Source organism: Citrobacter sp. W9 (assembly GCF_026719375.1).
In the GTDB taxonomy this organism is placed as follows: Bacteria; Pseudomonadota; Gammaproteobacteria; order Enterobacterales; family Enterobacteriaceae; genus Citrobacter; species Citrobacter werkmanii.
Map to the genome: position 1 here is coordinate 1 of NZ_JAPPTE010000014.1, position 115,343 is coordinate 115,343.

Here is a 115,343-nt window from a genome sequence, read left to right on the forward strand (position 1 = left end):
AATGAATATGGAAAGAGTTTTTACCCAGATCGATACCAATGAGCGCAATGTTTTCCATGATAGTTCTCCGAATGAAAGCCTGTCCTCAGCATAATACCGGGAAGGAGGGAGTGACCATCTCATTAAAAATGATCGGTGTAGTTATCAGCAGAATCGCTCGAGTAGTTACGGTAATCCCCAGAGTACATCAGTAAATACTTATCCTGACCGCGCTCGCCGATCATACTCAGCACTGGCGCTGCGCTCTGAAACGAGGAACCGACAGCATCGCTGTTATGTGGCTGATAGGTCACGTTATCATTATAACCATAATCCACAGCAACCTTGCCCTGGAAGTCGATCCCCGCAAAGCCTATGTGTGATTTCGGTGTTAAATCAGCCCATGCGGACTGCGTTATCACGATTCCGGTAATAACGATTAATTTAGTATGCATTCTTACCGACAAATCCTTTGAAAATGGTTTTAATGATAATTTTTATATCCAGCCATAATGACCAGTTTTGAATGTACTCAATATCGTACTGAACCCGTTTTTCCATCTTATAAAGCGCATCGATTTCCCCACGAAAACCGTTAATCTGCGCAAGTCCGGTGATGCCAGGCTTTACCTTATGGCGGATCATGTAATTTTCGACCTGTTTACGATACTGCTCATTATGCGTAACCGCATGGGGTCTGGGACCAACAATCGACATACTTCCCTGCAATACGTTAATAAATTGCGGAAGTTCATCCAGCGATGTACGGCGTAAGAAACTACCGAATTTCGTCACCCGCGGATCGTTTTTCGTGGCCTGAATTACCGTCCCGGAATTCTCCATAACGCGCATAGTGCGAAATTTCCAGACCTTAATTTTTTGCCCACTCAGGCCATACCTGTCTTGTTTAAAAAAAACCGGCCCACGCGAAGTGAGTTTGATACCAATAGCAATAACCAACATCAGCGACGAAATCATCAGCATAATGATACTGCCAAGCACCAAATCTTCCGCCCGCTTAATAAACGAACCCGCCCCTTCAAACGGTGAGCTAAAGATACCAATGGTTTGCAGGTTGTGGATAGAGCGTAGTTTGGACATATTGTTGCTGTAGGTATAAAAGTCAGGAACAATATAGGTATCTACGGTGGTGTCTGACATCATAGCCAGGAAATGGCGGATGCGGTGCAGCGCCACCATCGGTAAAGCGATATATATTTCGTCAATATTTCCCAGTCGGGCTTCCTCAACCAGATTAATCACCGGGCCACGAAAGGGGCTTTTGATCTTATCAACGATGTCGCCACAGCGCGATAACGCCCGCTCATCATAAAAAGCCAGATCCAATTTGATATTGGCGTACTCATACAGTAACGCGCTTTCCGCGGCCAGACCATTGTCGGTCAAACCAATAATCGCCACGCGCATACTCTTTTTCGTTGAATATTTAAAAATAAAAAAGCGAATGTAATAAAGAAAAGGTAATGGAATGAAGTACCAGTAAATAATGGCAGAATAAAAAGGCGAAGGTAACCTGTCTAAGTAACCGAGGGACGCCGGTTCTGCCACTGTCATACTCACCAGCTCGTTAAAAAAAATAGCCAGCAGCGTACAAAAAAGTAACCGTTTTTGATTACGTAAACCAATCGTTTTAATTTTTTGCTGATAAATCTTGATATATTCAGCAAACAGCAAAAAAAAGACTGAAAACAGAATACTCAGAATAGCAATGGTGTTAAATGGCATCAACCCCAGCAGATGGGCACTAAAAATTAGCGTCACATTAATAACGATAAAATCAACCAGTTTTAAAAAGACTGGATATCCTTGACTGCTAATCTTTAGCGATTTTTTTAGCATATCTCAGCCCATTATCTATTGATATTTAATTATTTTTTTCTCATTTCATGTTGCTAATTATATCACAAGTCTAAAAAACGCAATGACCCATTGTCAGTAAATGTAAAAAATAATGTTTATTAGTGTGACACAAACCACCAGCTCGTTCTCATCATTATGATTTTAAAGAAAATTAATGCAACAAAAGTTTTAACCACCAAATCAAAAAAGTTCATTTTTTACAACAAAATCATCATTGACAATTAACAAAACATAGTCTATGAAAAAACGTTTTATGTATGACAAATTTCACTACGGCTTTGCTTGATTTATTCTGAACCCACTTTTCATTGTGGCTAAACGCTGTAATTAAATAACAAAAAATACCTTATAGTGATATTTAAAAACGCAACAATAACAAAGTTAATTACTTTTAATTATATTTGAGTGCCGGGTGCCACAATAAAAACATATCAGGCAGCAACGCTTAAAAAGCGCACCCGCACGCTTAACCCACCTAATGTTTCGCTGCGTGCCAGCTGCGGATGCGTCCGGTGTAAGCGAGCAATGTCGTTAACCAGCGCCAGACCAATTCCTGCGCCAGGGACATTGCCAACGTTATCAAGTCGATGAAACGGTAGCATCGCCTGATGAACCATCTGGTCATCTATACCTGGCCCGCTATCCTCAATCATCAGCACCACGGCTTCGCCTTCACGCTGCAGTCGGGCAGTCACCACCCCATGCGCAGGGGTGTATTTCAGGGCGTTATCCAGTAGATTTCCACACAGCTCGCCGAGCAGGACTTCATCGCCCTCAATCCACACCGCGCCCTGTTCCCCCTCATAACCCAGATCGATAGCTTTACTGCGCGCCTGCGCCAGCCGGGTAAAACAGCTGCTTTGCACCACCTCATACAAATTAACCGGTGAGAAGTGCTTTTCTTCCTGCTCTTTGCGCTTCACTGCCGACAGCTGAAGCAGCCTTTCCGTCAGCTGAATAGTGTTATCCAGAGTCACGCTCATGGCCTGTAAACTCTCGAACCATTGCTGAGGCTGCGGGCTGGCGAGGGCTACCGCCGCCTGAGTTTTCAGTACCGCTAACGGCGTTTTAAGCTGATGGGATGCGTCTGCGCTGAAGCGTTCCTGACGAGAGATAAGGCCACGAAGTCGGTCCAGATAGCGGTTGAATGCCACAATCAGCAGACGGGTTTCCGACCACGGCAACAGCTCCGGCAACGGCGTCAGCAGCCCAGGCTCACGACGCACCATCAGCGATGACAACTGGCGCATCGGACGTAGCACCCGGCGTAGCAGCCAGCCAACCAGCACCAGCGTGAGCATTACCAGCAGTCCTTGCGAAACCCACGAGGAGAACAGCAGCTGTCGCGCCAGATAACGCCGCGATTGCAGCGTTTCAGCGACATAAATTTCCGCCATACCGGTAATGCCGCCCTCGTTGACTGGCTGAAGAAGACGTGCCACGCGGATTGCCTCGCCGCGATATTCAGTGTGATAAAACCACGCCAGCGCCGGATAAAGCCGGGTGCGCGAGGTTGCAGGCGGCATCGCAGGTAAATCGTCATAACCTGATATCACCTTCCCCGCCGGGTCGACCACTTTGTAATACAGCCTGTCATTCATATTCAGTTCAAAACTGTCCAACACCACCCACGGCACATTCACTTCCAGTCGTTTATTACGTACCACTAACCGCTCAGAGACGGTTCTGGCGGACGAGAGCAGGGTCCGATCATACGCCTGCGTCGCCGCCTGTAACGCGCTGACATAGCTGTTAAATGCCGACAGTCCCCACAGCAACAGCAGCGGTAATCCCAGAAACATCAGCAGTTGCAGATACAACGACTGGGGCTTAACCCACTTCATCGCTACGCTCCAGCACATAGCCCAGACCACGTAACGTGGCGATGCGCACATCGCTTCCCTGAAGTTTTTTACGCAGACGATGGATGTACAGTTCGATACTTTCGGGGCTGACCTCATCGCTTAGACTGAAAACCTGTTCAAACAACTGCTGGCGCGAAACCGGACGCAGGCGACGGTACATCAGCACCGTCAGCAGAGCCTGTTCACGCGGCGTAAGCGCCAACGGCTGTCCCTGTAACATAAAATAGCCTTCATCGTGAAACGCCAGCTCCCCCAGTTGCTGTATGCCTTGCACCTGCCCCGCGCTGCGACGAAGCAAAGCCCGCAGCCGGGCATCAAGCTCTTCGATTTCAAACGGTTTTGCCAGATAGTCATCGGCCCCGACGTTTAACCCTTTCACCCTGTCGGCCACCGCGCTACGCGCCGTCAACAGCAGAACGGGGAGCGTCTGACCGCGCTTGCGCAGCCGTTGGACGACTTCAAGACCGTCCAGCCCCGGCATATTGATGTCCAGCACCGCCAGCGCATACGTTTCGCTATGTAAAAGATGGTCGGCCGCCAGGCCATCAAAAACGCAGTCGACGGCAAAACCGTTTTGCACCAGCGCTTTCTCCAGCCAGTGAGCTAACTCACGGTTATCTTCCGCTAATAAGAGACGCATATCACATCCTGTAAAGTTTCTGCCGCATTGAAAGGGAATTGAAAGGTTAATGTTTTAACAATCACGCAACCGAACTGCTACACATCGGCTCACATAATCACAAAAATCTTCTTCCGTACCCGAAAATCCGGTTTTCCGGTGTGAGGATAAACAATGAAAAAACAATTACTTCGTACCCTTACTGCAAGCATTTTACTGATGAGTACCTCTGTTCTGGCAGAACAAGCGCCATCGCGCACCGAATGTATCGCCCCAGCGAAACCCGGCGGTGGCTTCGATCTCACCTGCAAACTGATTCAGGTGAGCATGATGGAAACCGGCGCTATCGAAAAACCAATGCGCGTAACCTACATGCCCGGCGGCGTTGGCGCTGTGGCCTATAACGCAATCGTCGCTCAACGCCCGGCTGAAGCGGGTACCGTGGTGGCTTTCTCCGGCGGCTCCCTGTTGAACCTGTCACAAGGTAAATTTGGTCGCTATGGCGTGGATGACGTGCGTTGGTTGGCAAGCGTGGGCACGGATTACGGCATGATAGCCGTACGCCAGGACTCACCATGGAAGACGCTGAAAGATCTGCTGACGGCAATGGAAAAAGATCCTAACAGCGTAGTTATTGGCGCGGGTGCCTCAATCGGTAGTCAGGACTGGATGAAGTCGGCGCTGCTGGCGCAAAAAGCCAACGTCGATCCGCACAAGATGCGCTATGTGGCCTTTGAGGGCGGCGGCGAACCGGTTACCGCGCTGATGGGCAATCACGTGCAGGTAGTTTCCGGCGATCTCAGCGAGATGGTGCCTTATCTCAGCGGCGACAAAATCCGCGTGCTCGCGGTGTTCTCTGAAGAACGCCTGCCGGGTCAGTTAGCCAATGTGCCAACGGCCAAAGAGCAGGGTTACGACCTGGTGTGGCCAATCATTCGTGGCTTCTACGTTGGACCAAAAGTCAGCGATGCCGAATACCAGTGGTGGGTCGATGCCTTTAACAAACTCCAGCAGACTGAGGAATTTAAAAAGCAGCGCGATCTCCGCGGCCTGTTCGAATTCAACATGAGCGGTAAGCAGCTCGACGAGTACGTGAAGAAGCAAGTCACGGATTATCGTGAGCAGGCGAAAGCCTTCGGTCTGGCGAAATAAGCGCAGAGGCAAAGATGATGAGCGATCGTATTTTTGCAGGTATCTGGCTGTTGCTCTGTATAGCCGGGCTGTTCGTGGCCTGGCAAATCACCAGCGAATACAGCTATGAGCCGGTTGGCCCGCGTCCCTTTCCGCTGGGCATTATCAGTCTGATGCTGTTATGCGCCGTGGCGCTGCTGTTGCGCCACCCGGACACCATCAGTTGGCCTCGCCGCCATGTGCTGCAAAAGCTGCTGACGATGGTGATTGTTCTGTTGATGTACGCCTGGGGTTTTGAATGGCTCGGTTTTCCCATCGCCACCGCCATTCTCACCGTGGTGATTGGCATGCTGTTCGGCGCAACCATTCCGGCTGCGGGTATTTCCGGCGCGGTACTCGGCATTCTGTTGTGGTATGCCTTCGACCGGCTGCTTGACGTCACCTTACCACTCGGCGCCTGGCTGGGTTAACGGAGAAACGATGGATACCTGGATTTATCTTTCTCAGGGTTTCGCGGTGGCGATGACGCCGGAAAACCTGGTCATCGCCTTGATTGGCTGTTTTGTTGGCACCATCGTCGGGCTGCTGCCCGGCCTCGGGCCGATTAACGGCGTGGCGATCCTGCTGCCGCTGGCTTTCGCTTTGCACCTGCCGGCTGAATCTGCGTTGATCCTGCTGGCGACGGTCTACATTGGTTGTGAATACGGCGGGCGTATCTCCTCGATCCTGCTGAACGTGCCCGGCGATGCGGCAGCGATTATGACCGCGCTGGATGGCTACCCGATGGCGCAGCAAGGGCGTGGCGGCGTTGCGCTCTCTATCTCGGCGGTCAGCTCATTCTTTGGTTCGCTTATCGCTATCGGCGGCATCATTTTGTTTGCCCCAGCGTTAGCCCAATGGTCGCTGTCCTTCGGCCCGGCCGAATACTTCGCCTTAATGGTTTTCGCCATTGCCTGCCTCGGCAGCATGATGGCGCAAAATCCGCTGAAATCATTTCTGGCAGCGCTTATCGGTCTCGGCCTCGCGACCGTCGGCGTGGACGCCAACACCGGGGTTTATCGCTTTACCTTTGACAGCGTTCATCTCTCCGACGGTGTGCAGTTTATCGTGGTGGTGATTGGGTTGTTCTCTGTCTCAGAAATACTGTTAATGCTGGAACATACCAGCAGCGGCCAGACGCTGGTGCGTAAAACAGGCCGCATGTTGTTCAACGCCAAAGAAGGCGCACAGTGCGTGGGCGCCACCCTGCGTTCATCGGTGATTGGCTTTTTCGTCGGCGTTCTGCCTGGCGCAGGCGCCACCATTGCCAGCGCTATCACCTACATGACCGAGAAAAAGCTCAGCGGCAACAGCGACAGCTTCGGCAAGGGGGATATTCGCGGTGTGGCGGCACCTGAGGCCGCAAACAATGCCTCGGCCTGTGGCTCTTTTATTCCGATGCTGACGCTCGGCGTTCCAGGCTCCGGCACCACGGCAGTGATGATGGGCGCGCTGACCCTGTACAACATCACCCCTGGCCCGGCGATGTTCACCGAGCAGCCTGATATCGTTTGGGGACTGATTGCGGCGCTACTGATTGCCAACGTGATGCTGCTGGTGATGAACATCCCGCTGATCGGCCTGTTTACTCGTATGCTGACCATCCCGCTGTGGTTTTTGGTACCGGCTATCGCGGCAGTCTCCGCGGTTGGCGTGTACGCCGTTCACAGCACAACCTTTGATCTGGTGTTGATGGTCGCCCTTGGCGTACTGGGCTACATTCTGCGTAAGATGCACTTCCCGATGTCGCCGCTGATTTTAGGCTTCGTTCTCGGGGAAATGCTGGAGCAGAACCTGCGCCGGGCGTTGTCTATCAGTAACGGCAGCATGGATATTCTGTGGGCCAGCGGCGTAGCGAAAGTGCTGCTGGTGATGGCGGTACTGGTTATCGTTATCCCGCCGGTGCTGCGCCTGATCCGTAAGCGCAACAGCAAACCGCAGGTGGATATCGGTTAGTAATATGCCGGATGGCGCTGGCCATCCGGCATTTTCATCTTAATTCCTGAACTGCACTAAGAACGTGCTCGACAAACCGCGTCAGCTTCGGCAACGCACGCAAATCTTGCCGCCACAGCAGATGAATGGGTCGTGGCTGCGGCGTAAACGCCTCCAGCACCCGCACCAGCCTGCCAGTAGCTAACTCTTCCGCCAACAGCACCTCCGGTTGTAACAACAGCCCCGCCCCCGCCACTGCCGCCATACGCAGGCCATGACCATCGTTACAGCGCAGGATCGCATCGCGCTTCCATCTGACTTCGCCCCCCGCGCCCGGTAGCATCCATTCGTTGCGGGCCGTCCACACGGTGTGGGACAGGCACAAATGATCCACCAGATCCGCGGGCGTGAAGGGGGTGCCATGACGAGCGAGATAATCCGGTGACGCGCAAATCGCCATACGGTACGGACACAGGTATTTCGCCACTACATCAGTCTGATGGATATCGCCAATGCGGATCGCCAGATCAACCCCTTCATTCACCAGATCGACCATCCGATTGGTCAGATCCAGTTCAATGCGCACTTCCGGCCAGGCCTGTAAAAACGAGGCGGCCAGCGGCGAGATAACGCAGGCGCCAAAAGAGGTCGGCGCGCTGATGCGCAGCGTCCCCGCAGGCGCCAGCCGCAGACGCTCCACTGAGCGTTCGGCTATCGACACCTGTTCCAGCACACGCCGGGCTTCTTCAAAATAGACACGACCGGCATCGGTCAGACTCTGGCGACGTGTGTTGCGCTCCAGCAGGCGCGTACCGAGTTGCGCTTCAAGGTGGGTGATATACTTCCCTACCATCACCGCAGACATTCCCAGTCGCGTGGCCGCGGTGGTAAAGCTCCCGCTCTCCACCACCGCGATAAACGTTTCCATGCCGCGCAGTTTATCCATATTGCAAACCTCTGGTTAGTAATCATCTAACTTTTGGCCAGTTTATCCGATTTCATTTTCATTAAAGAATAGCGGCTCACACTATTGCGGAGGTGGTTATGAAAATCGTTATTGTTGGTGCCAGCGGTACGGTGGGTCGTGCAGTTACGGAAGCATTAAGCCGTAAACATGAAGTGATCCGTGTGGGCCGCACGCAGGGAGATTACCAGGTTGATATCACCTCCCAGGAGAGTGTCGGGGCATTGTTTGAAAAAGTCGGACGGGTAGATGCGATCGTTTCCGCCACCGGCAATTTGTTCTTTGGGCCGCTGTCGACGATGACCGACGAGAACTTCAACCAGGGGTTACAGGATAAGCTATTAGGCCAGATTCGTCTGGCATTAACCGGGCAGCATTTTCTCAATGATGGCGGCTCAATTACGCTCATTAGCGGCATCATCGCCCATGAACCCATCGCGCAGGGGGCGAATGCGGCAACGATCAATGCCGGTCTGGAAGGATTTGTTCGCGCGGCGGCCTGTGAGCTGGGGCGTGGGCTGCGTATCAACCTGATTAGCCCAACCGTGCTCAGTGAATCCGCCGCAGCCTACGACGATTTCTTTCCGGGGTTTGAAAGCGTCCCGGCCGCTACCGTTGCCAACGCCTATCGCCGCAGCGTGGAAGGCATCCAAACCGGGCGTACTTATAAAGTAGGTTACTGATAAAAGCATGACCTCGCCTCTTACGTCATCAGTAAGAGGCACCCGTTTCGTTTCTTATTCGCGCATTAATATATTCCACGGCCTGAGTGACATCCATAATGCCGTTAATTGCATTCGTCACACCTTGCCCGATAATAATCTCTGCCTGGCGCAGGTTGAAAGGTTCACCTTTACTTCCCTCAGACTCCCTTATTCCCGTCATGCCTTTTTCATTCAATAAATTAAACCACGGGTAGAGATTGAGAACGTTTTGATCGTGACATATTCCAGACCAGGCGCTATTTCCTCCCAGCAAAACCAGATGGCGCGCAATTTCATCGGAATAAAGCCAATGAAAGAACTGCTCAACCTGTTTTTTCTTTTTACTGTAGCGGGACATTCCAATGGAACCGCCCCCCAATTGTGGAAGTTGCCCCGGAACGGGAGCATAGCCAATAGTGGGCGCTATGGCCGTGTGCGCCACATCGTTGAACAAATTGAGATACATGATCAGCATGGCAAGATTTCCACGCTCAAACTGTTTTACCGCGTCACTCCACCACTCACCGGGCAGATTCACGGCGATAGAAAGCTGTTGTAGATATTGTTCGAGTGCAGTTGCGGCAAGTGAAGGCTCGAGTTGTACCGGCTCGCCTTCGCGCACCAAACGCCCACCGAGCGCGTAGTAACGCAGCAGATACTCGGTAGCAATAAGCCCCGAGCTTCCCAGCGTCACCGCTGTTCCCATCGGGCGCTGTCTGTTTTCTGGCTGATGTAATTGACTAAAGAAAGCCGCTATCTCATCAAATTGCGCAAAGCTCTCTGGCAGCGTTAACTCTTTTCCCGTTGCTTCATAAAACATCCGTTTAATCGTCGCGTCTTCAAACAGATCTCGTCGATAAAACAAAAGCTGCATACTGGCATCAAAGGGTATTGCCCATGCGGTCCCATTCACCATGCTGAAGTGCTGTTGAATTTGCTCAGAGAAATTTTCCAACAGCAATGGAAGCTCAGAAGAGACGGATTCCAGCGGCAAGAGTGCTTTCTCTGCAAACCACGGAAAACACGCCATATCGATTCGCAGTAAATCGTAATAAGGATGTAGATGAAGGTGGGAGAGGATTTCAAAAACTTCATCATAGGGATAAACCGCAAGATTTACCTTAATACCGGTCTGGCGATAAAAGTGGGGTAATAGTTTCTTCAACGCATCAGTCGAAGGACTCGGTAAAATTAACATATTCAGCGTCGCCTCTGTTTCAGGCGGCGGCACGTACTGTCCATTCCAGGAAAAACCGCAATTTGTCAGAATACGATGCTTTTCTTTACTTTTAGGCAGGCGAATACTGGAGGCAATAGTTGTCCCCAGGCGACCATAATCCATCTGGTAGCTGGTGATCCCGTCGAAGGATGCAGGGAGATTATCACTCAGTTGCAATATCGGCGGGCAGGACTGGGAGCTACCAAACCAGGCTGCTTGCGTCAGTGCTCGCGTTCTCTCAGAGTCCTGGACAATAAACAGATCGGGAATTGCCCCGCGAAAAAAGTCAAAAGCGACGGTGTTAGCTTCACTGGCATGTGCAGGTAAAATCGTAAGCTTCGTATGCGGACTTAATTCCCGGCAGGTTTCCTGTATCGCCTGAGTAAAGCTCGCGCTATGGGAAAATTCCAGACGTTCGCAAAAAACACCAATATGGCCCGGCTGCTGCGCCAGCGCCCTCCTCGCTATTTCTTCGCCTGCAGTCACATAGTCAAGGCTAAAATAACAAACTGCGCCAACAGGCTGGCGATATGCAAACAAAATATTTTCCGGGGAAAGCCTGAGCAAGTCGTAATAGGGCTGACTGTCATTCAGGCAACTGACCGAGACAACAGCCTGATAAGACTTTGCCGCCAGCGTTTGCAGAATCTCCAGCTCAAGATTAGGCAGATCGTTGGTCAGGTAAAGGTCGATCGGTTCGCTTAATGAAGGCTGCCAAACCTGATGCAATCCCCGATAGAGTTGAAAGTACTGTTCGGCATTGATGTCGGGCAGAATCAATGCCACTCCCTGACTTTTGCTGGCTCTCAACGATTGCGCCTGCGCATTCAACTGATAGCCAACTTCTCGGGCTGCACGTTGAACCGCTTCAATCTTCTCGACGCTTACATTCCCTCTGCCATTGAGCACATTCGAGACAGTCCCATGCGACACACCGGCAATTCTTGCTATGTCTTTGATAGTTGGCATTTTTACATCCTTCTCCTGATGCTTTGATGCTAGCACGGCGCTCATCAGGAAACTATCTTCAGCACTAAAATTTGAACGTTACAATATTAAAAAGTGCATTTTATAAGCATGTCATAATAAAAGCCTGACGCTATCGATAGACACACCTCATGCACGAAAAAAAATTAATACAATGAAATATATGTATAAATTTTATAATTTTTGAAGAGGATCACTTCTGAGGCAAAAGATCGTTGTTCATATAAAATACCGGAACCATAATTGACACGTTCCAATTACGTTTTATTACATAAACGTCTAAAAAAAACAACAATCACATTTGTCATTAAGAGGGAAACATGAAGATTCATTTTCTGGGTACCGCTGCATCAGAAGGGATCCCCAATCCTTTTTGCCGTTGTGAGCACTGCCAGCAAGCCCGCATTCGTAAAAGTAAAGACTTACGCACACACTCTTCAGCGATTATCGACGATGAACTGCTCATTGACGTGGCGCCTGAATTCAGCCAACAACTGCTGCGAGATGGCCTGGACGCAACAGAGATCAGATCGCTATTGTTCACACATACTCATCCCGATCATTTCAACGTCGGCGATCTTTTTAGCCGTATGGAAGGGTATGGATTTGAAATTACTCATCCGTTGCACATTTTTGGTAATGACCGTGCAATTAACGGTGCTGCGGAAGTGTTACCAGGCTACAGCGCTGAAAGATTTGCTTTTCATTGCCTGGTGCCCTTCGTGACCGTTGAAACTCGCGGATACCGCATCACTCCGCTGCTGGCTAACCATGCCAAGTGGGAGCTTTGTTATACCTGGTTTATTGAAAAAGAAGGCCAGTCAATTTTCTACGGACATGATTCAGGCTGGTTTCCTGAGCTCACATGGCAATGGCTGAAAGGGAAAAAAATCGATCTGACTGTCCTGGAGTGCACCTACGGTTTTAATGGTGATAATCGTACAAATAACCACATGAGTCTGGAAACCGTCTTCGCCGCCAGAGACAGGCTTGCGGAACTCGGTTGCCTTGAGAAAAATAGCCAACTTATCGTCTCGCATATATCACACAGCGGAGGTCTGCTGCACGACGATCTCGTTGCGGCATGCGACAAAGAGAACATTCTTGTCGCCTGGGACGGGCTTAACCTGAGCATCAACCAGTAAGGATATGCAATATGGACCTTAATAAAACACCACGCCTGTTGATTATGATGTTCATACAATATTTCATGCAGGGTGCCTGGAATATGACCATGGGGCTGGTATTGAGCACCTATGGTATGGCAACAATTATTGGCTCATCCTATGCTTTGCTTGGCCTGGCGACTATTCTTTCCCCGCTATTTATTGGCATGGTCGCCGACCGCTTCTTTGCGTCACAAAAAGTCATGGCGATCCTGCATTTAATTAATGCAGGTGTACTGTTGTTTGTTCCGCAATTTATTGAGGCACAAAACACAGGTATGACGTTAACCATGATTTTCCTGGTTGGTCTGCTGTTTTATCCAACAACTGCGTTGGCGAACAGTATCAGTTTCAGCCACATTAACGGAGTAAAATATTTCCCATTTATTCGTGTATTCGGCACATTTGGCTTTATGGTCATCGGCTTTATCATTGGTGAAATGGGTTATTCTGGAAATACCATCACCTGGTATATTGCGTCGGCCTCCGGTGTTGTTCTCGGCCTGTACTGTTTTACGTTGCCAAATACCCCGCCAAAAGCAAAAGGAAGCGTGTTTACGCTTCGCGATCTGTTATGTCTGGATGCTCTGGCGCTCTTCAAAGACCGCAGTTTCTCGGTTTTGATGCTCAGTATTTTTGTCCTGATGATCCCCAAAACGGCTTATTCCGCCTATATCCCGGTCTTTTTAAAAGCGCTTGGATTCGATAACGCCGCCTCAATGATGCAGGTTGGCATCGCCTGTGAAGTCATTTTCATGTTCCTGCTGTCGTTCTTCTTACTGAAAGCTGGCTTCAAAATCACGCTGATGTTAGGCGCCGTCTGCTGGATCATCCGCACACTATTATTTGCTAATGCTTCGCTGGATGCCAATATGATGTTTGTGCTGATCGGCCTGATGTTACAAGGATTCTGCTGGGACTTTTTCTTTACCGTGGGCGACATTTATGTTGACCGTAAAGCAGCGCCAGAGATTAAAGCACAAGCCCAAAGCTTGCGATTTATCGTCTCCAACGGCGTTGGTCTGCTATTTGCCTCCACCGTATGCGGGCAAATCTTTAACAACACCGTGACGGAACAAGGTCCAGAGGCGTTGCCACAATGGGAAACATTCTGGCTAGTTTCAGCAGGCGTTGCCGCAGTGGTCAGCGTATTCTTCCTGATTTTCTTCCGGGACGATATTTCGAAACGCAAAACGGACCTCACATTGAAAAAAGCAAACTCCTGATCGTTAAAGACTCTCTCATTAAGGTAATTGCATGAATAATCTGGCCGCCATCATCAATGAGCAAGGATTGTTGCCTTTAACTACGATCATCAAAATCAGTATTGCATTTATTCTGGGTGGCATTATTGGCCTGGAAAGAGAATCGAAAGGGAAACCGGTCGGCTTCAAAACCTGCGTTATTTTATCCGTAGCCAGCTGTGTATTAACTGTCGTATCAATACAATCTGCTGAATACTATGCAGAAATTTCGATGAATATCCGTAGCGATCCTATGCGCCTGGCGGCGCAGATTATCAGCGGCGTTGGTTTTCTCGGTGCGGGAGTCATTCTGCACCGACACGACGATGCTATCTCTGGTCTCACGACTGCGGCAATTGTCTGGGCATCTGCAGGGGTGGGAATCACCTGCGGAGCCGGTTTTTATTTTCATGCTGTTTTTGCCACGGCTTTATTTTTATTAGCGATCAAACTAAGCCCATTCATTATCTTCTTACAGACCAGAAACCAGTTTCCCGGAAAAGTGAAAGTGCGGGTTATTCTTGATGAACGAAACGCTGTAGAAAGTCTGATAACCCGCATTCATCAACAGAAAAACATTATCGAAAACATCACTATCAGGGATATCAAGAAGGGCAAAATTGAGGTTAATCTCAAAATCGTAATTCGTCAAAAGATGACCTTGCCCGACTTATATCACGATCTGACTCATGTGGAACACGTCTGCGCCATCGCCCTGGAACATTAATACACCTTATCTTCCTCTTTAAAATCAGGGGCTTTTGCCCCTGAAATAGCCACTCAGTATCCATCCAGCCTCTAAATCCTCACCTTTTGCAATGTTAAATAATTGTTGTTTTTGATCACAAATAAGAAACAAACAAGCTCATTGTGTGCGCGTTTTTCAAAAATGTAGATATTTTTAATTTATGGCTACGAAACGAGCTGCGCCATATCTCCCTGACAATCTACTGAGAGGATCGATTTGATGAACGCACTGACTGCCGTACAACCGAACGCTGAAGATCCAGCTCAGCACTACAGAGGTTTCACACTGAAACCATCAGTCCAGTCTCCACGTCTGCTGGAGCTGACTTTTTCTGCCGAGACCACTGAGCAATTTCTACAGGCCGTCGCGCAGTGGCCGGTGCAGGCCCTGGAATACAAATCTTTCCTGCGCTTCAAAGTGGGCAAGATCCTCGATGATTTGTGCGGCAACCAGTTGCAGCCCCTGCTGCTGAAAACGCTGCTCGATCGTGCCGAAGGCGCGCTGCTGATCAACGCCGTCGGCGTGGATGATGTGGCCCAGGCTGAAGAAATGGTCAAACTGGCGACGGCGGTCGCGCATCTGATCGGACGCTCCAATTTTGATGCGATGAGCGGTCAATACTATGCCCGTTTTGTGGTGAAAAACGTCGATAACTCAGACAGCTATCTGCGCCAGCCGCACCGTGTTATGGAGCTACATAACGACGGAACCTACCTTGAAGAAATCACCGATTACGTGCTGATGATGAAGATCGACGAGCAGAACATGACCGGCGGTAACTCGCTGCTGCTGCACCTCGACGACTGGGAACATCTGGAGCAGTACTTTACCCATCCGCTGGCGCGTCGCGCGATGCGCTTTGCCGCGCCGCCAAGCAAAAACGTCAGCAAGGATGTGTTCCATCCGGTATTTGACGTTGACCAGCAGGGCCGCCCGGTAATGCGCTACATCGACCAGTTCGTCCAGCCGAAAGACTATGAAGAAGGCGTCTGGCTGAGCGACTTGTCCGATGCGCTGGAAACCAGCAAGAACATTATTTCCGTTCCGGTTCCCGTGGGTAAATTCCTGCTGATCAACAACCTGTTCTGGCTGCACGGCCGCGATCGCTTCACCTCGCATCCTGACCTGCGCCGCGAACTGATGCGCCAGCGTGGTTATTTCGCTTACGCGAGCAACCACTACCAGACCCATCAGTAAGGGCGAAGGAAAAAAGCGGATGTATGATTTTGTGATTATTGGCGGCGGCATTATCGGCATGTCGACCGCCATGCAACTGATTGATGTCTATCCGGACGCCAGAATCGCGCTGCTGGAAAAAGAGTCCAGCCCGGCCTGTCACCAGACGGGCCATAACAGCGGCGTGATTCATGCCGGGGTTTATTACACGCCCGGCAGCCTGAAGGCGCAGTTTTGCCTGGCCGGAAATCGCGCCACCAAAGCCTTTTGCGACCAAAACGGCATCCGCTACGACGTCTGCGGAAAAATGCTGGTTGCCACCTCCGCTCTGGAAATGGAGCGTATGCGCGCGCTATGGGATCGCACCGCTGCTAACGGCCTGGAGCGCGAATGGCTGAATGCGCAGGAGCTACGCGAGCGTGAACCCAACATTACCGGGCTGGGCGGCATTTTCGTCCCGTCGAGCGGGATCGTCAGCTACCGCGAAGTAACCGCCGCGATGGCGAAGATTTTCCAGGCCAAGGGCGGTGAGATTATTTACAACGCCGAGGTCAGCGCGCTGAGAGAACACGCCGCGGGCGTGATCGTCCATACCCGTCAGGGGCACGAATATGAAGGCGCAACGCTGATAAGCTGTTCCGGCCTGATGGCCGATCGACTGGTGAAAATGCTCGGCGTTGAACCCGGCTTTATCATCTGTCCGTTCCGTGGCGAATACTTCCGTCTGGCGTCAGAACATAACCAGATAGTCAATCATCTGATCTACCCGATCCCCGATCCGGCGATGCCGTTTCTCGGTGTGCATCTCACCCGCATGATTGATGGCAGCGTCACGGTGGGACCCAACGCGGTACTGGCATTTAAACGCGAAGGTTACCGTAAACGCGATTTCTCACTCAGCGATACGCTGGAGATCTTCGGCTCTTCCGGCATCCGCCGCGTGCTGCAAAACAACATGCGCTCCGGGCTTGGCGAAATGAAGAATTCGCTGTGCAAAAGCGGCTATCTACGGCTGGTGCAAAAGTACTGTCCGAGTCTGACGCAGAAAGATCTGCAACCGTGGCCTGCGGGCGTGCGGGCGCAGGCGGTGTCGCCGGACGGCAAGCTGATCGACGATTTCTTGTTTGTCACTACGCCACGCTCCATTCATACCTGCAACGCCCCTTCTCCGGCAGCAACGTCAGCGCTCCCTATCGGTGCGCATATTGTCGGCAAAGTACATGCGCTGCTGGAGAGCCAGAGTAATCCCGGACGCACGCTGCGTGCGGCACGTAGCGTGGAGACATTACACGCCGCATTCACCCGTTAACATGATTAAGACAGGAAGTAATTATGCAACTAAACGATCCAACCTTATTTCGCCAACAGGCGTTGATTGACGGCAACTGGCGTGACGCCAACAACGGCGAGACCATCGCAGTAACGAATCCCGCCAATGGTCAGCAATTGGGTAGCGTACCGAAAATGGGGGCGGATGAAACCCGTGAAGCCATAAACGCGGCGAACCGCGCTCTACCCGCCTGGCGTGCGCTGACCGCCAAAGAACGGGCCAATATTCTGCGTCGCTGGTTCAACCTGATGATTGAACATCAGGACGATCTTGCTCGTCTGATGACCCTGGAACAGGGTAAGCCGCTGGCGGAAGCCAAAGGCGAAATCACCTATGCCGCCTCATTTATTGAGTGGTTTGCCGAAGAGGGCAAACGCATTTATGGCGACACGATCCCCGGCCATCAGGCTGATAAGCGTCTGATCGTCATCAAGCAGCCGATCGGCGTTACCGCCGCGATTACGCCGTGGAACTTCCCGGCGGCGATGATCACTCGCAAAGCCGGTCCGGCACTGGCGGCGGGTTGCACCATGGTGCTTAAACCGGCCAGCCAGACCCCCTATTCCGCACTGGCGCTGGCTGAGCTGGCTAATCGCGCCGGCATCCCGGCTGGCGTATTCAGCGTGGTGACCGGTTCAGCAAGCGCGGTCGGCAACGAACTGACCGGCAACCCGCTGGTGCGCAAACTGTCATTTACCGGCTCCACCGAAATTGGCCGTCAGCTGATGGAACAGTGTGCCAAAGACATCAAGAAGGTGTCGCTGGAGCTGGGCGGCAATGCGCCGTTTATCGTCTTTGACGATGCCGATCTCGACAAAGCCGTGGAAGGCGCGCTGGCGTCGAAGTTCCGTAACGCGGGGCAAACCTGCGTCTGCGCCAACCGTCTGTACGTGCAGGACGGCGTATATGACCAGTTTGCCGAAAAACTCGAGCAGGCGGTGAGCAAGCTGCGCCTCGGTGATGGTCTGCAACCAGATGTCACCACCGGGCCGCTGATCGACGAGAAAGCGGTCGCCAAAGTGCAGGAGCACATCGCCGATGCCCTGGATAAAGGCGCACGCATTATCGCTGGCGGTAAACCTCATGCGCTGGGCGGGAACTTCTTCCAGCCCACCATTCTGGTCGATGTACCTGCCAACGCGAAGGTTGCCAAAGAAGAGACATTCGGCCCGCTGGCGCCGCTGTTTCGCTTTAAAGACGAAGCTGACGTCATCGCCCAGGCCAATGACACCGAGTTTGGCCTGGCAGCCTATTTCTACGCCCGTGATTTAAGCCGCGTCTTCCGCGTTGGCGAAGCGCTGGAGTACGGCATCGTCGGGATTAACACCGGCATCATCTCCAACGAAGTCGCCCCATTTGGTGGGATCAAAGCCTCCGGTCTTGGCCGTGAAGGATCGAAATACGGAATCGAAGACTACTTAGAAATCAAATATATGTGTATCGGCCTTTAATAAAACAAATACTGGAGAACACCTGATGAGCACCAACAAAGAACTCATGCAACGTCGCAGCAACGCCGTTCCCCGTGGCGTAGGACAGATCCACCCTATTTTTGCCGAGCGGGCAGAAAACTGCCGGGTCTGGGACGTTGAAGGCCGCGAATTCCTCGATTTTGCTGGCGGTATTGCGGTGCTGAATACCGGTCACCTGCACCCGCAGATTGTCTCTGCGGTAGAAGCGCAGTTGAAAAAACTGTCGCATACCTGCTTCCAGGTGCTGGCCTATGAGCCCTACCTGGAGCTGTGCGAAATCATGAACAAGAAAGTGCCGGGCGATTTCGCCAAGAAAACCCTGCTGGTGACCACCGGTTCTGAAGCCGTGGAAAACGCGGTGAAAATTGCCCGTGCCGCCACCAAACGTACAGGTACGATCGCCTTCAGCGGCGCTTATCATGGCCGTACCCACTACACCCTGTCGCTGACCGGGAAAGTCAACCCGTACTCCGCCGGAATGGGGCTGATGCCGGGCCATGTTTATCGCGCACTTTTTCCTTGCCCGCTGCATGGCATCAGTGAAGATGATGCTATCGCCAGTATTCACCGCATCTTCAAAAATGATGCCGCGCCGGAAGACGTTGCCGCCATCGTCATTGAACCCGTCCAGGGCGAAGGCGGTTTTTACGCGGTCACCCCGGCATTTATGCAGCGTCTGCGCGCCATTTGTGACGAACACGGGATCATGCTGATTGCCGATGAAGTGCAGAGCGGCGCGGGCCGCACCGGTACGCTGTTCGCCATGGAGCAGATGGGCGTTGCGCCCGATCTTACCACCTTCGCCAAATCTATCGCTGGCGGCTTCCCGCTGGCAGGGGTAACCGGTCGCGCCGACGTCATGGACGCTATCCCGCCGGGTGGCCTGGGCGGTACCTATGCCGGTAACCCGATTGCCTGTGCCGCCGCGCTGGCGGTGCTGAACATTTTCGAGCAGGAAAATCTGCTGCAAAAGGCCAACGAACTGGGGCAAACCCTGCGCGAAGGCCTGCTGGCTATCGCCGAAACGCATCGCGAAATTGGCGACGTGCGTGGGCTGGGGGCGATGATCGCCATCGAACTGTTCGAAGACGGCGACCATACGAAACCAGACGCCAAGCTGACCGCAGAAGTGGTGGCGCGCGCGCGTGATAAAGGGCTGATCCTGCTCTCCTGCGGGCCTTACTACAACGTGCTGCGCATCCTTGTCCCGCTGACCATTGAAGATGCGCAAATTCGCCAGGGGCTGGATATCATCGCCCAGTGTTTTGCTGAGGCGAAGCAGGGCTAACTATACAAAAAAGCAATCCGTAGGCCGGATAAGGCGGAGCCGCCATCCGGCACATAGGGTCAATAACAATAATACGCGTGCCCCGGCGCGGGAATGCCGGGGTGCTCTCCCAAGTGAAATACTTTCGAGAGGTTTACAAGATGGGGCAAGTGTCACAATCACATGATTTAGGGGGCGGGCTGAAATCACGCCACGTCACCATGCTGTCTATTGCCGGGGTTATCGGCGCGAGTTTATTCGTAGGTTCAAGCGTGGCGATTGCAGAAGCCGGTCCCGCGGTATTATTAGCTTATCTGTTTGCCGGACTGTTGGTGGTGATGATTATGCGCATGCTGGCCGAAATGGCCGTCGCCACCCCGGATACCGGCTCCTTCTCCACCTACGCCGATAAAGCCATTGGCCCATGGGCAGGTTATACCATCGGCTGGTTGTACTGGTGGTTCTGGGTGTTGGTTATCCCACTGGAGGCCAATATTGCCGCCATCATTCTGCATTCCTGGATCCCAGGCATACCTGTCTGGTTATTTTCTCTGGTTATCACGCTGGCATTAACCGGCAGTAATTTGCTGAGCGTCAAAAATTACGGTGAATTCGAATTCTGGCTGGCGCTGTGCAAAGTGATTGCCATTCTGGCGTTTATTGTCCTCGGCTCGGTGGCGATTAGCGGTTTCTATCCTTATGCTGAGGTTAGCGGCGTTTCACGCCTGTGGGATCAGGGCGGCTTTATGCCGAACGGTTTTGGCGCCGTACTCAGCGCGATGCTGATCACCATGTTCTCCTTTATGGGTGCAGAGATTGTTACCATCGCCGCCGCCGAGTCCGATACCCCGGATAAACACATCGTCCGCGCCACCAACTCGGTTATCTGGCGTATCTCCATCTTCTATCTGTGCTCCATTTTCGTGGTGGTGGCACTGATCCCATGGAACATGCCGGGGCTAAAAGAAGTGGGTTCTTACCGCTCGGTACTGGAGTTATTGCATATCCCACACGCGAAGTTGATCATGGACTTCGTCATTTTGTTGTCGGTGACCAGTTGCCTGAACTCCGCGCTGTATACCTCATCCCGTATGCTCTATTCCCTGAGCCGTCGTGGCGATGCCCCCGCCTTTATGGGGAAAACTAACCGCAGTAAAACGCCTTACGTGGCGGTGTTGCTGTCTACGGGGGCGGCATTCCTCACCGTGGTGGTCAACTATTACGCCCCGGCCAAAGTGTTTAAATTCCTGATCGACAGCTCCGGCGCCATCGCCCTGTTGGTTTATCTGGTGATCGCGATTTCCCAACTGCGGATGCGCAAAATTCTGCTGGCGCGAGGCGGTGAAATTAAACTGAAAATGTGGCTTTATCCGTGGCTGACCTGGCTGGTTATCGCCTTTATTATCTTTGTGCTGGTGGTTATGCTCTTTCGCCCAGCGCAACAGCTGGAGGTTATCTCTACCGGGTTGTTAGCCATAGGAATTATTTGCACGGTGCCCATTATGGCACGCTGGAAAAAACTGCTATCGTGGCAAAAAGCACCCTTGCAAAATACGCATTAAATCTGTTCCCGGCGCACGCCGGGACATTTATTCAGGAGTAAGACCATGACCGCCATTCCCCAACCGACGGCCATTGATGGATACCGCTGGCTAAAGAACGACATCATCCGCGGTATTTATCAGCCTGATGAGAAACTGCGTATGAGCCTGCTGACCTCGCGCTATGAGCTTGGCGTGGGACCGCTGCGCGAAGCGCTTTCACAGCTGGTGGCGGAGCGACTGGTCACGGTGGTTAATCAGAAAGGATATCGTGTCGCCCCGATGTCCGAGCAGGAATTGCTCGATATTTTCGATGCCCGCGCCAATATGGAGGCCATGCTGGTTGCACTGGCTATCGAACGCGGCGACGACGCCTGGGAAGCGGAGATTCTGGCACGGGCGCATATGCTCAGTAAGCTTGAAGCTGTGGACGCCAGTGAACAGATGCTTGATGAATGGGATCAGCGCCATCAGGCATTTCACTCGGCGATTGTCGCCGGCTGCGGTTCCCAATATCTGCTGCAAATGCGCGAACGATTGTTTGATTTAGCGGCACGTTACCGGTTTATCTGGCTACGTAAAACGGTGCTGTCAGTCGAGATGCTGGAAGATAAACACGATCAGCATCAAACACTGACCGAAGCGATTCTGGCACGCGATGCCGTGCGCGCCAGCGAATTAATGCGCCAGCACCTGCTGACGCCGATTCCAATTATTCAACAGGCGATGTCCGGCAAGCTGCTGACGGAATAAGCCCGCACATCATTATTCTTCCGGAATACGTAACACCTGCCCGGGATAAATTTTATCCGGGCTTTTCAGCATCGGTTTATTCGCTTCGAATATTTTATTGTACAGGTTAGCGTTACCGTAAACCTGTTTGGCAATAGCGCTCAGGGTATCGCCCGCTTTCACGGTATAAAACTGGCTTTCACTCGCGGGTGCAGAGGTTTTAACCTGATCGTCCACGCTGGCGATACCGGAGATATTACCAATCGCAATCAGGATTTTCTCTTTCGCTTCCTGGCTTAATCCATCGCCAGAAACGGTGGCCTTGCCTTCGTTAATTTGCACGTTCACCTTATCTGCATCAGGGATGCCGGTTTTATTCAGGTGTTCCTGCACCTTCTTCGCCAGATCGGCCGTGTCATGATTTCCGGTGACCGCATCCCAAAGTTTTTCACCTGCATCTTTCACAAAATTGAAGAGTCCCATATCCACCTCGGTTATTAACAAGCAACACCAGGAAGTGTAGCAGAGGAGAGAGGACGGCAAAGAAAACGGCGCAAATGCGCCGTTTATGAAAGGAAGTATTAATTACGCGTCTGTACCCAGAAGGCGTGGATCAAACCAGGAATGTAGCCCAGCAGCGTCAGAACGATATTAAGGATAAACGCCCAGCCGAATCCTTTTCCCAGCAGTACGCCAAGCGGGGGCAGAATAATAGTAAAAACGATTCTCCAGAAACCCATACACACTCCCTACAAGCAAAAAGTTAATCATTGTTTAAAAAGAGATTTTATCTCTAAGAGTAGCCATTCTACTCAAATCCGCCAGCCTTCCCCTGCTGTTTTACCCTCCTTTACGCTCTTTACGCTGGCGTACGTTGGCTTTTTATTTTAGAATTTACTTAATTTAGACTATACTTAAATACATATGACTGAACTTGAACAACTCCAGGCCAGCGCTGAACAGGCTGCCGCTCTGCTTAAAGCGATGAGTAACCCGAAGCGGTTGCTGATTTTGTGCATGCTCTGCGGTTCGCCCGGTACCAGCGCGGGCGAGTTAGCACGCGCTACCGGACTGAGTCCTTCCGCCACGTCCCAGCATCTGGCGCGTATGCGTGAAGAAGGTCTGATAGACAGCCAGCGCGATGCCCAGCGCATCCTTTATTCCATTAAAAATGCGGCTGTGAATTCGCTGATCGCCACATTAAAAACACTGTATTGCCCATAAGGAGCCATCATGACCATTGGGAAGATTTCCCCGCGCGAGGCGCAGACGCTGGTCGCGCAAGGCGCGAAACTGATTGATATCCGCGATGCCGACGAGTATCTGCACGAGCATATTCCTGAGGCGCATCTGGCACCGTTACCCACGCTTGAGCAGGGATCGTTGCCTGCGAATTTACGCGCCGAGCAGGTGATTTTTCACTGCCAGTCAGGCAAACGCACACAAAATGCAGCGAACAAACTCAGCGCCATTGCCGCGCCTGCGCAGGTCTGGTTGCTGGAAGGTGGAATCGATGGCTGGAAAGCCGCAGGTTTACCCGTGGCAAAAGACAGTTCACAACCACTGCCGCTGATGCGTCAGGTGCAGATAGCCGCAGGTAGCCTTGCCTTACTCGGCGTCATTCTCGGATACTCCGTCAACAGCGCCTTCTTCCTGCTGAGCGGTTTTGTGGGCGCCGGGCTGATACTCGCTGGCCTCACCGGCTTTTGCGGCATGGCGCGATTGCTGGACAAAATGCCCTGGAACCGGCGTACTCATTAAGCGGTAATACCTGAAACAGCGCTGTACCCGTCGATTGACGTGATCTATGGTGAGTTGTGCGATAAATAAAGGAGCGCAATATGTTTAAACCTGGCGATCTGGTTCAACCACGCATGGGCGGACCTAAACTGAAAGTTGTCGAAGTCAACGAAGATCAAATTGTGGCGGTACAAGCCAGTAATGAAAGCGGTGAAAAATTCACACTGAAAGCAGCTGACGTGACGCGATATACCGAAGACGGTGATTTCGGCGTTTGCTGAAAACAGGCGGTGAGGTCACCCTCACCGCATTTATAATTAGATTAAAAAGTCATCAAGAGATTTACCGGCAGCCAGCGCCTGGGCAATTGGCTTTGGTGTCCGACCTTGTCCGGTCCATGTTTTTGTTTCACCGTCGAAATCGGTAAAACGATATTTCGCCGGGCGTGGTTGACGTTTTTTGACTGCCCGCGATGTCGCTGGGGTCATACTCAGCAGCTCTTCCGGATTGATCCCATCGGCCTGCATCAGGGCCAGCAAATTATTAATTTTTTCCTGCTGTTCTGCACGTTGGCGCTGTAGCTGTTCTTCTTCATCGCGGCGTTCTTTAGTCACTACTCTGAATTTTTCGAGCATATCTTCCAGCACATCAACGGAAAATTCACGTGCCATTACACGCAGCGAGCGGATATTATTTAAGTTTTTTAACATTGAACTCATATTAACAAAACCTCTTTAACGTAAAAATGGTATCACGCTAAATATTGTATGCAACTGATTATTATTTTTCCAGTCTAATTTTTTCGCAGATTATAAAACAAATAGCCAATCCCGTTATTTAAATGGCTATCCTGAAACCTGACATCAAATATTTTATATTCCCAGGATAGTCACTGTAAATATACTCGCATGACCTCTCAGCGCATCGTCTGATAAACACATCACTTTATTGCCCAGGGCCGGCACGCGCACATTCTGAACATCAGTCAACTTTCAGAAAAGGAGCGCAAAAAATTCAGAAAAACAAGTCTTCATAACCTATTGATATAAAATACTTTTAATCAGCAGAACAACGAAAACACCAAAACGAACAAAAATCAAACCAATGCAGAGCATTTTATCGAAAAAAAGACAATAAATAAAAATTTTAAGCTAGTTGCTAGTTATTATCCAGGCAGATATCCTATTGAAACGCGAAAGCAGCAAGACAAATCACTAGCAGCGAAGGTATTCAAAACCTTTTTTCCCCTTTTTACAAGGAGCATTAACATGTTCTCTCCGCAGTCACGCTTGCGTCATGCTGTAGCAGACACGTTCGCGATGGTTGTTTATTGTTCTGTCGTGAACATGTTGATCGAGATATTCCTTTCTGGAATGAGCTTTGAACAGTCACTGTACTCCAGACTGGTGGCCATCCCTGTCAATATTCTGATCGCCTGGCCATACGGCATGTACCGTGATTTGTTTATGCGCGCGGCACGTAAAGCCACGCAGGCAGGATGGGCAAAAAACCTGGCGGACGTGCTGGCTTATGTCACCTTCCAGTCGCCGGTTTACGTGATTATTCTGTTGACGGTTGGCGCGGACTGGCACCAGATTACGGCTGCGGTAAGTTCGAACATCGTGGTATCGATGCTGATGGGCGCAGTATACGGCTACTTCCTTGATTATTGCCGCCGCCTGTTTAAGGTCAGCAGCTATCACCAGGCTAAAGCCTGACACGCCTCTTCGCGACTGGCCCTGCCAGTCGCGTTATTAGTTAGCGTTAACGTCGCCAAATAACCCACTCAGATAACGCTCAAGTGCAATACGCGAACTGAAGCCGTGCGGAATACCATAATGCTCATGGGTCTCTCCGGCTAAATACAACGGGAATTGCTGGTAGTGATCGCAGGTTTTAATGTCTGTCGCAGGTTCCGCCAGTGAAGAGCTGCGCTCTTTAAGCGTGGGATGGATGACTAATGCGGTACGTCCCATACGTGCTTCCCGGTTAACGTACACATAATTTTCACCACGTCGATAGCCGTACGTTTTCGGCGTCACTACATCAACGGTAAAGCCCACTTTTTCAAGTACGCGCGCCACCTCATCAGGTCGTAAATACATATTATTTTCCTCGTTATCTTTTACTGCGGGCTTACCTTACCTGATTCAGCATTAGCAACGCTTTCAGAAAAGTCCATAAACGAGTGAAGACGGTGGGACGAATATCTTAAGAACCGTGCAGATTTATGTCAGCGCCTGCCGCAATTGATAGGCCGCCTGCTGCGCCATTTCCGCTGAGCTAATATTGGTAAATGACAATAATATTCCCCCTTGTCCGTTCGGCGTTATACGCCACTGGCTCAAGGCCTGTACGGCCAGACCTGCCCGATTCGCTTTACGTACTAACGCAACATCGTCTGCGTCTACACTCATCACCAGTTGGATCCCCCCCTCTTGCGGGAGCACGTTAAAACCGTGTTCGGTCAGGGCATTTACCATCCACTGGCGTCGCTGGGCATAATGTTGACGCATGCGTTTTAAGTGCCGCCAGAAGTGCCCCTCGCGCATAAAATCCGCCAGCGTTTGTTGCCATAAAACCGGAACGCTACAGGCCGCTAGCGCCACCTGCTGGCGAAAATGCTCGACCTGAGTCATGGGCACCACCAGCCATGCCGTGCGTAGCGCAGGAAACATTGATTTACTGAACGTTCCGGCATAAATCACCCGCAGCGGCGCATCCAGGCTTTTCAACGGCGGCAACGGTTTACCGTGGTAGCGAAATTCACTGTCATAGTCATCTTCAATAATCCATGCCTGGGTGCGGGCCGCCCACTCCAGCAACTGATGGCGACGCTCCAATGAAAGGGCCACCCCCAGCGGGCTTTGATGCGCGGGTGTAAGCAAAACAAAGCGCGCCTGCGGGTAATCGCGGATCCCAGCGCAGACATCCAGACCATTGGCATCAACAGGAACCGGCATCAGCGCAATTCGCTCCTGAGCCACCACCGGTCGGATCAACGGAAACCCGGGATCTTCGACCCACATCCCTTCACCGGGTTGAGACAGCGCGCGCAGAATTAACGTCATCGATGCCGCATAGCCAGAGGTGATAAAAACCTGCTCCGGCTGGCACTCAATGCTGCGTGAAACGCGCAGGTAATCAACAATCGCCTGACGCAGCACCCTTTCGCCGCAAACCTCCCCCACCGCCAGATCAAAACGCGTTTGGGTGCGTAAACGTCGGCCCATCACCCGCGCCCATACTTCACGCGGGAAGAGATCGAGTGCGGGTAGCCCCATCTGAAAAGGTTGGGGTCTGGGATTTTCTCCTGCGAAGATAGCGGGAGCCGCAGGCGCGGTCTCTGGTCGCAACTGCTCACTGACAAAAGTTCCCGCCTGCCCACGTCGAGCCAGCCAGCCCTGCGCCACCAGCTCGGCATAGGCATGTTCCACCGTCGAACGCGAAACGCCGAGTTCCTGGGACCACGTCCGGCTGGAGGGCAATCTTGCGCCTGGTTTGAGTTCACCTGTCTCAATGGCATTTTTTAACTGGCGGGCGATTTGTTGATAGCGCGGCATTTATGGTCTGCTTTTTTTGCAAAAATATGGCTCTCTTTAGCAGTCCATTATAGTGCTACATTGCGGGTTATCCAAACGAGGAGAAATACCATGACAATGTTACGCCAGCCCTATTATGAACTCAGTCCTGAAATCTATAACGCTCTGGTTCAGGCCAGCAAAGCGCTGGAAAATTGCGCACTGGAACCTACGCTGACGGAACTGGTTTACCTGCGGGTCTCGCAAATCAACGGCTGCGCATTTTGCCTGGAAATGCACAGTAAGGCGTTGCGCAAAGCAGGCGTTGCGCAGGCCAAACTCGACGCGCTGGCAGGTTGGCGAGTGAGCCACCACTTCAGTAAACAGGAACGTGCGGCGCTGGCATGGGCCGAATCGGTCACTCATATCGCCAGCACCCACGCGGAAGATGATGTTTATCTGCCGCTGCTCGACCATTTTAGCGCGAAAGAAATCAGCGATCTGACGTTTGCCATCAGCCTGATGAACTGCTTCAACCGCCTGGCGGTTGGTATGCGTATGTAATTCTGCCCTGCCGGATAGCGGGATAAATGCCTTCTCCGGCCTGGGATGTGTTCTCCTGTAGGCCGGATAAGACGCGACGCGTCGCCCTCCGCCCCCCCGTCATGCTACACATCCCTGCCCCCGTCACGCTCATCATTCTGCCCTTCATTAATCTAAAATTACCATATCTTGTATGGTTGAATATTTTTAAAACTACATCTAGTATCACTCCTATCAAGACACCTACAATCCGACGCTATCAATCGCGTCGATCTTTTATCTATAAATGGAAATACGAATCATGCGTATTATTATTTACACTCGTAATAACTGTGTTCAGTGCCACGCCACTAAGCGGGCAATGGAAAGCCGCGGGTTTGACTTTGAGATGGTAAATATTGATTTGCAGCCCGCTCTGGCTGACAGCCTGCGCGATCAAGGCTTTCGTCAGTTACCGGTCGTTGTCGCCGGGGAAACCAGTTGGTCCGGGTTTCGCCCGGACATGATCAACCGTCTGCGCCCACAACCCGATATGGCCAGCGCATGAGTCAGCTCGTCTACTTCTCCAGCAGCTCCGAAAATACGCACCGCTTTATCCAGCGTCTGGGGCTGCCTGCCATCCGCATTCCGCTTAATGAACGCGAGCGGATCCGGGTCGACGAACCTTACATCTTAATCGTGCCGTCCTACGGCGGCGGCGGAACGGCAGGCGCGGTTCCGAGACAGGTGATCCGCTTTTTAAACGATCCGCACAACCGGGCGTTAATCCGTGGGGTGATTGCTTCCGGCAATCGCAATTTCGGTGAAGCCTATGGCCGCGCGGGTGAAGTCATCTCACAAAAATGCGGCGTGCCGTGGCTCTGGCGCTTTGAGCTGATGGGCACCCAAAGCGATATCGACAACGTTCGACAAGGAGTGAGTGAATTTTGGCAACGACAACCGCAGAACGCATAACCCAGCCAACGCTGGATTATCACGCCCTGAACGCCATGCTGAATCTGTACGATAAAGCTGGACGCATTCAGTTCGACAAAGACCATGAGGCGGTGGAGGCTTTCTTTGCCGCCCACGTCCGCCCCAACTCGCTGACGTTTGCCAGCCAGCAGGAGCGCCTGGAAACGCTGGTTGCTGAAGGCTACTACGACGAAAGCGTATTAAGCCGTTACGATCGCGCATTTGTAATAAAGCTCTTTGCTCACGCCCACGCCAGCGGATTCCGGTTCCAGACGTTCCTCGGCGCATGGAAGTTCTACACCAGCTATACGCTGAAAACGTTCGACGGTAAGCGCTATCTCGAAGATTTTGAGGATCGGGTCACGATGGTGGCGCTCACGCTGGCGCAAGGCGATGAAATGCTCGCCATGCAGCTTAGCGATGAAATGCTCTCCGGGCGCTTTCAGCCCGCCACGCCAACCTTCTTAAACTGCGGCAAACAGCAGCGCGGCGAGCTGGTTTCCTGCTTCCTGTTACGCATTGAAGACAACATGGAGTCCATTGGCCGGGCGGTTAACTCTGCGCTGCAACTTTCCAAGCGCGGCGGCGGCGTAGCGTTTTTGCTCTCTAACCTGCGTGAAGCAGGTGCGCCGATTAAACGCATTGAGAACCAGTCATCCGGCGTGATCCCGGTGATGAAAATGCTGGAAGATGCGTTTTCTTATGCCAATCAACTCGGCGCGCGTCAGGGCGCGGGCGCGGTGTATTTGCACGCGCATCATCCGGACATTTTGCGTTTTCTGGATACCAAACGTGAAAACGCCGACGAGAAAATCCGTATCAAAACCCTGTCGCTTGGCGTAGTGATCCCGGACATTACCTTTAAACTGGCCAAAGAGAATGCCGACATGGCGCTGTTCTCGCCCTATGACGTGGAACGCATTTACGGCAAAGCGTTCGGCGATATCGCCGTCAGTGAACGCTATGACGAACTGCTTGCCGATGGACGCGTGCGCAAAAAATACATTAACGCCCGCGATTTCTTCCAGCGGCTGGCTGAGATCCAGTTTGAGTCCGGCTACCCTTACATCATGTTTGAAGATACGGTGAATCGCGCGAATCCGATTGCTGGTCGTATTAACATGAGCAATCTGTGCTCCGAAATTTTGCAGGTTAACAGCGCCTCCACCTACGATGAAAATCTCAACTACGCGCAGACCGGACACGATATCTCCTGCAACCTCGGCTCGCTGAATATCGCCCATACCATGGATTCCCCGGATTTTGGTCGTACCGTGGAAACGGCGGTTCGCGGCTTAACCGCCGTTTCGGACATGAGTCATATTCGCAGCGTGCCCTCAATTGCAGCCGGAAACAGCGCATCGCACGCGATTGGTCTTGGTCAGATGAACCTGCATGGCTATCTGGCGCGGGAAGGCATCGCCTATGGCTCGCCGGAAGGGCTGGATTTCACCAATATCTACTTTTACACCATCACCTGGCATGCGCTGAATACGTCAATGAAGCTCGCCCGCGAACGTGGTAAAGCCTTTGCTGGATTCAGGCAGTCTCGCTACGCCAGCGGCGAGTATTTTAGCCAGTATCTGCAGGGTGACTGGCAGCCAAAAACCGACAAAGTTCGCGCGCTGTTTGCCGCCAGCGGCATTACGCTGCCGACGCGTGAGATGTGGGCGCAGTTGCGTGAAGATGTCATGCGCTACGGCATTTATAACCAGAATTTACAGGCAGTTCCGCCAACCGGCTCTATTTCCTACATCAACCATGCGACGTCAAGTATTCACCCGATCGTGTCAAAAGTGGAAATTCGCAAAGAGGGCAAAACCGGGCGCGTGTACTACCCTGCTCCTTTTATGACCAATGAGAATCTGGCCTTGTATCAGGATGCCTACGAGATTGGCCCACAAAAAATTATCGATACCTATGCTGAAGCGACGCGCCATGTCGATCAGGGACTGTCGCTGACGCTCTTTTTCCCCGATACCGCCACTACCCGCGATATTAACAAAGCGCAGATCTACGCCTGGCGTAAGGGCATTAAATCGCTGTACTACATCCGACTGCGTCAGCTGGCGCTGGAAGGGACCGAAATCGAAGGTTGCGTGTCATGCGCGCTGTAAGGAGGAGATCATGACATTATCCCGCGTGAGCGCCATCAACTGGAACAAGATTGAAGATGATAAAGACCTGGAGGTATGGAATCGCCTGACCAGTAACTTCTGGCTACCGGAAAAAGTCCCGCTTTCCAACGACGTCCCGTCCTGGCAAACGCTGAGCGCTGCCGAGCAGCAGTTAACTATCCGCGTTTTTACCGGGCTAACGCTACTCGACACCATTCAGAATGTTGCCGGTGCGCCAGCGCTAATGGCGGATTCATTAACACCACACGAAGAAGCGGTGCTGTCGAATATCAGCTTTATGGAAGCCGTTCACGCCCGCTCATACAGCTCTATTTTCTCCACGCTTTGCCAGACCAAAGATGTGGATGCCGCCTACGCCTGGAGTGAGGAAAATATCCCACTCCAACGTAAGGCGCAGATTATTCTGGCCCATTACGCCAGCGATAATCCGTTGCACAAGAAGATTGCCAGCGTGTTTCTGGAATCATTCCTGTTCTATTCCGGCTTCTGGTTGCCGATGTATTTCTCCAGCCGCGGCAAACTGACTAATACCGCCGATCTCATTCGTCTGATCATTCGTGATGAAGCGGTCCATGGGTATTACATTGGTTATAAATTTCAAAAAAGCCTGGAGCATATTTCCGAATCCGCACGCGAGGAGTTAAAGAATTTTGCCCTCGACCTGCTCATGGAGTTGTATGATAACGAAGCGCGTTATACAGAAGAATTGTATGCAGAAACCGGTTGGGTGGATGACGTCAAAGCCTTCCTTTGTTACAACGCCAATAAGGCATTAATGAATTTGGGTTATGAGGCGTTATTCCCGTCAGAAATGGCGGAGGTTAACCCGGCAATCCTTGCCGCGCTGTCGCCCAACGCAGACGAAAACCACGATTTCTTCTCAGGTTCTGGCTCATCTTATGTGATGGGTAAAGCTATCGAAACCGAAGACGACGACTGGAATTTTTAACTCTCATTTTCACGGGAAATACCGTACATTTTTCGCGGTAATATTTTAACAGGATCACACTTTTATCGTGCAATTATAATTGTGTGATCTACACTCAATATCAGCCGCATTATTCGCCTGCATTACACCAATTCAGGCGCTTTTTCATTGGCGTTTACAAAAAATATCAGTTAACGCACATTCACGCTCAGCCCTTATATCACGGGAAATCCCGCCGACTGACCTTCGGCAATATTCATGCCACAACTAAATTCAGGGTTGTCTCAGATTCTCAGTATGTTAGGGTAGAAAAAGGTCACTATTTCCATCAGGTAACATATCGATATAAACAAATAACAGGAATCATTCTATTGCATGGCAATTAAATTAGAAGTGAAGAACCTCTATAAGATATTTGGCGAGCATCCTCAGAGAGCGTTCAAATATATTGAAAAAGGACTTACAAAAGAGCAAATTCTGGAGAAAACAGGGCTATCGCTTGGCGTTAAAGACGCCAGTCTGGCCATTGAAGAAGGCGAGATATTTGTCATCATGGGATTATCCGGCTCGGGTAAATCCACAATGGTACGCCTTCTCAATCGCCTGATTGAACCCACCCGCGGACAGGTACTGATCGACGGCGTAGATATCGCCCGGATCTCCGATGCCGAACTCCGCGAGGTGCGCAGAAAAAAGATTGCGATGGTCTTTCAGTCCTTTGCCCTGATGCCGCATATGACGGTGCTGGACAATACGGCATTCGGCATGGAATTAGCCGGCGTCGCCGCGGATGAACGTCGCGAAAAGGCGCTGGATGCGCTACGTCAGGTCGGTCTGGAGAATTACGCTCACAGCTACCCGGATGAACTTTCCGGGGGGATGCGCCAGCGTGTAGGCCTTGCCCGCGCATTAGCCATTAATCCTGACATCTTATTAATGGATGAGGCCTTCTCAGCCCTCGATCCATTAATTCGCACCGAGATGCAGGATGAACTGGTAAAACTCCAGGCGAAGCATCAACGCACCGTGGTCTTTATTTCCCATGATCTCGACGAAGCTATGCGTATTGGTGACAGAATTGCCATTATGCAAAACGGTGAAGTAGTACAGGTCGGTACACCGGATGAAATCCTGAATAATCCGGCTAATGATTATGTACGCACCTTCTTCCGCGGCGTTGATATTAGCCAGGTGTTCAGCGCGAAAGATATTTCCCGCCGTAGCCCCGAAGGTTTAATTCGTAAAACACCCGGTGTAGGCCCTCGTTCGGCGCTGCAATTATTGCAGGACAAAGATCGCGAATATGGTTACGTGATCGAACGTGGCAATAAATTCGTCGGCGTCGTCTCTATCGACTCACTAAAAACCGCGCTTAGTCAGGCGCAAGGTATTGAAGCGGCGTTGATCAATGAACCGCTGGCTGTCGATGCACAAACTCCTCTCAGCGAGTTGCTTTCTCATGTCGGCCAGGCACCGTGCGCGGTACCGGTAGTTGACGAGGAACAGCAGTATGTGGGCGTCATTTCAAAACGCATGCTGTTACAGGCTTTAGATCGTGAGGGGGCAAACAATGGCTGATCAAACTAATCCGTGGGATACCACACCAGCGGCCGATAGCGCCGCACAGACCGCCGATGCGTGGAGCACACCATCCTCCGCGCCTACTGACGGCGGTAGCGCAGACTGGCTGACCAGCGCGCCCGCGCCGGCACCAGAGCATTTTAATATTATGGATCCGTTCCATAAGACGCTGATCCCATTGGACAGTTGGGTCACCGAGGGGATCGACTGGGTGGTTACCCATTTTCGTCCGGTCTTCCAGGGCATCCGTGTACCGGTGGATTACATTCTCAACGGCTTCCAGCAAATGCTGTTAGGTATGCCAGCCCCCGTGGCGATTATCCTGTTTGCCCTGATCGCCTGGCAGATTTCCGGCGTTGGAATGGGTGTCGCGACGCTGATTTCGTTGATTGCTATCGGCGCCATTGGCGCGTGGTCGCAAGCGATGATCACGCTGGCGCTGGTGCTGACCGCGTTACTGTTCTGTGTGGTGATCGGTCTGCCGATGGGCATCTGGTTGGCGCGCAGCCCTCGGGCGGCAAAGATTGTTCGTCCGCTGCTGGATGCGATGCAAACCACCCCCGCTTTCGTGTATTTGGTGCCGATTGTCATGCTGTTCGGTATTGGTAACGTCCCGGGCGTAGTGGTGACGATTATCTTCGCCCTGCCGCCAATCGTCCGTCTGACCATTCTGGGGATTAACCAGGTGCCGGCCGACCTGATTGAAGCCTCGCGCTCGTTTGGCGCCAGCCCGCGTCAGATGCTGTTTAAAGTGCAGCTCCCGCTGGCGATGCCCACGATTATGGCCGGGGTTAACCAAACGCTGATGCTGGCGCTCTCGATGGTGGTCATCGCCTCGATGATTGCCGTTGGCGGATTGGGTCAGATGGTTCTGCGCGGAATTGGTCGTCTGGATATGGGATTAGCCACGGTTGGTGGCGTTGGGATTGTGATCCTCGCCATCATCCTGGATCGCCTGACGCAGGCCGTTGGTCGCGATTCGCGTAGCCGGGGTAACCGTCGCTGGTACACCACCGGTCCCGTTGGGCTTATCACTCGCCCTTTCACGAAGTAATACACCCGTTGCCCGGTGGCGCTGTGCTTACCGGGCCTACACGTCCCTCCAATAATTAAGGAACAACGATGCGACAGAAAGTTATTATTGCCACAGCGTTTGCCACCCTTGTCTCCACCAGCACTTTCGCTGCCGACCTGCCGGGCAAAGGCATTACCGTCCAGCCAATCCAGAGCACTATCTCTGAAGAATCCTTCCAGACGCAGCTGGTTGCCCGCGCGCTGGAGAAACTGGGTTACACCGTTAACAAAACCAGCGAAGTTGACTATAACGTCGGCTATACCTCCATTGCCTCTGGCGATGCAACTTTTACCGCCGTGAACTGGCAGCCGCTGCATGATGATATGTACGCCGCGGCAGGCGGAGACAAAAAGTTTTATCGCGAGGGGGTATTCGTTACGGGTGCCGCACAGGGTTATCTGATCGACAAAAAAACCGCTGAGCAGTACAAAATCACCAACATCGCCCAGTTAAAAGATCCTAAGATCGCCAAAATTTTTGACACCAACGGCGACGGAAAAGCCGATATGATGGGCTGTTCACCAGGCTGGGGCTGTGAAGCGGTAATCAACCACCAGAACAAAGCCTTCGATCTGGAAAAAACGGTCGAGGTCAGCCACGGTAACTATGCGGCGATGATGGCAGACACCATCACCCGCTTTAAAGAAGGCAAACCCATTCTTTACTACACCTGGACGCCGTACTGGGTCAGCGACGTGATGAAGCCGGGCAAAGATGTGGTCTGGTTGCAGGTACCGTTCTCTTCACTGCCGGGTGAGCAGAAAGATATCGATACCAAATTGCCAAACGGCGCTAACTACGGCTTCCCGGTGAACACCATGCACATCGTCGCCAACAAAGCCTGGGCGGAGAAAAACCCGGCGGCAGCGAAACTGTTCGCTATCATGAAATTACCGTTGGCGGATATCAACGCACAGAACGCGATGATGCATGACGGTAAAGCGTCTGAAGCCGATGTTCAGGGTCACGTAGACGGCTGGATCAAAGCCCACCAGCAGCAGTTTGACGGCTGGGTGAACGAAGCGCTGGCTGCGCAGAAATAACCCGCTCGCAGGTCTGATAAGCGTAGCGCCATCAGGCACAGTAACCGCACCATTGCCGGATACGCTAACGCTTATCCGGCCTGTTTCCCTCTATCCCACCTAAACCGCACAATCCATCACCCAACAAATCAGCAACAGTTAATCACTTCCGTTATGATTGTTTTCTGCAACCCATTATTCAGTTGAAAACCATGACGAAAACCACTCAGGGACTTAGCCCTTCGCTGATCCTGTTAATGTCTATCGCCACCGGCCTTGCCGTCGCCAGTAACTATTACGCGCAACCGCTGCTCGACACCATCGCCCGCAACTTCTCACTGTCAGCCAGTACAGCAGGATTTATCGTCACCGCGGCCCAGCTCGGCTATGCCGCAGGTTTGCTATTCCTGGTACCGCTTGGCGATATGTTTGAGCGACGGATGTTGATTGTCTCCATGACGCTGCTGGCTGCTGGCGGCATGCTGATTACCGCCAGCAGCCAGTCGTTTGGCATGCTGATCCTCGGCACCGCCCTGACCGGACTGTTCTCGGTAGTGGCGCAGATCCTGGTTCCACTGGCGGCAACGCTTGCCACCCCGGACAAGCGCGGGAAAGTCGTCGGGACGATTATGAGCGGCCTGTTGCTGGGTATTCTGCTGGCGCGTACCGTAGCCGGGTTACTGGCGAACCTTGGCGGTTGGCGCACCGTATTTTGGGTGGCATCGATACTGATGGCATTGATGGCGATTGCGCTGTGGCGCGGTCTGCCGAAGATGAAATCAGATACCCATCTTAACTATCCGCAGCTGTTAGGTTCCGTATTCAGCCTGTTTACCCATGATAAATTGCTGCGTACCCGCGCAATGCTGGGTTGCCTGACTTTTGCCAACTTCAGCATTCTGTGGACCTCAATGGCATTTTTGCTCGCCGCGCCGCCGTTTAACTATTCTGAAGGGATGATCGGTCTGTTCGGTCTGGCGGGAGCCGCGGGGGCGTTAGGCGCACGCCCGGCGGGTGGTTTTGCCGATAAAGGGAAATCACATCTCACCACTACCGTTGGCCTGTTGTTACTGTTGCTCTCGTGGCTGGCTATCTGGCTCGGGCATACTTCGGTGCCAATGCTGATTATCGGTATTCTGGTTCTGGATCTCACCGTTCAGGGGGTGCATATCACTAACCAGACGGTTATCTATCGCATTCATCCGGATGCACGTAACCGTCTGACCGCCGGCTACATGACCAGCTATTTTATTGGCGGGGCCGCTGGTTCGTTGATTTCGGCCTCCGCCTGGCAACATGCCGGTTGGGCGGGCGTTTGTCTGGCGGGTACGACCGTTGCCGTACTCAACCTGTTGGTCTGGTGGCGAGGTTTTCACCGTCAGGAAGCCGTAAATTAAGCGTATAGCGCTTGTTTACCGCTGATTGGGCTCCTCAGGGTGTTAAGGAGCCCATCAGTCTGCTAAGGTTATAACTCATTGAACCAAGTTATATTAATTTCGGTAATGAAACCTATAACCCTATGGAAAGCCCTATACCCCAGTCCGGATCCCGTTCGGCGACGTTAACGGAAGGATTCAAAGACAGTCTGCCGATAGTTATCAGCTATATTCCGGTCGCTTTTGCATTTGGTCTAAATGCTACTCGCCTTGGCTTTACGCCGGTCGAAAGCGTCTTTTTCTCCTGCATTATCTATGCGGGAGCCAGCCAGTTTGTCATTACCACCATGCTTGCCGCAGGCAGTTCTCTGTGGGTCGCCGCACTGACCGTTATGGCTATGGATATCCGCCATGTTTTATACGGTCCCTCCCTGCGCAGTCGCATCACACAGCGCCTGAACAAACCCAAAAGCGCGCTGTGGGCCTTTGGCCTCACCGATGAAGTCTTTGCCGCCGCAACGGCTAAACTGGTCCGGGATAATCGGCGCTGGAGTGAAAACTGGATGATTGGCATTGCGCTATGTTCCTGGGCTTCCTGGGTATTCGGCACAGTGATCGGCGCGTTTTCCGGTAGTGGTTTACTCAAAGATTATCCCGCGGTTGAAGCGGCACTGGGCTTCATGCTTCCGGCGCTATTTATGAGTTTCCTGCTCGCCTCTTTCCAGCGTCAACAGGCGCTCTGCGTGACTGCCGCACTGGCAGGCGCGCTGGCCGGGGTAATACTCTTTTCTATCCCTGCTGCCATCCTTTTGGGCATCATCTGTGGATGCCTGACCGCGCTGCTCCAGTCATTTTGGCAGGGAGGACCTGATGAGCTATGAAGTTTTACTGCTCGGCCTGCTGGTCGGCTGCGTGAATTATTGCTTTCGCTATTTACCGCTTCGTCTTGGGGTAGGGAATGTTCGCCCGACAAGACGCGGTGCGACGGGCATATTACTTGACACCATTGGCATTGCATCAATTTGCGCCCTGTTGGTGGTGTCTACCGCGCCAGAAGTGATGCACGATGCTCGTCGGTTCGTGCCTACGCTGGTGGGGTTTGTCATACTGGGCGCAAGCTTCTATAAGACCCGCAGCATCATCATTCCGACCTTACTGAGTGCTCTGGGCTACGGATTAGCCTGGAAAATGCTGGTTGGCTTATAGACAAAAACAATCATTTTAAATAAATAATACATTTACTTTATTTGTCACTGTCGTTACTATATCGGCTGAAATTAATGAGGTTATACCCAAATGGATAGTTCGTTTACGCCCATTGAACAAATGCTAAAATTTCGCGCCAGCCGCTACGAAGAGTTCCCTTATCAGGAAGTGCTTCTGACTCGTCTTTGCATGCACATGCAGGGCAAGCTGCTGGAAAATCGCAATAAAATGCTGAAAGCTCAAGGGATTAACGAGACATTGTTTATGGCGTTGATTACGCTGGAGTCTCAGGAAAACCACAGTATTCAGCCTTCTGAACTGAGTTGCGCGCTCGGCTCGTCACGGACTAACGCTACCCGCATTGCGGATGAGTTAGAAAAACGTGGCTGGATTGAACGTCGCGAAAGCGATAACGATCGCCGCTGTCTGCATCTGCAATTGACCGAAAAAGGCCATGCTTTTTTGCAAGAGGTGTTACCACCTCAGCACAACTGCCTGCATCAACTCTGGTCATCTCTTAGCACCACCGAAAAAGATCAGCTTGAGCAAATCACCCGTAAACTTCTGACCCGTCTTGACCAGATGGAGCAGGATGGCACGGTATTAGAAGCGCTGCGCTAACGCGCCGACTCGCTCAGAAATCCAGATTTATAAATGAAAACCGACAGGCCAGCACGCATACTGCTGGCCTTTCTGATGAACAGGTCGGCTCAGCCGATGTGAAAAAAATAAGATCGTGGAGAACAACATGAGCGCAAATGCGGAGACTCAAACCCCGCAGCAACCGGTTAAGAAGAATGGCAAACGTAAAAGTATGCTGCTCCTTCTGACCTTGCTCTTTATTATCATTGCCGTGGCATATGGGATTTATTGGTTTTTAGTACTACGTCATTACGAAGATACTGACGATGCGTACGTGGCAGGGAACCAGGTTCAGATCATGGCGCAGGTATCAGGCAGCGTGACGAAAGTCTGGGCTGATAACACTGACTTTGTTAAACAAGGCGATGTGCTGGTTACTCTCGATCAGACGGATGCTAAGCAGGCATTCGAAAAAGCCAAAACGGCATTGGCTTCCAGCGTGCGCCAGACGCACCAACTGATGATCAACAGTAAGCAGTTACAGGCTAGCATTGAAGTGCAGAGAACCGCGCTGGCGCAGGCACAAAGCGACTTTAATCGCCGCGTCCCGCTGGGCAACGCCAACCTGATTGGCCGCGAAGAGCTGCAACATGCGCGAGATGCCGTTGCCAGCGCTCAGGCGCAGCTTGATGTCGCTATCCAGCAATATAATGCTAACCAGGCAATGATTCTCGGCAGCAAGCTGGAAGATCAGCCCGCCGTACAACAGGCCGCCACCGAAGTGCGCAACGCCTGGCTGGCGCTGGAACGTACCAGAATCGTCAGTCCAATGACCGGCTATGTTTCCCGTCGTGCCGTACAGCCTGGCGCGCAAATCAGCCCAACCACGCCGCTGATGGCAGTTGTTCCGGCCACCAACCTGTGGGTCGATGCTAACTTTAAAGAAACGCAGCTAGCGCACATGCGTATCGGCCAGCCTGCGACGGTTATCAGTGATATTTACGGCGATGACGTGAAATACACCGGTAAAATTGTTGGCCTTGATATGGGTACGGGCAGCGCCTTCTCCCTGCTGCCTGCGCAAAACGCAACCGGTAACTGGATCAAAGTCGTCCAGCGTCTGCCGGTACGTATCGAACTGGATGCGCAGCAGCTGGCGCAACATCCGTTGCGGATCGGTTTGTCCACGCTGGTTACGGTAGATACCTCCAATCGTGACGGACAGATTCTGGCAAGCCAGGTCCGCACCACGCCGGTATCAGAAAGTAATGCACGTGAAATCAACCTTGCTCCGGTCAATAAAATGATCGAAGAGATCGTGCGGGCCAACGCGGGCTAATTCAAAGGTGCGTGTGATGCAACAGCAAAAACCGCTGGAAGGCGCGCAGCTCGTCATTATGACGATCGCGCTGTCTCTGGCGACATTCATGCAGGTGCTGGACTCCACCATTGCTAACGTGGCGATCCCTACTATCGCCGGGAACCTGGGCTCTTCGCTGAGCCAGGGAACCTGGGTGATCACCTCATTCGGGGTGGCGAACGCTATCTCAATTCCAATCACCGGTTGGTTGGCAAAGCGCTTTGGCGAAGTAAGGCTATTCATGTGGTCAACGACTGCCTTCGTCATTGCGTCATGGGCATGCGGGATGTCCACCAGCCTGAACATGCTGATTTTCTTCCGCGTGGTACAAGGGATTGTCGCCGGTCCACTAATTCCGCTTTCGCAAAGCCTGCTGCTGAATAATTATCCTCCCGCCAAGCGTTCCATTGCCCTCGCGCTGTGGTCGATGACGGTGATTGTCGCCCCAATATGCGGCCCTATTCTTGGGGGCTATATCAGCGACAACTATCACTGGGGTTGGATATTCTTCATCAACGTGCCAATCGGCGCGGCGGTGGTATTGATGACTCTGCAAACTCTACGCGGGCGAGAAACCAAAACCGAGCAGCGACGCATTGACGCCATTGGTTTGGCATTGCTGGTCATTGGTATCGGTAGCTTGCAGATTATGCTCGACCGCGGCAAAGAGCTGGACTGGTTTGCCTCACAGGAGATTATCATCCTGACGGTGGTCGCCGTTGTCGCTATCAGCTTCCTGATCGTCTGGGAGCTTACCGACGAGCACCCGATTGTCGATCTCTCGCTGTTTAAGTCGCGAAACTTTACCATCGGCTGCTTGTGTATCAGTCTGGCCTATATGCTCTACTTCGGCGCAATCGTCCTGCTGCCGCAGCTATTGCAGGAGGTTTACGGATATACGGCAACCTGGGCCGGTCTGGCCTCCGCCCCGGTTGGGGTGATCCCGGTGATCCTGTCGCCGATAATCGGTCGCTTCGCGCATAAGCTGGATATGCGTCGTCTGGTCACGTTCAGTTTTATTATGTACGCCGTCTGTTTCTACTGGCGCGCGTGGACGTTCGAACCGGGTATGGATTTTGGCGCATCGGCCTGGCCGCAGTTTATTCAGGGATTCGCGGTAGCCTGCTTCTTTATGCCGCTGACGACCATTACGCTGTCCGGTTTACCGCCTGAACGCCTGGCGGCGGCGTCCAGCTTGTCTAACTTTACGCGAACGCTGGCAGGTTCTATCGGAACCTCCATCACCACGACAATGTGGACTAACCGTGAGTCGCTACACCATGCGCAGTTAACGGAGTCCGTTAACCCCTACAACCCAAATGCACAGGCTATGTATAACCAACTGCAGGGATTAGGGATGAGCAAGGAGCAAGCCTCTGGCTGGCTGGCCCAACAGATAACCAATCAAGGGCTGATCATTTCCGCCAACGAAATCTTCTGGATGTCAGCGGGGATCTTCCTGGTGCTGCTTGGTCTTGTCTGGTTCGCTAAACCGCCGTTTGGCGCAGGCGGCGGCGCGGGCGGCGCACATTGATCAAAAAAGCCAGTTCATCTGAACTGGCTTTTTTATACCGGCTGGCGCCTATTATTTGTCGACCAGATGAGAAGCGTGAGCTTCACCATCCAGCATGACAACTAAATATGCAGTTCCTGCAGCTTCTCTTTCGGCAGTGCCAGCTCTTCATTGCTGTTCACACGAACATCGTGCTCAAGGATATGACGGGCAATGTCCTGCGCTTCACTGAGAGAGTGCATCTGATACGTGCCGCACTGGTAAATGTTCAGTTCTGGGATCTGGTTTTGATCCTGCACTTTCAGTACGTCAGCCATCGCCGCTTTCCACGCGTCGGCAACACGCTGCTCGTCCGGCGTGCCAATCAGGCTCATGTAGAAGCCGGTGCGGCATCCCATCGGAGAGATATCGATAATCTCAACGCCGTTACCGTTGAGATGGTTACGCATAAAACCTGCAAACAGGTGTTCCAGCGTATGGATACCTTTCTCAGGCATCACTTCTTTGTTCGGAATGCAGAAACGCAGATCAAACACGGTGATTGCGTCGCCATGCGGGGTGTTCATCGTTTTTGCAACCCGGACCGCGGGAGCTTCCATCCGGGTGTGATCGACAGTAAAACTATCTAACAACGGCATTTAGCCACCTCCGATAAATTTTTTAAAAATAATCTGAACTCTTTGTTCCGGGGCGAGTCTGAGTATATGAAAGACGCGCATTTGTTATCATCATCCCTGTTTTCAGAGATGAAATTTTGGCCACTCCCGAGTGGCCTTTTTCTTTTGTATCAAGCGTGCTTTTCCAGCCACACGCTAAACGGCTCGGTATCAGCCGCTTCGATCTCCTGCTGACGACGCTTTGACGCTTCGGTTTCAGCAATAAACTCTTCTTCCTGCAATATTTCCAACGGCTCTTCGCGCAGAAGGTTTCGGTATGCCTCACCCAACGCTTTGCCCGTACCGCCAATGCCTTCATCAATCATAGACCGTAGGATCCGGGCGGAGAATGTCAGTTCAGGATTATCAAAGCAGGCGACCAACTTGTCGCATACCTTTTGATACTCCTCTCCCCCGTGGATGCTGTCCAGCGTTTGTGCTACGCGTTTCAGGTCGCGGAACAAATCTTTACCCACTTCAGGCAGTGGGAACTGCGCTGTCTCACAGCCAATGCCTAAGGTCAGGCCAGGCTTACGCCCTTCCAGAATAACGCGATTCCAGTTAGTACGCGTACATAACAGCTCATCGCTACTCATTTCCGGCGCATCGGCCAATGCGCACCAGACCATAAACAGATCGAGGAAGCGCACCTGTTGCTCGTCTACGCCGATTGGTGAGAACGGGTTAATATCCAGTGAACGTACTTCGATGTACTCAATACCGCCACGCAGAAGCGCGTCAGAAGGCGTTTCACCACGACGAGTGACGCGTTTCGGACGGATAGGCGCATACAGTTCATTTTCAATCTGCAAAACGTTGCTGTTAATTTGCAGACGCTTACCGTCCTTCTCCAGACCGATCGCCGCGTACTCCTCGGAAGGGGTTTTAATCGCGCGCTTTAATCCTGCCACATACTCATGCAAATCGTTAAACGTAATTCCGAGATTGCTTTGCGACTTATTGGTATAGCCCAAATCGCTCAAACGCAGCGACGTCGCGTACGGCAGGTAATACATCCCACAGTCGGTTTTTTCAAACGGCAGGGTGGTCGGTTTTCCTTGCAGGAAGGAGGAACAAATGGCCGGAGAAGCGCCAAACAGATACGGGATGACCCAGCCAAAACGGTAATAGTTACGGATCAGACGGAAATAACCCGCAGAGATCTTCTCTTTAGCATCTTCACCGTCCGTTACGCCGCATTTCGCCTGCCAGAAAGCCATCGGCAGCGAGAAGTTGTAATGTACGCCGGAGATGGTCTGCATCAACGCGCCATAACGGTTTTTGAGGCCTTCGCGATAAAGCGTTTTCAAACGACCGGTATTCGACGTACCGTACTGCGCCAGCTCAATATCCTGACCGTCGGCAATATAGCAAGGCATGCTCAACGGCCACATACGCTCGTCGCCCAGGTTTCTGGCGGTATAACGATGCAGGTCGCGCATGAACGTCAGCATTTTATGAATATCGTCGCCAGGTGGAGTAATAAACTCCAGCAGCGCTTCGGCAAAGTCCGTGGTTATCCACTTATGTGTTAGCGCTGAGCCTAACACCTCAGGATGGCCTGTCGTCGCCAATGACCCATCAGCATTGACGCGCAGCGTTTCACGCTCCAGCCCACGTTGAATCCCCTTTAACGCCTGAGGATGGTTTTCCAGCCAGGCCAGCGCCTGTGATACGTTCGGGATCAAATTGACCTCCCGCCTGTCAAAATCGTTTTAATTAGCATAATGGTATTGGTTACCCTGAAGGCTATCTCACAACACAATTAGTGCCACCACATAATGCCTTGCGTCGTAACCGCTGCGACAACAACATAGCGCAACGCCTTGCCAAGGCATAAGAAAAAGAGAACTGGGCCCCACGAGATGCGCATCCATCCAGCTAACAGGCACAGTAAATCACCCACAACCGGCATCCAGCTTAATAATAGTGTGACAGCGCCATAGCGCCGCAGCCAGCCAGTGGCTTTCTCTTGCCAGCGCGATGTTTTACGCAATGGAAAGAAACGCCCAAGGATAACGTTAGTTAACCCTCCAAGGCTATTACCCATTGTTGCTGTTAAGACTAAGACCCAGGGATGACTTACCCCAGAAATCAGCAAAGCAACCAGAACAACTTCAGAATTGCCGGGTAATAGCGTGGCGCTGAGAAAACTGCTGGCAAACAGTGACAGGAGCGATAGTCCATCACTCACAATAACCGAACATCCACGGCGTCCATCCCCGCTGCGCTCGCCGCCTGCAGTCCAAAATCGGCATCTTCAAACACGACGCAGCGCGCCGGAACAACCCCCATTCGCTCAGCACAAAGCAAGAACGTATCAGGAGCAGGCTTATGGCGTTGTACGTGATCGGCGGCTACCACAGCATCAAAATAGCGACGCAGACCAAGGTGAGCGAGCAGAGCCTCTGCAATTGCGCTTTCACTCCCCGTCCCTACCGACATAGGACGGCGGCCATACCAGGCTTTCACCACTTCAACCAACGGTAAAGGCTGGACGCTATCCAGCAGCATGCTTTTTACCTTGTCCGTTTTTTCTCGTGCCAAAACATGGGGGTCAAGATCGGCATGATTCAATTCAATCACCGCCTGGGCAATACGCCACGTTGGAGAGCCGTTGAGGGCAACCATGGCTTGTTCATCAAACCGTAGCCCATAATGGCCCAATACCTCATGCCACGCCTTACGGTGCGTAGGTTCGGTATCCAGGATGGTGCCATCCATATCAAAAATCAAACCCGCATAACGTTCGTACATCGTCTTCTCACAAGCCGAATGACCAGACGTTATTTTATCGTAATTGATTGATTTTGTCGCTGACAGCGAATTGAGGGATGTTCAGGGAGTATGTGGAAATGATTCATGAGGGGGAAAGTGCTGGCGATTATCTCGGAGAAGATGGTGCATCCGGGAGGATTCGAACCTCCGACCGCTCGGTTCGTAGCCGAGTACTCTATCCAGCTGAGCTACGGATGCATCGGGAATTGCTGATTACTACTGATACGGCAAAGAAGATGGTGCATCCGGGAGGATTACTCGGCTGCGCCTCGCCCTGCGGGCCGTTGCTGAAGCAACGTTATCCTCCCTGGTGCTGGCGATTATCTCGCAGACCATGCAACAACAGTTTCGCTGTTATTCAGGAGAAGATGGTGCATCCGGGAGGATTCGAACCTCCGACCGCTCGGTTCGTAGCCGAGTACTCTATCCAGCTGAGCTACGGATGCATCGGAAAACTTGCTTTACTGCCGATATTGATATCGTAATAAACGATATCAAGTAAGAGATGGTGCATCCGGGAGGATTCGAACCTCCGACCGCTCGGTTCGTAGCCGAGTACTCTATCCAGCTGAGCTACGGATGCATCGGGAAACTTACTTTACTGCAGATTTGATGTCGCTGCTAAAGCGCTATCAAGTAATATGGTGCATCCGGGAGGATTCGAACCTCCGACCGCTCGGTTCGTAGCCGAGTACTCTATCCAGCTGAGCTACGGATGCAAATGGCGGTGAGGCGGGGATTCGAACCCCGGATGCAGCTTTTGACCGCATACTCCCTTAGCAGGGGAGCGCCTTCAGCCTCTCGGCCACCTCACCAACACGCCTCTTACGAGTGCTTCGAAGAACTTGTTTCTGCTCATCGTCGCTGCGTGGCGCACATATTACTTTCTGGGACTTATAAGTCAAACAATTTTTCCAGAGCTTTTATCGTTTGCACATTTCACGCGCAATTAGTCTGCAAAAACGGCAAAAAGAGTGTTTTATCAACAGATAAATTGGCAGTTTCCGCAGACAATGAACAAACAGAAAATTCGCCGGGAACGACAATGTGCGTATGGGAAAAGAGAAAATGGGGGGAGTGAAGCAGAAAAGCGAAGAAAGAGGACAACTCAATCAGGTTGCGCCTCACCAGAATGGTGAGACGCGAAAACCTTAATAACTGGACTGCTGGGATTTTTCAGCCTGGATACGCTGGTAGATCTCTTCACGATGGACAGAAACTTCTTTCGGGGCGTTTACGCCAATGCGTACCTGGTTGCCCTTCACCCCTAAAACTGTCACGGTGACCTCATCGCCTATCATGAGGGTCTCACCAACTCGACGAGTCAGAATCAGCATTCTTTGCTCCTTGAAAGATTAAAAGAGTCGGGTCTCTCTGTATCCCGGCATTATCCATCATATAACGCCAAAAAGTAAGCGATGACAAACACCTAAGTGTAAGCAGTCACGGCATCACATTCTGTTAAACCTAAGTTTAGCCGATATACACAACTTCAACCTGACTTTATCGTTGTCGATAGCGTTGATGCAAACGCTGCGGATTGAAGCCCGCAGCGTCGACTTACGCTTATAATTATTACAGTTTTGCGCTGACCCAGCCTTTCACACTGGCTAACGCTGCAGGCAGAGCCGCTGCATCCGTACCACCGGCTTGCGCCATGTCCGGACGACCACCACCCTTACCGCCTACCTGCTGAGCGACCATACCAACCAGTTCCCCTGCTTTCACTCGGTCTGTCACATCCTTAGACACACCAGCAATCAGAGAAACCTTACCTTCAACTACCGTTGCCAGAACGATAACAGTAGACCCCAGTTGATTTTTCAGATCATCAACCATGGTACGCAACATTTTCGGCTCAACGTCCGCAAGTTCACTGACCAGCAGCTTCACGCCGTTGATATCAACCGCTTTGCTGGAGAGATTTGCACTCTCCTGCGCCGCAGCCTGTTCCTTCAATTGCTGCAATTCTTTTTCGAGTTGACGCGTACGTTCCAGTACAGAACGCACTTTATCACCGATATTCTGGCTATCGCCTTTCAGCAGCTGCGCGATATCGCTTAAGCGGTCGCTCTCAGCATGCACGGTTTGGATAGCGCCTTCACCGGTTACGGCTTCGATACGACGAACGCCCGCCGCCGTGCCTGACTCAGACACAATGCGGAACAGACCGATATCCCCCGTACGGCTGGCGTGAGTACCGCCACACAGTTCGGTGGAGAAATCGCCCATACTCAGAACGCGCACATGGTCATCATATTTCTCGCCAAACAGCGCCATTGCGCCTTTGGCTTTCGCCGCTTCCAGATCCATGATGTTCGTTTCAATCGGCAGGTTGCGACGAATTTGCGCATTCACCAGATCTTCAACGGCACGGATTTCAGCAGGCTTCATGGCTTCGGTATGAGAGAAGTCGAAACGCAGCACTTTATCGTTAACCAGCGAGCCTTTCTGTGCCACATGCGTGCCCAATACCTGGCGCAGCGCCGCGTGCATCAGGTGCGTTGCGGAGTGATTCAAGCGGATACGCGCACGACGCGCTTCATCCACATCAGCCTGTACTGCATCGCCTATTTTCAGAGAACCCGCAGACAGTTTGCCGATATGACCAATCGCCTGGCCATATTTTTGCGTGTCACTCACGGCAAACGCAAAGCCCGCACCTTTCAGTTCGCCCTTGTCGCCAACCTGACCACCAGATTCCGCATAGAACGGCGTCTGATCCAGTACAACAACAGCGTCCTGACCGGCGTTAATGGCGTCTACCGCTTTACCATCGACAAACAGCGCAGTCACTTTGCCGTTCAGCTCAAGATGCTCATACCCTTTAAATTCTGAAGCGCCATCAACGCGAATCATCGCATTGTAGTCTGCGCCAAAACCGCTGGCTTCACGCGCACGACGGCGCTGTTCTTCCATTGCGGCTTCAAAGCCCGCCTCGTCAACCTTGATGTTGCGCTCGCGGCAAACGTCTGCCGTCAGGTCAACCGGGAAGCCGTATGTGTCATACAGACGGAAGGCGGTTTCGCCATCCAGCGTATCACCCGTCAGTTTTGCCAGCTCTTCGTCCAGCAGTGCCAGACCACGTTCCAGCGTACGAGCGAACTGTTCTTCTTCGGTTTTCAGAACCTGTTCAACCATTGCCTGTTGACGCTTCAGCTCTTCACCTGCAGACCCCATGACTTCCACCAACGGACCAACCAGCTTGTAGAAGAAGGTATCCTTCGCGCCCAGCATGTTGCCATGACGTACCGCGCGGCGAATGATACGGCGCAGCACATAGCCACGGTTTTCATTCGACGGGACAACGCCATCGGCAATCAGGAATGCACAAGAACGGATATGGTCGGCGATAACGCGCAGCGACTTGTTGCTCAGATCGGTCGCACCAGTAACTTTCGCGACGGATTCAATCAGTGAGCGGAACAGGTCAATTTCATAGTTGGAGTTAACGTGTTGCAGCACGGCCGCAATACGCTCCAGCCCCATACCGGTATCCACGGACGGCTTCGGCAGCGGTTCCATGGTGCCGTCAGCCTGACGGTTGAACTGCATGAAGACGATGTTCCAGATCTCAATGTAGCGATCGCCATCTTCTTCTGCGCTTCCCGGAGGGCCGCCCCAAATGTGGTCGCCGTGGTCGTAGAAAATTTCGGTGCACGGACCGCAAGGACCGGTATCACCCATTTGCCAGAAGTTGTCGGAAGCATAGGCCGCGCCTTTGTTATCACCAATGCGGATGATACGCTCGCGCGGAATACCAACTTCTTTTTCCCAAATTTCATAGGCTTCATCGTCAGTTTCATAGACGGTGACCCACAGACGTTCTTTTGGCAGGGCAAACCAGTTTTCACCGGTCAGCAGTTCCCATGCGAATTGAATGGCGTCGTGTTTGAAATAATCGCCGAAGCTGAAGTTGCCCAGCATTTCGAAGAAGGTATGGTGACGTGCAGTGTAACCGACGTTTTCCAGGTCGTTGTGCTTACCGCCCGCACGTACACAACGCTGCGAGGTGGTTGCGCGGGAATAATTACGCTTGTCGAGGCCAAGGAAAACATCCTTGAACTGGTTCATCCCGGCGTTGGTAAACAACAAAGTAGGGTCATTGTTTGGTACCAGGGAGCTGCTGGCAACTACCTGATGTCCTTTACTATGGAAAAAATCGAGAAACGCCTGACGGATCTCAGCGGTGCTCTTGCTCATAATTATCCTGAAGAAATCAAGCTAACGAAATGTCATTACCAGCATCGGCAGCAAACTGCGCCTCTGGCAATCGAAAAGTGGGAATAAGATAAGTTTTCTTTACTGGGAAGTAAAATCCCGTATGCGCTCAATCGTCAAAATTTCGCCATATTGCCTGAATATCTTCCATCAGATAGCCACGATAGAGCAAAAAACGCTGGACCTTTACCTTATCTGAAAAATCGACTGGTAAAGGTTCACCGTATTTCCTGATTGCCTGCTCGCGCGCAAGCACTGCCCAGTCAATTTCACACTCACGCATGGCGCGCTCAATAGCCTCACGCGAGATTCCTTTCTGGCTGAGTTCCTGCCGCACTCGCGCAGGCCCATAACCTTTGCGGCTACGGCTGGCAATAAACTGCTGAACGAAGCGGTCATCATCCAGATAATGACTTTCAATGCACCAGGCAATGACCTTGTCGTAATCTTCCGGGGAAGCATCAATGTCTTCCGGCCCTTGTTTGCCCATCACCGGCGCGGCCAGCTTCCGCCGTAGTTCCTGCTCGCTGTGATCGCGCATTGCCAGAATACGCACGGCGCGGTCAAGCAGTCGGGAATAAGCGGATCGGCGGGAAGTTGCATCTGTCATAGTGAACCTTCAGAAATGCAAAAGGGCTGCATGATATGCAGCCCTTTACTGTATGCGATGTAAAACAGATTATCAGAAATCTTCGTTCGTTTCTGCTACGTCTGCACCACCGTCATCAACGGAGAAATCTGGCGTTGAATCCTGGTTATTGAGCAGTAACTCGCGCAATTTCTTCTCAATCTCTTTTGCGGTTGCCGGGTTTTCTTTCAGCCAGTTGGTCGCATTCGCTTTACCCTGACCGATTTTCTCACCGTTATAGCTGTACCATGCACCGGCTTTTTCAATCAGCTTCTCTTTCACGCCCAGGTCAACCAGTTCACCATAGAAGTTGATACCTTCACCGTACAGAATCTGGAATTCAGCCTGTTTAAACGGCGCGGCGATTTTGTTTTTCACGACCTTAACGCGGGTTTCGCTACCAACCACGTTGTCGCCCTCTTTCACTGCGCCAATACGGCGAATGTCCAGGCGCACGGAGGCATAGAATTTCAGCGCGTTACCACCGGTAGTGGTTTCCGGGTTACCGAACATAACGCCAATTTTCATACGGATCTGGTTGATGAAAATCAGCAGCGTGTTGGACTGCTTCAGGTTACCGGCCAGCTTACGCATCGCCTGGCTCATCATACGCGCCGCAAGACCCATGTGAGAGTCGCCAATCTCGCCTTCGATTTCCGCTTTCGGCGTCAGCGCCGCCACGGAGTCGACAACGATAACGTCAACCGCACCGGAACGCGCCAGCGCATCACAGATTTCCAGCGCTTGTTCACCGGTATCCGGCTGGGAACACAGCAGGTTGTCGATATCAACGCCAAGCTTACGGGCATAGACGGGATCCAGCGCGTGTTCCGCATCAATGAACGCACAGGTTTTACCTTCGCGCTGAGCGGCGGCAATAACCTGCAGCGTCAGCGTCGTTTTACCGGAAGATTCAGGCCCGTAGATTTCGACGATACGGCCCATTGGCAAACCGCCCGCGCCTAATGCGATGTCCAGAGAAAGCGAACCGGTGGAGATGGTTTCCACATCCATGGAACGGTCTTCACCCAGGCGCATGATGGAGCCTTTACCGAATTGCTTTTCGATCTGACCCAGCGCTGCCGCCAACGCTTTCTGTTTGTTTTCGTCGATAGCCATTAATTACTCCTGTCATGCCGCTTTCGGGGTAAACCGCGAAACGTGAAAGATAATGTTCTGTTGAGGCAATTATACTGTATGCTCATACAGTATCAAGTATTTTGTAGAAATTGTTGCCACAGGGTTTGTAACGCATAGGCAGTCGCCTGCCGACGTACCGCATCGCGATCGCCGCTGAAACATTCCCGGCGGGTAATCCCCTCACCGCTTGCGCTGGCAAAGGCAAACCATACCGTACCCACAGGCTTTTCCTCACTGCCGCCATCCGGCCCCGCAATACCGCTGATCGAGACCGCGAAATGCGCGCGGGCCGCTTTTAGCGCGCCAATCGCCATTTCCACGACGACAGGCTCACTCACCGCGCCATGCTGGGCCAGCGTCTCTTCGCGCACGCCAATCATCTGCGCTTTGGCTTCATTGCTGTAGGTCACGAACCCGCGTTCAAACCAGGCGGAACTGCCGGCAATATCCGTAATGGCTTTGGCCACCCAACCGCCGGTGCAGGATTCCGCCGTCGTAACGGTCGCCCCGCGCGCTTTCAGCGCCAGGCCAACCTGCTCGCTTAACTGCATCAGTTCACTGTCGGTCATTTCAGCCTCTGTCAGTTAAAAAAATATGCCGCACAAGATAGCACTTTCACAACCAATGTGGGGATGGGGAGAACGTTTTACGAGGGGGATTCCAAAAATTGATCCGTTGCAAAATAAGACCCGCCGGATGGCGATGTCAGAGCATCTTATCCGGCCTACAAGCAATATCTTATCTGTAGGCCGGTTGGAGCGATTACTGTACGCGCGCCAGCGCTACCGCCTGACCCAATTGCCACACCGCCATCGCGTAGTGGGTACTGTGGTTGTAGCGGGTGATGGTGTAGAAGTTTGGCAGCCCGTACCAGTACTGATAACCGGTGCCAATATCCAGGCGCAGCAGGCTGGCCTGCTGATGATTCCCCAACGACTGCTGCGGCGTCAGCCCCGCGGCGGCAAGCTGTGAAATGCTGTACTGGGTTTTAAAGCCGTTCGCCAGCCCAGGCGCCTGACCATTCGCCGGCACCGCGACCGTATCGCCTTTCACCCAGCCGTGGCCTTTGAAGTAGTTCGCCACGCTACCGATGGCGTCAACCGGATCCCACAGATTAATGTGCCCATCGCCATTGAAATCGACCGCATATTCTTTATAGGAAGACGGCATAAACTGGCCGTAGCCCATCGCACCGGCGAAGGAACCTTTCAAATCGAGCGGATCATCACTTTCATCTCGCGCCATCAACAGGAAAGTTTCCAGTTCGCCAGAGAAGTATTCCGCACGACGAGGATAATTAAAGGACAGCGTCGCCAGCGCATCCAGAATTCGCGTTTTGCCCATCACGCGGCCCCAGCGCGTCTCTACGCCAATAATACCGACGATGATTTCCGGTGGTACGCCGTAGACCTGCCACGCACGGTTCAGGGCATCTTCATATTGATTCCAGAAGGCCACGCCGTTTTGCACGTTGTCCGGCGTGATGAACTGCTTGCGATAACGCAGCCACGCGCCGTTAGGTCCGGCTGGAGGTTGAGTCGTCGGCGCCTGACGGTCCATCAAACGCAATACCGAGTCCAGCCGCTTGGCCTGCGACAGGATCTCCTGCAACTGCTGGCGGTCAAAGCCATGCTTGTTCACCATCTTCTCGATGAACTGTTGCGCGTTCGGGTTATTGGCAAAATCGCCGCCCGTTAGCATGACATTGTGCTGTGGCTCAAGCAGGAAACCGCCGGATGGCGTACCCGTAGTCGTTTGAGTCTCTGAAGGTTTAGGTTTGCTGCTACAGGCAGCAAGCAATACGAAAAGGGGAAGTAACGCTACATAACGACGCTTGAACATGAGACATCCATTAAACAAATTCAGCCTGGGAGAAGTATGGTAAAGCATCCTCAGCCATACAAGGAAGCAGTAGTCGCTCTGCTTCACAGAATTTCCCCCCTCTTGCACTTCCGACCGTCATATTTGCGAGCGCTTACGCAACAACTTTCAAAATAAAATATTTACCTTTCATTTTGAGATCAAAATAACACTTTTAAATCTTTCGATCTGATTAAAATTAGTTTCCGTTTGGCAAGATAACTAAAAAACCCTACAGGAGAGAATAATGATCGACACCATCACACTCGGTGCTGAGTGGTTTATCGGGCTGTTCCAGAAAGGCGGAGAGGTGTTTACCGGCATGGTGACCGGTATTCTTCCCCTGCTGATTAGCCTGCTGGTCATCATGAATGCGCTGATTAACTTTATCGGCCAGCAGCGTATTGAACGTTTTGCTCAGCGCTGCGCCGGAAACCCACTGTCCCGCTATCTGCTGCTGCCGTGCATCGGCACATTTGTGTTTTGTAATCCGATGACGCTAAGCCTGGGCCGCTTTATGCCAGAAAAGTACAAGCCCAGCTACTACGCTGCGGCCTCTTATAGCTGCCATTCCATGAATGGCTTATTCCCGCACATCAACCCCGGCGAGCTGTTTGTCTATCTCGGTATCGCCAGCGGCCTGACGACGCTGGGCCTTCCGCTTGGCCCGCTGGCGGTGAGCTATTTGCTGGTCGGGCTGGTCACCAACTTCTTCCGCGGCTGGGTAACCGATTTCACCACCGCCATTTTCGAGAAAAAAATGGGCATTCAACTTGAGCAGAAAGTTCATCTGGCGGGAGCAACATCATGACGCGTATTCGTATTGAAAAAGGCACCGGCGGCTGGGGCGGCCCGCTTGAACTGGATGCCGTACCGGGCAAGAAAATTGTCTATATCACTGCCGGGACTCGCCCTGCAATTGTCGACACGCTGGCGAATCTGACCGGTTGGCAGGCCGTTGATGGTTTCAAAGAGGGCGAACCGCCGGAGAGTGAAATTGGCGTGGCGATCATCGACTGCGGCGGCACGCTGCGCTGTGGGATCTATCCCAAACGTCGCATACCCACGGTAAATATTCACGCCACGGGGAAATCCGGTCCACTGGCCCAGTACATTGTCGAAGATATCTATGTCTCTGGCGTGAAAGAAGAAAACATTACCGTTGTCGGTGAAGCATCCATTGCGCCGCAACCTGCAAGCAGCACTATCGGTCGCGATTACGACGCCAGTAAAAAGATTACTGAACAAAGCGATGGTCTGTTGGCAAAAGTCGGGATGGGCATGGGGTCAGCCGTTGCTGTCCTGTTCCAGGCCGGTCGCGACACTATTGATACCGTTCTGAAAACCATTCTGCCATTTATGGCGTTCGTCTCGGCGCTGATCGGCATCATCATGGCTTCTGGTCTGGGAGACTGGATAGCCCATGGACTCGCACCGCTCGCCAGCCACCCGCTGGGACTGGTGACGCTGGCGCTGATTTGCTCTTTCCCGCTGCTGTCGCCTTTCCTCGGCCCTGGTGCGGTCATCGCCCAGGTTATCGGGGTGCTGATCGGCGTACAGATTGGCCTGGGGAACATCCCTCCCCATCTGGCGCTACCGGCCTTGTTTGCCATTAATGCGCAAGCCGCATGCGACTTTATTCCCGTGGGGTTATCGCTGGCCGAAGCGCGTCAGGACACGGTCCGCGTCGGCGTGCCATCCGTCCTGGTAAGCCGCTTCCTGACCGGCGCGCCTACCGTTCTCATCGCCTGGTTTGTATCCGGCTTTATTTACCAATAAGAGGCACTCAAAAATGACCGTGATTTATCAAACCACCATCACCCGCATCGGCCAAAGCGCCCCGGACGCACTCTGCGACCAGATGTTAATTACCTTTCGTGAAGGCGCGCCAGCGGATATTGAAGAGTTTTGCTTCATCCATTGCCACGGCGCTCTGAACGGATCTTTGCACGCCGGGATCCAGTTTGAACTGGGCCAACATCACTACCCGGTCACCGCCGTTGGCAGCGTGGCGGAACAAAACTTACGTGAACTGGGGCATATCACCCTACGTTTTGACGGACTCAGCGAAGCGGAATTCCCTGGCACCGTACATGTGGCGGGCCCTGTACCGGACGATATCGCGCCGGGCTGTATTTTGAAGTTTGTTGCTTAAGATTGAAGGAGAAAAAGATGAATCAGGTTGCCGTTGTCATTGGTGGAGGCCAGACCCTGGGAGCGTTCCTTTGCCGTGGGCTTGCGACAGAAGGATACCGCGTCGCGGTGGTGGATATTCAAAGCGATAAAGCCGCCAACGTCGCGCAGGAGATTAACGCCGAGTTTGGCGCAGGCACAGCGTACGGTTTTGGCGCTGATGCCACCAGCGAACAGAGCGTGCTGGCACTATCACGCGGAGTGGATGAAATATTTGGTCGCGTCGACCTGCTGGTTTACAGCGCGGGTATCGCTAAAGCCGCGTTCATCAGCGACTTTCAGCTTGGGGATTTCGACCGCTCGCTGCAGGTGAATCTGGTCGGTTACTTCCTCTGCGCCCGTGAATTCTCGCGCCTGATGATCCGCGATGGCGTTCAGGGACGCATTATCCAGATCAACTCCAAATCAGGGAAAGTAGGCAGTAAACACAATTCGGGCTACAGCGCGGCAAAATTTGGCGGCGTGGGTTTAACCCAATCGCTGGCGCTGGATCTGGCGGAATACGGGATTACCGTCCATTCGCTGATGCTCGGCAACCTGTTGAAATCACCGATGTTCCAGTCATTATTACCGCAGTACGCTACCAAACTGGGCCTTAAGCCGGATGAAGTAGAGCAGTATTACATTGATAAGGTTCCGCTCAAACGCGGCTGCGATTATCAGGACGTGCTGAACATGCTGCTGTTTTATGCCAGTTCGAAAGCCTCTTACTGCACCGGACAATCGATTAACGTCACCGGCGGTCAGGTGATGTTCTAAGAGGTATGACTGCCCGGTGGCGCTGTGCTTACCGGGCCTACGAATATTATGTAGGCCGGATTAGGCGCAGCCGTCATCCGGCAAAATCAAAGGAGCGCATTATGGTTTCCGCACTGATTACCGTCGCCGCCATCGCCTGGTGCCTGCAACTGGCGCTTGGTGGCTGGCAAATATCCCGCTTTAACCGCGCGTTCGATAAACTTTGTCAGCGGGGTCGGGTGGGCGTGGGTCGTTCCGGCGGACGGTTTAAACCGCGCGTGGTCGTCGCCATCGCGCTTGATGAGCAACAGCGGGTTACCGATACGTTATTTATGAAAGGTCTTACCGTATTCGCCAGCCCCGGCAAAATTGCCACCATAATGGGCAAACATCTTGATGATTTACAGCCTGATGTGATCTTTCCCCATGATCCGTTAGCGCAGAATGCACTATCATTGGCGCTTAAACTGAAACATGGGTAATTTCGTTGTGAATGCTAATAGCTTGCGAAATTATCATTTTGCAACCTAAATAAGTCAGGGTAATCACGCCTATGAAACCTCGTCAGCGTCAGGCTGCCATTCTGGAGCACCTGCAAAAGCAGGGAAAATGCTCGGTTGAAGAACTGGCCCACTACTTTGACACGACCGGCACAACCATTCGCAAAGACCTGGTCATTCTGGAAAATGCTGGAACCGTCATTCGTACCTATGGCGGCGTAGTGTTGAACAAAGATGAATCTGACCCGCCCATCGATCACAAAACCCTAATTAACACGCATAAAAAAGAGCAGATCGCTGAAGCCGCCGTCCGTTATATCCATGATGGCGACTCCATCATTCTGGATGCGGGCAGCACCGTATTGCAGATGGTGCCGATGCTTACCCGCTTTAGCAACATCACCGTCATGACCAACAGTCTGCACATTGTTAATGCCCTTTCGGAGCTGGACAACGAGCAAACCATCCTGATGCCTGGCGGGACCTTTCGCAAAAAATCTGCGTCATTTCACGGTCAACTGGCAGAAAACGCCTTTGAGCAATTCAGCTTTGATAAACTCTTCATGGGGACCGACGGTATTGACCTCAATGCCGGCGTGACCACCTTTAATGAGGTCTTTAGCGTCAGTAAAGCGATGTGCAATGCCGCTCGCGAAGTGATTCTGATGGCTGACTCCTCAAAATTTGGGCGTAAAAGCCCTAATGTTGTGTGCAGTCTGGAAAGCGTTGACAAGCTGATTACCGATGCAGGTATAGACCCTGCATTTCGTCAGGCGCTGGAAGCAAAAGGGATTGAAGTAATCATAACCGGAGAAACCAATGAGTGATGCACTACTGAACGCGGGCCGTCAGACGTTAATGCTGGAACTGCAGGAAGCCAGTCGACTGCCGGAGCGACTGGGCGATGATTTTGTCCGCGCCGCCAATACTATCATCCACTGTGAAGGCAAAGTCATTGTCTCCGGGATTGGCAAATCAGGCCATATTGGCAAAAAAATTGCTGCGACCCTCGCCAGTACCGGCACCCCTGCCTTTTTTGTGCATCCGGCGGAAGCGCTGCATGGCGACTTAGGCATGATTGAAAGCCGCGACGTGATGCTGTTTATCTCTTACTCCGGCGGCGCGAAAGAGCTGGATCTCATCATTCCGCGCCTGGAAGACAAATCCGTCGCCCTGCTGGCCATGACCGGAAAACCAACCTCGCCGCTGGGCCTGGCGGCCAAAGCCGTGCTGGATATTTCTGTTGAACGTGAAGCCTGCCCAATGCGCCTGGCGCCGACCTCCAGCACCGTCAACACGCTGATGATGGGCGACGCGCTGGCAATCGCCGTGATGCAGGCGCGCGGCTTTAACGAAGAAGATTTTGCCCGCTCGCATCCGGCCGGCGCGCTGGGCGCTCGTCTGTTAAATAAAGTGCATCACCTGATGCGCCGTGACGATGCCATTCCGCAGGTAACGCTGACCACCAGCGTCATGGACGCGATGCTGGAACTCAGCCGCACGGGTCTTGGTCTGGTGGCTGTCTGTGATGACGCGTCACTGGTGAAAGGCGTCTTCACTGACGGCGACCTGCGCCGCTGGCTGGTTGGCGGCGGCGCGCTCACCACGCAGGTTAGCGAAGCAATGACCCATAATGGCATTACGCTGCAGGCACAGAGCCGCGCGATTGACGCCAAAGAGATCCTGATGAAACGCAAAATCACTGCCGCACCGGTGGTAGATGAAAACGGGAAACTCACCGGCGCTATCAACCTGCAGGATTTCTATCAGGCCGGTATTATCTAATCCTTCAGCCCCAGGCGTTTCGCCAGCCGGTGCAGGTTGGCGACGTCTGTTTCCAGCGCCCGCGCGCTTGCCGCCCAATTGTGATTATTTTGCGCCAAGGCCCGGCGGATCATCTCTCGCTGAAATGACTCCGTTGCCTCACGCAAATTGTGATGCTGCGGGATCTCTGCCACGACGTCCGGCTGCGGTACAGGGCTTTCATCCTGCAAGGCAAAATGCTGTGCCTCCAGCACCACTTCATCCCCTGCCCGGGTGGCCCTTGCCAGCACAACCGCCCGGTGAATGGCATGTTCCAGCTCGCGCACGTTTCCGGGCCAGCCGTAATTCAGCAGATGATTACGCGCGCCGGGGCTTAACACAACGCGGGAAAGTCCCAGCCGCAGCCGACATTGCTCGCAAAAATAGCCTGCCAGCAGCACTACATCTTCGCCGCGCTCACGCAGTGGCGGCACGGAAAGGGGAAAAACGCTCAGGCGATGAAACAGATCCGCGCGAAAATTCCCCGCCAGCACCTCTTCGCGTAAATCACGATTGGTCGCCGCCAGTACGCGCACGTCAACGCGCAGGCTGCGATCGTCCCCTACGCGCTGAATATCGCCATACTGCAATACGCGCAGCAGCTTGGCCTGCAGCGCCAGCGAGAGTTCGCCGATCTCGTCGAGAAACAGCGTGCCGTTATCCGCCATTTCAAACTTACCGCTACGATTACTGATAGCCCCGGTAAAAGCCCCTTTTACGTGACCAAAAAGTTCACTTTCCGCCACGCTTTCGGGCAACGCCGCGCAGTTGAGATACACCAGCGGATTCACCGCACGCGGCGAACCTTCATGAATCGCTTTGGCTACCAACTCCTTCCCGGTCCCGGTTTCGCCGCTGATCAGTACGTTGAGATCGGACCCTGCCACAATCTCAATCTCTTTTTTCAACTGCATCATATTGGGCGACAGGCCAATCATCTGGGTTTCCGTCACCTGCTCGAAAGCCGTCGACGAACCCGGCAGCATATTCTGGCTTTCCAGTTGTTCAATCAGCAACGCATTACTCAGCGCCCCCGCAGCCAGAGCGGCAATTAGCCTAAGCTCTTCATCGCTGAAGACATCGAACTGATCGGGCTCCATGCCATCCAGCGTTAACGCGCCAATCAGACTTTGTCCGGCAAACAGCGGCAACCCGATGCAGGCATGCACTTTCAGGCTCTCCTGACCCGGGATTAACCCGTCATAAGGATCGGGCAGATCGCTGTCGGCAGGAAAACGTACCACGTCCCCGGCGCGGGCAATCGCCTCCAGCCGCGGATGTCCCTCCAGCGTGAAGCGACGGCCGAGGACATCCTGCGCCAGGCCATCGATAGCCAGCGGGATAAACTGTCGCGACTCGTAGCGCAGCAGTGCCGATGCGTCGCACTCCAGCACCTGGCGCAAGGTCGTGATCAGGCGCTGAAAACGGTCCTGATGACCGATACCGCTTTGTAATTCAATGGCGATACCCGCCAGCACATCTACTGAAAAGCTCATGGCAACCTCATTGTCATTTTGACAATTCATATTGTCATATTGACAATAAAATAAACAGTCATTTTGACTACCACTTTATAGGCAATAAATAATAAATCATTAAAAATCAAACAATTAAAAAGTTGGCACACAACCTGCAATTAACAAAATATCTTTTTAGAAAAACGCTGAATTAATTGAGGTTGCTATGTCTATTCTGGTTAAAAATAATATTCATTGGGTTGGCCAACGTGACTGGGAAGTACGTGATTTCCACGGGACTGAATACAAAACGCTGCGCGGTAGCAGCTACAACAGCTATCTCATCCGTGAAGAAAAAAACGTGCTGATCGATACAGTAGACCATAAGTTTAGCCGTGAATTCGTGCAGAACCTGCGCAGTGAAATTGACCTCGCGGATATCGACTACATCATCATTAACCACGCGGAAGAAGATCACGCTGGTGCGCTGACCGAACTGATGTCCTGCATCCCGGACACGCCAATTTACTGCACCGCTAACGCGATTGATTCCATCACCGGCCACCACCATCATCCGGAGTGGAACTTCAACGTGGTGAAAACCGGTGATTCTCTGGACATCGGCAACGGCAAACAACTGATCTTTGTTGAAACGCCGATGCTGCACTGGCCTGACAGCATGATGACCTACATGACCGGCGATGCGGTACTGTTCAGTAACGATGCCTTCGGCCAGCATTACTGCGACGAACGTCTGTTCAATGATGAAGTTGACCAGACCGAACTGTTCGAACAATGCCAACGCTACTACGCCAACATCCTGACCCCGTTCAGCCGTCTGGTGACGCCGAAAATCACTGAGATCCTCGGCTTCAACCTGCCGGTCGATATGATTGCCACCTCCCACGGTGTGGTATGGCGCGACAACCCAACGCAGATCGTTGAGCTATACCTGAAATGGGCGGCCGATTATCAGGAAGACCGCATCACCATCTTCTACGACACCATGTCCAACAACACCCGCATGATGGCGGACGCCATTGCCCAGGGCATCAATGAAGTTGACCCGAACGTGGCGGTGAAAATCTTTAACGTCGCCCGTAGCGACAAAAACGACGTCCTGACCAACGTCTTCCGTTCTAAAGGCGTACTGGTCGGTACTTCCACCATGAACAACGTGATGATGCCGAAAATCGCCGGACTGGTGGAAGAGATGACCGGCCTGCGTTTTCGTAACAAACGCGCCAGCGCCTTTGGTTCTCACGGCTGGAGCGGCGGCGCAGTTGACCGCCTGTCCACCCGTTTACAAGATGCCGGTTTTGAAATGTCGCTTAGCCTGAAGGCGAAATGGCGTCCGGATCTGGATGCGCTGGAACTGTGTCGTCAGCACGGTCGTGAAATTGCACGTCAGTGGGCGCTTGCTCCGCTACCGGAAACGACCGTCAAAGCGGCAACCAAAGAAGAAGAGTGCGCTTGTGCCGCTGCGGCTGCGGCTGACCTCGGCCCAAGCATGCAGTGCAGCGTGTGCCAGTGGATTTACGATCCAGCAAAAGGCGAACCGTTGCAGGATGTCGCGCCAGGTACCCCATGGAGCGATGTGCCGGATAACTTCCTGTGCCCGGAATGTTCATTAGGTAAAGACGTCTTCGACGTACTGGCAACGGAGGCAAAATGAGCCACGGAATTGTCATTATTGGTTCGGGCTTCGCCGCCCGCCAGTTAGTCAAAAATATCCGTAAACAGGATGCAACTGTTCCGTTGACCCTGATTGCCGCTGACAGCATGGATGAGTACAACAAGCCCGATCTCAGCCACGTTATCAGTCAGGCACAGCGTGCAGACGACCTCACCCGCCAGTCGGCGGGGGAGTTTGCCGAACAGTTTAATTTGCGCCTGTTCCCCTACACCTGGGTGACCGACATCGACACCGATGCCCACATCGTGAAAAGTCAGGACCAACAGTGGCAGTACGACAAGCTGGTGCTGGCGACGGGGGCTTCAGCCTTTGTGCCTCCAGTTACCGGACGTGAGTTAATGCTCACATTGAACAGCCAGCAAGAATACCGCGCCTGTGAAACGCAACTGCGTGATGCCCAGCGGGTACTCATTGTCGGCGGCGGTCTGATTGGCAGTGAGCTGGCGATGGATTTTTGTCGTGCCGGTAAAGCGGTAACGCTTATCGACAATGCCGCCAGCATTCTGGCCTCGCTGATGCCACCGGAAGTCAGCAGTCGCTTACAGCATCGTCTGACCGATATGGGTGTGCATCTGCTGCTGAAATCACAGCTTCAGGGTCTGGAAAAAACTGAATCGGGTATTCGCGCCACGCTCGATCGTAGTCGCCGCGTAGAAGTCGATGCGGTGATCGCCGCCACCGGTCTGCGCCCGGAAACGGCGCTGGCGCGTCGTGCCGGATTGAGCATTAATCGTGGCGTCTGCGTCGACAGCTATCTGCAAACCAGCCACCCGGACATTTATGCCCTCGGCGACTGTGCGGAAATTAACGGTCAGGTGCTGCCGTTCCTGCAGCCGATTCAACTGAGCGCCATGTATCTGGCGAAAAACCTGCTCGGCGGCAATGCTCCGCTGAAGCTACCTGCCATGCTGGTAAAAGTTAAAACGCCGGAACTGCCATTGCATCTGGCGGGGGAAACCCAGCGGCGCGATCTGAACTGGCATATTGCCGCGGAAGCGCAAGGTATGGTGGCCAGAGGAATGAACGACGAAGGCCAGCTATGTGCGTTTGTGGTCAGTGAAGACCGGATGAAAGAGGCCTTTGCGCTGCTGAAAACATTGCCCTTGTAAGTCTGTGGTGCCGGATGGCGCCGCGCCTTATCCGGCAATGCTGCTACTGATTTATTAACCTCACGCACATGGACGTGCGTTGCCACTTGTCGGTATGCCCCGACATGTTTTTCTTGCCCCGCCAGTCCCGGGGCTTTTTTTTATTTTTGCGCCAACCAGCGCGCCGCGGCAATCACGCCCTGCCCCAGCGATAATCCCCCATCACCCGCCGGTAAACGCTGCGGGAACAGTAAGGTGAAATCAGCCAGATAAAATGCCAGCCGCGATGACAACAAACGGTTATGCATCACGCCACCGCTGAATACTAACGTCTTAACGCCACGCGCTTCAGCCTGCTCACGCATCAGCGTGGCAAACCCACACGCCAGCGCATCATGAAACGCCCACGCTCTTGCTGCAGGCGCCCCCTGCCAGTTCAGCCATTGCTGCCAAAAAACAGCCAGGTCAAGCTCATTACCTTGCAAGGGGATTGTTACCGGATGCTCAACGCCTTCACATTGCGATGCCAGTGCCTCCAGCGCGCAGGCAGCCTCGCCTTCATAGCTCAGCGAAGTCGGTGCGCACTGGAGCGCGGCGGCAACGGCATCAAACAGCCGTCCGCACGATGACGCCAGCGGCGCATTGATCCCCCGCTCAATGGCGCGTGTCAGCACGTTCCAGTTTTGCTGTTGCAGCGCCGATGTTTCCGGGAATCGCTGCCAGTCAGGGACAAAACGCAGACACTGCGCGAGCAGGTTACGCCACGGCTGCTTTGCCGCCAGATCGCCGCCCGCCAGCGCGACCGCGGGTAAGCCGCCCAGGTGTTCGCATTCACGATAGTTGACCCGCAAACACTCTCCGCCCCACAGCGCGCCGTTTGCCCCCATGCCGATACCGTCTACCGTCAGAGCGATAACATCTCCACAGTCCAGCGGCCAACCGTGCTCGGCCATACACGCAGCGGCATGCGCATGGTGATGCAGCACCGTTTCGCTCGGCAGATTCATCTCACTGGCCCACAGGCTGGAAACATAGCCGGGGTGGGCGTCATGCACGATACGCTGTGGCGTAAAGTCATAAATGTTCTGGATCAGGCGCAGCGCATCACGCCACTGCTGCTGGATGCCGTCATCGCTGAGATCACCCAAATGCTGACTGATAACCGCCTGTTCGCCACGTACCAGACAGAAGGTATTTTTTAGATCCGCACCTAAACACAGCATCGGCGGCACGTCACGAAAACCCGGCGGCAACGCGACCGCATCCGGCACGTAACCCCGCGAGCGGCGCAGCATTTCCCCGCTTTCACGCACCACGGAGTCATCCATGCGCTGCACAATTTCGCGGTTATGCAGCAGGAAACCGTCGGCAATTTCGCGTAAATCTTCCAGCGCCTGCGCGTTGGTAATGGCTGGCGGCCTGCCGCTGAGGTTGCCGGAGGTCATTACCAGCGGGCACTGCATCTCTTGTAACAGGAGATGCTGCAACGGATTCGCTGGCAGCATAACGCCAACTTCCGTTAACCCTGGCGCTATTCCCTCGCTCAATGCCGCTACATAGCGTTTTTGCACCAACACGATCGGCGCGGAAGGGGTGGTTAACAGACGACGCGCAGCTTCAGGCAGTCCGTCGTCAGCAGGCAACATCACCGCCAACGGCTTAGCCGGGCGATGTTTACGCAACCGGAGCAGCGCCACAGCATTATCATTTTGCGCATCGCAGACCAGATGAAAACCGCCAATGCCTTTCACCGCGACAATGCCGCCCGCTTTTAGCAACGCTACCGCCGCCTGCAGCGCCTCTTCTTTTTCCGCTCGCTCACCCGCGCTTAGCCACTCAAGATGTGGACCACATTGCGGGCAGGCAACGGGTTGGGCGTGAAAGCGACGGTCATAGGGATCGCGATACTCTGTATCGCATTGCGCACAGAGAGGGAAGGACGCCATCACGGTAAACGGACGGTCGTACGGCATGGCGCGGATAATCGTAAAACGCGGACCACAATGGGTACAGTTGATGAAGGGGTAGCGATAGCGACGTTCGCCGGGGGTGTTCATTTCAACAAGGCATTCGGGACAGGTCGCGGCGTCCGGGACAATTTGCGTATTCATCGTACCGCCTGCACTTTGGCGAATCGAGAAATCGGCAGGCTGCTGCGTCCAGGCGAATGGTTCGCTCTCAATGCTATCAATGCGCGCCAGCGGCGGACAATGTTGATGTAATTGCGCAATAAACTCCGCCGGATCTTCCTGTAAGCGCACCACCACACCGTCACCGTCGTTGCACACGTCGCCATGCAGTTGCAGGCGCTGCGCCAGTTGCCAGACGAAGGGGCGAAACCCGACGCCCTGTACCTTGCCGCGAATACGCAGTTGTACGCCGGAGTGGTTATTGATTGTCATTATGTCCTTCCCGCAGTCATCTATCCCGGTTTGCCGGATGGCGCTACGCTTATCAGGCCTACGTGGATGCGAAAAGTAGGCCGGATAAGGCGAAGCCGCCATCCGGCATAAGTACTACCGTATTTTACGCGGATTTTTAGCGATCAGAACAGCAAAGATGCGGTGGAGTCCAGCGCCGCGCGGCGGCGTTTTTCAGCGCTCAGTTGCTCAAGCTTATTGCGATCCACATAAATCAGCGCGTGAGTCGGGCAGACTTCCATACAGGCAGGACCCGCTTCGCGGTGGTGGCACAGGTCGCACTTGTTGGCTTCGGCTTTTTCTGCACGAACGTTCAGGCCCGCGCCGCTGTTACGCACAACCGGACGCACGACAACTTCCATTGCCCCATAAGGACACGCCACCACGCAGGTTTTACAGCCAATGCAGCGTTCCTGCATCACATGGACAAAGCCTTTATCACGGCTGATTGCTCCGTTCGGACAGACGTTAGCGCACGGCGCGTCTTCACACTGGCGGCACAGCGTCGCCGTGGAGACGTTAACGCCTTTGATGACGTGAATGCGGGGTAAAAAGGTTTCAGGGGTCAGCGATGCGCAGTCCTGGTTATCCTGATGGGATACTACGCAGGCCACTTCACAGGTACGGCAACCAATGCATTTATTGGCGTCTGCAATGATGAAACGGTTCATCAATTTCTCCAGCAATGACAGATTATCTGCCGAAGTATTCACGAATCGTGCCAAATTTTAATGCACTGTTATTAAAGGGTTTTTATTTTGATGGATGTGAGAATGGTGTGTCATCGTCACTAGTGACGATGACACATGACAGCCGTCAGCGCGAAACGTATGGCGCAACAGAATCGCGCTGAATGAGTTCCCCGGTGAAGATTTTTGGCGGCGTAAATGCCCCGTCACCCAGCATAAATATCAGGCGACCAATCGTTTCCTGGATCATTTCCGTCACCGGAATTTTGACGCTGGAAAGCGCCGGAATAGTGTATGGCGCGATGGCGATATCATCGAAACCAATCACCGACACCTGGGCAGGCACACGGATACCCTGATCATGCAACTGCTTCATCGCGCCTATCGCCATATCATCATTGCTGGCCACCAGCGCGGTAAAATTGATCTTGCGTGAAAGCAAGGTATCAACGCCCGCCGCACCGCAGGCTGGCGTCCACTTTCCTTTGACAATCAAATCATTATTTAGCGAAATGCCATGCGCAGCCAGCGCGTCTTTATAGCCTGAGAGTCGTTCCACGCCGGTAGGCGAATCCATCGAGCCGGTAATAAAACCAATCTCCTGGTGCCCGGCGGCAATCAACTGCGCAACGGCGTTAAAGCTGGTTTGTTTTTGATCGCACCAGACGCTGTGGCTACTGTTTTTACGCAGCCGTCGATTAAGCACCATAATCGGCTGGGCGTGCGCGTCAATGATCTCGTCTATTTCATCCACGCTGAGAAAACGCGGATAGATCATAATCGCGTCACAGCGCAGGTCGAGTAAGTACTGGATCGCCTGACGCTCTTCCTCTGCGCTATGTTTACCATCAGCCAGCAACAACTGGCGCCCCTTATCCTCCGCCATCCGCGCGGTGTGAAACAGCAGCTCGCTGAAATAGACGCCATGATAAAGAGTATTGGTCACCACCAGACCCAGCGTCTGCGTGGTCTTCGCCGCCAGGCTGCGCGCCAGTAAATTAGGGCGGTAACCACTCTCTTCAATGGCCTGAAACACACGGTCTTTGGTTTCCTGGCTGACGTAACCGTTCCCGGAAAGCACCCGGGAAACCGTCGCTTTCGACACCCCGGCCCGCTTCGCCACCTCCAGCATCGTGGTCATAGTACTCATCCCTTTGCTCTTAATGTGACGCAGTGTACTGCACCGTTTCGCCGCTGTCCTCGCTGCTAAAACGCGGCGCCTGACATCTGGTGATCATCATCACAATTATAAAAACAATAAAAATTAATCCTTGTTTAAAGAATATAAATTAAACATGATTTTGTGGAACCGGTTTCCTATCTGAGTTTCATCAACTCAGAAACGTGACCTGCGCAAACGGATAAAACATAACGTACCCTACTGATAAAACAGGATTAAATCCGATGTCCAAGAATTATGCAGCGCTGGCGCGCTCCGTTGTGACGGCTCTGGGAGGCGTCGACAACATCACAGCAGTGACCCACTGTATGACCCGTTTGCGTTTCGTTATCAAAGATGATGCGCAGGTCGATAGCGCGACGCTGAAAACGCTTCCTGGCGTGCTGGGCGTAGTACGTAACGATAATCAGTGTCAGGTGATCATCGGCAACACCGTTTCACAGGCGTATCGCGAAGTTGTCAGCCTGCTACCTGCCAACATGCAACCTGCTGAGCCGCAAACCAAACCCCGGCTGACGCTGAAACGGATTGGCGCGGGGATCCTCGATGCGCTGATCGGCACGATGTCACCGCTGATCCCGGCAATTATCGGTGGATCAATGCTCAAGCTGCTGGCAATGGTTCTGGAAATGACCGGCGTGCTGGTGAAAGGATCGTCCACCCTCACCATTCTGACCGTTATCGGCGACGGCGCATTTTTCTTCCTGCCGCTGATGGTCGCCGCTTCGGCAGCCATCAAATTCAAAACCAACATGTCGCTGGCAATTGCTATTGCGGGTGTGCTGGTCCATCCCAGTTTTATCGATCTGATGGCAAAAGCCGCGCAGGGTGAGCACGTTGAGTTCGCCCTGATCCCGGTGACGGCGGTCAAATACACCTACACTGTGATCCCGGCACTGGTCATGACCTGGTGTCTGTCATATATCGAACGTTGGGTGGATCGTATCACGCCGGCAGTGACCAAAAACTTCCTCAAACCGATGCTGATCGTGCTGATCGCCGCCCCGCTCGCGATCGTTTTAATCGGCCCGATTGGTATCTGGATCGGTAGCGCAATTTCAGCGCTGGTCTATACCATTCACGGCTATCTCGGCTGGCTGTCGGTCGCCATTATGGGCGCATTGTGGCCGCTGTTGGTGATGACGGGTATGCACCGCGTGTTTACGCCCACCATTATCCAGACCATTGCCGAAACCGGTAAAGAAGGCATGGTGATGCCCTCTGAAATCGGCGCCAATCTGTCGCTGGGCGGTTCATCGCTGGCGGTGGCATGGAAAACCAAAAACCCGGAACTGCGTCAGACAGCGTTAGCGGCCGCCGCTTCAGCCATCATGGCAGGCATTTCCGAACCCGCGCTGTACGGCGTGGCGATCCGTCTGAAACGCCCACTGATTGCGAGCCTAATCAGCGGTTTTATCTGCGGTGCCGTTGCCGGTATGGCTGGACTGGCGAGTCATTCCATGGCGGCCCCTGGCCTGTTCACCAGCGTCCAGTTTTTCGATCCGGCTAATCCGATGACCATTGTCTGGGTGTTTGGCGTGATGGCGCTGGCGGTCGTGCTTTCCTTTGTATTAACACTGATTCTCGGCTTTGAAGATATTCCTGTCGAAGATGCTGCCGCGCAGGCCAGAAAAAATCAGGCCGCACAAGCGGGCAATATCAATGGAGCCAGTATTTGACTGGCATGAACTGAGGTTAACTATGTCTGTTTTTCCGCAAGGATTTTTATGGGGCGGCGCGCTGGCCGCCAACCAGTCTGAAGGGGCATACCGGGAAGGCGGTAAAGGGCTGACCACCGTCGATATGATCCCCCATGGCGAACACCGGATGCCGGTTAAACTGGGTCAGGAGAAGCGCTATACGCTTCAGGACGACGAATTTTATCCCAGCCATCAGGCGATCGACTTTTATCATCGCTACAAGGAAGATATTGCGCTGATGGCGGAAATGGGGTTTACGGTTTTTCGCACCTCAATAGCCTGGAGTCGTCTCTACCCTAACGGCGACGAAGTGGCGCCTAATGAAGAAGGTATCGCTTTTTACCGGGACGTTTTTGCCGAGTGTAAAAAATACGGTATTGAGCCGTTAGTCACGCTATGTCACTTCGATGTGCCCATGCATCTGGTTACCGGGTACGGCTCCTGGCGGAACCGCAAAATGGTGGAGTTCTTTACCCGTTACGCCCGCACCTGCTTCGAAGCCTTTGACGGTCTGGTGAAATACTGGCTGACGTTCAACGAAATCAACATCATGCTGCACAGCCCTTTTTCAGGGGCCGGGTTGGTGTTTGAAGAGGGGGAAAATCAGGATCAGGTGAAATATCAGTCCGCCCACCACGAACTGATTGCCAGTGCCCTGGCGACGAAAATCGCCCATGAAGTAAATCCGCAAAATCGGGTCGGCTGCATGCTGGCGGGCGGTAATTTTTATCCTTATTCCTGTAAACCAGAAGATGTGTGGACCGCGCTGGAAAAAGACCGCGAAAACCTGTTCTTTATTGATGTGCAGGCGCGCGGGGCTTATCCCGCCTACTCCGCCCGGGTGTTTCGCGAAAAGGGCGTGACGATAGAAAAAGCCGCGGAAGATGACGACATCCTGAAGAACACCGTCGATTTCGTCTCGTTTAGCTATTACGCATCACGCTGCGCCTCCGCTGACATGAACACGGGCAACACCAGCGCTGCCAACGTAGTGAAATCACTGCGTAATCCGTACATTGCCGCCAGCGAATGGGGCTGGGGTATCGATCCGCTTGGCCTGCGCATCACGATGAATATGATGTATGACCGTTATCAGAAGCCGCTGTTTCTGGTGGAAAACGGGCTGGGGGCGAAAGATGAAATGGATGCCAACGGCGAGATCAATGACGACTATCGCATTCGCTATTTACGCGAACACATCCGCGCCATGGCTGACGCCATTGAAGATGGTGTGCCGCTAATGGGTTACACCACCTGGGGCTGCATCGATCTGGTTTCCGCCTCAACCGGCGAGATGAGCAAGCGTTACGGTTTTGTGTATGTAGACCGGGACGATGCGGGCCAAGGCACGCTGGTGCGTACCCGCAAAAAATCATTCTGGTGGTACAAAAAAGTGATCGCCAGTAACGGGGCCGATCTGGCGTAATTCCCCAGCCGGAGGGTTTTGTAATCCTCCGGCAGAATCACCTATTTTCATTTCATGAATTGCATTCCAAATGTGGAATCTTCCTTCCAGTTTCCGGTTTGCTCTTGCGCATTTTTACTGGCATTTTATTCAGTAGTTTTGCTCTTATCCGTTCACCACAAGGAAGCGTTCATGTCTGATGAAAATGGCACAACAGCAGTGGTTATCACCAAACCCGTACGTCGTTTGAAAGTGGGCTATGTCAGAAAACGCCATGAAGATCGTAATACGGGTTTCACGCTCCGTATCAGTCGGCATGCCTCGCTAACGCTGAACGGCGACTGGCTGGAACAAGCGGGATTCCCTACCGGGACGGCAGTGAATGTTTCGGTGATGCAGGGGAAATTAATTATCGAGCAGGCAAGTGAAGAACAGAGTGTGTGAGGCTCAAAACAGGCCGGATGCCACTGGCATCCGGCGTTGGTAAGGTTACTCTTCTGGCGCTTCTAACCAGGAAAATCCACCGTGGCCTTCCCATCCGGCTAATCGTTGATAGACGGTCTCGACCGCATCTTTGATCGGCTGCGTCATCGGGTAATAAAAACCGACAATATCCGGCTGAATGCCGAGGAAGATCACCTCGCCAACATCCTCTTTTAGCTGATCGACCAGATAGTTCAGCGGCATGTTGTGGGTGGTCATCATGAACATTTCAGCAATATCATCCGGGTCGATAATGCGGATTTCACCCGGGTTTAACCCCATGTCGGTGGCATCCACAATCAACAGACGCTGCGGGCGCAGTTCACGGATAGCGACGATATCGTTTTCCGGCGCGCTGCCGCCGTCGATGACAACCCAGTTGCCCTGAGGATTGGCAGCGCACATTTCCGCCAGTAGCGGACCCGCGCCGTCATCGCCCATCATGCTGTTGCCGACACAAAGTAAAACGTCAGTCACGGTGTCTCCTCACCATCAGATAGATGGCGCTTTCCTGGTGAATATCATGCAGCATGCTGAGCATCAGCTTGCTCCACTCCTGCTGCTGCGGAGTCTGCACGGCGCGCGCATCATCAAACGCGCGCGCCAGCATTTGCACATGGTTGAAATCGATGACGATCTCGCCATACTTCGGCACGCCTTCCATTTTCCGCCGGGCTTCGCTGCCCTCGGCAAGGGTGGCTATCCACGCCAGATATTCATCCCACGGACAGGTTAACGCCGCTTCCAGGCAATCGATGATCCCAAGGTGGTGACCAATCGCCAGGCTGTAATAGACAACCTGCTGCGCCTCTGCGGGCGTCGCATCGTTCTCATCAATAAACTTACGGCTCAGTTGACTGAACACCACCGTTTCACTCATCGGATACGCGCCTCTTCGACTACATGGTTAAGATGCGTGACGATTTCGGTCAGACGCGGATCGTTTTCCGCTTCCAGCCAGCGCGCCACCTGATGTTCACCCTGCCCTAACTGCGTCATATAGTCATCAGCAATCTGGCGACCGTAGCGGTAACCCGCCAGACGGCGAGCTTCGCGGTCCACCTTCACACGCAGCGGTTGAACCATATCCGGATGCAGAATTTCAGCGGGCTGTTCGTCCAGTTCACCTGGCGCACGCGCATGAATTTTCTGTTCCAGCAGACCCAGCGCCATCGCAAAACCGTACAGCGTTGCCGCAGGCGTCGGCGGACAGCCAGGAATATACACGTCCACCGGAACGATTTTATCCGTGCCGCCCCATACGCAGTATAAGTCGTGGAAGATACCGCCGCTGTTACCGCAGGCGCCGTAAGAGATACAAATTTTCGGATCCGGCGCAGACTGCCAGGCGCGCAGCGCCGGAGAACGCATCGCGCGGGTTACCGCGCCGGTAAACAGCAGGATATCCGCATGACGCGGCGACGGTACCACTTTGATACCAAAGCGTTCGGCATCAAACAGCGGAGAGAGCGTGGCGAAAATTTCGATTTCGCAGCCGTTGCAGCCGCCGCAGTCCACACGATAAACATACGCTGAACGCTTGATGCTTTTCAGCAGCGATGCTTTCATGCTGGCAATGGATTCATCCACCGTCATCGGTACCGGAATACCGTTGGCGTCACGTGGGCCTAATAAATTGCTCATCAGCTGGCCTCTTTCATATGGCGAGTCAGTTCAATACGGTCAGACGGCACCAGACATTTCTGGCGCTTACAATCCGGGCAGGTCTCAAAGCTTTCACGGTGGTTTTCCGCGCGACTGTCACCGTTGTGCTTGAGCAGCGCAATGGCGTAATCAATCTCTTTTTGTACCGCGAACGGGCGGTTACAGACGCGGCAGTTACACAGCGAAAAGCGAGACTGCTGCAGGAAATCTTCTTTCTTCCATACCGCCAGCTCATATTCCTGCGACAGCTTGATCGCCGCCGTCGGGCAAACTTCTTCGCAGCGGGCGCAGAAGATGCAGCGACCGAGGTTGAACTGCCACGCCAGCTCATTGGTAACCAGATCGGTTTCAACCGTCAGCGCATTGGATGGACACGCATTGACACAGGCCGCGCAGCCAATGCACTGCTGCGGATTGTGCTCGGGTTTACCGCGGAAATTTTTATCGACCGCAATCGGCTCCAGCGGATACGACGACGTCGGCGCCCCGGTTTTGATGACTTTTTTGATAAAGGTAAACATGGCGATTCCTTATTTCAGCGGCGAGTTTTTACGCTCGATGCTGTAGCGCTCAAGTTCTTTGTACGGTACGACTTTGCTCTTCTTCTTACGCACATCGACCACGGTCATACGGTCAGTACAGGAGTAGCAAGGATCGAGGCTACCGATAATCAGCGGGGCATCGGAAACAGTGTTGCCACGCAGCATGTAACGCAGCGTTGGCCAGTTGGCGTAGGTCGCCGCACGGCAGCGCCAGCGATACAGTTTCTGGTTATCGCCGGTCATGCTCCAGTGGATGTCATCGCCGCGCGGCGCTTCGGCAAAGCCCAGCGCGAAGCGGTGAGGAATATAGGTAAAGCCTTCCACCGCCAGCGGGCCGCCCGGCAGGTTGTCCAGACCAAAGTCGATCATGTTTAGTGCGGTATAGACTTCATTGATACGGACTTTAAGACGAGAAATGACGTCGCAACCCTGCTCGCTGTGCACTTCCATCGGCAGCAAACCATAACCCACAAATGGGTGATCGGCGCGGGTGTCACGCGCGTGACCGCTGGCGCGAACCATCGGACCGACGTTACTAAAGTCGCGGGCGATCTCCGGATCCAGACGACCAATACCCACGGTACGCTGTTCCATGTTTGGCGTGCTGAGCAGCATATCGACCAGTTCCTGCACCTCACGACGCATCTGCTGCGCCAGTTGACGGGTCTGGATCATATCGTCTTTCAGCAGGTCACGACGGATACCGCCGATCAGGTTCATACCGTAAGTTTTACGCGCCCCGGTGAGGATCTCCGCCATCTTCATCGACGTTTCACGCACGCGGAAGAACTGCATAAAGCCGGAATCAAAACCGGTGAAGTGACAGGCCAGGCCGAGGTTCAGCAGGTGCGAGTGCAAGCGCTCCACCTCCAGCAGAATGGCGCGGATCATCTGCGCGCGCTCCGGCACCACGATACCCATCGCATTCTCTACGGAGGTGGTATAGGCGGTGCTGTGGGCAAAACCGCAGATGCCGCACACGCGGTCCGACAGGAACGTCACTTCGTTGTAACCCATACGGGTTTCCGCCAGTTTCTCCATGCCGCGGTGGACATAGAACAGACGATAGTCGGCGTCGATGATGTTCTCGCCGTCAACAAACAGACGGAAGTGACCGGGCTCATCGGAGGTCACGTGCAGCGGGCCAATCGGCACCACGTTATTTTTCTTGTCACCCAGTTCGTTGATGAACTCGTAGGTTTCAGCATCGGTGGTCGGCGCCGGGCGCTGACGATAATCCATACTGTCTTTACGCAGCGGATACAGCTCGTCCGGCCAATCATCCGGCAGCACCAGACGACGTTCATCCGGCAAACCGACCGGGATCAAACCGTACATGTCGCGCACTTCACGCTCGCCCCAGACGGCTGCCGGAACGCGTGGCGTCACGGATGGGAATTCCAGCTTATTGGCATCCACTTCAACGCGGACGGTAATCCAGCACTTGGTGCCCTGCTCCATCGACATCACGTAATAAACGGCGTAATGGCCGCACAACTGACGTTCGTCGTTACCAAACAGCACGGACAACCAGCCGCCCTGTTTGTAGTACAGGAACTCAACCACTTCCGGCAGGTAGTTCACCTTGACGGTGATCGTCAGCTGATCTTTGGTCTGCCAGGCTTCATCCAGCACCACGCCCGGAAAGGCCTGGTGCAGAGCGGCGAGATAGTGTTGACCTAATTTTTCTTCAGACATGCTCAAACTCTCTTAAATCACGCCACCAGCAAGGAGACGAACGCTAAAAACGCAAACCCAAAACCGGCCCAGGTCACGCGTGAAGTGGCGCAAAAACGCAGACGCGCCATGCTGTTTTCGAACAAGGCAATGACCAGCACGCCGAGGACCAGCTTGACGACGGCAATCACCAGCGCCAGCAGCAGCCCACCCGCGGTGAAGGTCTCCATCTGTCCCCACGGCAGGAACACGCCGATGAACATTTGCAGAACGACCAGCTGTTTGAGGCTAATACCCCACTTCAGCACCGCAAAACCGCTGCCGCTGTATTCGGTCAATGGACCTTCCTGCAGTTCCTGCTCTGCTTCCGCCAGATCGAACGGCAGTTTGCCCATTTCGATAAAGGTGGCGAAAGCACAGGCGCACAGGGCCAGAATCAGCGGGATGCTGCGCGCAGCAGGCCAGTGGTAAACGGTATCGGCGATATTGCTGATATGGGTTGAACCCGCAACCTGCGCCGCCACCCACAGTCCCAGCAGCAGGATAGGTTCAACCAGCACGCCGAGCATCGCTTCGCGGCTGGCGCCAATCGCAGTAAACGGGCTACCGGTATCCAGGCCAGCGATAGAGAAAAAGAAACGGGCGATGGCGAACAAGTAAATTAAGGTGATCAGATCGCCCAATTGCGGCAGCGGTGAACCAACGGTCACTACCGGCAACGCGGTGGCGATAGTCAGCATCACGCCCACCATCACAAATGGCGTCAGGCGGAAAACCCAGCTGGAATCCGCAGGCGCAATGCTCTGACGGCCCAGCAGTTTGATAATGTCGCGGTATTCCTGCAAAACGCCCGGACCGCGACGATTATGCAAACGCGCACGCGCCACGCGGGTCACACCGGACAGCAGCGGCGCAACGGCAAACAGCACCAGCGCCTGAATTAACGGATATAAAACACTCATTTTCAGGCTCCTCGTGAAACCACAATCACCACCAGCACCGCCAGCTCAATCAACGCCAGGCGACGAAACAGTACCGGGGCGGCCGCATTCTGCCAGCCCGGAACCAGTGATACCGGGTTCAGCCATTTACGCAATTTGAGTACCGGGGCAAAGGCTTCTTTCACCGGCATGGCAAAACCGTGGGCGGTAATGACCATTGACTGCTCGTGATCGTAACCACACACCCATGCCGCACCGCGTGAACGCGACGGCAGACGGTTGCCTTTGAAAATTGCCATGATGATGAACGGCAGCAGCGGACACGCGATCAGCAGCAGCGTGATCATTGGCTGAGAAACGGTGGTGTTCGCGGTTTCCAGCGGCAGTGGAACGGCAGAGGAAATCATCGGCAGCAACCACGGCGCAGCAACGCCGCCAATTACGCAGCAGATAGCCAGCGCAACCACGCTCACGCCCATCAGGATTGGCGCGCAGCAGGCATTTTCAGCTTCCTTCGTGCGCGGCGCGCCAAGGAACGTAACGCCATACACTTTCGCCATACACATCACCGCCAGCGCGCCAGTAATCGCCAGTCCTACCGCCAGCAACGGCCCTAACAGACGACCGACAAACGCGCCGCTGTTGCCAAGCTTAAAGAAGGACTGATAGATGACCCACTCACCGGCAAAACCGTTCAGCGGCGGCAGTGCGGCCATCGCCATCAGGCCAACCAGCATCGCCAGAGAAATAACCGGCATACGTTTACCGATACCGCCCAACTTCTCGATATCACGATGACCGGTACGGAACCAGATGCTGCCAGCACCGAGGAACAGAACGCTTTTGAACAGGCTGTGGTTGACCAGATGGTACAGACCCCCGGTCAAACCCAACGCAATCAGCGCCGGTTGATTCAGTGAAATCCCGGTTACGCCAGCGCCCAGCCCCAGCAGAATAATGCCGATGTTTTCCAGCGTGTGGTACGCCAGCAAACGCTGGATGTTATGTTCCATTAGCGCATACAGACCGCCGACAAATGCGGTGATCATACCCAGCACCAACAGCGTAATGCCCCACCACAGCGGCGCGTTACCGCCCAGCAGCGACAGGGAGAGAATACCCAGCAGACCGACCTTCATGACCACGGTAGAAAACAGTGCCGCAGCCGGCGCGCTGGCGTTGGCGTGTGCCTGCGGCACCCAACCGTGCAGTGGGATAATCCCGGCCAGCAGGCCAAACCCCGCCACGCCCAGCAGCCAGATGTCAGACCCAAGCGGCAGCTCCTGGGTGCGCAGATCGAGCAGACGCAGTTCCAGCGTACCGTAGCGCTGCCACACCAGGTAGCAGGCAATCGCCAACAGCAGCGTGCCGATGCGCCCCAGCGCAAACCACAGCTTGCCTTCTTTACTGCAACCGGTCAGGAACACCGCGCACAGCGCCATGATTTCCGCCATCACCACCAGCGTACCGAGGTTGCTGGCAACCACCGCACATACCGCTGCGGCCATCAGCAGATTCACCAGCAGGCCGTTGGCTTTCACCTGTGGATGGCGATGCCAGTCAATGTTGTACAGGCTGACAAACAGACCGCACAGGCCCAGAGTAATCAGCCAGATAGCGTTCAACGGGGTAATTTGCAGGCTGTGACCAATAAACGGCATCACACCGCTTACCGCCAGCGCGTTGGTCAGCACCATAAAACCCGCGCCAGCCGTACACAAACTGCCAACCGCGCCGCCAACCCCTGCAATCCAGCCGCTCAGCGGTTTATGAAATGAAAACAGAAATGCCAGAACCGCAGCCGCTGTAAACCAGGCCACGCCGCTGTTAATCAGTGAAATTGCGCTCATTTTGCATCTCCACTTTGAGCCTGCTGAAACAAGGTGAGATCGCCGAAGTCGGTATTGAAAGTCAGCTCACGTTTACGTTTGCTGGCGCGGGCGATATCCATGTTGCTCACCAGATGCAGGGCTTTGGTCGGACACATGCGTACGCAGGCCGGACCTTGCTCGTCAAAACTACACAGATCGCATTTCACCGCGATGGCACGAATGCCCGGAACCCAGTCCAGCAGCGTGCTTACGCGAGCTGGAGCTGGCGGAGCCGGCGGCGCTTTTGATGTATTGGCGTTTGCCGGGATATGCAGCGGACGGCTACCGGAAAACTCAATAGCACCGAACGGACAGGCGATCCCGCACAGTTTGCAGCTTACGCACAGGCTTTCATTCAGCTGTACGGCGCCGTCAACGCGATTAATCGCATTAACCGGACAAACGGTAGCGCAAGGCGCATCTTCACACTGGTGGCAAAGCTGCGGCGCGGATTCTTTTTCATTTAACATCACTTTCAGGCGCGGCATTGACTGCAGGCCATGCTGGCGATGTGTCTCTGAGCAGGCGGCTTCACAGGTGTGGCAGCCAATACAAAGAGTGGAGTCAGCAATTACAAAACGATTCACCAGGCATTCCTCAGGTGATAGTCATTTTTGACGAAAACATGTCAGGCAAATGTCATTTCGACATTTTTCGACATGCCCATTCCCTAAACTGTCGTGACGCAGTAGTAACGCCGCGTCATGACAAACGTGGGCAGCACCCGAGGCTTACGCCGGGCTATGTCCCGCAACCAGCTGGCTTAAATTCACCGGCATATTGTTCTCAACCGCGGTGTACAGGCTGTCGTAGACACTGGCGATTTTTTCGAGATAGTGCTCCAGCACCTGCTCGCGATCGCGGTTGCTGATACGCTCATCAACTTTACCGTCGATGGTCAACTGTGCCTGTGCAATCAGTTGTTTATCATCACCCTCTTTCGTTTCGACGTAATACTCGATGGTGTGACTGTTGAAGCCATCCGCCAGCGTGACGTAGATAACGAAGTGTTCAAAAAGGACAAAGCACAGATCTTTGTCCGGCGCGCAGCTCATCGCATGATGCAAACGCGCTTTCGACAGGGTGATCCCCTGAACCAGCGAGTTGCAGTAAATACGCCACTGGTCCTGTAGGCGACGATGCCGTTCAGCGATGTAATCGGCTTTTTCGCTTATTTCCCAAATAGTCATGTCAGGTTACCCGTTTAGCAGAGATGAACAGCCTTAAGCACATTTCATGCCAAAATTAATTTCCTTTATTTTCAAATATATAAAAAATCAAAGACGGGTGACGACGTGTCATTTCGTCATTGTCGTCATTGTCACGGATGAAAAAATTCAACCTGGCATGTTTATTGCTTTTAATACGGCAACTTCATAGGAGGCGGTATGCACGAAATAACCCTCTGCCAAAGAGCACTGGAATTGATTGAACAACAGGCCACGCAACACGGTGCCAAGCGAGTAACTGGGGTCTGGCTCAAAATTGGCGCATTTTCTTGCGTAGAAACCAGCGCTCTCGCCTTTTGTTTTGATCTGGTATGCCGTGGGACCCTTGCAGAAGGTTGTAAACTCCACCTCGAAGAACAAGAAGCAGAATGTTGGTGCGAATCTTGTCAGCAATACGTCACGTTACTGACGCAACGCGTGCGTCGGTGTCCGCAATGCAACAGCGATACGCTGAGAATTGTGGCCGATGATGGTCTACAGATTCGACGAATTGAAATAGGCGACGCCGAAGACTAATTCCGGTGGCACCTGCCAGGCCGGAGAAGACGCTTGCGTCGCCATCCGGCAAAAAGCCTGTAACAAGAAAGAGATCAGGAGTGAGCGATGTGTACGACATGTGGTTGCGCTGAAGGCAACCTTTATATAGAGGGTGATGAGCATAATCCCCACTCGGCGTTTCGCAGCGCGCCATTTGCCCCGGCGGCTCGCCCGGCGCTGAATATTACCGGTGTGAAAACCTCTAATTTCGCACCGAGCCAGACCGCAGAAGGCGACCTGCACTACGGTCATGGCGAGGCGGGTACCCATGCGCCAGGCATGAGCCAGCGCCGTATGCTGGAAGTCGAAATTGACGTGCTGGACAAAAATAACCGCCTGGCCGAACGTAACCGCGCCCGTTTTGCCGCTCGTCAGCATCTGGTATTAAACCTCGTCTCAAGCCCGGGCTCAGGTAAAACGACGCTACTGACCGAAACGCTGATCAAGCTGAAAGACAGCGTTCCGTGCGCCGTGATTGAAGGCGACCAACAGACGGTCAACGATGCCGCCCGTATTCGCGCCACCGGCACCCCCGCCATCCAGGTCAACACGGGTAAAGGTTGCCACCTTGACGCGCAAATGATTGCTGACGCCGCGCCGCGTTTGCCGCTTGATGACAACGGCATTCTGTTTATTGAAAACGTCGGTAACCTGGTCTGCCCGGCCAGCTTCGACCTCGGCGAACGTCATAAAGTGGCGGTGCTGTCCGTCACCGAAGGCGAAGATAAGCCGCTGAAATATCCGCATATGTTTGCCGCCGCATCGCTGATGCTGCTCAATAAAGTGGATCTGCTGCCGTACCTCAATTTTGATGTTGAAAAGTGCATCGCCAGCGCCCGGGAAGTGAACCCGGACATTGAGATCATCCTGATTTCCGCCACCAGCGGCGAAGGGATGGACCAATGGCTCTCCTGGCTGGAGACGCAGCGATGTGCATAGGTGTTCCGGGTCAAATCCGCACCATTGATGGCAACCAGGCCAAAGTCGACGTTTGCGGTATTCAGCGCGACGTCGACCTGACGCTGGTCGGTAGCTGTGATGAAAATGGTCAGCCGCGTCTGGGTCAGTGGGTACTGGTCCACGTCGGCTTTGCGATGAGCATCATTAATGAAGCAGAAGCGCGCGACACGCTCGACGCGCTGCAAAATATGTTTGACGTTGAGCCGGATGTCGGCGCGTTGCTGTACGGCGAGGAAAAATAAATGCGTTTTGTTGACGAATACCGCGCACCAGAACAGGTGATGCAGTTGATAGAGCACCTGCGTGAACGTGCCGCTCTCCTCCCCTACACCGCCGAGCGACCGCTGCGCATCATGGAAGTTTGTGGTGGTCATACCCACGCTATTTTCAAATTCGGACTCGACCAACTGCTGCCCGACAACGTGGAGTTCATTCACGGTCCTGGCTGCCCGGTTTGCGTTCTGCCGATGGGCAGGATCGACAGCTGTGTTGAAATCGCCAGCCATCCGGAAGTGATTTTCTGCACCTTTGGCGACGCCATGCGCGTGCCGGGAAAACAAGGCTCACTACTACAGGCCAAAGCGCGCGGCGCGGATATCCGCATCGTCTATTCGCCGATGGATGCGCTGAAGCTGGCGCAGGAAAACCCAACGCGTAAGGTTGTGTTCTTTGGTCTGGGTTTTGAAACCACCATGCCAACCACCGCCATTACCCTGCAGCAGGCCAAACAACGCGATGTGCAGAACTTTTACTTTTTCTGTCAGCACATTACGCTTATCCCCACGCTGCGCAGCCTGCTGGAACAGCCGGACAACGGCATCGATGCCTTTTTAGCACCGGGGCACGTCAGCATGGTGATAGGCACCGACGCCTATAATTTCATTGCCTCAGATTTCCATCGCCCGTTAGTGGTCGCCGGCTTTGAGCCGCTCGACCTGCTGCAAGGCGTAGTGATGCTGATTGAACAGAAAATCGCCGCCCAAAGCCAGGTCGAAAACCAGTACCGCCGCGTGGTACCGGATGCCGGTAACGCCTTGGCGCAACAGGCCATCGCTGAGGTATTTTGCGTCAACGGCGACAGCGAATGGCGCGGTCTGGGCGTGATCGAATCGTCTGGCGTTCACCTGACGCCGGACTATCAACGTTTTGATGCCGAAGCGCATTTTCAGCCAGCGCCACAGCAGGTATATGACGATCCGCGCGCGCGTTGCGGAGAGGTGTTGACCGGCAGATGTAAACCGCATCAGTGCCCGTTATTTGGTAAAACCTGTAACCCGGAGACCGCCTTTGGCGCACTGATGGTCTCCTCAGAAGGCGCATGTGCCGCCTGGTATCAGTATCGTCAGCAGGAGTGTGAAGCATGAACAGCGTACAACTCGCCCACGGTAGCGGCGGTCAGGCTATGCAGCAGTTGATCAACAGTCTGTTTATGGAGGCTTTTGCTAATCCGTGGCTGGCGGAACAGGAAGATCAGGCGCGTCTGGAACTGGCGCAGTTGGTTGCAGAGGGCGATCGTCTGGCGTTCTCTACCGACAGCTATGTTATCGATCCGTTGTTCTTCCCCGGCGGTAATATCGGCAAGCTGGCTATCTGCGGTACGGCTAACGATGTCGCCGTCAGCGGCGCGATTCCGCGTTATCTCTCCTGCGGGTTTATCCTTGAAGAAGGTCTGCCGATGGAGACGCTGAAAACCGTCGTCACCAGCATGGCGGCAACCGCACGCGAAGCGGGCATCGCCATCGTGACCGGTGATACCAAAGTCGTGCAGCGTGGCGCCGCAGATAAGTTGTTCATCAACACCGCCGGTATGGGGGCGATCCCCGCCAACATTCACTGGGGCGCGCAAACTCTCGGCCCTGGCGATGTATTGCTGGTTAGCGGTACGCTCGGCGACCATGGTGCAACCATTCTTAATTTGCGCGAGCAATTGGGTCTTGATGGCGAACTGGTTAGCGACTGTGCGGTGCTCACGCCGCTTATCCAGACGATACGTGATATACCCGGCGTGAAGGCGCTGCGTGACGCCACCCGTGGCGGCGTGAATGCGGTGACGCATGAGTTTGCCGCATCATGTGGATTTGGTATTGAGCTGTCTGAAGCGGCCCTGCCCATGAAGCCTGCGGTGCGTGGCGTTTGCGAGCTGCTGGGCCTCGATGCGCTCAACTTTGCCAACGAAGGCAAACTGGTGATTGCCGTTGAGCGTCAAGCTGCTGAAAGCGTGCTTGCTGCGCTGCGCGCGCATCCGTTAGGACGCGACGCGGCAATGATTGGCGAAGTAGTTGAACGTAAAGGTGTACGTCTTGCCGGACTGTATGGCGTGAAACGAACCCTCGATTTACCACACGCTGAACCTTTACCTCGTATATGCTAGCAGCCAGTTGGCAGCATGCTGTAAGCCGGATAAGACGCATTGGCGTCGACATCCGGCATTAACGCTGCATTATCGCCTGATGGCTTTGCTTATCAGGCCTACGGATTGCGTGACCGGTGAGTTTGCGGTCAGCCATCCGGCAATAATTTACGACTTATACCTATAATTCATTTACCGTTTTCGCACCGTTTTGCGGTGCTTTCCCTGGAAAAGCAATATGTCGTATACACCGATGAGTGACCTCGGACAGCAAGGCCTGTTCGATATTACTCGTACATTATTACAGCAGCCCGATCTTCAGTCTCTCAGCGAGGCGCTTTCACAGCTGGCCAGGCATTCCGGACTGGCCGACTGCGCGGCTATTGTCTTATGGCAGGCACAAACGCAACGTGCGCGTTATTTTGCGACGCGCGAAAATAGTAAACCTATCGATTATGAAGACGAAACGGTGCTGGCGCATGGGCCGATACGCCGTATCCTGTCGCGCCCCGACGCGCTGCACTGCAACTATCATGAGTTCACGGAAACCTGGCCGCAGCTGGCATCCGGCGGATTGTATTCTGAATTTGGTCACTACTGTCTGCTGCCGCTGGCGGCGGATGGGCGCATCTTTGGCGGTTGCGAATTCATCCGCAACGAAGACCGACCATGGAGCGAAAAAGAGTACAATCGGCTGCAGACCTTCACCCAGATTGTCGGTGTCGTGGCTGAACAAATTCAGAGCAGAGTCAGCAATAACGTCGATTACGATCTGCTGTGCCGTGAGCGTGACAACTTTCGCATCCTGGTCGCCATCACCAATGCGGTGCTTTCCCGACTGGACATAGATGAACTGGTCAGCGAAGTCGCCAAAGAGATCCACCATTATTTCGACATCGATGCTATCAGTATCGTGTTACGCAGCAGTCGCAAAAATAAGCTGAGCATCTACTCCACCCACTATCTGGATGAGCATCATCCGGCGCACGAACAGAGCGAAGTGGACGAAGCAGGCACACTCTCTGAGCGGGTCTTCAAAAGCAAAGAGATGCTGCTGATTAACCTGAGCGAACGCGACGCCCTTGCTCCTTATGAACGGATGCTGTTCGAGACCTGGGGCAACCAATTACAGACGCTGTGCCTGCTGCCGTTGATGTCCGGCAATAACATGCTTGGCGTACTGAAGCTGGCGCAGTGCGAAGAGAAAGTCTTCACCACCGCCAATCTCAAACTGCTACGCCAGATTGCCGAGCGTGTGGCGATTGCCGTGGATAACGCCCTCGCCTACCAGGAAATTCACCGTCTGAAAGAACGTCTGGTCGATGAAAACCTGGCGCTGACAGAGCAGCTCAACAACGTTGACAGCGAGTTCGGCGAAATCATTGGCCGCAGCGAAGCGATGTACAGTGTGCTCAAACAGGTCGAGATGGTGGCGCAAAGTGACAGCACCGTATTGATTCTCGGCGAGACCGGGACAGGCAAAGAGCTGATCGCCAGAGCGATTCATAACCTGAGCGGCCGTAACGCCCGCCGGATGGTAAAAATGAACTGTGCGGCAATGCCTGCCGGATTGCTGGAAAGCGATCTGTTTGGTCATGAGCGCGGTGCGTTTACCGGAGCCAGCACGCAACGTATTGGGCGTTTCGAACTGGCGGACAAAAGCTCACTGTTCCTTGATGAAGTGGGCGACATGCCGCTTGAGCTTCAGCCGAAGCTATTGCGCGTTTTGCAGGAACAGGAGTTTGAGCGTCTGGGCAGCAATAAGCTGATCCAGACCGATGTCCGTTTGATCGCCGCCACCAACCGCGATCTGAAAAAGATGGTCGCCGATCGCGAGTTTCGCAACGATCTCTACTATCGGCTGAACGTCTTCCCGATCCATCTGCCGCCGCTGCGCGAACGCCCGGAAGATATTCCGCTATTGGTAAAAGCTTTCACCTTTAAAATTGCCCGCCGAATGGGGCGCAATATCGACAGTATTCCCGCCGAAGCGCTGCGTACGCTGAGCAGTATGGAATGGCCGGGTAACGTGCGTGAACTGGAAAATGTGGTAGAACGCGCGGTGCTGCTCACAAGGGGCAATGTACTGCAACTGTCTCTGCCGGATGTTGTCGCTTTGACGCCTTCCACGCCGCCAGTGGCGACCGAAGTCGCACAAGATGGCGAAGATGAATACCAGCTGATCATGCGCGTGCTGAAAGAGACTAACGGCGTGGTTGCCGGCCCCAAAGGCGCGGCGCAACGACTGGGACTGAAGCGCACGACGTTACTGTCACGCATGAAGCGCCTGGGTATTGATAAGGATGCGCTGGTTTAACGGTTCGCCCGATGGCGCTTTGCTTATCGGGTCTACCTACTGGTGCGTTTATATTTGTAGGCCGGATAAGGCGCAGCCGCCATCCGGCATAGAATTGCTACATTACTTCTTCCGCTGGTACTTCTCGGGCAATTCCGGAACGGGACGTTTGTCATCAATCAGATGACGTACGGTCAGGATCGGATGACGCCAGAACATTCTTGGCCCAGCCCAGCGCATAATCTGCTTCATCTCTTCACGTTTGGCGGGTTGATAACAGTGTACCGGGCACTGTTTGCAGGCCGGTTTTTCCTCACCAAATACGCACTTATCCAGACGCTTTTGCGCATAGGCAAACAACGCATCGTAATGCCCCGGCTCGTCTGAGGCCTGCGGACACTGGCGCTCGTACAGCGAGATCATTCTCTGGATCGTCATTTTTTCACGTGCAATACGTTTGCCGGACATGGTGCCTCCCAATTAAGTTGCATAAATAATACACCTTAACCATACACAGGACTATTACCTGAAGGTGATACATCCTTAGCACCCTACGCAAATAAGAATTATTTTCATTTGTTTATACCTTGTGCTATATAACATAGCAAATGCTATATTCGTTGATAAATTAACCACTTTGTTGTGAGGGATACTATGCCGCAGTTGCCCCATCTGAAGTCATTTCTCCTTGCTGGCGCGTTAACGGCGCTGACGTTGTCGCCTGCCTGGGCGCAAGAAAAGTTCAAAGTGATAACCACCTTTACGGTGATTGCGGATATGGCAAGTAACGTGGCAGGTGACGCCGCGGACGTCAGTTCCATCACCAAACCTGGGGCAGAAATTCATGAATATCAACCCACGCCGGGCGATATCAAGCGGGCGCAAGGCGCACAGCTTATCCTTTCGAACGGGCTCAACCTCGAGCTGTGGTTTGCCCGTTTCTACCAGCATTTATCCGGCGTGCCGGAGGTAATGGTCTCCAACGGTGTGCAGCCAATGGGTATCAGCGAAGGGCCGTACAACGGTAAACCGAATCCGCACGCCTGGATGTCGGCAGAGAACGCGCTTATCTACGTGGATAATATTCGCGATGCGCTGATGAAATACGATCCGCAGAATGCCGCGATCTACCAGAAAAATGCGCAGAGCTATAAAGCCAAAATCCAGCAGACCCTGGCGCCACTACATGCAGAACTGGCGAAGCTCCCTGCCGATAAACGCTGGCTGGTCACCAGTGAAGGCGCGTTTTCTTATCTGGCACGCGATAACGGCCTGAAAGAGTTGTATCTGTGGCCGATCAACGCCGATCAGCAGGGCACCCCCAAACAGGTACGCAAAGTGATCGATGCGATCAGAGTGCATCATATCCCAACGGTATTTAGCGAAAGCACTGTCTCCGACAAGCCTGCGCGTCAGGTCGCCCGTGAATCCGGTGCGCATTACGGCGGTGTGCTGTATGTCGATTCGCTCAGCGCTGCTGATGGCCCGGTACCGACCTATCTGGATTTACTGCGCGTCACAACACAAACCATTGTTAACGGCATCAACGAAGGTCTGGAGAGACAACCATGAGTCACTCTGCGATTACCGTAAATCAGGTTACGGTGACGTATCGCAACGGTCACACCGCATTGCGGGACGCCACTTTTCAGGTTCCGGGCGGTTCGATTGCCGCCCTGGTCGGCGTAAACGGTTCGGGAAAATCAACGCTTTTTAAAGCGCTGATGGGTTTTGTTCGCCTGGCGCAGGGGGAAATATCTATTCTGCAGCAGCCGGTTAATCAGGCGCTGAAACAGAATCTGATTGCCTATGTTCCTCAGTCGGAAGAGGTGGACTGGTCGTTTCCGGTACTGGTGGAAGATGTGGTAATGATGGGTCGCTTTGGCCACATGGGCTGGCTGCGTCGGCCAAAACAGATCGACCGCGCCTGTGTTGATGCGGCGCTGGCACGGGTCGATATGCTGGACTATCGCCATCGCCAGATAGGTGAACTGTCCGGCGGGCAGAAAAAACGCGTTTTTCTGGCGAGGGCTATTGCCCAGGATGGACAGGTGATTTTATTGGATGAACCCTTCACCGGCGTGGATGTGAAAACCGAGGCGCGCATCATCGACCTGCTACGCGAACTGCGCGATGAGGGGCGGACCATGCTGGTCTCTACCCATAATCTGGGGTCCGTTACCGAGTTTTGTGATTACACGGTAATGATTAAAGGTACGGTGCTGGCAAGTGGCCCGACCGAAACCACCTTTACGACTGAGAATCTTGAGCAGGCATTCAGCGGCGTTCTGCGCCATGTGGCGCTGAGCGGCGGTGAGCAACATGTGATTACCGATGATGAACGCCCGTTTATTTCACGACGCGCGGCCAACGAGGGGGAATAATCATGAACTGGCTGACAGAACCGTTTGGTTACCAGTACATGCTCAACGCGATGTGGGTCTCGGCGATGGTCGGCGGCCTGTGTGCGTTTCTCTCCTGCTATCTGATGCTCAAAGGCTGGTCGCTGATTGGCGACGCGCTGTCGCACTCTATCGTTCCGGGCGTTGCTGGCGCTTATATGTTAGGGCTTCCCTTCGCGCTTGGCGCTTTTCTTTCCGGTGGACTGGCAGCGGGCAGCATGCTGTTTCTCAATCAGCGCTCGCGCCTGAAGGAAGATGCGATTATCGGACTGATTTTTTCCTCTTTTTTCGGTATCGGGCTGTTTATGGTGTCGCTCAATCCGATGTCGGTCAACATCCAGACCATTATTCTGGGAAACGTGCTGGCGATTGCACCGGAAGATATTGTGCAACTGGCCATCATCGGCGTCATCTCGCTGACTATTCTGTTGTTGAAGTGGAAAGATCTGATGGTGGTTTTTTTTGATGAAAACCACGCGCGCTCCATCGGTCTGAATCCTGGCCGGTTAAAGCTGTTATTTTTTACGCTGCTCTCTGTTTCCACGGTTGCCGCTCTGCAAACCGTCGGCGCATTTCTGGTGATTTGTCTGGTGGTCACACCCGGCGCCACCGCCTGGCTGCTGACCGATCGTTTTCCTCGCCTGCTCACCATCGCCGTCGCTATCGGCAGCCTGACCAGCTTTTTCGGCGCCTGGCTGAGCTACTGGCTGGACGGCGCAACCGGCGGAATTATTGTGGTTCTACAAACGCTGCTGTTCCTGCTGGCGTTTGTCTTTGCGCCAAAACACGGTCTGCTGGCGAATCGCCGCCGCGCCCGCCGGGTGAACAAGGAGTCCGTATGATCTTCACAACACTGCTGGAACCCTTTCAGTTTAGCTTTATGGTCAATGCGCTGGTCATCTCCACCATTGTCGCCATCCCCTGTGCGCTGTTGTCGGTGTTTTTGGTGCTTAAAGGCTGGGCGCTGATGGGCGATGCCATGAGCCATGCGGTTTTTCCCGGCATTGTGCTGGCGTGGATAGCGGGTATCCCACTGGCGATTGGCGCGTTTATCGCCGGGCTGTTTTGTGCGGTGGCGACGGGCTATCTCGACGACAATAGCCGAATTAAGCGTGACACCCTGATGGGGATCGTCTTTTCCGGTATGTTTGGCGCGGGCCTGGTGCTGTACGTTTCGATCCAGTCGGAGGTCCATCTCGATCATATTCTGTTCGGCGATATGCTGGGCGTATCGTTTAGCGATATTGTGCAAACCTCGGTTATTACGCTGGGGATTGCGCTTATCATCGGGCTGAAGTGGAAAGATCTTCTACTGCACGCCTTCGATCCGCATCAGGCAAAGGCCAGCGGTCTTAACACGACGCTGCTGCATTATGGTCTGTTGTGTATGATTGCCCTGACGATCGTCGCCACGCTGAAATCGGTAGGCATTATTTTGTCGATTTCCTTACTAATTGCCCCGGGCGCCATCGCGATATTAATGACACGGAAATTTTTCCATGCCTTGTGGCTGGCAGTGGTTATCTCAGTCGTTACCTCGTTTATGGGCGTGTATCTGTCATTTTTCATCGACAGCGCACCGGCCCCCACCATCGTCGTACTATTTTCTCTGCTGTTTGTGATTACTTTTATTTATTCCGGTCTGCGCGATCGCCGTTTCGAACGGCGACGCCAACAATACGACCGCTAACGGCGTGGGCAGTGATATGTCCACTATCGTTATTAGAATACGTAATGACAATATTCCCAGCGCCCTGAACAAATGTCCCGCTCTGAAAGCATGCCATATTGAATAACGCTATTTATTAATCAAATAGCCGCAATCGCATTAGATAAAAATACAGCTAAATTTCAGCCAGCGGGGAGCTTTGCTATGAATGTTAAGTTAAAGGTTATTTCGGCATGTGTGTTACTTTCCATGTCAGTCTCAGCCACCCAGGCGCTAGCCGCATCTGATACCAACGGGACAACTTACTTAGTTAATCGTGGTAACCCACAGTTAAAAGCCAACGGCAAATATATCGACCAAATGATTGCCGAGGTAATGGCAAAAAATAATCTGCCGGGTTTATCCATGGCTATCGTTCAGGCCCCCTATATTCCGCGTTCTGCAGGATACGGCCTGGCAACGGCAACCAATGATGAACTCGCGTCCACCAAGACTATGTGGGGGATTGGGCCAATCACTCAGGCTTTTACCGCCGTTGCGGTGATGCAACTGGTAGAACAAGGTAAATTAAGCCTTAATACCCCGGTGAGCAATTATTTACCGGACCTGCCGCAAAGCTGGCATGACATTACGATTCTGGAGTTAATGCAACATTCATCCGGGATCCCGGACTTCAGATTATTCGGCTATAAGCAGACGCAAAAATATACGCCTGCGCAGCTGGTTGATCTCGTCAAAAATAAACCGCTCGAATTTAAAAGCGGTACGGATATCAACTCCAGCGCGACCGATTTTATTCTGTTAGGGATGGTTATTGAGAAGGTCAGTGGAATGAGTTACGCAGACTTTATCGACAAATACCAAATCGAGCCGTTAGGCCTGCAAAGCACCATGTTCGCGAAAGACATGCCAACGAAAGTGTTTCTCGATCGCCCCACGCCTGATAAGCAACACAATCAGCACGCAAAATTTAAATCTGAAATCCCCTGGATAAACCCCGTTGAGCCCGCGACAGGTTATGTCTCATCGGGTGACAAACTGGAGCCGGTAAGCGCAACCGCCACTGATAACCTGTACGCCTACGGCGGCCTGTGGTCATCTGCAGAAGATATCAGTAAGTGGGATATCGGTCTGGCAGGCAGTACGCTGGTTAAAGACAAAACGCTGCGTGACATCATCTATAGCCCGGCAAAACTGAAAAACGGTAAAGTTGTGCCTGCCATGGCTGGCTGGGAATTTACCCATCATCCTGGTTTCCTTGAAATCAAAGGCACCACGGGCGGATTTAGCGCCTATCTGAGCCGCTTTACCGCCGGTGATGAGCTGGTTTGCGTGACCCTATTGACCAACAAAGAAGGTGTGGACCTGACTCAGGTGGCGCGTGATATCGCTGAGGCCTATAAAACCGGTCTGGGCTCTGGATTAAATTCAGAGAAGATCAAAAATCAGGAGAGTAAATTTTCTGTCGATGAGACGATCTTCCGTCTAAAAGCCCTTCTGAAGAGTGAAGGAGTTCCGGTCTTCACTGAAATTGATCATGAGAAAAATGCTAAGGATGTAGGCATGAACCTCAGGCCCACCAAAGTCCTGGTATTTGGTAACCCGAAAGTCGGCACAAAACTCATGCAAGATAAACAGGGGATCGCGCTGGCTCTGCCACTACGTGTTTCGGTATGGCAGGATAAGATTGGACGGGTTTGGGTGGGCTATGAAAATCTGGATGATGTGGCAAAAACCTACGATCTTCATGATCAGCAGACCGTTGATAAAATTGACAACTTTATGACTAAGCTGGTCAGCCGGGCTGTAGATGTTTATACCCAGTAACTGGAGAAGACTTCCCGGTCATCACCTGTAGCGGTAGCGTGACGGCTCCCGCTACGCATGGGCGTTCACTATTCAGCGCCAGCTTAACAACGGACTGAACGCTTCGCTGCCCACCAGCGCACGCAGCGCTGGTAGATGGCAATTACGCGCCAGAAGGGGCGGTACGGCAAAAATCGTATCGCCAGGTAAGATGACATTCTCCAGTTGCCCCCACAGGTACCAGCCGGTCTCAACCCCGCTATCCGGGACAAACAAATGCAAATGCCTGCCCTGTTGCGGCTCATCGGTAATGCCCAGCCACTGGCTAAAACGCGGGATATCCGGCGCCCCCCCGGTCACCAGCGAACAGCGCCCAACCTGGTTTGCCGGAATATAAAAATTGAGCGTCCCGAGGGTAATACGCACCGCAGCCAGATTAATGAGAGTCGGCATAACCACTGGTCTCCTGATAACGCGCAAAAACCAGATTCAGATCGAGCAGCGTGAACCAGGTTTCCGCCACGTTAACCACACCCACAGCGATAGTCTGCAGCGCCGGAGGCAGCGAGTCTCCCGGCAAGTGGATCTGGCTTTCGGCGACTTCCAGCACATCAATCAGCTTATCTATCAGGATCCCGCTTTGCATTTTTTCGGCGCAACCAATCAGGATGGTACGTTTACCTGCCGGGTTAACGTCAGGTTTGTCGATCAGGCTGTCCAGCCTCATCACCGACTCCACGCGACCACGGTAGTTGATGACGCCTTCCAGCATCGGCGCACAGCAGGGAACCCAGGATATAGGACGCTCCGCGAGGATCTCTTTTATCTGCGCCCCGTAGAACGCAAAATTCTTACCCGCCAGCTGAAATAGCACCAGCGTGCGCTGCGGTTCATCTACGTTTTCACACTCCGGCTTTTCACCGTGATTTAGGGCGAGAATTTGCTCCAGCTGTTGGCTCATGTTTTCTCCTTTTACTCAGCAATGCAGAAGGTGTTACGGCCATTTTGCTTCGCGGCATACAGCGCCTGATCGGCGCGTTCGCGCAGCGTTTCAACACGATCGCCAAACTGCCACTGCGCGATACCCGCGCTGAAGGTACTGTGAAAACTGGCGTCATTGACGGCGAAGGTGACCTGTTCATAGTCCCTGCGCAATCGTTCGACCACCCGAGCCGCCTTTTCGCTACTGGTATTGGGCATAATGATGACAAACTCTTCGCCCCCGTAACGCCCAACAATATCGGTGCTGCGTAAGCGATGGGAAAACAGCTGCGAAATCCCAACAATCACCTGGTCGCCAACCGCATGCCCGTAGGTGTCGTTAATGCTTTTGAAATGATCCAGATCCACCATCACCATGCAGAACGGATTACTACTGTAATTCGACTCGGCAATCGCGCTTTTCAGAAAATGGGTCGTCGTCGAGTGGTTATATAACCCACTCAGACTGTCCTGCGACATACGCGCGCGCAGAGCGCGCATTCTTTCGGCACGGATAGACACGGCACGGATGAGCTCCTCAGGATCGGCTTGTTTGAGAATAAAATCCTCCGCGCCGATGCTCATTGCCCCAAGCTGCGCATGCTTGTTGGTCTCGCTGGAGAGATAGGCGATCGGCAGACCAATATGCTGTGGTATTTGACGAATAAGTTTCGTTAACTCCTCACCGCTAAATTCCGGCATATGGTAGTCCATCAGTACCAGATCGATGGGTTGCGCGTTCAGCACATGCAATAAATAGTGAGGTTTCTCCAGCACATGTACCTCCATGCCCGCCATGCGCAGCCTTTCAGCGTTGTATTCCGCCACCGCGGGCTCGTCATCTATCAACAGCACCTGATACGGTTTTTTCAGCGAAGGCTACGTCAGGCGGTGTAGTTCCTGTACCAAATCAGTGATAGAAGCCGGTTTCACGTAGTAGCCATCACAGCCGGATTTAATGGCGTTGATGCGGGCGTTAAAATCGCTGTGGCAGGAGAGAAATAGTACCGGGAAAGGTTTGCCCACTTTCTGCTTCAGATCCGCCATCGCCAACGGTCCACCGTAGGCGTTGTCCGGAAAGCTGACATCCATAATCACCACGGCTGGCGGTTGAGCCAGTACGGCTTGCGTAAAATCCTCAGTATTGGCAAATACATGACAGGTAAAGCCGAAACAGCGCAACTGGGTAGCAAGCAACTCAACCTGGTCGACGTCATCATCACACAGGTAGATAGGTTTACTGGCCCGCCGGACATATCCCTCTTCCGGACGCTGCGAGGAGACAGGAAAGGTGAACTCCGTGTCGCTAATACGATGCTCAAGATTGAGCTGCTCCTGGGTGAGGGTATACAGCCAGCGAATAATTCTCCGCAGCTCATCATAATGAAGTATGCTTTGCTCTGTTTCCGGTTCTGTTAGTAAACGCTCACCTTCTGCTGAGGCATTCGCCAGCGGGCTAAAACCAAAAGACCCCGCTGAACCGTGAATACTGTGCAGCAGAATGTGCAGTTGTTTACGACAGGTTTCGCTGGGTTCAGCGACTAATTGAACGAGCAGCCTTTCTGCCTGTGCCAGCATATCGGGGATGCGACGTAAAAATCCCTGACGCAGACGCGCTATTTTTTCCTGCGCTGCCGCCATCGCTATGTGCTTATTTTCTGGTTTCATCAAACGCCCAGGCTTATTCAGTAACGGCGGACGGTAGCAGGAGCGCATTTACTGCCGCCCCCAGATTTTCCGCCAGGTTTTCATCTTTTTTTACCCACCGGTCGTACCGGAGATCGCTGGCCGTCACTTCGTTTGCACTGAGTAATATAAAGGGCTTAGACCAGGCCTGAGCGCGTAACAGCGCCAACAAATCCAGACCACTGATCTCAGGCATATGCAGATCGCTAATCACCAGGTCGATGTTTTTATCCGAGTCCAGGCACGCCAGGGCAGAAATAGCGCTTTCCACAATCACCACGTCGTAGCCATCCATCTGCAAAAAAATAGAGGCCAGTTCAGCCGCAAAAAGATCATCATCAACTAATAAAATTCGCATCTTCTCTCTCGATTTTGCGCCATCAGCACAAAAGCATTTTTAATGTTTTTATTAAACTGTCCTGCTCGAAATCGCCTTTAGCGATGTAGGCGTCCGCCCCTACCTGAATGCCCCGTCGTCGGTCTTCTTCCTTCGCGCGGGACGTCACGATGATGATTGGCGTGTGCTGGTAATTTTTCTCTGCGCGCAACGATTTGGTGAAGGTAAAACCATCCATAAACGGCATTTCGACATCCGTCAGTACGGCATCGAATTGGGTCAGTTTCGCTTTTTGCAGCCCTGACAACCCATCTTCAGCCAACGTGACCTGATAGCCATGCGCCTCCAGCACATTTTTTTCTATCTCGCGGGTATTGAGGGAATCATCAACCACCAGCACGTGCCAGGCATCTTGCGCCACGCTCGTCGCGGGCGCCGGGGCGCTGGTTTGCCGTGACTGTTGCGCCATCGCCATCAGCGCAGGCACTTGCAGGATGCTGACCAGTTGGTTATCCGGCGTCTGTACCATCCCGGAGACCAGCGACTGCTGCTGCATATGCTTTGGTAAGGGTTTGATCATCATCTTGCGTTCATCGAGCAGCTTATCTACCCGCAGCGCCATTTTGCTGTACTGGTTCTGCACGACAATTAAACGTTGTCCCGCAGATGAGAGATTGCCCTGGCGATCGTGAATGCCCAGCAGAGCGCCTGCGCATACCACGGGAATAAACTCGTTATGCAAAATAATGGCCGGTCGCCCGGCGATTTCGCTAATCCCCTCCGGGGTACATTCCACCACCTCGACCACATACTGTGCCGCCAGTCCGAACAGGTGTCCCTGCTCTTCAAATTGCATAATTCGCATCATCGTGAGCGAGACAGGCAGGCGCAGGCTAAAGCTGGTTCCGACGCCCGGGCGACTGTATACCTGCAAATCACCTTGCAGGTCGGTCACCACCGTTTTGCGCACCACATCGAGACCCACACCGCGTCCTGAAAGCTCAGAGACTATCTTGCTGGTGGAAAAGCCGGGATGAAAAATCAGCTCATTACACTCCTGCTCGGAGAGTTGTCCGGCCATTGATGCAGGAACCAGGCCTTTACTGACCGCCTTCGCGCTGATGGCCTCATAATTCAGACCGCGACCGTCATCTTCGATGCGCAGTAATATTCCGCTGCCGTCCTGTTGAGTGGTGATGGTAATGGTGCCACGGGTCGATTTACCCAGCGCCAGGCGTTCGTCGATCTCGCCAATACCGTGATCGACCGCGTTACGCAGCAAATGCGTCAGGGATTCCGATAGCCGGTCAATGAGCTGGCGGTCAATTTCCACTTCACCGCCGACGAAGCGGCACACCACCTGTTTGTTCAGTGTGGACGCCAGTTCACTGACCTGGAGTGAGATCGGCTCAAACAGCGTCGATAGCGGAAGCATGCGGATCCGCGCCGCCACATCGTACAGTTCAAACATCTGTAAATGCTGGATCTGAACGCTTTCTTTTAGTTGAGCGCTAAAATCATGGATCTGCTGGCGAAGCTGCTCGGCGCTCAGGCCCGGCAATCGGGGGACCAACTGACTCAGGTTTTGGATCTGCTGTTCAAGGCGATCATGTCCGGCGAGCACTTCCCCGAGGATGTCGATCAGGCCATCCAGCTTGTTCAGCTTTACTCGTACGAAATCGGCCTGCTTGATACCGGAGTCCAGGGAGGGGGCTGCGGCAGAAGCCGAAACACCAGGTTTGTCCGTAGCCGCTGGCGACTCCAGCGCCACAGTAACGGTTTCTCCCCGGCTGGCGGAGGCCAGGCGTTCGCACAGCCCGGCATCCGCCGGTGGCAACTGATTATCGCCCTCGCTGACAAAAAGCTGGGTCAACTGGCCCGAAAGATACTCCACGGACTCATGAATCAGATTACCCAGCGCCCTGTCCGGCGTCAGTTTGTTATCACGCAGCTCACTTAATACATCTTCAAGATGATGAGTGACATCAGCGATACTTTGCAATTTCAGCATCCGCGCGCCCCCTTTCAGGGTATGCGCGGCGCGAAACATCTCACCTATCCAGGCTTCAGTATGTTCATCAGCGGAAAGGAGGAACGCCCCTTCGCTGATCGTCTGCAAATGACCTCTCCCTTCATCAATAAAGCGCAGAACGAATTTTTTCAGATCGATAGCCATAATCGCTCTTATTTGCCACTTCGGTGGGCAAATTGCGCCAGTTGATGTTCACAAAGAAAACGAAACGTATTGCCAGGAAACACCATCGGCAAACGCAGACGACAAACCGCAGAAGGGTTGTTCATTTCGTCGTTCAGTAATTGCATCACCACGCGATACGTACGCTGCGCAGGCTGGCGTAACTCGCTTTGACGGTACATTTCGGCCAGATAATAGTGCGCCGGCCAGTAACCCGGCTCCTGATAAACCACCTGTTTAAACCAGGCGATAGCCTGCTGCGTCTGGCGCTGCCACATCATCGCCAGGCCGAGCAGCATTTTGGCCTCTGCCGACCACTCATCCTGGGCGAGGATCTTCTGCGCGTTTCCGGCAGTCTGAGAAAACTGACGCTGTTCGAGGGCAATGACGCCCTGAATCAGCAGCGCATCCGGATTACGGGGATCGTCGCGCAATACGCAGGCGATACACTTTTCGGCCTCAGAAAAACATTTATCATCGAGACAGGCACGCGCCTTTTTTAGCCAGTCATCATTTTTCTGAACCATGGGCATGGAAGGTTCATCCTCCACTACCGTTCTTGGCCGTGGAGCGCGTACCGCGACCCTGGGTACTGGTGCGATTGTTGGCGTTTCACGATGATGGCAAAAATAAAAAATTCCCTCTTCCTGCTCCAGCTTCAGGATGTCGAAATTGTTGGCTAACGTTTCCGCGTTGCCAAAAAATAAGGCCCCCTGAGGCTGTAGCATTTTCGACAAATTACCGTGCAGTTCACGACGCGTTGGCGTGTCGAAATAGATAGAGACGTTGCGCAGCAAAATGATGTCCACTTCCGGCAACAGTTGCTCTTTTATAATGTTGGTGCGGTGAAACGAGACTTTCTCGCGGATCGCATCATGCAGTCGGTAAAGATTTCCTGAGCGGGTAAAGTAGCGCTGCTGAATGTCTGGGTCGACGCCGCGAAACGAGTAGCTTGAATAGCTGGCGTTTCTGGCTTTTGCCAGGATGACCGGGTCAATATCACAACCGTAAATTTCAATCCGCTGGGCCATTTCGCCCTGGTATTTCTCATGCAGTTTAATCGCCAGCGAATAGGCTTCTTCTCCGGAAGAACATCCGGCGCTGAGAATACGTACCGGGCCGCTGCGCTGTTGCAGCAGACGCGGGACCCACTTATCGCAGATCAGATCCAGCGTCTCGTTTTCGCGGAAAAAATAGGTTTCGTTAATGGTTATCAGCGTAATGAAGCGATCAAACTCGTCCTGCGAAATACGCAGTTGTTCATAATATTCATAGTAATTACTGATGTTTCGTTCGCTCATACGCCGTTTCAGCGCCGATTTCAGCAACGCTTCCATTGCGTTATCAAAGTGCAAACCCACCCGGTCTTTGATCAGGCGGGCGTAATCAGGAAGATTGGGGATCATGGCAATTTACTCTCAAAATGCCCGTGAAAGGCCATCGATAGCAGCACCTTCGCGAGACCGTCCAGCGGGATCGTGCGGTGTATCAGTTGCCTGTCGATCGCGTTCTTATTCATACCGAACACCACCGAGCTCTCTTCATCCTGCGCCAACGTTCGCCCTCCCCGGCGGAAAATAAGCTCAATGCCGCGACAGCCATCGCTACCCATACCCGTCATAATCAGCCCGACGGCCTTTTCGCGAAATACCTCAGCCACCGACTCCAGCAACAGATTGCAACTGGGATGATAGACATCGCTTTCCTGTCTGGGGATTGCCGCCAGGCGTTGATTGCTCTTGACGATCAGATGCTGCTCCGGCGGTAAAATATAGACGTATCCCGCTTCAACCCGATCGTCTTCCTGCGCCAGCCGCACCTTCAGTTCGGTCACGCTGTCCAACCAGTGCACCATATTTTTTGCGAAGCCATCGGCAATATGTTGGGCAATGAGCACCGGGCATGGAAACGTACCGGGGAGATCCTGTAATAGCTTGCTCAGTGCCTGCGGCCCCCCCGTCGAACAGGCAATCGCCAGCACAAAAGGCCAGTCCTGCGGGGTCTTTACTGTGTCCGTCGTCGGGCGCGCGGCGGGCATTACTGGTTCGGTTGGATGGCGTAATCCCTTGATATGACGGATCACTTTCACACCGACTAACAATTCCACTTTGCGATGCAGCGCATCGGTCGAGAGCGGGAAATCGCTGCTATGGTGCAGCACCGCCAGAGCACCACGGGAAATATAATCATCATCCCATTGTTTTTCTGGGCAAAACCGCATCACAAGGATGGGAATAGCGCTGGTCGCCATGATCGTTTCCACAACCTCAACGTTATCGGGGCTTGAGGTATCCAGCGTCAGAATCAGCAGATCGGGCATCAGTTGTTGTAATAATCTCATCGCTTGTCTGCGATGGGCTGCTTGCCCCACCACTTTAATGTGCGGATGATCTTCCAGTTGCCTGACCAGTTCATTACGCGATGCGCTGTCCAGGTCAAGGATCAGCACCCGTATATTGCCGCTGTTCATACATCCGTTTCCGTCAAGGTGAATGACGTCGACGCCTCTTTCAGCGCTTTCGACAGTTGCGTCATATCCTGACTGACAACCAAAATGTCTTTGATCGATTGCGAGGTATAGTTACTGGCCACGACGATCTCACGCAGCGCCATGACCACCTGATTGCTCGCCGTTTTCTGCTGCTGGGTCGATAGTGAAATTTGTAGCGCCGCCGTAGAGGTTTGCTCGGCGGTAACGACGATGTCGTTCAGATGTTCAGCACTGACTTTACAGGCCCTGGCTCCCGCTTTAATGCTCTCGCCGCCTTTCTCCGCGTTCAGCACCAGACGATTGATCGCGTTTTGGATCTCGCTGATCTTATTCTCGATCTCAACCGTCGATTCCGTTACTGAATCGGCCAGACGACGAATTTCAGCCGCCACCACCGAGAAACGCTTACCGGCTTCTCCAGCGCTGGCAGCCTCCAGCGCGGCGTTAAAGGCGATAAGTTTCGTTTGATCGGCAACGCTATTGATGATCACCATCACGCGACTGATTTCCGTCGACTTATTGCCGAGCATCATAATTTCACGCATGTTTTGCTGATTATCGGTATCAATATCCGTCATCCGCATCAGCAATTGTGACATCGACTCTGAACCTTTATTGCAATCCTCAAGCGTCTGGTTGGCAATATCCACCACCGCCCGCGAGTGCTCAGCAATTTGCGTAGAAGAGGCCGACAGCTCTTCCATCGTGGAAGTAATTTCGGCCACCGAAGATGACGTTTCCACGCTGGTTGACGCCTGACCATCTACCGCCTCGGTGATATGCAGTGACGCCTGATGTACCGAATCCGCGTGAGAAACCATATCGCCGACCAGCGAGTGCAGACGCTGACGCATCATCTCTACCGCACTCAGCAGTTCGCCAATTTCATCGTGATGATCGATCTCCACGTCAACCGTTAAATCTCCTTTTGCGATGGTCTGCGCAATCCCGAGTACGCGGTTTAAACGGCGTGAAATCAGAAAACGACTGGCAACGGCAATCAGCAGTAAAATGACCGGTAACAGGAAAGCCGTGAACAACAACAGGCCATTGCGTACCAGGTTACTGCTTCTGGATACATCATCAACGTAGCTGGTGGTGGCAATGATCCAGTCGATCCCGTCGATATATTCATAGACGGCAACCTTGGTCCTCGGCGGCGTACCGTAGCGACTTACCCAGTTGTAGTAAGTGATGCCATTTTTATGTTCGAGGATATCGGCAAACAGCTTATAGCCATTGGCATCGGTGATATTAATCGCCTGTTGATTGCTCAACGATGGATGGACCAACATACGACCCGGTTCGAATCCGGCATCCAGCACGTAGGCGTAACCCTCTTTACCAATATGCACATTCAACAAACGCTGAATAATCGGTTGCAGACTTTGTTTAACATCGAATCCCACCGCAACCGCGCCAACGACCTGACCATATTTATCGGCTATCGGCTCATAGTGGCTAATAAACTGCTTTCCGAACAGCGTGACCACACCCGAAAATGGTTTGTTTTTCAGCAGTAGCGGCAATGCCGGGTTATCGTGCCCCAATGCCGTTGCGGTGGCCGTATTGCCAGAGCTTGCCAATAACGTGCTGCTAACACGCACAAACTGCTCGCCTTGCAAAATAAATGTGCTGGCAAATACGCTGGTTAATTCGGTGAAATGCGCGTTAGTATTGGGATTGCTCAGTATCGCTTTTAATTCAGTTGCATCCATATAACGCAGCGGTTTATCGGCAACGTTTTGGTAATTATTAATATAAACATTACTGTAATGCTCTGCATCGCGGGTGACACGCTGGAATTCATTAGAAATACTATTGTGGAAAATACGCGTGTTGGTTTTAATCATCTCCAGGGCATTAGCCTGCAATTCACGGGAAAGGTAAGAAGATAATATAAAAGAGGCACCGATCAGCAGCGTTGCAATACAAAAAACCAGAATCATACCGAGCTTCATCGCCACACCGGGATGGATATTGTGTAGCCATGAGAGCAACCGGGCGCGCAGTCCCATACCGGCAGCGCCCGCCGTTCGATTCTTCACTTTACTAATGTCACTCATGATTTTTATTCTCTACCTGAGAAGAAGTTACTTTTTTGGCCATCAGGCGTTAGCGCCCTGCTATTCCAACGTGAGCAATGGCGTAGGTTTGCCAATGTGATATCCCTGTAACCACCCAACATTCATTTTTTCCAGACATGCCTGAATATTGGCGTTTTCGACAAATTCGGCGACGACCTGCATATTTTTCATTTCAGCGACACGGCAGAATGATTCGACGATGTAGTAGCTGATCTCGCTTTCGGTGATCCGTCGAATAAAAGAACCGTCTATTTTCAGAATGTCTGCTTCGATATTCATCAAGCGCGCATGACTGGCAAATCCGGTACCAAAGTCATCAATCGCCACGCGACATCCCAACTGACGTATTAAGCTCAGGGTTTCCACGGTTTGTTCTTTATCTGATAATGTATCCGCTTCGGTTATCTCAAAAATAATCCGCTGCGGCTCCACAGCGTAATCGTGCAGAAGCTGAGTGATTCGGGACACGATATTTGAACGACACACCGTGACTGGTGCCAGGTTAATGGCAAAACAGCGCTGCGGATGGGTGCGCATGAACTTTAGGGTGTTTTCGATAACCCAGAGATCGATATCCGGCGCCAGCCCCGCATCATGGGCAACCGGCAGAAAGCTGTTTGGTGGAATAAATTCCCCCCGTTCGTTGAGCATACGGATCAATATTTCATGATACGGCGCTTCGCCATGGGTACTGACTATCGGCTGGGCCATCAGAACGAAGGCATTATTATCCAGCGCATTTTGCAATGCGGTACGGATTTCAGTTTTATCAACGATGTGGTTGCCAAGGACCCGGCTATGCTGCGCTTCGAGGTTTTCCGGCCTGCCGTTGGTCAGGGATAAGCCAGCGACCATGCCGAGCTTACCCACCAGCTGGTAGATATCATCGCTATGATCGTTAATCAGGCAGTAGCCCAAACCACTGCGAAAACCCAGCCGGTGATTGTTGTAGAAGAGGCGAAAACTATTGGCAGCCTGGTACAGGTCGCATAACCGCTCGCAGGTCCCATTTTCCAGGCGGATAAGCAGATCATAACCCGCGTGATAATAGACCTTCTCGCTTTTGATCAAATGACTCCTGAGATGCTCAGCAAGGATCTTCTGGTAGCGGGCGCGAAAATGAAAACCATAGCGGCGCGAAAAGAGCTCCAGCTCGGGGATCTGTATCAGGCATACCGTCGCCCCCTCAGTGGTAAACAACTCTGTCTTCAGAGCACGCAGGTTCGCCATGCCCGTCATCGGGTCAGTCAGCCCCAACAGCAGGACCTGGTTAAACCGCTGACGGGTAAATTTTGCCAGCGCTCCCATGATCACAATGGTGAGTGAAAAGACAAAAATAAGGGTGGAAACCAGCGCCTGATGCAGCATGAAATTGATGTCGCTGGCGATATAGCTGTCGTTATGTTTGCCTAAAATAATCAGTACGACTGTCCACACCAGCATGGTGAACGAGTGACCAATCTTAATCGCCCCCCACAGCATCAATGGAAATAACAGGATCAGGCTATAGAAAGAAAAAAAGATGTTCGGACTGTGCGGTGACGTCAAACAGAACATCAGTGAAATCAGCAAAATACACCAGATGCTGACGCCAAAGGCGGTGATATTCCCTTTACACTGAAAGACAATCGCTCTGATAAAGGTCAACAGGTAAGACGGTCGACGAATGATGCGATAAATTTTGTAGAAAAAGGGGATACCCGTCAGGCAACCGTTGATGATCCCCTGAATACGTACCAGCATCTCCAGGCTCATAACTGGAATATTGTCCACATCCGGGCGATGACCATGGGTGACGAACGCGGCAAAAATCCTGCTGAATAACAGATAGAGCAGGATGTTAAAGCCGCATAGCCAAATCAGGCGGCTCAGGCTGATTTTTATACGGCCAAAACTGGCGCAGCTGCGTCTGCCCGTCACGTTGCGATAAGCGGCATAGCTCAAGGTTGAGGCCATAACCAGACACAGCGCATCCACCCGCTCGCTTTGTGGCCCCACTACGAACATCAAGGCGAGAAACAGAATAAATCCCGGCAATACCCGAAAACCAAACAGAACCAATGCGGCGGAAAATACGGCGAGTTTGAGATCGTACACTGTTAAAATATTATTATTGAGAAGACAATAGCCGTTAAGATATTGTGCCAGTGGATATAACAGGCCAGGCAAAGCAAGTGGCAGGCACCATTTTTGAATGCTTTTTGCTGTGTGAGTATTTATTATCGCGTCCAAATCAATTTATCCGCTATGCACTATACCAATAGGACTTTAATCCAGACTCGAATGTCACAAACAAATCCTTTTGGGTCAGTCGCTGAACCATAGCAAAATTGTCAACATTGACCGCGCACTGAGAAAATAAAGTTAGGCTCTATATTGAAGCGAGCATCTTATTCATATCAGATCAGGAAATAAATACTCATTAATAGACAAAAATGGACATCCCGGCGGGATGAAACTACAGCACACTCACTTAATAGCATAGCTAATTCATTGATGCTAAATATAAAAACCGCACCTTACTGACAACTTCACCACACCTCCAACCAGTACAAACAAAAAACACGCCTTGTCGTTTTAATGTCAACATTAATATCCTGGATGAGGCATAATGAAAAATGTATTTTTATGAACACTTTTGCCTGTTGACGATAAGCACAGCGTTATCTATATTCGCATACCGTTATTGTTGTCATTACTCATCCTGGTTCAATGTTAGTTATTTGTTACGTCATTACGTTTCACATCTTTCATCTACTTATTTGCAACAATAATATCCCATTAAGAAATAACAGAAATAAATTTAGCATCGCATAATCAATTCAGGAATTAACATAATCCGTGGCAAAGTCTCTGTTTTCCCTTAAAGCAATAAAAGGGTGGCAACATTCCATCACTGGCAAAATAACGCAATTCTTGCTGGTGGGTATCGTTATTGCTTTTAGCGCTGGCGCCTTTACCAACTGGAGCCTGATAGACAGCTTTTCTTATCAACAGTGGGTGCAGCGCGCTGAGGCGAATGCGCAGATTATGACCTACATTATCCGCAGCGTGTACACCACCGTTTCGGTTGAAACCAGCGATGCCGGGCAGATCTCCCGCATCGTCTCCGACAGACAACTTGGCGACACCGACTCCATTCTGCAAACGGGTTATAACCCGGTAGACGTCCTGGCGTTGGCATCAGTGCAGACGCACAGCCCCACCTGGCTGTTTCTCTATACGCCGGAAAAAGGGTATGTTGGGATTAACAACAAGTCTGAAAATGGCGAAGGAATTATCTCCTTCTCTGGTCGTTTGCCGCGCGATGTGCTGGTCAATTACTATGTTGGCTTCGCCCAGATCAATGGCGAAGAGTGTTTCATCAGCGCCGTCCCGATATTGACGCCTTCCGGCGAGATCCTCGGGAGCCTGATAAGCAGCATCGGTAAAAAAAGTGAGTTGTACGCTACCTACGATGCGATGCTGAAAAAGAGCTGTATCATTTTCGTCCTGATTTTGCTGGTGACGCTGGCGCTGGTTACGCTGTTTATGCGCCGCTTATTCCGACCGGTTCCGCTGCTGATCAACTCCCTCACCCGTATTGCCCATGAAGAGACCGACTGCATTACCCCTTATCTTGATCAGGACGATGAAATTGGGCATCTCGCAGGAGCGATTGAGAAATTGCGCGTCGCCATGAAAGAGCGCGGTTATCTGCAACGCATGCATGAAATGTCGCAAAAGATGGAGCATATGGCCCATCATGATTCACTAACCGGCTTACCCAACCGCGTTTCGTTTGGCCAGGCGTTAGATAAGCGCGTCAGTGAAATTCATCTGGATGAAAAACCGTTCAACCTGCTATTGATTGACCTCGACAATTTCAAACCGGTCAACGATACCTTCGGCCATAAAGCCGGGGATGAACTGTTAATTAGCGTGGCCCAGCGCCTGCAATTGCTGCTCGGCCCTGACGACATCGCGGCGCGTCTGGGCGGTGATGAGTTCGCCATCCTGCAACATGTCAGCGACAACGCCATCAGAGAGGCGAATCGTCTGGCAAAACGAATTATTCGTGCGCTGAGTACCCCATTCACCTGGAGCACGCATACTTTTTCCATCAGCTGTAGCATCGGTATCACCACCGCGCCATATCAGGGCAACAATACCTCGACACTGATGATCAATGCCGATCTTGCTATGTATGCCTCTAAGCATCATGGCCGCGGCTGCTTCCATTTCTTTGAAGACGGCATGGTGATGAAGCAGACCCACAGCCTGTTTATTAATCAGGAAATTATTGATGGTATTGATAACAAGGAGTTCGAACTTCACTACCAGCCAATCATAAACCTGGCAGATGAAAGCGTGTATGGGTATGAATCGCTGATCCGCTGGAATCATCCCAGCAAGGGACTGATTTACCCAGATTATTTTATCAGCATAGCCGAAAGTTCCGGCCTGATTGTACGTTTAGGCGAATGGATTATTCGTCAATCCTGTGAAGCGGCGGCTAAATGGCCGGAGCGCACCAGAATTGCCGTCAATATATCGGCCTACCAGTTGCACAGTCCGGGGCTGGTGGATGTGATCAAAGACGCCTTACGCATCAGCCAACTCGCGGCAGAGCGCCTGGAAATAGAAATCACCGAATCCGAGAAACTGGATAGATCAATCGCCTTACCCGTACTGCAAGAGATCCGCGCTATGGGCATCGAAATCGCCATGGACGATCTGGGTACCGGGTATGCGGCGCTGGATTACCTGCTGATTTATCCTTTCACCCGCATCAAGATCGCCCGCACGCTGGTCGATAAACTCCAGCAGGATAATGCCAGCCAGTATTTGATTGTGATGCTGATTCAGTTTGCCCATAAGTACAATATGTCGGTCACTGCTGAAGGGGTGGAGACCGCGCAGCAGCGCGACATCCTGCGCGACATAGAGTGCCAGAATGTTCAGGGCTATTTCTTTAGCTATCCGCTTCGCGAACGTGAGGTGCTTTCCGCGTTTGCCGAAGAGGTTATTGAAGAAGGTCTGAGCAATGCCTGACATCTTTCGCCTGGCAAAACGCCTGCTCATGATGGTTGTACTGCTGGCAGTGGCCACGCCATGCATGGCAGATAATCAACTGCATACACTGGAACAGATCGCCAGCAAGAAAACCATTACCCTTGGCTATCAGGATGATGCGTTTCCCTTCTCCTGGCAAAATGGAAATACCCCTGCGGGCTACTCCATTGATATCTGCAACAGTATCGTCAGCGCGCTCAAGACCAAACTCCAGCTAAAAAACCTGAAAATAGAGTGGGTAAAAGCCAATTCAGCATCGCAGTTTGTGCTGATTAAAAACCACATGGCAGACATCATGTGCATACCTGCCTTTTATTCACAAAGCCGCCACAGCATGAGCGAGTTCTCCCTGCCGTTTTATTTTTCGAGCACCCGCTTTGTGATGCGTAAAACCGAAAGCAGCGACAACCTGGCTAAGCTTTCTGGACATAGCGTACTGGTAAAAAGCGGTACGATTTACGTTGAGCAACTGCAAAAAGTGAATGCCGCGAATGATCTGGATATTAATATTCAACTCGACACCAATAATATTACGGCCTTCAACGAACTGAAGAACGGGGAGTATTCAGCACTGATCTCCAGCACGGTATTACTCAAAGGGATGATTGCTCAAACACCAAACCCTGAGGAGTATGCGCTGTCAGATATTGCACTCAGCGCCCCGCTACCAGCGGGCCTGTTGCTCCCGTTACATGATAAAGAATTTAAAGAGTTTGTTGATGGCACGTTGTCTTCTCTGATGACCAGCAACGACTTTACTGCGCTGTACAATAAATGGTTTCAGTCACCGATTCCGCCGAAATCCATCAATTTAAACATTCCCATGTCAGATAACCTGAAAGCACTAACGGCTGCTAAAAAGAAGATCAGTTTTGATTATGAAAAATATAATTAATCGTGAAATGGCAAGGGTGAAACGTACGGTGCAATGGCTGATCCTACTGGCAGGTATCGTCATCTCCCCTGCGCTGATGGCTCAGCAAAACGCCGCGACGCTCGACCATATTCAGAACAGCAGCGTGCTAAACGTGGGATATCGCCAGTTACCGCCATTTTCATTTACCGACCACAATGGCAAGGTGACGGGTTATACCATTGCGGTATGTAACATAATTGCCGATAAGTTGCGCCAGTATCTTAAGCTCAATAGCTTAACTATTCATTATATTCCCGTGAGCTTTGGGGAACGCTTTACCGCATTAAACACGCGCAAAATTGATATGGACTGTAGCGTAAATACCAATGCGCCGGAGCGGATATCCAGCGTCTCATTTTCTCTCAACTATTACATCGCAAAAATGCGCATCATTGCGTTACGTAAAAATAATATCCACTCGATTGTCGATCTTAAAGGCCGCACGGTGAGCCTGCCTGGAAGCTCAAAAGATTTGCTGGAGTTTAATAAAGCCAACAGAGAGCAGCATCTTAATATTTCGACAATTACTACCACCACGATAAACGGTGCGTTTGACAAGATGGCGCATAATGAGGCCGCCGCCTTATTCCTTGATGATGTTCTGGCCTGGCCGTTGATTAAGGATAGCGAGCAACCGGAACTGTTCAGCGTGTCGGCACAGAGCATCGGCAATGATATGCACTATGCCATTATGATGAGGAAAAACGATCCGCAGTTCGTGACGTTTGTTAACAGCACGCTGAAAGATTTCTTCGCCTCACCGATCAACGCGCAGTTACGCAAAAAGTGGCTGTCTCCCTGGTCCTGCGAAAAGATGAAAATCCCATCGCCAGGCAGCTGTCAGCATAGTAATTGAACACTATCAGCCGCTCTTTACACCACCGCCTGCTGCGCCTGTGGAAAATCCCCGGGGTGCTGCTGTTGCTATTGACCGTCCATTCGCTGCGCGCCGCCTGGGATTTTGCCAGCATCCAGCAGAAATCCGATGCGCTTTACGGCCTCGCAAGCCCGCAAGCGCAACGGCGGATCAACGCCTGGCAGCAGTTGTTGCTCCAGTTGCGTAATGCAGACGAACAAACACAATTACACGCCGTAAACCAATTTTTTAACGATAAGCTCCGTTATACCGAAGATATTGACGCCTGGCATGACGTCGATTACTGGGCAACCCCCATTGAATCACTGCGCAAAGGTGAGGCGGATTGTGAAGACTACGCGATCGCTAAATATTTCACTCTCCGCCAGTTGGGCATCTCCGAAGACAAACTGCGTATTACCTATGTTAAGGCCCTGCGTTATAACCGGGCGCATATGGTGCTGACCTGGTACCTCACGCCTGAAGCGATTCCTCTGGTACTCGACAGCCTGACCAATACCATTTCACCGGCCACCCAGCGTATGGATTTATTACCCGTTTACTCCTTTAACAACACTGGCCTTTGGCTTCCGGGCAATCAGAACAATAAGCGCGTTGGCGACAGCAAGAGACTTTCTCGCTGGCAGCAAGTTTTCATCAAAATGCGGGAAGAGGGCTTCCCGATGGATAAATAGGAATCACCTGTGTCTCTTTTTAAACAGTTACTCCTGACAATCTCTCTCTTTATGATGGTTGTGTTTAGCGGCAATTTTATCGTGACGTTAGAAAGCTCTCGCGATCAGTCCAATAACCAACTCCTTTCACATGCCCAGGATGCAGCAACCGCGCTGGGCGTTTCGCTGACCCCCAACGTCAACGATCCGGCGATGATCGAGCTAATGGTTAGCTCCATTTTCGATAGCGGTTACTACAAAAAAATCCGTATTGTCGATCTGCAAAACGGCAAAACGATGCTTGAGCGTCGCGCGGCGGCGTCGATTCCCAATGTTCCCGGTTGGTTTGTTGATCTGGTGGATGTGACTCCGCAAACCGGCGAGGCGACAATCATGCGCGGCTGGCAGCAGGCCGCTCGTGTGGAAGTGACCAGCGATCCGATCTTTGCCGTACAGCGTCTGTGGGACAACACCCTGGGCAATCTGCTGTGGATGCTGTCCTGTAGTCTCGTCTGTTTAATCGCTGGCATTCTGCTGCTGCGCAAACTGCTGCGCCCGCTCAATTATCTGGCAAAACAGTCAGAAGCCATTGCCCGCCGCGAATTTCTGACGCTACAGGAACTGCCAAAAACACCGGAATTACGCCGCGTCGTTAACGCCATGAATTTGATGGCAGCGAAGCTCAAGTCGTTATTTGAAGAGCAAGCTGTCTATAGCGAACGTCTGCACAATGAAGCTTATCTCGACAGCCAGACCGGAATTGCCAACCGCCGCGCGTTCGATATGCAGTTTCAGGCGCGGCTAAGTGATGCCGATACGGCGCCAGGGTATCTGATGCTGGTTCGCGTTCAGGACTTAGGCGGTCTGAATCAGCGTTTTGGCGGCCCGCATACCGATAAGCTGTTGCTCAATATTGCCAACCTGCTGAACGCGCATAAAGAAAAATATGCCTCTCTCGACAGCACCCTCGCGCGCATTCGCGGCGGCGAGTTCGCCCTGCTCTGCCCCGGCGTTACGCACGGTGAAATGCTGGACATGGGCAATTCGCTGTGTCAGAAGCTGACGGCCTTTTATGCCACCGGTATGTCAGACCAACAGCCGGTCGCCTACACCAGCATGGTGCCATTCAGCGCCGGAGATAACGCGCAGTCATTGCTGATCCAGGCCGATCGCCTGCTGGTGGAAGCAGAAACGCATACCGACCATCAGGTGGTTCCCACCACCGAGGTGCCAGCGGCTACCGAAGATCAGCATTTGTGGTTTGTTCGCCTTGAGCATGCGCTGGAAAATCAGCAATTCCAGTTGGTTTATCAACCCGTTGTGGATTGCCGCACGCCCGACAAAATCCTGCATTACAAAGTGCTGTCGCGCATTATTGACGAACAGGGCAACACCATTACCGCCGGTCGTTTCCTGCCGTGGATCCACCGCTTTGGCTGGAGTCATCGCCTCGATAAAGTGATGCTGAAACTGACGTTGAACCAACTAAAAACTGCACCGGGGAAATTAGCGCTGAGTATTTCAGGCAGTTCTGTCGCCAGTGCGAACGCCATTGCTGACCTGCTCAATCCGCTGCGCTATTCACCAAAATTAGCCCATCAGTTGATTCTGGAGCTGGATGAAAATCAGCTCCCGGGACCACATCAGATGGCGGCATTTGTCAAAGCTGTAGGCCAGCATCGCTGCGCGCTCGGTCTGCAACACTTCGGCAGTCGCTTCAACATGATCGGTCATCTGTCGCAGTGGGGGCTTGCTTATCTGAAAATCGACAGCAGCTATATCCGCAATATTGACGAAGAAAACGATAAGCGTTTGTTTATTGAAGTGTTGTGCAGCGCCACGCGCAGTATTGATTTGCCGCTGATTGCCGAACGTGTTGAAACGGAAGGTGAGCTTAAGGTACTGCAGGAATTAGGGATTGATGGCGCAATGGGTCAATTATTAGGTGAACCCGCACCGTTGTGATAACAGCAGACAGCCTGTATATCGCCGGATGGCGCTTCGCTTATCCGGCCTACAAGCCGGCTGCCTGCATCAACTAAAAAATACGGTCATCACTCCCAAGCAGTTGTTCTAACCCGCCAAGCTCCTGACGCGCGTTCGCGCGATTCATTAATTTAACCTGCGCCATCGGCGGAAGATCGGTAATGGCAATCACGCCTTTACGGATCAGCAGGTAAATCAGATCGTCGAGCACGCGGACCATCTCCAGGTCGCTTTTTTGCAGCATCTCTAACGTCTGTTGGGTGTCATTTTCAGCGTTTTTGCCAGCGCCTGCTGCCTGCGCGTGTGGTCCAGAATTCATATCAGTGTCTTTCATTTCGTATACCCTGATGCCGCTGCCCTGTTCGCACAGGGCAGCAAGCAACGGTTAGTGAGTCGGGTTGTGATCGGGTTTGGCTATCAGGTGATCCAACGAGTAGGTCGCAGAATGCAGATCGCCGCTTGCATGAGTAGACAGCGCAGTATCAATGCCATGCGCGACCTTCGCCGGACTGGCTATTTGATGGTGATCGCCGCCGCTTTGAATGTACTTCGCAATATCCACGCCTTCGTGCAGTTCACGCGCCAGATCGCTGAGATCGACCTTATCGAGCACGGCCTTCGCCTTATCGTCAGCGCTCAACACGGCAGTTGCCTGCCCGTGTCCGGTCGCAGCTGGCGCATAAGACAGAGATAATGCGTTGTCGTCGAACAGGTTGTGCAGCGCATGCTGCATCGCGGCATGATTTCCTTTATCCGCTGTATGCCCTTTGTGTGGTGCCGGATCATCCATCGTCACATTCAGCGTTTGCGTATACGGCGTAATATTGCCGTGGTCATCATGCGCCTCAACCAATACGCTTACGCGGTTATGGCCTGCCCGGAACGCTGAGGTCTCGGCCTCAATGTCATAGGTCAGCCCATTATTGCCCTGATGGAGAATCGCATCGTACTGATGCCCATTTACCAGCGCTTTAATATGCTCCCCATCATGCACATCACCGCTCACGCTGCCGGTGATATGGGTGATAGCCCCCTGTGCTTCCGCACGTGAAATATGGTTGTCCCCGGTGAGTTTATCCACGATAAGCGTGGCGTCTGCCTGTTGATCCACAGCATAGGTGTGGGACGTTGTCTTTGAATACGGGTTGCCTGGCGCATCATGACCGTTGACCTCAACCGAGAACGCGGTGTTCGCTTTCATCACATCGCTGTCTACATCGACATGATAAACCCGCTCACCATTCCTCAACGTATCTACCGAACCAGTATATTCATGACCACCAATCTTTAATTTGATCGAATCCCATACATCCACATCGCCGCCAAGATGCCCGGTTACCCTCACCGTCGTTCCCTGAAGTTCCTGCTGGTTCAGGACGTTATCCTGGGTGACGCTATCAATATCCATCGTTCCTGCAGCGGTCCTGTCGATCGTGATGGTCTTATCGGTATGGATCTCATCACGGTTACCTGCATCATCATGGGCGGTGACGTGAGCAGTTATTTTTTGATCGTGAGTCAGGTCAACCGTACTGGCATCTACGCTAAATACCTTCTGCCCGCCGCTGTTTTTCACATCAGCCACCAGATCTTTACCGTTAACCGTAATGGTCACCCGATCGCCAACATCCACGTCTCCGGTCACATAACCGCTGATAGTGGTTTTCGCATGCTGAGTTTCCTCGTTATTCAGCACATCATCGACTGACACTTTATCCAGCACGATGCTGGCATCAACCTGCGTATCGATAGTGACCGTTTTGTCGTTCACGGCATGCATTGGGTTCAACGCCGAATCCTGCCCTTCTACGCTGACGTGAATATTCGGGTCATTTTGCAGCCCGACCGTACTCACCATCGCTTTGTAGCCCAATTGCCCGTTCATATGCGGCAGCTCAATGACACGCGTATGTACTGTGACGCCATTGACGAGAATGGCGACTTTATCACCGAGATGCACGTCGCCATCCACCGTACCACTCACCTCAACGCTACCCGCTTTCACTTCATCAGCATTGATAATATCGTCGCCGCCGACGGTGTTGATGGTCACGCTGCCGCTTGCCGATTTATCAATCGCATAGCTCTGCGTGAAGCTGGCGGACTGCACGTTACCGTGATCGTCATATCCTGAGACGGTCGCGACAATCGCGCGATCGGCCAACAGGTCTTTGGTGTAAATATCGACGCAGTAGCGATGGTTATTATCGACAGTCGCCGCATAAGGGTTTCCGTTAACCGTCAGCGTTACCTTATCGCCCGGGTGCACATCTCCGGATACCGACCCCGTTACTGTCATCTTAGGTTGCAGCGATTCCCGCGCGTTCAGCACATTGTCACCGGCAATGTTATCTATCGTCACGCCAGCATTAGCGCTCAGATCGACCACGACATGGCTGCTGGCAGAGGCGCTACCCAGGTTGCCGTTATCATCCGTTGCCATGACCGTCGCGATAATATCCGGGTTATTGTGCAGATCGTTAATACTGACCTTCGTCGACCAGGCCTGGTGACCATGTTTATCATCATGCACGACCGCAGTCAGCGTATTGCCATTGACCTGCAGGCTCACCACGCTGCCATCGTGGATCCCTTCGCCGCTGACCGTGCCGCTGACGGTCGTTTTCCCGCTTTGCGCCTCCGCCGCATTGATAACATCATCACCGGCGATCTTATCCATCGTTATCTGCAGCGGGTTATCCGTATCGACGGTGATGGTTTTCTGCACCGTATCTGTGGCTGTCCCAGCCGTGATGGAGACATCAAACATCAGGTGCGCCTGCAGTTCGCTGGTCGGCACATCAACCTCATATGCCAACTGTCCCGGCATCGTCGGGAGGCTCATAACATGTCCGGTGTACTGCACATGATTGATGGTGACAATCACTTCGTCCCCGGACTGCACGTCGCCGCTGACCAGGCCACGGATTGCCGTTGTCGCCTTTTGCGCTTCATCGTGGTTGAGAACGTCATCGCCCGCCACCTTATCAACGGTAAGATGCACGGTCGGTTGGTGAGGTTGCGTGGTTCCTGTTCCCGTTGTCGTCGGGGTGTGCATACTAAAAGGCGTATTGGCAGGCGTATAAGTCTGGGTTACCCACGGGAGATCGATAAATTTATGCTCTACCGCTGTCGCCGTGTTGCCGTGATCGTCATGGGTGGTGATGGACACGGTGATATTGCCGTTGTTATTCCAATCCTGAGAAAGAATATCCAGCGTGTAACCCAGTTGCCCATCAGGGAGGGTAATAACATGCGTTTCCAGATGCGTGTTGTTACCCACATCAACGGTAACCAAATCATTAAGCTTCGCGTCCGGGGTAACATGCCCGGTTACCGTCACAAATTCCGGGCGGTTTCCAGCGGGTAGCGCCCAGCCTCGCCAGCTCAACGCAGAATCAATCGTAATCCCGGCATCGGCAACGGTATCAACCAGCACCGGCATGCCATCGTGCCCGTGAGCAATATTGCCGGCGTCATCTTTGGCCGTCACTTCGGCATGAATATGCGGATCCATTAGTAGATCCAGAGTCGACACCTTAGTGCTGAAAGCCCGCTGGCCGTTGTGATCTTCCACCTGCGCATAATAGATCTGATGATTGATGGTGAGTTCAACGGTATCACCGATTTTGACATCGCCTCCCACCGTACCCGTAACCGTCGTTTGCGGCTTAAGGGCTTCGTCGTGGTTAATCACCGCATCACCACTGCCAGTGACGATCGGATCGATATGAACTATCGCGTCAATCTGGTCGTCGATAATCACGGTGCTGTGCGCATCTGCCGTGGCGTTATTTCCTGCCGCATCAGTGGTGGTGATGGTTGCGGTGATATGCGGATCGTTTTGCAGCCATTGCGTATCCACGCCAATGGAATACCCCAGGGTTCCCAGATTGGGCAGGTTCGTCACCGTCGCATCAACTATATGGCCGCCGATATTCAGGTGCACCACATCATTAACCCTGGCATCGCCGCCCACCGTACCGCTGACGATCGTCGTCGTTTGCCCCAATTCGCTCTTATTCAATACATCGTCGCCCGTTACCGGATCGATGGTGATTGAGGCCAGCGCTTGCGCGTCGAGATTGACGTCATGATGCGCCACAATATGGGCATGGTTCTGCGCCGCGTCGGTGACATCCATTGAGACTTCAATGTGCGGGCCGGCGACCAGATCGGCCGTCGCAACGGGAACGTGGAATCCCATTTGTTGATTACCGCGATCCTCCACCACACCGGAATAGGTATGGCCGTTGATGGTCATAACCAACGGATCGCCCGGATGAACTTCCCCGCTCACCGTCCCGCTTACCATCGTATAGCCATGCATCTGCTCGGCGAGGTTCAGGGTATTATCCGGCGTCACGGCATCAATGGTTATCTGCGCATCGACACGGGTATCGATAATCACCGTGGTTTCTGCATTGGCCGTCGCCAGGTTGCCCGCGCCATCGGTGGTGCTGACCGTCGCGGTCAGATGCGGATCGGAAATCAGATCGGCGGTACTGACTTTAATGCTATAGCCGAGAACGCCGCCTCCGGTATCGCTCACTTTTCCCGTCAGGACGTGGCCATTCACGGTGAGATAAACGACGTCATTTACATGAACATCCCCAGCCACTTTCCCGGTTACATACGTGAATGGTTGTTTTGATTCATCACCATTAATCATATTGTCGCCAGTGACGGGATCAATCGTCAGCATGGCTTTGGCATGTAAATCAACCAGCAGGTCGTGCGTTATCTCCGCTTGCTGGAAATTATGCACATTATCTTCACCGACTACACGAGCAACGATATGCGGGTCTTTGACCAGATCGCGGCTCAGAACGTCCAGCTTATATCCCAGCGCATTGTTATGTTCCGGGAGTGCCTGCGCGGTTGTTTCGTAGGTATGACCGTTGACGATGACCTGAACTTTAGCGCCCACGTGTACATCGCCGGACACCGTGCCCATCACCTCAGTGAGATGTTTTGCTGCTTCTGCGCCGTTGAGCTTGTCATCGCCCGCTACCGTATCAACGGTGATTCCCGCCCCGGCATGATTATCAATATGCACCACACGGGTTGCGGTGGTTATAACCTCATTTTCCACCGCATCGTGAGAGGTAACCGTGACCTTAACGGACACATTTTTATCCTGGAGCCCCTTATTATCACTGAACGCCGTTGAATCAACGGGGACTTGATAGCCCAGATGCCCGCCACCAAGGTCGATGACCTTGCCGTTAAACGTCTGGTGATTGATCTCAACGATCACCGCATCGCCAGGCTGCGCGTCCCCTCCCACCTTGCCGCTGATGAGTTGCATCGGCGTATCCAGCTCCTGGTGGTTAAGGTTGTTGTCGTCAGTAACGTTATCAATAGCCACGGTGCTGTGCGCCTGGGTATCCAGCGTGACGGTTCGATGCTCCACCGCAACCGCCTGATTGCCCGCAGCGTCGTGGCTGACCAGCGTGACCATTACGTCGTTGCTGCCTTCCTGCAGCACACCCGTTGGTACAAACACTTCGTAGCGCAGAACGCCGTGATCGTTAACCACTGTGCCGCTAAAGTCCTGATTTTGCCCCTGCACGTGAACAGTCACCACGTCACCCGCTTTGGCATCCAGACCTTTCGCGATACCGCTAATCAGCGTCGGCATGCGGTTTTCAATGGCGTTTATCACGTCATCGGACGCCACCACTGCGGTCGTCACCACGTTTTTAGCAAAATTATCGATATGCACTTTATGGCTGTCAGTCGCGATGGCAAGGTTACCCGCCGCATCATGCGAGGTGACCGTGACGTGTACGTCGACATCCGTCAGCACATGAACGCTGTTGTTCGCAAACGCTGATGAGTCCACATCAATGCGGTAACCCAGCTTCCCCTGACCAAGGTCAATGACTTGACTCTCGTACTGATGACCATTAACCACCAGTTGGATCGGGTCGCCGACCTTCGCATCTTCCCCCTCGAC

At 52.9% G+C, this 115,343-nt stretch carries 105 protein-coding genes, 5 tRNA genes and 1 pseudogene (1 of these 111 running past the window's edge); 59 read left to right on the forward strand and 52 right to left on the reverse strand.

The window, feature by feature from the left end; all coding sequences use genetic code 11:
* Positions 1-125 precede the first annotated feature (125 nt).
* The 4 genes and pseudogenes from OOJ59_RS18365 to tctD all read right to left on the reverse strand — a co-directional run.
* A pseudogene (locus tag OOJ59_RS18365) lies at positions 126-434 on the reverse strand (capsular biosynthesis protein); the annotation flags it as partial.
* Positions 424-1,839, reverse strand: a complete 1,416-nt coding sequence (locus tag OOJ59_RS18370; RefSeq protein WP_038632899.1) for an undecaprenyl-phosphate glucose phosphotransferase — start codon at positions 1,837-1,839, stop codon at positions 424-426. The pseudogene OOJ59_RS18365 and the gene OOJ59_RS18370, both read right to left, overlap by 11 nt.
* A 452-nt stretch (positions 1,840-2,291) precedes the next feature.
* Entirely contained in the window at positions 2,292-3,704 is a 1,413-nt protein-coding gene (locus OOJ59_RS18375) for a sensor histidine kinase (RefSeq protein ID WP_085048893.1), read from the reverse strand.
* Positions 3,691-4,365: a transcriptional regulator TctD gene (tctD, locus tag OOJ59_RS18380; protein ID WP_038632905.1), complete on the reverse strand. Its 675-nt coding sequence runs from the start codon at positions 4,363-4,365 to the stop codon at positions 3,691-3,693. Before tctD ends, OOJ59_RS18375 begins: the two co-directional genes overlap by 14 nt.
* 153 nt (positions 4,366-4,518) lie before the next feature.
* Between tctD and OOJ59_RS18385 the strand changes: the two genes are divergently transcribed.
* From OOJ59_RS18385 to OOJ59_RS18395, 3 genes are read left to right on the forward strand one after another with little or no spacing between them, the layout of a single operon-like run.
* Positions 4,519-5,496, forward strand: a complete 978-nt coding sequence (locus tag OOJ59_RS18385; RefSeq protein WP_038632908.1) for a Bug family tripartite tricarboxylate transporter substrate binding protein — start codon at positions 4,519-4,521, stop codon at positions 5,494-5,496.
* Between the two features lie 14 nt (positions 5,497-5,510).
* Positions 5,511-5,945, forward strand: a complete 435-nt coding sequence (locus OOJ59_RS18390; protein ID WP_087856208.1) for a tripartite tricarboxylate transporter TctB family protein — start codon at positions 5,511-5,513, stop codon at positions 5,943-5,945.
* A 10-nt stretch (positions 5,946-5,955) separates the two neighbouring features.
* Complete coding sequence (locus tag OOJ59_RS18395) at positions 5,956-7,470, forward strand: tripartite tricarboxylate transporter permease (RefSeq protein WP_069324599.1); 1,515 nt, start codon at positions 5,956-5,958, stop codon at positions 7,468-7,470.
* Positions 7,471-7,504: 34 nt separating this feature from the next.
* On the opposite strand, the gene OOJ59_RS18400 is transcribed toward OOJ59_RS18395, so the two are convergent.
* Entirely contained in the window at positions 7,505-8,395 is an 891-nt protein-coding gene (locus OOJ59_RS18400) for a LysR family transcriptional regulator (RefSeq protein ID WP_085048892.1), read from the reverse strand.
* Positions 8,396-8,487: 92 nt separating this feature from the next.
* Here OOJ59_RS18400 and OOJ59_RS18405 point away from each other — a divergent pair, with 92 nt between their 5' ends.
* Complete coding sequence (locus OOJ59_RS18405; RefSeq protein ID WP_325099910.1) at positions 8,488-9,096, forward strand: short chain dehydrogenase; 609 nt, start codon at positions 8,488-8,490, stop codon at positions 9,094-9,096.
* A gap of 28 nt (positions 9,097-9,124) precedes the next feature.
* Here the strand turns inward: OOJ59_RS18405 and OOJ59_RS18410 are convergent, their stop codons facing one another.
* The gene (locus OOJ59_RS18410) at positions 9,125-11,305 is read right to left on the reverse strand and encodes an extracellular solute-binding protein (RefSeq protein ID WP_199963996.1); all 2,181 of its coding nucleotides are present in this window, start codon (positions 11,303-11,305) and stop codon (positions 9,125-9,127) included.
* A 338-nt stretch (positions 11,306-11,643) separates the two neighbouring features.
* Here OOJ59_RS18410 and OOJ59_RS18415 point away from each other — a divergent pair, with 338 nt between their 5' ends.
* The 9 genes from OOJ59_RS18415 to csiR all read left to right on the forward strand — a co-directional run bounded on the left by OOJ59_RS18415 (position 11,644) and on the right by csiR (position 22,020).
* Positions 11,644-12,468: an MBL fold metallo-hydrolase gene (locus tag OOJ59_RS18415; RefSeq protein WP_110497071.1), complete on the forward strand. Its 825-nt coding sequence runs from the start codon at positions 11,644-11,646 to the stop codon at positions 12,466-12,468.
* A gap of 11 nt (positions 12,469-12,479) precedes the next feature.
* Positions 12,480-13,715 carry an MFS transporter gene (locus OOJ59_RS18420; protein WP_038632926.1) on the forward strand — a complete coding sequence of 412 codons (1,236 nt, stop codon included), beginning with the start codon at positions 12,480-12,482 and terminating at the stop codon, positions 13,713-13,715.
* Positions 13,716-13,746: 31 nt separating this feature from the next.
* Positions 13,747-14,460 carry an MgtC/SapB family protein gene (locus OOJ59_RS18425; protein ID WP_038632928.1) on the forward strand — a complete coding sequence of 238 codons (714 nt, stop codon included), beginning with the start codon at positions 13,747-13,749 and terminating at the stop codon, positions 14,458-14,460.
* Positions 14,461-14,700: 240 nt separating this feature from the next.
* Complete coding sequence (gene glaH, locus OOJ59_RS18430; protein WP_038632931.1) at positions 14,701-15,678, forward strand: glutarate dioxygenase GlaH; 978 nt, start codon at positions 14,701-14,703, stop codon at positions 15,676-15,678.
* A gap of 19 nt (positions 15,679-15,697) precedes the next feature.
* Positions 15,698-16,966, forward strand: a complete 1,269-nt coding sequence (lhgO, locus tag OOJ59_RS18435) for an L-2-hydroxyglutarate oxidase (protein WP_160956072.1) — start codon at positions 15,698-15,700, stop codon at positions 16,964-16,966.
* A 23-nt stretch (positions 16,967-16,989) separates the two neighbouring features.
* A complete protein-coding gene (gabD, locus tag OOJ59_RS18440) occupies positions 16,990-18,438 on the forward strand; it encodes an NADP-dependent succinate-semialdehyde dehydrogenase (protein WP_069324593.1) in 1,449 nt (482 codons plus the stop codon).
* A gap of 25 nt (positions 18,439-18,463) precedes the next feature.
* Entirely contained in the window at positions 18,464-19,747 is a 1,284-nt protein-coding gene (gabT, locus tag OOJ59_RS18445) for a 4-aminobutyrate--2-oxoglutarate transaminase (RefSeq protein ID WP_038632940.1), read from the forward strand.
* A gap of 140 nt (positions 19,748-19,887) precedes the next feature.
* A complete protein-coding gene (gene gabP / locus OOJ59_RS18450; protein ID WP_160956071.1) occupies positions 19,888-21,288 on the forward strand; it encodes a GABA permease in 1,401 nt (466 codons plus the stop codon).
* Positions 21,289-21,333: 45 nt separating this feature from the next.
* A complete protein-coding gene (gene csiR / locus OOJ59_RS18455) occupies positions 21,334-22,020 on the forward strand; it encodes a DNA-binding transcriptional regulator CsiR (protein WP_038632944.1) in 687 nt (228 codons plus the stop codon).
* 12 nt (positions 22,021-22,032) lie between these two features.
* On the opposite strand, the gene lysM is transcribed toward csiR, so the two are convergent.
* Both lysM and OOJ59_RS18465 read right to left on the reverse strand, forming a co-directional pair.
* Complete coding sequence (lysM, locus tag OOJ59_RS18460; RefSeq protein ID WP_038632949.1) at positions 22,033-22,482, reverse strand: peptidoglycan-binding protein LysM; 450 nt, start codon at positions 22,480-22,482, stop codon at positions 22,033-22,035.
* A gap of 98 nt (positions 22,483-22,580) precedes the next feature.
* Positions 22,581-22,739 carry a YqaE/Pmp3 family membrane protein gene (locus OOJ59_RS18465; protein WP_038632951.1) on the reverse strand — a complete coding sequence of 53 codons (159 nt, stop codon included), beginning with the start codon at positions 22,737-22,739 and terminating at the stop codon, positions 22,581-22,583.
* Between the two features lie 184 nt (positions 22,740-22,923).
* Here OOJ59_RS18465 and OOJ59_RS18470 point away from each other — a divergent pair, with 184 nt between their 5' ends.
* From OOJ59_RS18470 to OOJ59_RS18480, 3 genes are all read left to right on the forward strand, one after another.
* Positions 22,924-23,223: an ArsR/SmtB family transcription factor gene (locus OOJ59_RS18470; protein ID WP_006687216.1), complete on the forward strand. Its 300-nt coding sequence runs from the start codon at positions 22,924-22,926 to the stop codon at positions 23,221-23,223.
* 9 nt (positions 23,224-23,232) lie between these two features.
* Positions 23,233-23,760: a rhodanese family protein gene (locus OOJ59_RS18475; protein ID WP_160956070.1), complete on the forward strand. Its 528-nt coding sequence runs from the start codon at positions 23,233-23,235 to the stop codon at positions 23,758-23,760.
* A gap of 80 nt (positions 23,761-23,840) precedes the next feature.
* On the forward strand, positions 23,841-24,020 hold the full coding sequence (locus tag OOJ59_RS18480) for a hypothetical protein (RefSeq protein ID WP_038632960.1): 180 nt from the start codon (positions 23,841-23,843) through the stop codon (positions 24,018-24,020).
* Between the two features lie 36 nt (positions 24,021-24,056).
* On the opposite strand, the gene stpA is transcribed toward OOJ59_RS18480, so the two are convergent.
* Positions 24,057-24,458: a DNA-binding protein StpA gene (gene stpA, locus OOJ59_RS18485; RefSeq protein WP_038632963.1), complete on the reverse strand. Its 402-nt coding sequence runs from the start codon at positions 24,456-24,458 to the stop codon at positions 24,057-24,059.
* A gap of 549 nt (positions 24,459-25,007) precedes the next feature.
* Between stpA and alaE the strand changes: the two genes are divergently transcribed.
* Positions 25,008-25,457 (forward strand): L-alanine exporter AlaE, encoded by a 450-nt coding sequence (gene alaE, locus OOJ59_RS18490; RefSeq protein ID WP_003037259.1) that lies wholly within the window; start codon positions 25,008-25,010, stop codon positions 25,455-25,457.
* Between the two features lie 36 nt (positions 25,458-25,493).
* Here the strand turns inward: alaE and OOJ59_RS18495 are convergent, their stop codons facing one another.
* Positions 25,494-25,844, reverse strand: a complete 351-nt coding sequence (locus tag OOJ59_RS18495; protein ID WP_038632969.1) for a DUF2002 family protein — start codon at positions 25,842-25,844, stop codon at positions 25,494-25,496.
* A 123-nt stretch (positions 25,845-25,967) separates the two neighbouring features.
* Positions 25,968-27,302, reverse strand: coding sequence for a MocR-like pyridoxine biosynthesis transcription factor PdxR (gene pdxR / locus OOJ59_RS18500; RefSeq protein ID WP_137351661.1), 1,335 nt, complete (start codon positions 27,300-27,302; stop codon positions 25,968-25,970).
* Positions 27,303-27,392: 90 nt separating this feature from the next.
* On the opposite strand from pdxR, the gene OOJ59_RS18505 reads away from it, so the two are divergent.
* From OOJ59_RS18505 to emrB, 14 genes are all read left to right on the forward strand, one after another.
* Entirely contained in the window at positions 27,393-27,824 is a 432-nt protein-coding gene (locus OOJ59_RS18505) for a carboxymuconolactone decarboxylase family protein (RefSeq protein WP_160956069.1), read from the forward strand.
* A 280-nt stretch (positions 27,825-28,104) separates the two neighbouring features.
* A complete protein-coding gene (gene nrdH / locus OOJ59_RS18510) occupies positions 28,105-28,350 on the forward strand; it encodes a glutaredoxin-like protein NrdH (protein WP_038632979.1) in 246 nt (81 codons plus the stop codon).
* Positions 28,347-28,757: a class Ib ribonucleoside-diphosphate reductase assembly flavoprotein NrdI gene (gene nrdI / locus OOJ59_RS18515; RefSeq protein ID WP_038632982.1), complete on the forward strand. Its 411-nt coding sequence runs from the start codon at positions 28,347-28,349 to the stop codon at positions 28,755-28,757. The genes nrdH and nrdI overlap by 4 nt, the downstream gene beginning before the upstream one ends.
* Complete coding sequence (gene nrdE, locus OOJ59_RS18520; RefSeq protein WP_087856216.1) at positions 28,730-30,874, forward strand: class 1b ribonucleoside-diphosphate reductase subunit alpha; 2,145 nt, start codon at positions 28,730-28,732, stop codon at positions 30,872-30,874. Before nrdI ends, nrdE begins: the two co-directional genes overlap by 28 nt.
* Before the next feature lie 10 nt (positions 30,875-30,884).
* The gene (gene nrdF, locus OOJ59_RS18525) at positions 30,885-31,844 is read left to right on the forward strand and encodes a class 1b ribonucleoside-diphosphate reductase subunit beta (protein WP_085048881.1); all 960 of its coding nucleotides are present in this window, start codon (positions 30,885-30,887) and stop codon (positions 31,842-31,844) included.
* Positions 31,845-32,198: 354 nt separating this feature from the next.
* Positions 32,199-33,401, forward strand: a complete 1,203-nt coding sequence (gene proV, locus OOJ59_RS18530; RefSeq protein WP_038632990.1) for a glycine betaine/L-proline ABC transporter ATP-binding protein ProV — start codon at positions 32,199-32,201, stop codon at positions 33,399-33,401.
* Positions 33,394-34,458, forward strand: coding sequence for a glycine betaine/L-proline ABC transporter permease ProW (gene proW / locus OOJ59_RS18535; protein ID WP_038632993.1), 1,065 nt, complete (start codon positions 33,394-33,396; stop codon positions 34,456-34,458). Before proV ends, proW begins: the two co-directional genes overlap by 8 nt.
* Positions 34,459-34,526: 68 nt before the next feature.
* Entirely contained in the window at positions 34,527-35,522 is a 996-nt protein-coding gene (proX, locus tag OOJ59_RS18540; RefSeq protein ID WP_003825976.1) for a glycine betaine/L-proline ABC transporter substrate-binding protein ProX, read from the forward strand.
* Between the two features lie 191 nt (positions 35,523-35,713).
* Positions 35,714-36,898 carry an MFS transporter gene (locus tag OOJ59_RS18545; RefSeq protein WP_160956236.1) on the forward strand — a complete coding sequence of 395 codons (1,185 nt, stop codon included), beginning with the start codon at positions 35,714-35,716 and terminating at the stop codon, positions 36,896-36,898.
* A gap of 122 nt (positions 36,899-37,020) precedes the next feature.
* Entirely contained in the window at positions 37,021-37,758 is a 738-nt protein-coding gene (locus OOJ59_RS18550; protein WP_069324583.1) for an AzlC family ABC transporter permease, read from the forward strand.
* Complete coding sequence (ygaH, locus tag OOJ59_RS18555) at positions 37,748-38,083, forward strand: L-valine transporter subunit YgaH (RefSeq protein WP_042313111.1); 336 nt, start codon at positions 37,748-37,750, stop codon at positions 38,081-38,083. The genes OOJ59_RS18550 and ygaH overlap by 11 nt, the downstream gene beginning before the upstream one ends.
* A 90-nt stretch (positions 38,084-38,173) precedes the next feature.
* Complete coding sequence (emrR, locus tag OOJ59_RS18560; protein WP_042313109.1) at positions 38,174-38,704, forward strand: multidrug efflux transporter EmrAB transcriptional repressor EmrR; 531 nt, start codon at positions 38,174-38,176, stop codon at positions 38,702-38,704.
* A 127-nt stretch (positions 38,705-38,831) separates the two neighbouring features.
* Positions 38,832-40,004 carry a multidrug efflux MFS transporter periplasmic adaptor subunit EmrA gene (emrA, locus tag OOJ59_RS18565; RefSeq protein ID WP_085048879.1) on the forward strand — a complete coding sequence of 391 codons (1,173 nt, stop codon included), beginning with the start codon at positions 38,832-38,834 and terminating at the stop codon, positions 40,002-40,004.
* Positions 40,005-40,020: 16 nt separating this feature from the next.
* Positions 40,021-41,559: a multidrug efflux MFS transporter permease subunit EmrB gene (gene emrB / locus OOJ59_RS18570; protein WP_069324580.1), complete on the forward strand. Its 1,539-nt coding sequence runs from the start codon at positions 40,021-40,023 to the stop codon at positions 41,557-41,559.
* Positions 41,560-41,660: 101 nt separating this feature from the next.
* Here emrB and luxS read toward each other — a convergent pair whose 3' ends face one another.
* The 15 genes from luxS to mltB form a co-directional block, all read right to left on the reverse strand.
* Positions 41,661-42,176: an S-ribosylhomocysteine lyase gene (luxS, locus tag OOJ59_RS18575; RefSeq protein WP_006687194.1), complete on the reverse strand. Its 516-nt coding sequence runs from the start codon at positions 42,174-42,176 to the stop codon at positions 41,661-41,663.
* A gap of 149 nt (positions 42,177-42,325) precedes the next feature.
* Entirely contained in the window at positions 42,326-43,882 is a 1,557-nt protein-coding gene (gshA, locus tag OOJ59_RS18580; RefSeq protein WP_110497054.1) for a glutamate--cysteine ligase, read from the reverse strand.
* 77 nt (positions 43,883-43,959) lie between these two features.
* Positions 43,960-44,388 carry a YqaA family protein gene (locus OOJ59_RS18585; RefSeq protein WP_038633018.1) on the reverse strand — a complete coding sequence of 143 codons (429 nt, stop codon included), beginning with the start codon at positions 44,386-44,388 and terminating at the stop codon, positions 43,960-43,962.
* Complete coding sequence (yqaB, locus tag OOJ59_RS18590) at positions 44,385-44,951, reverse strand: fructose-1-phosphate/6-phosphogluconate phosphatase (RefSeq protein ID WP_087856222.1); 567 nt, start codon at positions 44,949-44,951, stop codon at positions 44,385-44,387. Before yqaB ends, OOJ59_RS18585 begins: the two co-directional genes overlap by 4 nt.
* A gap of 142 nt (positions 44,952-45,093) precedes the next feature.
* A tRNA-Arg gene (locus tag OOJ59_RS18595) sits at positions 45,094-45,170 on the reverse strand.
* A gap of 171 nt (positions 45,171-45,341) precedes the next feature.
* A tRNA-Arg gene (locus tag OOJ59_RS18600) sits at positions 45,342-45,418 on the reverse strand.
* A gap of 60 nt (positions 45,419-45,478) precedes the next feature.
* Positions 45,479-45,555: transfer RNA gene (locus OOJ59_RS18605), tRNA-Arg, on the reverse strand.
* A gap of 59 nt (positions 45,556-45,614) precedes the next feature.
* Positions 45,615-45,691: transfer RNA gene (locus OOJ59_RS18610), tRNA-Arg, on the reverse strand.
* Between the two features lie 3 nt (positions 45,692-45,694).
* Positions 45,695-45,787, reverse strand: a tRNA-Ser gene (locus tag OOJ59_RS18615).
* Between the two features lie 336 nt (positions 45,788-46,123).
* Entirely contained in the window at positions 46,124-46,309 is a 186-nt protein-coding gene (csrA, locus tag OOJ59_RS18620; protein ID WP_000906486.1) for a carbon storage regulator CsrA, read from the reverse strand.
* 238 nt (positions 46,310-46,547) lie between these two features.
* The gene (gene alaS / locus OOJ59_RS18625; RefSeq protein WP_061382320.1) at positions 46,548-49,175 is read right to left on the reverse strand and encodes an alanine--tRNA ligase; all 2,628 of its coding nucleotides are present in this window, start codon (positions 49,173-49,175) and stop codon (positions 46,548-46,550) included.
* Between the two features lie 127 nt (positions 49,176-49,302).
* Positions 49,303-49,803, reverse strand: a complete 501-nt coding sequence (gene recX, locus OOJ59_RS18630; RefSeq protein WP_085048877.1) for a recombination regulator RecX — start codon at positions 49,801-49,803, stop codon at positions 49,303-49,305.
* Between the two features lie 72 nt (positions 49,804-49,875).
* On the reverse strand, positions 49,876-50,940 hold the full coding sequence (gene recA / locus OOJ59_RS18635) for a recombinase RecA (protein ID WP_042310549.1): 1,065 nt from the start codon (positions 50,938-50,940) through the stop codon (positions 49,876-49,878).
* Between the two features lie 92 nt (positions 50,941-51,032).
* A complete protein-coding gene (pncC, locus tag OOJ59_RS18640; protein WP_003037333.1) occupies positions 51,033-51,530 on the reverse strand; it encodes a nicotinamide-nucleotide amidase in 498 nt (165 codons plus the stop codon).
* Between the two features lie 193 nt (positions 51,531-51,723).
* The gene (gene mltB, locus OOJ59_RS18645; protein WP_038633043.1) at positions 51,724-52,803 is read right to left on the reverse strand and encodes a lytic murein transglycosylase B; all 1,080 of its coding nucleotides are present in this window, start codon (positions 52,801-52,803) and stop codon (positions 51,724-51,726) included.
* A 265-nt stretch (positions 52,804-53,068) separates the two neighbouring features.
* Here mltB and srlA point away from each other — a divergent pair, with 265 nt between their 5' ends.
* The 7 genes from srlA (at position 53,069) to gutQ (ending at position 58,037) form a co-directional block, all read left to right on the forward strand.
* A complete protein-coding gene (gene srlA / locus OOJ59_RS18650; protein WP_003825953.1) occupies positions 53,069-53,632 on the forward strand; it encodes a PTS glucitol/sorbitol transporter subunit IIC in 564 nt (187 codons plus the stop codon).
* Entirely contained in the window at positions 53,629-54,600 is a 972-nt protein-coding gene (gene srlE / locus OOJ59_RS18655) for a PTS glucitol/sorbitol transporter subunit IIB (protein ID WP_085048874.1), read from the forward strand. The genes srlA and srlE overlap by 4 nt, the downstream gene beginning before the upstream one ends.
* A gap of 13 nt (positions 54,601-54,613) precedes the next feature.
* On the forward strand, positions 54,614-54,976 hold the full coding sequence (srlB, locus tag OOJ59_RS18660) for a PTS glucitol/sorbitol transporter subunit IIA (RefSeq protein ID WP_160956238.1): 363 nt from the start codon (positions 54,614-54,616) through the stop codon (positions 54,974-54,976).
* Between the two features lie 17 nt (positions 54,977-54,993).
* Positions 54,994-55,773 (forward strand): sorbitol-6-phosphate dehydrogenase, encoded by a 780-nt coding sequence (srlD, locus tag OOJ59_RS18665; protein ID WP_006687183.1) that lies wholly within the window; start codon positions 54,994-54,996, stop codon positions 55,771-55,773.
* A gap of 101 nt (positions 55,774-55,874) precedes the next feature.
* On the forward strand, positions 55,875-56,234 hold the full coding sequence (gene gutM / locus OOJ59_RS18670; RefSeq protein ID WP_160956239.1) for a transcriptional regulator GutM: 360 nt from the start codon (positions 55,875-55,877) through the stop codon (positions 56,232-56,234).
* Between the two features lie 71 nt (positions 56,235-56,305).
* A complete protein-coding gene (gene srlR / locus OOJ59_RS18675) occupies positions 56,306-57,079 on the forward strand; it encodes a glucitol operon DNA-binding transcriptional repressor SrlR (protein ID WP_006687181.1) in 774 nt (257 codons plus the stop codon).
* On the forward strand, positions 57,072-58,037 hold the full coding sequence (gutQ, locus tag OOJ59_RS18680; RefSeq protein ID WP_038633059.1) for an arabinose-5-phosphate isomerase GutQ: 966 nt from the start codon (positions 57,072-57,074) through the stop codon (positions 58,035-58,037). Before srlR ends, gutQ begins: the two co-directional genes overlap by 8 nt.
* On the opposite strand, the gene norR is transcribed toward gutQ, so the two are convergent.
* A complete protein-coding gene (gene norR / locus OOJ59_RS18685) occupies positions 58,034-59,551 on the reverse strand; it encodes a nitric oxide reductase transcriptional regulator NorR (protein ID WP_038633062.1) in 1,518 nt (505 codons plus the stop codon). The genes gutQ and norR overlap by 4 nt on opposite strands.
* A gap of 187 nt (positions 59,552-59,738) precedes the next feature.
* Here norR and norV point away from each other — a divergent pair, with 187 nt between their 5' ends.
* Positions 59,739-61,187, forward strand: a complete 1,449-nt coding sequence (norV, locus tag OOJ59_RS18690; protein ID WP_110497046.1) for an anaerobic nitric oxide reductase flavorubredoxin — start codon at positions 59,739-59,741, stop codon at positions 61,185-61,187.
* Positions 61,184-62,317 carry an NADH:flavorubredoxin reductase NorW gene (gene norW, locus OOJ59_RS18695; RefSeq protein ID WP_069324571.1) on the forward strand — a complete coding sequence of 378 codons (1,134 nt, stop codon included), beginning with the start codon at positions 61,184-61,186 and terminating at the stop codon, positions 62,315-62,317. The genes norV and norW overlap by 4 nt, the downstream gene beginning before the upstream one ends.
* A 140-nt stretch (positions 62,318-62,457) precedes the next feature.
* On the opposite strand, the gene hypF is transcribed toward norW, so the two are convergent.
* The 3 genes from hypF to OOJ59_RS18710 all read right to left on the reverse strand — a co-directional run bounded on the left by hypF (position 62,458) and on the right by OOJ59_RS18710 (position 66,546).
* Positions 62,458-64,698: a carbamoyltransferase HypF gene (hypF, locus tag OOJ59_RS18700; RefSeq protein WP_160955464.1), complete on the reverse strand. Its 2,241-nt coding sequence runs from the start codon at positions 64,696-64,698 to the stop codon at positions 62,458-62,460.
* Between the two features lie 143 nt (positions 64,699-64,841).
* A complete protein-coding gene (hydN, locus tag OOJ59_RS18705) occupies positions 64,842-65,387 on the reverse strand; it encodes an electron transport protein HydN (protein ID WP_003037366.1) in 546 nt (181 codons plus the stop codon).
* Positions 65,388-65,532: 145 nt separating this feature from the next.
* Complete coding sequence (locus OOJ59_RS18710; RefSeq protein WP_137347523.1) at positions 65,533-66,546, reverse strand: LacI family DNA-binding transcriptional regulator; 1,014 nt, start codon at positions 66,544-66,546, stop codon at positions 65,533-65,535.
* A 263-nt stretch (positions 66,547-66,809) separates the two neighbouring features.
* Here OOJ59_RS18710 and ascF point away from each other — a divergent pair, with 263 nt between their 5' ends.
* From ascF to OOJ59_RS18725, 3 genes are all read left to right on the forward strand, one after another.
* Entirely contained in the window at positions 66,810-68,264 is a 1,455-nt protein-coding gene (gene ascF / locus OOJ59_RS18715; RefSeq protein ID WP_087856227.1) for a PTS cellobiose/arbutin/salicin transporter subunit IIBC, read from the forward strand.
* A 22-nt stretch (positions 68,265-68,286) separates the two neighbouring features.
* Positions 68,287-69,711, forward strand: coding sequence for a 6-phospho-beta-glucosidase (locus OOJ59_RS18720; protein ID WP_160955465.1), 1,425 nt, complete (start codon positions 68,287-68,289; stop codon positions 69,709-69,711).
* Between the two features lie 171 nt (positions 69,712-69,882).
* On the forward strand, positions 69,883-70,134 hold the full coding sequence (locus tag OOJ59_RS18725; RefSeq protein WP_038633077.1) for a SymE family type I addiction module toxin: 252 nt from the start codon (positions 69,883-69,885) through the stop codon (positions 70,132-70,134).
* 45 nt (positions 70,135-70,179) lie between these two features.
* On the opposite strand, the gene hycI is transcribed toward OOJ59_RS18725, so the two are convergent.
* From hycI to hycA, 9 genes are all read right to left on the reverse strand, one after another.
* Positions 70,180-70,650, reverse strand: a complete 471-nt coding sequence (gene hycI / locus OOJ59_RS18730) for a hydrogenase maturation peptidase HycI (RefSeq protein ID WP_160955466.1) — start codon at positions 70,648-70,650, stop codon at positions 70,180-70,182.
* Entirely contained in the window at positions 70,643-71,053 is a 411-nt protein-coding gene (locus OOJ59_RS18735; RefSeq protein ID WP_003037385.1) for a formate hydrogenlyase maturation HycH family protein, read from the reverse strand. The genes hycI and OOJ59_RS18735 overlap by 8 nt, the downstream gene beginning before the upstream one ends.
* A complete protein-coding gene (hycG, locus tag OOJ59_RS18740) occupies positions 71,050-71,817 on the reverse strand; it encodes a formate hydrogenlyase subunit HycG (RefSeq protein ID WP_003037388.1) in 768 nt (255 codons plus the stop codon). Before hycG ends, OOJ59_RS18735 begins: the two co-directional genes overlap by 4 nt.
* Positions 71,817-72,359 (reverse strand): formate hydrogenlyase subunit HycF, encoded by a 543-nt coding sequence (gene hycF / locus OOJ59_RS18745; RefSeq protein ID WP_038633082.1) that lies wholly within the window; start codon positions 72,357-72,359, stop codon positions 71,817-71,819. The genes hycG and hycF overlap by 1 nt, the downstream gene beginning before the upstream one ends.
* A gap of 9 nt (positions 72,360-72,368) precedes the next feature.
* Positions 72,369-74,078: a formate hydrogenlyase subunit HycE gene (gene hycE, locus OOJ59_RS18750; RefSeq protein ID WP_006687169.1), complete on the reverse strand. Its 1,710-nt coding sequence runs from the start codon at positions 74,076-74,078 to the stop codon at positions 72,369-72,371.
* Positions 74,079-74,095: 17 nt separating this feature from the next.
* Positions 74,096-75,019 carry a respiratory chain complex I subunit 1 family protein gene (locus tag OOJ59_RS18755; RefSeq protein WP_160955467.1) on the reverse strand — a complete coding sequence of 308 codons (924 nt, stop codon included), beginning with the start codon at positions 75,017-75,019 and terminating at the stop codon, positions 74,096-74,098.
* 2 nt (positions 75,020-75,021) lie between these two features.
* Entirely contained in the window at positions 75,022-76,848 is a 1,827-nt protein-coding gene (hycC, locus tag OOJ59_RS18760) for a formate hydrogenlyase subunit 3 (RefSeq protein WP_069324563.1), read from the reverse strand.
* The gene (gene hycB / locus OOJ59_RS18765; RefSeq protein ID WP_038633091.1) at positions 76,845-77,456 is read right to left on the reverse strand and encodes a formate hydrogenlyase subunit HycB; all 612 of its coding nucleotides are present in this window, start codon (positions 77,454-77,456) and stop codon (positions 76,845-76,847) included. The genes hycC and hycB overlap by 4 nt, the downstream gene beginning before the upstream one ends.
* Positions 77,457-77,600: 144 nt before the next feature.
* Positions 77,601-78,059, reverse strand: coding sequence for a formate hydrogenlyase regulator HycA (gene hycA, locus OOJ59_RS18770; RefSeq protein ID WP_038633094.1), 459 nt, complete (start codon positions 78,057-78,059; stop codon positions 77,601-77,603).
* A 198-nt stretch (positions 78,060-78,257) separates the two neighbouring features.
* Here hycA and hypA point away from each other — a divergent pair, with 198 nt between their 5' ends.
* From hypA to flhA, 6 genes are all read left to right on the forward strand, one after another.
* Positions 78,258-78,614, forward strand: a complete 357-nt coding sequence (gene hypA / locus OOJ59_RS18775) for a hydrogenase maturation nickel metallochaperone HypA (protein WP_042310587.1) — start codon at positions 78,258-78,260, stop codon at positions 78,612-78,614.
* Positions 78,615-78,701: 87 nt separating this feature from the next.
* Complete coding sequence (gene hypB, locus OOJ59_RS18780; RefSeq protein ID WP_038633101.1) at positions 78,702-79,574, forward strand: hydrogenase nickel incorporation protein HypB; 873 nt, start codon at positions 78,702-78,704, stop codon at positions 79,572-79,574.
* Complete coding sequence (gene hypC / locus OOJ59_RS18785) at positions 79,565-79,837, forward strand: hydrogenase 3 maturation protein HypC (protein ID WP_038633103.1); 273 nt, start codon at positions 79,565-79,567, stop codon at positions 79,835-79,837. The genes hypB and hypC overlap by 10 nt, the downstream gene beginning before the upstream one ends.
* Positions 79,838-80,959, forward strand: coding sequence for a hydrogenase formation protein HypD (gene hypD, locus OOJ59_RS18790; RefSeq protein ID WP_160955468.1), 1,122 nt, complete (start codon positions 79,838-79,840; stop codon positions 80,957-80,959). It begins immediately after the preceding gene.
* Positions 80,956-81,966, forward strand: coding sequence for a hydrogenase maturation carbamoyl dehydratase HypE (gene hypE / locus OOJ59_RS18795; protein ID WP_069324562.1), 1,011 nt, complete (start codon positions 80,956-80,958; stop codon positions 81,964-81,966). Before hypD ends, hypE begins: the two co-directional genes overlap by 4 nt.
* 217 nt (positions 81,967-82,183) lie before the next feature.
* A complete protein-coding gene (gene flhA, locus OOJ59_RS18800; protein WP_038633112.1) occupies positions 82,184-84,262 on the forward strand; it encodes a formate hydrogenlyase transcriptional activator FlhA in 2,079 nt (692 codons plus the stop codon).
* Between the two features lie 102 nt (positions 84,263-84,364).
* Here flhA and OOJ59_RS18805 read toward each other — a convergent pair whose 3' ends face one another.
* Entirely contained in the window at positions 84,365-84,709 is a 345-nt protein-coding gene (locus OOJ59_RS18805; RefSeq protein ID WP_137351652.1) for a nitrous oxide-stimulated promoter family protein, read from the reverse strand.
* Between the two features lie 186 nt (positions 84,710-84,895).
* On the opposite strand from OOJ59_RS18805, the gene OOJ59_RS18810 reads away from it, so the two are divergent.
* The 5 genes from OOJ59_RS18810 (at position 84,896) to OOJ59_RS18830 (ending at position 90,139) form a co-directional block, all read left to right on the forward strand.
* Positions 84,896-85,813 (forward strand): metal ABC transporter substrate-binding protein, encoded by a 918-nt coding sequence (locus OOJ59_RS18810; RefSeq protein WP_137347516.1) that lies wholly within the window; start codon positions 84,896-84,898, stop codon positions 85,811-85,813.
* Complete coding sequence (gene sitB, locus OOJ59_RS18815) at positions 85,810-86,625, forward strand: iron/manganese ABC transporter ATP-binding protein SitB (protein ID WP_069324560.1); 816 nt, start codon at positions 85,810-85,812, stop codon at positions 86,623-86,625. Before OOJ59_RS18810 ends, sitB begins: the two co-directional genes overlap by 4 nt.
* 2 nt (positions 86,626-86,627) lie before the next feature.
* Positions 86,628-87,485, forward strand: a complete 858-nt coding sequence (sitC, locus tag OOJ59_RS18820) for an iron/manganese ABC transporter permease subunit SitC (RefSeq protein ID WP_121529475.1) — start codon at positions 86,628-86,630, stop codon at positions 87,483-87,485.
* Positions 87,482-88,333 (forward strand): iron/manganese ABC transporter permease subunit SitD, encoded by an 852-nt coding sequence (gene sitD, locus OOJ59_RS18825; RefSeq protein ID WP_121529476.1) that lies wholly within the window; start codon positions 87,482-87,484, stop codon positions 88,331-88,333. The genes sitC and sitD overlap by 4 nt, the downstream gene beginning before the upstream one ends.
* A 183-nt stretch (positions 88,334-88,516) precedes the next feature.
* On the forward strand, positions 88,517-90,139 hold the full coding sequence (locus OOJ59_RS18830) for a serine hydrolase (RefSeq protein ID WP_137347514.1): 1,623 nt from the start codon (positions 88,517-88,519) through the stop codon (positions 90,137-90,139).
* 72 nt (positions 90,140-90,211) lie between these two features.
* On the opposite strand, the gene OOJ59_RS18835 is transcribed toward OOJ59_RS18830, so the two are convergent.
* The 10 genes from OOJ59_RS18835 to OOJ59_RS18880 are packed head-to-tail and all read right to left on the reverse strand — an operon-like array spanning position 90,212 to position 102,126.
* Positions 90,212-90,571, reverse strand: coding sequence for a hypothetical protein (locus tag OOJ59_RS18835; protein WP_160955470.1), 360 nt, complete (start codon positions 90,569-90,571; stop codon positions 90,212-90,214).
* Complete coding sequence (locus tag OOJ59_RS18840; RefSeq protein ID WP_085048853.1) at positions 90,555-91,079, reverse strand: chemotaxis protein CheW; 525 nt, start codon at positions 91,077-91,079, stop codon at positions 90,555-90,557. The genes OOJ59_RS18835 and OOJ59_RS18840 overlap by 17 nt, the downstream gene beginning before the upstream one ends.
* Before the next feature lie 11 nt (positions 91,080-91,090).
* On the reverse strand, positions 91,091-91,948 hold the full coding sequence (locus OOJ59_RS18845) for a GGDEF domain-containing protein (RefSeq protein ID WP_268063448.1): 858 nt from the start codon (positions 91,946-91,948) through the stop codon (positions 91,091-91,093).
* Positions 91,949-91,978: 30 nt separating this feature from the next.
* On the reverse strand, positions 91,979-92,767 hold the full coding sequence (locus tag OOJ59_RS18850) for a response regulator (protein ID WP_268063449.1): 789 nt from the start codon (positions 92,765-92,767) through the stop codon (positions 91,979-91,981).
* A gap of 13 nt (positions 92,768-92,780) precedes the next feature.
* On the reverse strand, positions 92,781-93,143 hold the full coding sequence (locus OOJ59_RS18855; protein ID WP_137347511.1) for a response regulator: 363 nt from the start codon (positions 93,141-93,143) through the stop codon (positions 92,781-92,783).
* A gap of 22 nt (positions 93,144-93,165) precedes the next feature.
* A complete protein-coding gene (locus tag OOJ59_RS18860; RefSeq protein ID WP_193157123.1) occupies positions 93,166-95,298 on the reverse strand; it encodes a hybrid sensor histidine kinase/response regulator in 2,133 nt (710 codons plus the stop codon).
* 8 nt (positions 95,299-95,306) lie between these two features.
* Positions 95,307-96,722 carry a CheR family methyltransferase gene (locus OOJ59_RS18865; protein ID WP_159121387.1) on the reverse strand — a complete coding sequence of 472 codons (1,416 nt, stop codon included), beginning with the start codon at positions 96,720-96,722 and terminating at the stop codon, positions 95,307-95,309.
* Positions 96,719-97,786, reverse strand: coding sequence for a chemotaxis protein CheB (locus tag OOJ59_RS18870; protein ID WP_137347509.1), 1,068 nt, complete (start codon positions 97,784-97,786; stop codon positions 96,719-96,721). The genes OOJ59_RS18865 and OOJ59_RS18870 overlap by 4 nt, the downstream gene beginning before the upstream one ends.
* On the reverse strand, positions 97,783-99,873 hold the full coding sequence (locus OOJ59_RS18875; protein WP_121529481.1) for a methyl-accepting chemotaxis protein: 2,091 nt from the start codon (positions 99,871-99,873) through the stop codon (positions 97,783-97,785). The genes OOJ59_RS18870 and OOJ59_RS18875 overlap by 4 nt, the downstream gene beginning before the upstream one ends.
* A 60-nt stretch (positions 99,874-99,933) precedes the next feature.
* Positions 99,934-102,126, reverse strand: a complete 2,193-nt coding sequence (locus tag OOJ59_RS18880; protein WP_137347508.1) for a sensor domain-containing phosphodiesterase — start codon at positions 102,124-102,126, stop codon at positions 99,934-99,936.
* A 609-nt stretch (positions 102,127-102,735) separates the two neighbouring features.
* Between OOJ59_RS18880 and OOJ59_RS18885 the strand changes: the two genes are divergently transcribed.
* Genes OOJ59_RS18885 through lapD form a run of 5 tightly spaced genes read left to right on the forward strand, consistent with a single transcriptional unit; the run spans position 102,736 to position 109,360 of the window.
* Positions 102,736-104,928 carry a putative bifunctional diguanylate cyclase/phosphodiesterase gene (locus tag OOJ59_RS18885; protein WP_160955472.1) on the forward strand — a complete coding sequence of 731 codons (2,193 nt, stop codon included), beginning with the start codon at positions 102,736-102,738 and terminating at the stop codon, positions 104,926-104,928.
* A complete protein-coding gene (locus OOJ59_RS18890) occupies positions 104,921-105,844 on the forward strand; it encodes an amino acid ABC transporter substrate-binding protein (protein WP_160955473.1) in 924 nt (307 codons plus the stop codon). The genes OOJ59_RS18885 and OOJ59_RS18890 overlap by 8 nt, the downstream gene beginning before the upstream one ends.
* On the forward strand, positions 105,828-106,721 hold the full coding sequence (locus OOJ59_RS18895; RefSeq protein WP_085048844.1) for a transporter substrate-binding domain-containing protein: 894 nt from the start codon (positions 105,828-105,830) through the stop codon (positions 106,719-106,721). Before OOJ59_RS18890 ends, OOJ59_RS18895 begins: the two co-directional genes overlap by 17 nt.
* 5 nt (positions 106,722-106,726) lie before the next feature.
* On the forward strand, positions 106,727-107,416 hold the full coding sequence (lapG, locus tag OOJ59_RS18900; protein ID WP_370606061.1) for a cysteine protease LapG: 690 nt from the start codon (positions 106,727-106,729) through the stop codon (positions 107,414-107,416).
* A 9-nt stretch (positions 107,417-107,425) separates the two neighbouring features.
* On the forward strand, positions 107,426-109,360 hold the full coding sequence (lapD, locus tag OOJ59_RS18905; protein ID WP_110497012.1) for a cyclic di-GMP receptor LapD: 1,935 nt from the start codon (positions 107,426-107,428) through the stop codon (positions 109,358-109,360).
* A 73-nt stretch (positions 109,361-109,433) separates the two neighbouring features.
* Here the strand turns inward: lapD and OOJ59_RS18910 are convergent, their stop codons facing one another.
* Both OOJ59_RS18910 and OOJ59_RS18915 read right to left on the reverse strand, forming a co-directional pair.
* A complete protein-coding gene (locus tag OOJ59_RS18910) occupies positions 109,434-109,700 on the reverse strand; it encodes a hypothetical protein (RefSeq protein WP_042311152.1) in 267 nt (88 codons plus the stop codon).
* A gap of 66 nt (positions 109,701-109,766) precedes the next feature.
* A protein-coding gene (locus tag OOJ59_RS18915; protein ID WP_268063451.1) for a retention module-containing protein crosses the window boundary here: on the reverse strand, positions 109,767-115,343 show its 3' portion. 3,513 nt of this gene lie beyond the right edge of the window; 5,577 of the gene's 9,090 nt are visible here — the last part of the coding sequence; its start codon lies off the right edge, out of view — the gene reads right to left on this strand; the stop codon is at positions 109,767-109,769.

Coding starts and splice junctions, on each gene's coding strand:
- recA (WP_042310549.1), bottom strand. CDS start 50,940: ATGGCTATCGACGAAAACAAACAGAAAGCGTTGGCGGCAGCGCTGGGT.
- sitD (WP_121529476.1), top strand. CDS start 87,482: ATGATCTTCACAACACTGCTGGAACCCTTTCAGTTTAGCTTTATGGTC.
- recX (WP_085048877.1), bottom strand. CDS start 49,803: ATGACAGATGCAACTTCCCGCCGATCCGCTTATTCCCGACTGCTTGAC.
- gabT (WP_038632940.1), top strand. CDS start 18,464: ATGAGCACCAACAAAGAACTCATGCAACGTCGCAGCAACGCCGTTCCC.
- gabD (WP_069324593.1), top strand. CDS start 16,990: ATGCAACTAAACGATCCAACCTTATTTCGCCAACAGGCGTTGATTGAC.
- OOJ59_RS18720 (WP_160955465.1), top strand. CDS start 68,287: ATGTCTGTTTTTCCGCAAGGATTTTTATGGGGCGGCGCGCTGGCCGCC.
- hypD (WP_160955468.1), top strand. CDS start 79,838: ATGCGTTTTGTTGACGAATACCGCGCACCAGAACAGGTGATGCAGTTG.
- emrR (WP_042313109.1), top strand. CDS start 38,174: ATGGATAGTTCGTTTACGCCCATTGAACAAATGCTAAAATTTCGCGCC.
- srlE (WP_085048874.1), top strand. CDS start 53,629: ATGACGCGTATTCGTATTGAAAAAGGCACCGGCGGCTGGGGCGGCCCG.
- csiR (WP_038632944.1), top strand. CDS start 21,334: ATGACCGCCATTCCCCAACCGACGGCCATTGATGGATACCGCTGGCTA.
- proX (WP_003825976.1), top strand. CDS start 34,527: ATGCGACAGAAAGTTATTATTGCCACAGCGTTTGCCACCCTTGTCTCC.
- pncC (WP_003037333.1), bottom strand. CDS start 51,530: ATGACCGACAGTGAACTGATGCAGTTAAGCGAGCAGGTTGGCCTGGCG.
- norR (WP_038633062.1), bottom strand. CDS start 59,551: ATGAGCTTTTCAGTAGATGTGCTGGCGGGTATCGCCATTGAATTACAA.
- OOJ59_RS18370 (WP_038632899.1), bottom strand. CDS start 1,839: ATGCTAAAAAAATCGCTAAAGATTAGCAGTCAAGGATATCCAGTCTTT.
- OOJ59_RS18505 (WP_160956069.1), top strand. CDS start 27,393: ATGACAATGTTACGCCAGCCCTATTATGAACTCAGTCCTGAAATCTAT.
- lhgO (WP_160956072.1), top strand. CDS start 15,698: ATGTATGATTTTGTGATTATTGGCGGCGGCATTATCGGCATGTCGACC.
- OOJ59_RS18860 (WP_193157123.1), bottom strand. CDS start 95,298: ATGGCTATCGATCTGAAAAAATTCGTTCTGCGCTTTATTGATGAAGGG.
- hydN (WP_003037366.1), bottom strand. CDS start 65,387: ATGAACCGTTTCATCATTGCAGACGCCAATAAATGCATTGGTTGCCGT.
- proV (WP_038632990.1), top strand. CDS start 32,199: ATGGCAATTAAATTAGAAGTGAAGAACCTCTATAAGATATTTGGCGAG.
- hypB (WP_038633101.1), top strand. CDS start 78,702: ATGTGTACGACATGTGGTTGCGCTGAAGGCAACCTTTATATAGAGGGT.
- hycA (WP_038633094.1), bottom strand. CDS start 78,059: ATGACTATTTGGGAAATAAGCGAAAAAGCCGATTACATCGCTGAACGG.
- OOJ59_RS18375 (WP_085048893.1), bottom strand. CDS start 3,704: ATGAAGTGGGTTAAGCCCCAGTCGTTGTATCTGCAACTGCTGATGTTT.
- stpA (WP_038632963.1), bottom strand. CDS start 24,458: ATGAGTTCAATGTTAAAAAACTTAAATAATATCCGCTCGCTGCGTGTA.
- gutM (WP_160956239.1), top strand. CDS start 55,875: ATGGTTTCCGCACTGATTACCGTCGCCGCCATCGCCTGGTGCCTGCAA.
- OOJ59_RS18875 (WP_121529481.1), bottom strand. CDS start 99,873: ATGAGTGACATTAGTAAAGTGAAGAATCGAACGGCGGGCGCTGCCGGT.
- OOJ59_RS18835 (WP_160955470.1), bottom strand. CDS start 90,571: ATGCCGACTCTCATTAATCTGGCTGCGGTGCGTATTACCCTCGGGACG.
- OOJ59_RS18425 (WP_038632928.1), top strand. CDS start 13,747: ATGAATAATCTGGCCGCCATCATCAATGAGCAAGGATTGTTGCCTTTA.
- srlA (WP_003825953.1), top strand. CDS start 53,069: ATGATCGACACCATCACACTCGGTGCTGAGTGGTTTATCGGGCTGTTC.
- OOJ59_RS18410 (WP_199963996.1), bottom strand. CDS start 11,305: ATGCCAACTATCAAAGACATAGCAAGAATTGCCGGTGTGTCGCATGGG.
- srlB (WP_160956238.1), top strand. CDS start 54,614: ATGACCGTGATTTATCAAACCACCATCACCCGCATCGGCCAAAGCGCC.
- OOJ59_RS18400 (WP_085048892.1), bottom strand. CDS start 8,395: ATGGATAAACTGCGCGGCATGGAAACGTTTATCGCGGTGGTGGAGAGC.
- hypC (WP_038633103.1), top strand. CDS start 79,565: ATGTGCATAGGTGTTCCGGGTCAAATCCGCACCATTGATGGCAACCAG.
- lysM (WP_038632949.1), bottom strand. CDS start 22,482: ATGGGACTCTTCAATTTTGTGAAAGATGCAGGTGAAAAACTTTGGGAT.
- OOJ59_RS18475 (WP_160956070.1), top strand. CDS start 23,233: ATGACCATTGGGAAGATTTCCCCGCGCGAGGCGCAGACGCTGGTCGCG.
- OOJ59_RS18870 (WP_137347509.1), bottom strand. CDS start 97,786: ATGAACAGCGGCAATATACGGGTGCTGATCCTTGACCTGGACAGCGCA.
- norV (WP_110497046.1), top strand. CDS start 59,739: ATGTCTATTCTGGTTAAAAATAATATTCATTGGGTTGGCCAACGTGAC.
- nrdF (WP_085048881.1), top strand. CDS start 30,885: ATGACATTATCCCGCGTGAGCGCCATCAACTGGAACAAGATTGAAGAT.
- OOJ59_RS18910 (WP_042311152.1), bottom strand. CDS start 109,700: ATGAATTCTGGACCACACGCGCAGGCAGCAGGCGCTGGCAAAAACGCT.
- OOJ59_RS18735 (WP_003037385.1), bottom strand. CDS start 71,053: ATGAGTGAAACGGTGGTGTTCAGTCAACTGAGCCGTAAGTTTATTGAT.
- OOJ59_RS18890 (WP_160955473.1), top strand. CDS start 104,921: ATGCCTGACATCTTTCGCCTGGCAAAACGCCTGCTCATGATGGTTGTA.
- nrdI (WP_038632982.1), top strand. CDS start 28,347: ATGAGTCAGCTCGTCTACTTCTCCAGCAGCTCCGAAAATACGCACCGC.
- tctD (WP_038632905.1), bottom strand. CDS start 4,365: ATGCGTCTCTTATTAGCGGAAGATAACCGTGAGTTAGCTCACTGGCTG.
- hypF (WP_160955464.1), bottom strand. CDS start 64,698: ATGACAATCAATAACCACTCCGGCGTACAACTGCGTATTCGCGGCAAG.
- mltB (WP_038633043.1), bottom strand. CDS start 52,803: ATGTTCAAGCGTCGTTATGTAGCGTTACTTCCCCTTTTCGTATTGCTT.
- OOJ59_RS18810 (WP_137347516.1), top strand. CDS start 84,896: ATGCCGCAGTTGCCCCATCTGAAGTCATTTCTCCTTGCTGGCGCGTTA.
- OOJ59_RS18480 (WP_038632960.1), top strand. CDS start 23,841: ATGTTTAAACCTGGCGATCTGGTTCAACCACGCATGGGCGGACCTAAA.
- sitB (WP_069324560.1), top strand. CDS start 85,810: ATGAGTCACTCTGCGATTACCGTAAATCAGGTTACGGTGACGTATCGC.
- hycF (WP_038633082.1), bottom strand. CDS start 72,359: ATGTTTACCTTTATCAAAAAAGTCATCAAAACCGGGGCGCCGACGTCG.
- OOJ59_RS18840 (WP_085048853.1), bottom strand. CDS start 91,079: ATGAGCCAACAGCTGGAGCAAATTCTCGCCCTAAATCACGGTGAAAAG.
- hycC (WP_069324563.1), bottom strand. CDS start 76,848: ATGAGCGCAATTTCACTGATTAACAGCGGCGTGGCCTGGTTTACAGCG.
- sitC (WP_121529475.1), top strand. CDS start 86,628: ATGAACTGGCTGACAGAACCGTTTGGTTACCAGTACATGCTCAACGCG.
- yqaB (WP_087856222.1), bottom strand. CDS start 44,951: ATGTACGAACGTTATGCGGGTTTGATTTTTGATATGGATGGCACCATC.
- proW (WP_038632993.1), top strand. CDS start 33,394: ATGGCTGATCAAACTAATCCGTGGGATACCACACCAGCGGCCGATAGC.
- alaS (WP_061382320.1), bottom strand. CDS start 49,175: ATGAGCAAGAGCACCGCTGAGATCCGTCAGGCGTTTCTCGATTTTTTC.
- hycG (WP_003037388.1), bottom strand. CDS start 71,817: ATGAGCAATTTATTAGGCCCACGTGACGCCAACGGTATTCCGGTACCG.
- luxS (WP_006687194.1), bottom strand. CDS start 42,176: ATGCCGTTGTTAGATAGTTTTACTGTCGATCACACCCGGATGGAAGCT.
- flhA (WP_038633112.1), top strand. CDS start 82,184: ATGTCGTATACACCGATGAGTGACCTCGGACAGCAAGGCCTGTTCGAT.
- OOJ59_RS18470 (WP_006687216.1), top strand. CDS start 22,924: ATGACTGAACTTGAACAACTCCAGGCCAGCGCTGAACAGGCTGCCGCT.
- OOJ59_RS18395 (WP_069324599.1), top strand. CDS start 5,956: ATGGATACCTGGATTTATCTTTCTCAGGGTTTCGCGGTGGCGATGACG.
- OOJ59_RS18865 (WP_159121387.1), bottom strand. CDS start 96,722: ATGATCCCCAATCTTCCTGATTACGCCCGCCTGATCAAAGACCGGGTG.
- csrA (WP_000906486.1), bottom strand. CDS start 46,309: ATGCTGATTCTGACTCGTCGAGTTGGTGAGACCCTCATGATAGGCGAT.
- OOJ59_RS18710 (WP_137347523.1), bottom strand. CDS start 66,546: ATGACCACGATGCTGGAGGTGGCGAAGCGGGCCGGGGTGTCGAAAGCG.
- OOJ59_RS18495 (WP_038632969.1), bottom strand. CDS start 25,844: ATGTATTTACGACCTGATGAGGTGGCGCGCGTACTTGAAAAAGTGGGC.
- OOJ59_RS18725 (WP_038633077.1), top strand. CDS start 69,883: ATGTCTGATGAAAATGGCACAACAGCAGTGGTTATCACCAAACCCGTA.
- OOJ59_RS18830 (WP_137347514.1), top strand. CDS start 88,517: ATGAATGTTAAGTTAAAGGTTATTTCGGCATGTGTGTTACTTTCCATG.
- ygaH (WP_042313111.1), top strand. CDS start 37,748: ATGAGCTATGAAGTTTTACTGCTCGGCCTGCTGGTCGGCTGCGTGAAT.
- srlD (WP_006687183.1), top strand. CDS start 54,994: ATGAATCAGGTTGCCGTTGTCATTGGTGGAGGCCAGACCCTGGGAGCG.
- nrdH (WP_038632979.1), top strand. CDS start 28,105: ATGCGTATTATTATTTACACTCGTAATAACTGTGTTCAGTGCCACGCC.
- glaH (WP_038632931.1), top strand. CDS start 14,701: ATGAACGCACTGACTGCCGTACAACCGAACGCTGAAGATCCAGCTCAG.
- OOJ59_RS18385 (WP_038632908.1), top strand. CDS start 4,519: ATGAAAAAACAATTACTTCGTACCCTTACTGCAAGCATTTTACTGATG.
- hypE (WP_069324562.1), top strand. CDS start 80,956: ATGAACAGCGTACAACTCGCCCACGGTAGCGGCGGTCAGGCTATGCAG.
- srlR (WP_006687181.1), top strand. CDS start 56,306: ATGAAACCTCGTCAGCGTCAGGCTGCCATTCTGGAGCACCTGCAAAAG.
- hypA (WP_042310587.1), top strand. CDS start 78,258: ATGCACGAAATAACCCTCTGCCAAAGAGCACTGGAATTGATTGAACAA.
- hycE (WP_006687169.1), bottom strand. CDS start 74,078: ATGTCTGAAGAAAAATTAGGTCAACACTATCTCGCCGCTCTGCACCAG.
- OOJ59_RS18895 (WP_085048844.1), top strand. CDS start 105,828: ATGAAAAATATAATTAATCGTGAAATGGCAAGGGTGAAACGTACGGTG.
- emrA (WP_085048879.1), top strand. CDS start 38,832: ATGAGCGCAAATGCGGAGACTCAAACCCCGCAGCAACCGGTTAAGAAG.
- OOJ59_RS18850 (WP_268063449.1), bottom strand. CDS start 92,767: ATGAAACCAGAAAATAAGCACATAGCGATGGCGGCAGCGCAGGAAAAA.
- OOJ59_RS18420 (WP_038632926.1), top strand. CDS start 12,480: ATGGACCTTAATAAAACACCACGCCTGTTGATTATGATGTTCATACAA.
- OOJ59_RS18755 (WP_160955467.1), bottom strand. CDS start 75,019: ATGAGTGTTTTATATCCGTTAATTCAGGCGCTGGTGCTGTTTGCCGTT.
- OOJ59_RS18415 (WP_110497071.1), top strand. CDS start 11,644: ATGAAGATTCATTTTCTGGGTACCGCTGCATCAGAAGGGATCCCCAAT.
- pdxR (WP_137351661.1), bottom strand. CDS start 27,302: ATGCCGCGCTATCAACAAATCGCCCGCCAGTTAAAAAATGCCATTGAG.
- gutQ (WP_038633059.1), top strand. CDS start 57,072: ATGAGTGATGCACTACTGAACGCGGGCCGTCAGACGTTAATGCTGGAA.
- norW (WP_069324571.1), top strand. CDS start 61,184: ATGAGCCACGGAATTGTCATTATTGGTTCGGGCTTCGCCGCCCGCCAG.
- OOJ59_RS18550 (WP_069324583.1), top strand. CDS start 37,021: ATGGAAAGCCCTATACCCCAGTCCGGATCCCGTTCGGCGACGTTAACG.
- alaE (WP_003037259.1), top strand. CDS start 25,008: ATGTTCTCTCCGCAGTCACGCTTGCGTCATGCTGTAGCAGACACGTTC.
- OOJ59_RS18855 (WP_137347511.1), bottom strand. CDS start 93,143: ATGCGAATTTTATTAGTTGATGATGATCTTTTTGCGGCTGAACTGGCC.
- emrB (WP_069324580.1), top strand. CDS start 40,021: ATGCAACAGCAAAAACCGCTGGAAGGCGCGCAGCTCGTCATTATGACG.
- ascF (WP_087856227.1), top strand. CDS start 66,810: ATGTCCAAGAATTATGCAGCGCTGGCGCGCTCCGTTGTGACGGCTCTG.
- OOJ59_RS18545 (WP_160956236.1), top strand. CDS start 35,714: ATGACGAAAACCACTCAGGGACTTAGCCCTTCGCTGATCCTGTTAATG.
- OOJ59_RS18465 (WP_038632951.1), bottom strand. CDS start 22,739: ATGGGTTTCTGGAGAATCGTTTTTACTATTATTCTGCCCCCGCTTGGC.
- OOJ59_RS18805 (WP_137351652.1), bottom strand. CDS start 84,709: ATGTCCGGCAAACGTATTGCACGTGAAAAAATGACGATCCAGAGAATG.
- gabP (WP_160956071.1), top strand. CDS start 19,888: ATGGGGCAAGTGTCACAATCACATGATTTAGGGGGCGGGCTGAAATCA.
- OOJ59_RS18390 (WP_087856208.1), top strand. CDS start 5,511: ATGATGAGCGATCGTATTTTTGCAGGTATCTGGCTGTTGCTCTGTATA.